Raw genomic sequence first — 112,329 nt, forward strand, 5'->3', positions numbered from 1 at the left:
ATCCGGGACCCATACTCCGCGGCGCCCGTGAGGCGCGAGCTGGAGCGGCCAGCCTGCCCCAAACCCCTCCCTGTGGTTATGGGTCCCTGCGTTCGCAGGGACGACAGCGGAGTGTTTTGCGACAGCGTGCCCTAAGATCTCGCCCGAAAACCGTCGCGCACCACAACAGGTGGCGCGGCCCAATCACCGATGTCGTCCCGGCGAACGCCGGGACCCATACCGCGGATGCTATCGTGGGACCTGGCTGTCAGCAGCCTGCCTCAGGACGGCCGGTGGCTACGGGTCCCGGCGTTCGCCGGGACGACAGCGGAGTGTGTGGCAGACAGCGAGCCACAGAACTGTTGTCGTCCCTGCGAACGCAGGGACCCATACCGCGGATGCTATCGTGGGACTTGGCTGTCGGCGGCCTGCCTCAGGACGGCCGGTGGCTATGGGTCCCGGCGTTGGCCGGGACGACAATGGAGGTTGTCGAGGTGCCCAAGGCCCATCGGCCTACTTCTTCTCCATCGGCGGCGCGACCTTTTCGGCGGGGGCGGGCGGCAGGGCCGGCTTGGCGCCCTCCTGAACGGCGGCAGGATCGGGCCGCGCTGGCTCGGGGGCCGGCGTGGTTGGGCGGGTGCCGCCGGGCTTGGACTCGGCCGGCGTTGCCGATGGCTCGGGCGTCGCCTGGGCCATCTGGTCGAGGTGACCGGCCTTGATCTCGACGATCGAGACGATGGCCACGAGCGCGCCGAGCCCGAGCAGGCCGACCGCAAGCAGCAAATCCCTGCGCAATGTCTTCTTGCTGTTGATCGAGGCCATGGCTGTCATCCGCATCATGTGATGTGCGTAACAACCGTCTGGCCACCGCGAGGTTCCCTTTCCGCCTGCGCCGCTATGCCCCATCAGCCACTGGAACGGCTCATCAGAGCGGCAACAGCCCCGCCTCGCCGCTCTCATCGGAGAACGCCAGCCACGTCCCCGCGGCATTCCAGCCCAGCGCCACCACCGGCGGGGTCTCGTTCCGGCGCACCAGGATCTCGGCGCCGTCCTGCATCCGCACCATCAGCACGGTGCCGTCCTCGTAGCCGCAGGCCAGGATGTCCTGCTTGGGATGGCAGGCCACCGCGGTGACCTTGGCCTTCATCGGCGCCAGCATCGCCGGCTCCTTGCCCATCGGGCCGTCCTTGCCGACGAACGGCCAGAGGATGACCATGTCGGCGCCCGACGTGGCGAGGAAGCGCCCGCCGCTGCCCCAGGACATCGACTTCACCCGCGACGGGTAGCCGGTCATCCGCATATGCCTGCTATCGGCGAGGCGCCAGCCATGCAGCGCCGCCTCGTGCATCGAGGTCACCAGGAATTTGTTGTCCGGGCTGAAGGTGACGCCGAGATGCGAGCCGGCCCAGCCGAGAAACTCGGGCTCGCCCGCCATGTTCGGAAACCACAAGGTGGCGCCGTTGTAGTGCGCGATCGCGAGCCGCAGGCCCTTTGGCGCGAACGCCAGCCCGCCCGCGGTCGAGGGCACCTCGAGCGACTTCTCCTCGCCCTTGGGCGCACGCACGAACGCGGTCTTGCCGACCGACCAGGCGATCGCGCCGTCCGGATGAACCGCGACATTGTCGATCCAGCGCCGCTTCGGATCGGTCGCGAGCACGCTCACGCTGCCCGCCTTGTCGAGCGACGAGACCTTGCCGTCATCGCCGCCGAACAGGATGCGCGATCCATCGGACACCGCCGACAGGATGCCGCCGCCTGTCACGTCGACCTTGCTGATCTCGCCCTCGGTGTCGACGACGGCGACACTCTCCTCGGTGCCGACGAAGGCGGCGCGGTCGCCGAGATAGTGCACGGCCGTGACCGCCATGCCGAGCGAGACCGGCTTCACCTTGTCGGTGACGGAGACGATGGATGCGGCCTCGCCGCCCTGATCAAACGAGCTCATCAGGATACGATGCAGCGCTCGAAGCCTTCGCGGATGGCGTCTTCCGGCAGCTCGCGGCCGATGAAGACGACGCGGCTCTGCCGCGCCTCGTCGGGCTTCCATTTCCGCTGGTGATCGCCTTCCAGCATCATGTGCACGCCCTGGAAGACGTAGCGGTCGTCATCGTCCTGGAACGACAGGATACCCTTGGAGCGCAGGATCCTGCCGCCCTCCGTCTGCACCAGGTTCTGCAGCCACGGCATGAATTTCGACGGATCGAGCGGCTTGTCGGAGCGCAGCGACAGCGACTGCATCTCCTCGTCGTGATAGTGCTTCAGGCCGTGATCGTGATGATGGTGATGATCATGGCCATGGTCGTGATCATGATGGTGATGATCGTGATCGTCGCCGGCGTTCAAGAATTCCGGCTCGATTTCGAGAATGCGGTCGAGATCGAACGCGCCGCGCTCGAGCACGTCCGAGATCGCGATCTGGCAACGCTCGGTGCGATGCAGCCGGGCATAAGGGTTGATCGCGCGGATGCGTGCCTCGACCTCGGCGAGCTCCGGCTTGGTGACGAGATCGGTCTTGTTGAGCACGATGACGTCGGCGAAGGCGATCTGGTTCTTGGCCTCGGGGGCATCCTTGAGCCGGTCCGACAGCCACTTCGCATCGGCGACCGTCACCACCGCATCGAGCCGCGCATTCTTCTGCACGTCCTCGTCGACGAAGAACGTCTGTGCGACAGGCGCCGGATCGGCGAGCCCGGTGGTCTCCACGATGATGGCGTCGAACTTGCCCTTGCGCCGCATCAGGCCGGAGATGATGCGCACGAGATCGCCGCGCACGGTGCAGCAGATGCAGCCGTTGTTCATCTCGAACACTTCCTCGTCGGCGCCGACGATGAGGTCGTTGTCGATGCCGATCTCGCCGAACTCGTTGACGATGACGGCGTACTTCTTGCCGTGGTCTTCGGAGAGGATGCGGTTGAGAAGCGTGGTCTTGCCGGCTCCGAGATAGCCGGTCAGGACCGTCACGGGGGTCTTGCTCACGTCGGACATGCTCACTCCGAAAACTGAAATCGCGTCGAATGGCTCAAAGCGCACGGTCCGCGAGGGCTCGAAAACCCTAACGGACCAGCGCGCTCGTCAGGGCCCTTATATTGTGCCTGACCATGGCAATGTAAGTGGGAACGGGGCCCTTTTCACCGCTCAGGGCATCCGAATACAGCGTGCCGCCGATCTTCGCCCCGGTCTCGGCCGCGATCCGGCCGACCAGCCGGTCGTCGTTGAAATTCTCCAGGAAGACGGCCGGAATCCCGGCTTTTTTCACCTGGCGGATGATCTCGGCGACATCGCGCGCCGACGGCTCGGTCTCGGTGGAGACGCCAAGCGGGGCGATGAAGGCGATGCCATAGGCGTCGGCGAAATAGCCGAAGGCGTCATGGGTCGAAATCACCTTGCGCCGCTCGGCCGGGATCTTGTCAGCCTCAACGCGCACCTCACGATCGAGCGCCGTGAGCTCCGCCAGATAGCGCTCGGCATTGGCCTTGAACATCTCGGCATCGGTGGGATCGGCCGCGACCAGCGCGTCGCGGATATTCTTCACATAGACCATCGCGTTGCCGACCGACTGCCAGGCATGCGGATCGGCATCCGAGCCGCGCTTGCGCGGGGCGATGCCCTGGGTCGCCGTGATGATCCTGGCCTTGCTGCCCGAGGCCTGCTGCAGCCGCGGCAGCCAGCCTTCGAGGCCGAGGCCGTTGACGATCAGAAGCTGCGCGGCGCCGACGTCCTTCGCATCGTGCGGCGTCGGCGTGTAGACGTGCACGTCGCTGTCCGGCCCGACCAGCGAGGTGACCTCGACCTTGTCGCCGCCAACCTGGCGGGCGAAGTCGGCGAGAATCGAGAAACTCGTAACGACGGTCAGCCGCGTCGTCTCGGCCGCCGCGGGCACGACGGTGCAGAGGCTGAACAACAGGCTCAGGACAGGCAGCAGGCGCTTCATGCGGATCGACTTCACGCTTCGAGATGGCGTCCCGGAAACAGTTGCGGAACGACGCCGCCGACGCGTCCGAACAGCACCGAGCCGAGATAGAGCAGCGACGCGACCAGGATGATCGCCGGCCCTGAGGGAATGCGGGTCTGGAACGACAGCACCAGACCGATGTAACCGGATACGATCGCCGAGGCGACCGCGATGCAGATCATCGGCGTGACGTCGCGCGACCAGAACCGCGCGATGCCCGCAGGCATGATCATCAGCCCGACCGCGAGCAAGGTGCCGAGCGCCTGGAAGCCGTTGACGAGATTGACCACGATCAGCCCGAGGAAGATCAGATGGGCCGGCGCGCCGGCGCGGCTGACGGTACGCAGGAACAGCGGGTCGACGCTTTCGACCACGAGTGGACGATAGATCACCGCGAGCACGACCAGCGTCAGCGTCGCGTTGGCCGCGACCATCAGCAAGGTCGGGTCGTCCATCGCCAGGATGTTGCCGAACAGCACGTGCAAGAGGTCGATGTTGGTGCCCTTGACCGAGACGATGGTGACGCCGATCGCGAGCGACGCCAGATAGAAGGTCGCGAGCGACGCGTCCTCCTTCAGCCCGGTCGAGCGTGACACCAGTCCGGACAGCAGCGCCACCGCAAAGCCGGCGATCAGCCCGCCGGTGGTCATCGCGAACAGATTGAGGCCCGAGAGCAGGAAGCCGATCGCCGCACCAGGCAGGATCGCATGCGCCATGGCATCGCCGACCAGGCTCATGCGCCGAAGCATCAGGAACACGCCGATCGGGCCGGAGCCGAGCGACAGCGCGATGACCGCGGCGAGCGCGCGGCGCATGAACTCGAACTCCGAGAACGGAGCGAACAGCACCTCGCGCAGCATCACGCCGCCTTCGAGGCTTGCGCGGGCACGCAGGGCGCGGCCGCGTCGTCGAAGGCCTCGCACATCCGCCGCGCCTGCAGGAGATTGTCCGACGTCAGCACGTCCGCGGTCGGCCCCCAGGCCACCGCCTCTCGCGCCAGCAGCAGGGTCTGCGGAAAGTGCGCGCGCACCATGTCCATGTCGTGCAGCGCCGCCAGTACGGTGCGCTGCTCGCCGTGCCAGTGCTCGATCAGTTGCAGCAGGTCGGCCGAGGTTTTCGAATCCATCGCGTTGAACGGCTCGTCGAGCACGATCACGCGGGCATCCTGCAGCAGCACGCGCGCGAACAGCAGGCGCTGCATCTGGCCGCCGGAGAGCGTGCCGATGCCGCGGGTCTCGAAGCCGGTGAGGCCGACCGCGGCGATGGCGTGGGCGATCTTGTCGCGCGCCGCGGCGCCGATGCCGCCGAAGATGCCGACGCTACGCCATAGGCCGGTGCTGACGAAATCGAACACCGAGATCGGAAAGGTCCGGTCGATGTCGGCGATCTGCGGAAGATAGGCGATCTCGCGCGGCTTCAGGCCGGCGACGGTGATGCTGCCGGCGAGCGGCTTCAGCAGCCCGACGATGCCGCGAAACAGGGTAGACTTGCCGGCGCCATTGGGGCCGACGACCGCCAGCAGCGCGCCCGGCGCGACCTCGCCGGAGAGGTGATGCACGGCCGGATGCCGGTCATAGCCCAAGGTCACGTCACGGAATTGCAGTTGCGCCATCGCCGTGATCACCGCATCGCCATGATGACGATCACCCAGAGCACCGCGCTGGCGGCCAGCGCCGCCCCCAGCCGGGTCGCCACCGGCATGCGCAGGATCGACCACGGCGCCGGCTGCGCCGGATGCGGCGCGGCGGGGTCATGGCTGTGGCCATGGGCGTGGTTATGGGCATGGCTGTGCCCATGCGCGCCGTGCGCATGGCTATGGCCGTGGCTCTGGAGGGCGGACTGCGTCATTTCGTCATGATGTTACATTATAACATCACGCCTGTCCACCGCAGGTGGACGACGTTTTCCTGCTTGGACGGTCCGAGCCACCCGCCTGACGAGGAGGCGAGGTCGAGCCGCGACAACGGTGCGCTCCCTCGCCCCGTTCTTCACGGGGAGAGGGCTGGGGTGAGGGGCAGCGGCACGGGTGGTGTCAGTGAGAGGCCTTCACGAACTTCATCATGAAGGACCTCGCTTCGGGGGGAGAGGTCACTTGCAGCAGCGGATGAAATCAGTTTGACGGTTGCAGCTCTTGCTCCCAACACCGCCCGCGTGGCTGCCCCTCACCCCGACCCTCTCCCCGTGAAGAACGGGGAGAGCAACTGTGCTTTGAGGTAGGCCGGCGATCGGCCGGCCTCAAGGCTGGCGCGAGACGCGCCCCCGCCTTCGGCGGCTGAAGGCCTTGACCCCGTCCGCTCGCCGTCCTGTGGGCTTGGCATGCGCTCGGTCGCGGACCGAGCGCGGTAGAGCGCTCGATCAGCTCACCGCAGTCCGTAGCGGCTTGGGATTCCACCTCTCACCGCGAGCGATCATCGTGTTGAGGATGATGATCAGCTTGCGCATGCAGGCAATGAGCGCAACTTTCGGCTCCTTGCCCTTGGCGATGAGGCGCTCATAGTAGACGCTGAGCACCGGATTGTGCTGCGTCGCCGCGCCGAGGCAGGGAAGGAACAGGCCGTTTCTCACCCAACGTCGTCCGCCCTTGATGTGACGCTCGCCGCGGCGCTTGCCGCTGTCGTCATCATAAGGGGCAACGCCGATCAGGGCAGCGGCGATCCTGTCACTCACCTTGCCGAGCTCTGGCGCTCCTGCAATGAGGAGCGCGGAGGTCGTGCCCGCGAGCCCCGGCACACTTTCGATGATCTCGGCGCGCTCGGCAAATTCCGGTGTCGCCTTGACCTTGGCGGAGATGGCAGCCTCGAGCTTCGCAATCTGGGCCGCGAGCGTCTTCAACACCTGGGAATGGGCCTTCTGCGCCAATCCCGGCACAACATGCTCGGTCTGGTTCTGTAAACGAGTTTTCAGATCCATCAGGTTCTTGCGCGCCTTCACCAGCCCCGCCAGTTCCTCGCGTGCAGCATCGTAGGTCTGGCTCGGTGCCTCGTCGAACGTCTCGGCGAACCAGGCAATCATCTCTGCGTCGATCGTGTCGTTCTTCGCCAGTCGTCCCGCCGACAAGGCGAAGCTACGAACCCGTTTGGGATCAACGATCCGCACCTCTATCCCGGCCTCGCGCAGCGCCTTGGCCCATTCGCGCTCATAGCCGCCGCTGGCCTCCATGACGGCCTTTGTCACCTTGTGCTTGCGAAGCAAGGCCACGAGTTGGCGGTGCCCGTGCGAACTGCTCGGGAACGTCTGCCGTAAGCCGAGCTTGCGAATGCAGCCGTCGACCTTGTCCTTGGCGACATCGATGCCAGCGACACCGTTTACGATTTGTGTCATCATCCACTCCCTTCCTTGCCTTGTATGGGCTCGAAGCCCTTGCAACTGTTCGGGTTGAGGAAGATCACCGGCGCTGTCCCAAGCTCTCATACAGGCTCTTTCGCTTTAGGGGCGCTACGGGCTCAGCTCCAGCGACGGGCGGTTTTGCGAGAACCGCCCGTTTGCGCATTCTGGCAGATCTGGCGCACACAAGGGGGCGCACCGGCATCGCGGCAGGCATTTGGGCCATCGCTTGCTGGCCCTCAGCTCAAGACCCGCACCAGGGCCAGACCCGCGAACAGGCCGGCGATCGAGATGCCCACCGAGCCCAGCACGTAGACCGCCGCCAGCCCCAGCGCGCCGCGCTCGTAGAGCAGCGCGGTGTCGAGCGAGAACGCGGAGAACGTCGTGTAGCCGCCGAGGATGCCGGTCATCAGGAACAGCCGCCAGTGCTGGGTGGCGCCGCCCTTGAAGGCGAGGTAGCCGGCGATCAGGCCCATCACGGTCGAGCCGGTGATGTTGATGATGAAGGTGCCCCAGGGAAAGTCGGTGCCGAGCGCACGGGCGCTGGCCATGTTGATCGCATGGCGAAGCGAGGCGCCGCAGCCGCCGCCGACGAAGACGAGAAGATAGCCGAACAGCTGATTCACGGACCCTGACCTTGCATCGGTGGGAGAACGAACGCCCTGCCCCTTGACCATCGCGAGCAAAATTCTTGCCGAAATGCCGCTTCGCTGGCAAGGACCGCCCGCTCATTGTCCAGTCACGAAAAAGGGCGGCGAGCTTAGCGCTCACCGCCCTCCTCCGTCGATCACGAGAGATCAGACAGCCTTGCTGTAGAGCTCTTCGACATATTCCCAGTTGATCAGGTTCTCGACGAACGCCTTGAGATAGTCGGGACGGCGGTTGCGATAGTCGATGTAGTAGGAGTGCTCCCAGACGTCGCAGCCGAGGATCGGGGTCGCGCCGTGCACCAGCGGGTTCTCGCCGTTCGCGGTCTTGGAGATCTCCAGCTTGCCGTTCTTGACCGACAGCCAGCACCAGCCCGAACCGAACTGGCCGACACCGGCGGCGGCGAAGTCGGTCTTGAACTTCTCGAAGCCACCGAGGTCCTCGTTGATCTTCTTCTCCAGCGCGCCCGGCAGCTTGGAGCCGCCACCATTCGGCTTCATCCACGACCAGAAATGGATGTGATTGAAGTGCTGGCCGGCATTGTTGAAGACGGCGGGGTTCTTACCGAACGAGCCCTTGACGATCTCCTCGAGGGACTTGCCTTCGAATTCAGTCCCCTTGATCGCATTGTTGCCGTTGGTCACATAGGCCTGGTGATGCTTGTCGTGGTGGTACTCGAGCGTCTCCTTGGACATGTAGGGGCCGAGGGCTTCATAGGCGTAAGGCAGGGGGGGCAGCGTAAAGGTCATGGGGGCGGTTCCGCAACTTGTGGGAAGACGGGATTTAACGGGACCTCCTTATAGAAGGTTCCGAACTCCTAAACACTGTGATTCTGGAAAAAGCGAGCCGTTTTGATGAGCATCGAAATCGAGGTCCTGAATGGCGACGCCTCCTGGCCGCAGGCCAAGCCGCTCTATGATGCGATCTGGCCGCCGGAGGTCGTCGCCACGTTACCCTGGGCCGGTATCACGTTTGCGCATGCCGACCTGCGGGTGCTGGTGCTGGACGAGGCCGGCGATGTGCTGTGCCATGTCGGGATCTATCGCCGGCTGGTGAAATGGAACGGGCAGAACGTCAACGTCGCCGGCATCGGCGGCGTCTTGACGCGCGCCGATATGCGCAATCGCGGCCTCGCCACCGTGGGCCTCAACGCCGCGATCCAGACGCTGCGGCACGAGGACTCCATCAACTACGCCCTTCTGTTCTGCGCGCCCGACCGCATCCCCTTCTACACCGCCCGCGGCTTCATTCCATTCGACGGCGAGGTCTACGCCGAGCAGCCCAACCAGGGCCGCATCCGCTTCGACACGCTGTCCACCCTGGTCCACGACGTCAAGCGCACCGCCCCCACCCGCGGCACCATCGACCTTTGTGGATTGCCGTGGTGAGGGACGGGCAGACTCTCACGTGTCACCTCGGATAAGCGCGCAGCACGCGCGCGCGCGCGAGAGAGAGAGAGACACACAGACAGAATAGAGAGTGAAAGCAAATAGTCCGCAAACGCGGCGATGGGCCCCCACCAGCGCGGCACGACCGCTGCACTCCCTCTCCCCGTTCTTCACGGGGAGAGGGGCGGGGTGAGGGGCAGCCGCACGGGTAGTGCATGTGGAGAGATCTCAAACTGCCGCGTGGATTGCATCCGTCGAAGTCACAAAACTGCAGCTCTGATTATTCACACCACCCGTGTGTGCCCCTCACCCCACCCCTCTCCCCGTGAAGAACGGGGAGAGGGAGCACAGCGTCTCTGCCGCGCCATCTCGCTTCTCTCTTGCTCGCTTAATCTCTCCCAGGTTGGCAGCCAGCTTGATCTTCCGAAAAAAACAATTCTCTTGCATATTTTCCGAAATCATGATTTCCTCTCCGCATCCCGCCTCACTGCGAGGGGCGTTGCGCGCGATCGTCACGACACGCGAGGCGGGGAGGCGATGGCCGCGGGAGATCGCAGCATCCTCTTCAAGCGAGGGTGCGGACGAACGATCGCTTGCGGACGTGAAGTCGCAGCGTCCTGATACCCCGACGCTGGTATCAACTCGGCGCAATGCTAGCGCATTGCGCTGGGGATGGTGGCCAACAAGCCCGGCGCACCAGGGAGACTGCGTATAAGCGTGAGACTGTCGCGCAGGGAATGCCGGATGACCGGCTTTACCTGTGGTACCTGCCGCCTGCATTTTTTCTGCAGGCGGGCCATGGGTGAGGCCTTCACCCGGCATTCCCTGCGCCCTTGCACTCTCTGTGAGGGACAAACTGATCGCAGACCTCGGGCGTGATACGCCGCGAGACCGTTTCACTACGTCCATGCTGTTTGAGATGTGAAGCAGTCTCTTTCCACGCGTCGTCCCGGACAAGCCGTGACGCGCGTAGCGCGGCGCAGCGCCGATCCGGAACCCATACGCCGCAGCAGGCATGATGGGCGAAATGCCAATGACCAGCGTGCCTCAAACCACTCGCTGTGGATATGGATCCCGGCGTTCGCCGGGATGACAGCGGAGTGTGTTGATGCAGTTGCCCGATCCTCCGCCGTTGCGACGGCGGAGGATCGATCCGGGCGCCGCCATGAGACAATGGAGCAAGGATTTGAGACAGTCGCCAGCTGATGCACCCGATCGTGATGATGACACTCTGGACAACTTCACCTCTCCTGATTGCAACGTCACCGTTTGCTGTTATGGAAGCGCGGTTTCAAACGGGGGTGAAGATGATTTGGAATTTACGTCTGGCTGGTCTCGCATTTGCGGCCCTCGTGATCGCGCAGCCGGCCATGGCGGCGGACGATCCGTCGGGCACCTGGCTCACCCAGGCCGGCGATGCCAGGATCAAGGTCGCCAAGTGCGGCGCCAATCTGTGCGGCACCGTCGTGTGGCTGAAGGAGCCGATGGATACCGACACCGGCAAGCCGGCGGCCGACAGCAAGAACCCCAATCGCGCGCTGGCCAACCGCCCGATCATCGGACTGCAACTGTTCGAGGGCGTTCACCCCGACGGCCCGAACAAATGGTCCGGCAAGATCTACAATGCCGATGACGGCCAGAGCTACAACAGCCACATCTCCGTCGCCGGCCCGGATACGCTGAAGGTCGAAGGTTGCGTCGGTGCGCTGTGCGGCGGCGAGACCTGGACGCGCGCGCGCTGATCGATCGTCAGGCGGCCGCGGTCTTCAACGCGGTCGCAGCCGACGCGTAGCCGCCCTGCGCACCATCGATGAAGTGCACGTGGTCGGGGCGGATCGCCGACGGCGTGAAGCAGGTCATCATCGCCGCGCTTTGGCGATGCAGCCCGTAGCGGACGATGCCGCTTGCCGCAGCCGCGCTGAGGCGCCGCTCCAGTTCCTGGGCGAGCTGCTCGGTGCAGTCGAGGATCATGCGCAGGGCATCGTCGTATTTGCGGAAGTCGGAATTCTCGACGACCTGCTGCTTGTAGAGGTCGGGCACGAAGCCGCCGATGCTGATGCCGAAGCGCATGACGGTGTAGACGAACAGCGTGCGCCCGAGCACGCGGACCCAGCGCGAGAATGTCGGTCCGCGCCCCGCGCGCACCTCGTAGCCCAGACCTTGCGGCGGCCAGGTCAACGCCGGCCCGCCCGCCGGCACCGGACGGCCGGCCTCGGGACTGCGCTCGGTCAGCGCGATGATGTCCTCGATCGTCCTGCGGAACGCATGCGCGTCGCCGCCCGCCGCCGGCAGCACCAGCACCGAGAGGATGAGACCGCGCGCCGACGGCATCTCCTCGAACCGGCACGACAGGCCGGACAGGTCCGGCTGCGCGCCGGGCGGAGCCTTCGGGATCGCAAACTCGCCGCGCTTCATCGCCGCCTCGGCCCAGCCCAATCCGCCACCGGCAAACATCGCGTAGGACAGGTTGGCCGACGGGCCATAGCGCGCCACGCGGACATCGAGTCCCTGGGCGCGGATGGCGCTGACCGGCACCAGCGCAATGCGCATCGCCAGGCCGAGGTCGTCCTCCACCCAGCTGGCCGTGGCCGCCAGCGCGTCACGCGCAGCATCGGCATCGCCGGGTCCGACCGCGAAGCTCGCGCCATCGCCGCCGAACACGAACGGAAATTCGCGCCCTTCGAGCGCATTCGTCACCGCGGCAATGATGGCCGCCCCGGCCATGTTGACCGCCTTGTAGCGCTTGTCGGCGATCGCCTTGGTCGAGTCGACGATATCGGCGACCCCGATCATCCAATCGCCGGGCAGCGGCGCGTACAGCGCCGGATCCATGAGCCGCGCGAAGCTGCGAAACACCGGGATCGAGGCGTAGTAGTCGGCAGCGCTGGTGTTCGCCATTGCGAGGTCATCCATCCAGATTGCGCTCTCAAAGAGGAGTTACGGAGATGGCTGTCAAGCGGGTTCAGACGACCAGCCGCCCCGCGATCCGCATGACGATACCAGCTGGCGTCGATCCGGCCCGGCGCCGTCGACGACCGGCCTGCTGCGTTCAGCCATGGTTCACGGGGGACATGGAACATTGCTCTCATGGTCGGGGAGCAGTGCAGGGGGATGTCGAGCCATGGCGCCATCAGGGCCTTCAACGGCAGCCCTCGTTGCGGCTTCCTGGCAGCGTCCCGTCTCCCCTACTCCAGCGCGCTGACGTTCCAGGTCGCATGACGTACGCCGGACAGCTTCGCCAGCTCCGCAACGACGCGGTCGAGCTCGGCGGTCTCCACCGCAAGCGGCACCAGCGTCGCGGCGATTTCCACGATGTCCTCGGAACGATAGACGACATCGGTCTCCCGGACCGGATATTTGGCGACCTCCAGCCGCTCGTCGAGCGCCTCGCGCAGTTCGGCCGCATGCAGCGCGTCGGTGGTCAGCACGATCTTGTAGTTCGCCTCCGAGGTGCGGGCGTTGAGCGGGATGCGGTCGATGGCGTTGACCAGCGGCCGCAGCAGCGTATTGCCGGCGAGCACGAACAGGGTCAGCGCCACCGACTGGGCGATGAGGTCTGCACCGGCGCAGGCGCCGACCGCGGCCGAGGCCCACAGCGTGGCCGCCGTGTTGAGGCCACGCACATTCATGCCTTCCTTCATGATCGTGCCGGCGCCGAGGAAGCCGATGCCCGACACGACATAGGCGATGATCCGCACCGCGCCCTCGGCGCCGGTCAGACGGTTGCCGATGTCGACGAAGGCGGCGGCGCCGACCGCGACGAGCACGTTGGTCCGCAGCCCGGCACTGCGCTGGCGATATTGCCGCTCGGCGCCGATCAGCGTGCCCAGCACGAAGGCGGCAAACAGGCTGACCAGCGTGTCGGCGAAATCATAGATCTGAAAGGTGTGCAGGAAACGCATGGGCAACCAGATGTCTTTGTGTCACGCTCGAAAGGCCATCGGGCGACAGCCGTGCAGAAGCACGGCCGGGCCGCCGCGACGGTGCCGCTTTCTTAGTCCGTCCTTGATCGAAATCAAATCCCACTCCCTCCAGCGTATCCTAGGCTGACATGATCAACAGGCAGATGACGCCAGTGCCCGACACGCGAAGGGATCACAGTCCCGCCGTCCGGCTGGGACATGATGCGGTGAGCGCGGTGAAGCTGTCGCAACAGCTCACCGCCGACGTCGATGCGTGGGCCGAAATGCATCAGATCACGCGCTCGGATGCCATCAGCCAGTTGCTGATGATCGGCCTGCATGCCTCCAGGCCCACCGGGATGCCGCAGCCAACGCGGCGGGATCCGCTGGCGATCGAACAGACGGCGATCCGGCAGATCGATCAGATGCTCGATCCGGGCCTGCCGGCGGACGAGCGCGAGCGGCGCATCCGCCGCCTGGTCGAAGGCCCCGCCGAATTTGCGCACGAGCGGATCGACCTGCCCAAGCATACGGGCTGAGCTACGCGGCCGAGCGCGCCGCGACGGCCTCGTAGATGTCGTCCTCCTGGGCGGTGTGCATGCGGACCAGCGTCTCGATCGCCTCGATCACCCGCTGGGCGTCGCGGATCAGATAGCGGTCGACATGCTCCGACGGCAGGTCCTCGACCAGGCGCCCAAGCAGCCGCGCCAGATGCAGGATCTCGCGATGCGCCCGGCTCATCGCCGACAGGCCGTGCGCATCCTGCAGCAACCGCGCCAGCCGCGGGTAGACCGAGCCTTCGTCATCGCGCTCATGCGCGACGACCTGGTCCTGAACCACGGCGTTGGCTTGCGCGATCAGATCCACCGCCTGCTCGGGCGCGGCCTCGTCGAGCGCATCGACGATGGCGCGCAGCCGGTCCAGCCCGCGCAGCAGCGCCTGGTGATCGTGCCGGAGGCCGAGACCGTCCTCGGCTGTGATGCGTCCGGCGCCGCCCCTTCTGGCCGGCAGCAGCGCCCTGAGCGCGTTGAGGATGACGGCGACGTCGATCGCTTCCTGCACCAGCGCCGCCGGCACCGGCTGCAGCAGCCCAAAGGCCGCCGCCCCCATCGCGACAAGGGACAGCGCCATGCCGGCGATGATGCTCTCCAACGCGATGCGCCGCGCGCGCTGGGCGATTACGATCGCCTCGCCGACGCGATCGAGCCGGTCCGCCAGGATCACGACGTCGGCCGCCTCCGACGACGCGCTGGCGCCGCGGGCGCCGAGCGCGATGCCGACATCGGCCGAGGCGAGCGCCGGGGCATCGTTGATGCCGTCCCCGACCATGATGGTCGGATGCAGCCGCTGCTCGCTCTTCACGGCGTCGACCTTGTCGGACGGAACGCGGTCGGCCAGCACGGCATCGAGGTCGAGCGCCGCGCCGATCGCCTGCGCCGCCGCGGCACGATCGCCGGTCACCATCACCATCCGCGCGATTCCGGCCTCGCGCAGCCAGCGGATCGCCCGCGGCGTGTCGGCGCGCAATTCGTCGGCAAGCAGCAGAGCTCCGACGAGGCGGTCATCCCGCACAATGAAGACGATCAGCGCCGAGCGCCAGGAGGCGCGGCGGATCGCCCGCGCCGCCCATGGCGGCGGCGTACGATTGCCGAGCACGAGATCGCGCGAGCCGGCAATGACGCGGCGACCATCGATCATTCCTTCGAGGCCCGAGCCCATCGTTTCGCGCACCGCCTGGGGCACCTTGAGCTTCAGTCCGCGGTCGCGACCGGCCTGCACGATCGCATGCGCGACGACGTGGTGGGACGCCTGCTCCAGCGAAGCGCCGAGCTGGAGGACATCGTCGGCCTCTTCACCCGGGGCCGCTTCGACCGACAGCAGCCGCGCGCCGCCGACGGTCAGCGTGCCGGTCTTGTCGAACAGCACGGTGTGCGCCCGCGCCAGCGCCTCGAGCTTGCCGCCGCCCTTGACCAGGATGCCGCTGCGCGCCGCCTGCGCCACGCCGGCAATGAAGGCCACGGGCGCGGCGAGGATCAGCGGACACGGCGTGGCGGCGACCATCACCGCAAGAGCCCGGATCAAATCCCCCGACGCAAGATACGCGGCCGCCGCAATGGCAAGGCTCACCGGGAGGAAGATCAGCGCATAGCGGTCAGCCAGCCGCACGAACGGCGCCTTCGCAGTCTGCGCCGCCGTCACCAGCTTGACGATGCCAGCATAGGTGCTCTCGCCCGCCGTCGCCGTGACCGACAGCTCGAAGGTCTCGCCGGCATTCAGCGAGCCCGACAGGATCGCCATGCCGCGCGTCTTGGTGACCGGGATCGGCTCGCCCGTCAGCGCGGATTCGTCGACCACGGCCATGGTCGTCTCCACCACGCCGTCGACCGGAACGATCTCGCCGGCACGGACCATCAGGCGATCACCGACAGTGACACTGTCGACGGGGACGTTCTCGATCTCGTCACCACGGCGCCGATGCGCCTGGCGCGGCGCACGATCGACCAGCGCGCGCAGATCATGCTCGGCACGGGCTACGGCGATGTCCTCGAGCACGTTGCCGCCGGAATACATCAGTGCGACCACCGCGCCGGCGAGCGGCTCGCCCAGTACGATCGCAGCGCTCATCGACACCAGCGCGATGGCATCGACGCCGATGCGGCCGGCGAGCACGTCCCGAACGATCGAGATGATCAGGCCGGCGATCACCGGGACGGTCGAGGCCGTGAAGGCAATCCCGGCGATATCGCCGCGGCCGACCACATGCGCAAGGCCGCCGGCGGCGAGGCCCGCGACCGCGATTGCTACGAGGGTCCACCGCAGGATGCGCTCGAACATGGAGAACGGTTCCGGATTGCCGCGGCACTATCGCCGCTCAGCAAAGCCCGACGCTTGAGCGAAATCAACGGCGCGTCCACCGGAGCCGCGAGCCGGACGCAATCGCCTCAGGCGGTGTTGCCGGCGTCCACCGTCAGCACCGTGCCGGTGACGTTGCGGCCGCCGTCGCCGAGGAGATACTCGACCATGGCCGCGACATCGGAGGTCTCCGGCAACCGGCGCAAGGCGCTGCGCCCCGCGATGCGCCGCTGCTGCTCCTCGTCCATGCTCTGCGTCAGCTCGGTGGCGATGAAGCCCGGCGCGATCGCATTCACGGTGATGCCGACCTTGCCGACCTCGCGCGCCAGCGAGCGCGTGAAGCCGTTGGCGGCCGCCTTTGTCGCCCCGTACACCGAGAGGCCGTTATAGCCGGTGCTGGCGATGATCGAGGAGATATTGACGATGCGGCCCTCGCCTGCGGCCATCATGTGGCGCACGACGTATTTGGTGAGGATCATCGGCGCCAGCATGTTGAGCCGCACCAGCCCCTCGATCTCCGAATTGTGCATGGTCGCGAGCAGGCCCTCGGTGCCGATTCCCGCGTTGTTGACGAGGCCATAGAGCGGGCCGAACTCGTCGCGCACCGATTTCACGAACGCGGGAATGGCCTCCACGGCGCTGAGATCGCAGGCGCGGAAATGAATCCCGGCACTGCTTGCGCTGAACTCGGCGATGGCCGCGCGCAGCTCCTCGCTTTCGCGCCGCGCGACCGCGATGACATCGAAGCCCGCTGCCGCGAGTCGGCGCGCGATTGACAACCCGATGCCGCGGCTACCGCCCGTGACGAGGACGTTACGCATCGGTGCGCGCCAATTTGCCGGCCGGGGTGACGTCGAGCGCCGGAACGAAACGGATCATCGCAGGCACCTTGTGGGCCGCAAGACGGGCGCGACACTCACTGAGGATCTCTTGACGAACGGCATCGACGCGCGCCGGATCGCTGTCCGCCGTCAGCACCACCTCGGCGACGACGATCCCGCCGGTGATCGGGCTGCGGCGCGACTTGGCGCGCGACATCCGCACCTTGGGGTGGCCATTGATCACGGCTTCGATCTCTTCAGGATGCACCTTCAGGCCGCCGACATTGATGATGCCGTTGCGCCGGCCGACGAAGTAGTAGCGGTCACCGCGCAGCTCGACCATGTCGCCGGTGTCGACATAGCCGTCGGCGTCGGTCAATGCAGCCGCGGCGCGCCCGACATAGGCATGCGCCGCGCGTTTGGAGCGGATGCGCAACGAGCCGTCGACGACCTTCATGTCGACGGCGCCGCGACCTTCGCCGAGCAAGGCCGCGGGAAAACCTTCCAGTCCATCATTGACCGCAAAGCCGACGCCCGCCTCGGTCGACGCATAGGCGTGGCCGATCGATGCATTCGGGAACGTCTGCTTCAGCCCGTCGAGCACGGCCTGATCGGCGATCTCTCCGGACAACCGCACGTAACGCGGCGCAAATTGTTCGGCAGATCCGCTCATCAGCAGCTTGCGCCAATGTGACGGTGTGCCGGAGATGTGCGAGACACCGCGCGCGTTGAGGCGAGAGACGTGATCCGCAAGCACCTCGCCGGGATCGGACAGCACCATCGAGCCGCCGCCGACGATCGCGCGCAGGAAGATCTGCAGTCCGCCATAGCGGCGGATGTCGTAGAACGTCGCCCACACCGGCGACGCCTCGCCAGGCACCGGGCGATCGCCGACGATGGCACCGCACAGGCCCTCCAGCGTATGGCCCACGATCTTCGGCACGCCCGAGGTTCCGGAGGTCAGCATCAGCCATTCGGTCGCACGGACCGTTTGCGCGACTTGAGCCGTGGCCTGCGGCAGGCCGACCGGGACGACGAGATCCACGCCGCAACCTGCGAAGCGCTCCGGCTCATCGGTGACGACGGCGTCGATGCCGGCATCGGTGATGATGCTGCCGAGATGCTCGTCGTTCAGGTCGGGCGGGCACAACAGCATGCGGCGGGCGATGCCATCGATCTCGATCAGCGCGAGTCCTGCCAGCAGCTGGCCGGACGTTGCGAGCAGGGTCGAGCGGCCATCGAGCCCTCCGCTGCGGCCGCCGAGACAGCTTCCGCGCGACAGCTCGGCCAGCGACACCACATGGCGCGGATCCGAGATCGTCCGCTCGGTCAGCGCCGTGCCGAGATGATCGCGTAGCGCGAAGATCTCACGCTGGGACATTCTCGTAGGCCATGATGAAGTCGCCGATCGTGTTGGGGAACGTAACCTCCTCCGACAGCGTGAACGGATCGACGCCGAGGTCGTCCTCGAGACGGGCGACCAGGATGGCGAAAGCGAGTGAATCGAACCCGGTCTCGTGCAGCGTCAGATCATCGGTCAGCGCCGGCAACTTGACTTTCTGCTCGTCCGCAATCTGCTTGATCGCTGCAACAATCCTCAACCGTACCGACATGGCGAAATCCGTCACTGTTCAAACGATGCGGCAGAGCCTAGGGAGAGATGGTGAAGGAACCGGGAGCTTCGTGGTATCTTTCGCGCCCGTTGGTAAATGCACCTCACAGCCTATGATTAAAATCATCTACAAACGAACCTCTCCCGTCGTGATGCGCGCGTACAGGTCAGGATCGAGCGTCCGGTAGGCACCGGTCGCACCATCACGGATGTAGAGCGGGTCCGCGACGACCGCTGGATCAAAGCCTTCGAGCATCAATTGCTGCTTCTTCTGCTTGAAGGTCTCGGTCGCATCGAGCGAGGCGGTGAGGCGCAGCGCCACCGGCTGCGAATAGGCAGGTAGCCGGCGCGCGAGCTCGGTCGAGAGCCTGGCCAGATCGAAATCATCATCGACCACCAGCGCCGCCATGCCGGCACGTCCATCGGTGCCGGGGATGACGACGCCGTAGGTGGACGCTTCCGTGATACCGGGACATTGCAGGATGGCTTCGTTCACTTCGCTGGTCGCGACGTTTTCGCCCTTCCAGCGGAACGTATCGCCAACACGATCGACGAAGTAGAAGAAGCCCTGCTCGTCCTGGCGCATCAGGTCGCCGGTGCGAAACCAGGCGTCTCCCTCGGCGAAAACATCGCGCAGGATCTTCTTCTCGGTCTCCGCGGTGTCCGTGTAGCCTTCGAAGCGGCCGCCGCCGTCGTCGGCCTTGCCGATACGGCCCACGGCCTCGCCGACCTCACCACGCGCGCATGACACGCAAAGTCCATCGGGACCGCGCAGCGGCGCGCGCTGCTCGTCATCGAGCCGGATGATCGCAGCCGGAAACCGATGCGCGAGCAGCGACGGCACGCGGCCGATCGATCCCACCTTGGCCTCGACGTTGTAGAGCGAGAAATTGCCTTCGGTCGCGGCGTAGAATTCCAGCATCTGCGGAATCGCAAAGCGCGCCTGGAACGCCTCCCAGACATCGCCGCGCAGACCGTTGCCGCAAGCGAGCCGTAGCCGATGGGCGCGATCGAGCTCCGTTGGCGGCGCCGCCAACAGATAGCGGCAGAGCTCGCCGATATACTGCACGAGCGTGCAGTCGTTGCTCACGACGTCGCGCCAGAACTGACGCGCAGAAAACTTCTCCGCCAGCACCGCCGCACCACCGGCCCGCAGCATGCTGCAGGGCGCGACGATGCCGCCGACGGAATGATACACCGGCAGGCAATCGTACAGGCGATCGACGGCACTTGCGCCCGTGAGTCCCGCAAACCAACCGCCCCAGTTGAGGATGCGGCGATGGCTGATGCTGGCGGCCTTCGGCAGGCCCGTGGTGCCGGAGGTGTAGATCAGCAACGCGCGATCGTTGATCGTGACGTTGGGCCGTTGCGCCGTGCCAAGAGCGTGGGTTGCCATCTCCGCCAGCGCGGCGGCGAGATCACCGCCATGGTCCCAGACCCGCGGCGTGTGCGAGATGAGCGGCGCGGCGCCGTCATAGGACGCTCGAAACTCGTTGGAGAGGATGACATGGGCCGGGCTGGCGACGTTGACACAATGCGCGAGCGACGATCCCACCAGATTGGTATTGATCAGCGCGACGACGCCGCCGATCCGGCTGATGCCGAGCCACGCCGCCAGATAGTCGGGCCGGCTCGGCAGCATCAAGGCAACCGTGTCGCCGGGCCGAATGCCATTGCCGAGGGCCCAGCGGGCATATTGGTTGATGCGCGCGGACAGGGCGGAATAGCTGAGCGTCTCGCGGTCCGAGATCAGCGCGGGGTGGTCCGGCTGCTGCGCGGCCCATCCGTCGACCAGATCGGCAAACAGCCGCGTCGGCTCCGCTTCGATGCGCGCGGTCAGCTCGATCGCCTTCAGCCAGATCTTCGCTGCCGACGGCCGCGGGCCGCCTATGACGGGCTGTGCAGATCGGCCCGCGCGCTCGGAGGTCATGCCTTCCACCCCTTCAAGTTCGCGTCGTTATAGGCGGGGCGGCCTGAGGGGGCGTTAACCGGCACGGTTAACCTGCGTGAAGTCGTTCCTGATTGATGCGAATGTGAACCTTTACGAAGTAATCGCAAATACCGGCTAGGCTGCGCATCCCAGAACATGCCCATGTAAAGGCCGGCATGACCAAGGACACGACGATCACACGACGTGCGCTGCTGCAATGCGCCGCCTGGAGCGGCATTGCCGCGATCCATCCGGCTGCAGCGGCCGCCGCGGGCGAGGCGCCCTATCCGGCGCGGCCCGTCACCTGGGTCATCCCGTTCGCACCGGGCGGTGCTACCGGGCGCCTGTCGCTGCTGATCTGCGACCGGCTGACCCGCAGGCTCGGCCAGTCCTTCGTGCTCGATCACCGGCCGGGCGCCGGCGGCGCCGTCGCGACCCGCAGCGTCGGACATGCTGCGCCGGACGGCTATACGCTCCTGGCGACCTCGACCGCCAACGTCATCAACGCCTCTGCCGGAGCCGCGACCGACGCTGATGGCAGCGATCTCGTTCCGGTTGCCGGCATGGCGCGGACGCCGCTGCTGCTCCTGGTCAACAAGGAGCTGCCCGTCAAGACGCTGACCGAATTCCTGGCCTATGCCAGGGCCAACCCAGGCAAGCTCAGCGTCGGCTCGGCCGGTCCCGGCACCGTTCAACAGCTGTCCGCCGAGCTGTTCCGGACGCTCGGCGGCATCAGCTGGTCCGTGCTCGCCTATCGCGGCTCGGGCCCGGCGCTGACCGATCTCGCCTCCGGGCACATCCACGCGATGTTCGACAACATCGCCTCCGCGATGGACCTGCTGCGCAGCGGCAAGATCCGGGCGCTGGCGGTATCGACGCGCGAGCGCGTGGACACCTTTCCACAACTGCCGCCGGTCGCCGAACTGCTGCCGGGCTTCGAGACCTCCGGCTTCTACGGCGTCGCCGCGCCGCGCGGGACGCCGCAGGCCGTTGTCGATCTGCTCAACCGCGAGATCAATGCCGCGCTGGCCGATCCGGCGATCGCCAAGGAATTCGCCGAGGCCGGCGCCACGCCGATCACCGGCGACAGCCAGGTCTATGCCGCGACGTATCGCGCCGAGGTGATGCGCTGGCGCAAGCTGGTCGCGGTCCAGGCGGGCCCCACCCGATAGGCTGGGGCGACCGCCCCGCTCCATCTCATCAGCCAGCCGCCACGCCCTGCAGCACCAGGCGGTTGAGCCGCGCCGCGAATGCGGCCGGATCCTCCGGCAGTTCGCCGTCGAGGATCTGCGCCTGCTCGAGCAGCAGGAACGACAGATCGTCGACCTTGGCCTTGTCGGCCGCCGCCTTGGCGACGGCGACCACCAGCGGATGGCGCAAATTGATCTCCAGGATCGGCTTGGTGCGGGTGCCGCGCGCCTGCTGCGACAGGATCCGCTCCAGCTCACGGTCCGGCCCATGGCTGCCGGCCACGAGGCACGAGGCGCTGGTGGTCAGCCGGGTCGAGACCTTCACGTCGGTGACGTGGTCGCCGAGGCTCGCCTTGATCAGCGCGATGGTGTTGGCCTCATCGGCCGCCGGCTTGGCGTCGTCCTCGGCCTCCTTCTCCGTGACGGGGATCGGATCGAAATTGATGTCGCCCTGGCTGAGCGACTTCAGCGGCTTGCCGTCGAACTCCAGCCGCGCCGAGGTCCAGAACGCATCGACCGGATCGGTCAGCAAGAGCACCTCGACGCCGCGCGCCTTGGCCGCCTCGAGCCGCGGATTGGACTTCAGCCGCTCGATGCTGTCGCCGACCAGGAAGTAGATCTCGGTCTGGTTCTCCTTGAGCCCCTCGACATACTGCTTCAGCGAGCGCTTCTCGCCCGTCGTCGTGGTGAACCGCGCCAGCGCCAGCAGCTTGTCGCGGCGTTCGAAATCCTCGTACAAGCCTTCCTTGATGACAGCGCCGAACGAGTCCCAGATCTTGTCGAAGTTCTCGGCGTCCTTTTCCGCAAGCTGCTCCAGCTCGCTGATCACCCGCGTCGTCACGGCTTTGCGGATCTGCGCCAGCTGCGGATTGTTCTGCAGCATCTCGCGCGACAGATTGAGCGGCAGGTCCTCGCTGTCGATCACGCCGCGGATGAAGCGCAGGTACGCCGGCATCAGGTCGGCATCATCGGTGATGAAGACGCGGCGGACATAAAGCTTGACCTTGCCCTTGCGCGCCGGCTCGAACAGGTCGAACGGCTTGGTCGCGGGCGCGAACAGCAGCACGGCGTAGGAATAGCGCCCCTCGGCGCGATAGTGCAGCGTCATCGCCGGCTCGTCGAACGCGTTGGCGATCGACTTGTAGGCCTTGGCGTAGTCCTCAGGCGTCAGCTCCGACTTGGAGCGCTGCCACAGCGCGCTCGCCGAATTGATCTGGCGCGGCTCGCCCTCGGCCTGAACCAGCATGATCGGGAACTGGATGTTGTCGGAATAGGCGGTGACGATGCGCTCGATCTCGAAGGTCTCGAGATATTTCTTGGCGTCGTCCTTGAGGTGCAGCACGATCTCGGTGCCGCGCGTCACCCGCTTGGCATCGTCCTCGGATGCCGGCGCGACCTCGAAGCCGGCGCCGCCCGACGAAGTCCAGGTCCAGACCTCGCTGCCGCCGGCGCGGCGGCTGATCACGGTGATGCGGTCGGCCACCATGAAGGCCGAATAGAAGCCGACGCCGAACTGGCCGATCAGGCCGGTGCCGTCCTTGGCCTCGGCGAGCTTCTGCACGAACGCCTTGGTGCCGGAGCGGGCGATGGTGCCGAGATGGTCGATCAGCTCCTGGCGGTCCATGCCGATGCCGCTGTCGGCGATCGTCAAAGTGTTCGCCGTCTTGTCAGGAATGATGCGGATCTGCGGCGGCTCGCCCTCCCCAAGCAGCTCGGGCTTGGCGATCGCTTCGTAACGCAGCTTGTCGCAAGCGTCGGAGGCGTTGGAAATCAATTCGCGTAAAAAGATGTCGGTCTCGGAGTAGACCGAGTGCACCATTAGATGCAGCAGCTCGGAGACTTCGGCCTGGAAGGAATGGCTAACGGTCGCGGTGTCGGTCATCGTCGTGCGTTGGCCCATGCTGATCAATGAAGGGGAGACCGTCGATATAGCGCGGCGACGGCGTCGATCAAGCCTCGATCATGGCTTGCGAACGCCGGTTCGGAGCCGCCGCGCTGCATCATTCCGGCCGCTCCGTGGCGCCCAGGAGCTTGTCGATGACGGCATTGAGGGTGGCGACCTCCTCTCGCGTCAATACGTCGAGCAGATCGGTCTCCCGCGCCAGCGCATGGGGCACGATCTTGCGATACAGCGCCCGTCCCGCGGCGGTCAAAGTCACGATCCGCTCGCGTCCATCCTCGGGATCGCGGCTGCGGCTGACGATGCCGCGCGCTTCCAGACCCTGCATGGCGCGGCTGACGTTCATCTTGTCGAGCGTCGTCAGCCGGCCGATCTGCTTGGTCGGCAGTTGCGGCTGCTCGCCCAGCGCCGCCAGGATCCGCCATTCCTGGCGCGAGAGCGCGAAGCGGTCCGCATAGACCTCCGCCACCGCCAGCGACACCTGCTCGGCAAGCCGCGCCAGCCGATAGGGAAAATAGCGCTGCAGCCGGAGTTCGCGCTCGGCCGTTCCGTCACCGTTCCTCCGGTCCCGCGTCTCGTTGACCGCGTTCGTCATCGCACCCTGCCCTCGTCCACTCGCCTCTCGCCACCTCAATCCGGTCCCGCTCGGGTTGATCTGGATCAAAGCGACCAGATCGTATCATCCGTTACGATCTTGCCAACAACGATCATGGGAGGACCATCATGCAGATCGAGAAGATCCATCACGTCGCCTATCGCTGCGTCGACGCCAAAGCCACCGTCGAGTTCTACAAGAAGGTCCTCAACATGGACCTGCTCGGCGCCATCGCCGAGGACAAGGTGCCCTCGACCAAGGCGCCTGATCCCTACATGCACATCTTCCTCGATGCCGGGAACGGCAACATCCTCGCCTTCTTCGAGCTGCCGAACTCGCCGCCGATGGGCCGCGACCCGAACACCCCGGAATGGACCCAGCACATCGCCTTCCAGGTCAAGGACATGGAGGAGCTGGAAGAAGCCAAGGCGCGCGCGGAAGCCGCCGGCCTCGACGTCGTCGGGATCACCGACCATACCATCTTCAAGTCGATCTATTTCCATGATCCGAGCGGCCACCGCCTGGAAATCGCGACCTGGACCGCCACGCCCGAGCAGATCACCCGGATGAAATCGGTCGCCCACACCATGGTCGACGAATGGGCCACCACCAAGAAGCCGCCGCGGCACACCGCCTGGATGCACGAAAAGGAATTCGCCGGCGCCAACTGAGCGAGCGTTCGTTTCCGACATCCCGACCGTAACGCGCCAAGTGAGATTGCGCCGAGCGAGGCAGCCATGAGCAACTATGTCTATCCGCGATTTCCCTATGTCTGCTCGGCGGAGCAGACAAGCGGCGAGACCCGCCGCCATCCGATCGTCGTGATCGGCGCCGGGCCGATCGGCCTGACGGCGGCGCTCGATCTCGCCGCCCGCGGCCAGCCGGTGGTCGTGCTCGACGACAACGACACCGTCAGCATCGGGTCCCGCGCCGTCTGCTACGCCAAACGCCCGCTCGAGATCTGGGACCGGCTCGGCTGCGCCGCGCCGATGGTTGAGAAAGGCGTCAGCTGGAACATCGGCAAGGTGTTCTTCCGCGACCAGCTGTCCTATCAGTTCGACCTGCTGCCCGAGCCCGACCATCGCTGGCCGGCAATGATCAACCTGCAGCAGTACTACCTTGAGGAAATCCTGGTCGAGGCCTGCAGCAAGAGCCCGCTGATCGACCTGCGCTGGAAGCACCGGCTCGTCATCCTCAAGCAGACCGACAATCACGCGCAGCTGGCAGTGGAGACGCCGGACGGCATCTTCACGATGGAGGCGCAATGGGTGATCGCCTGCGACGGCGCCAATTCCGACACGCGGCGAATGGTGGGCGCCGAATTCAAGGGCCAGTTCTTTCAGGACCGCTTCCTGATCGCCGACGTCAAGATGAAGGCGGAGTTTCCGACCGAGCGATGGTTCTGGTTCGATCCGCCATTCCATCCCGGGCAGTCCGTGCTGCTGCATCGCCAGTCCGACAACATCTGGCGCATCGACTTCCAGCTCGGCTGGGACGCCAATCCCGACGAGGAGAAGAAGCCCGAGCGCGTCATCCCCCGCATCCGGGCGATGCTCGGCGCGAGCGCCGATTTCGAGCTCGAATGGGTGTCGATCTATCAGTTCGCCTGCCGGCGGATCGACAATTTCCGGCATGGCCGGGTGCTGTTCGCCGGCGATGCGGCGCATCAGGTGTCGCCGTTCGGGGCCCGCGGCGCCAACACCGGTGTGCAGGACATCGACAACCTCGCCTGGAAGCTGGCGCTGGTGCTGCGCGGCGAGGCACCGGAAAGCCTGATCGACAGCTACCACGAGGAGCGCGCTTACGCGGCCGACGACAACATCCTGAACTCGACCCGCGCCACCGACTTCATCACGCCGAAGACGCAGGTGAGCCGGCATTTCCGCGACGCCGCGCTCGACCTTGCGCAGCATCACGCCTTCGCCCGGCCGCTGGTCAACAGCGGCCGGCTGTCGACGCCGACGCCCTATCTCGCATCGTCGCTGAACACGCTCGACGGCGCGCCTGATACCGACACCATGACGCCGGGCACCAATGCCGCCGATGCACCCGTGACCATCGCCGGGCAGCCAGGATGGCTTCTGAACTGCCTCGGCGACGACTTCACCGTGCTCACCTTCGACAGCGCCGTCACGGCCAAGGAGCTGAGCATCGACGGCATTCAGGCGCGCGTGCTCGTCGTCGGCCGCGACATCGCCGACACGAAGGGCCTGCTCGCAGAGCGCTACGGTGCAGCACCAGGCACGACCTATCTGTTCCGTCCTGATCAATACGTCACCGCCCGCTTCCCGCAGTTCGACGAGGCCGCGATCACTGCTGCGGTCCAGCGTGCCTGCGGCAAGCCCGGCACGGTCCAGCAGGAGCTCGCCGCATGAGCCTGACCCTCACGCCGAACATCAGCGATCCCGACGATTTCTATGCCGAGCTGATCGGCAGCCAGCGTGAGCTCAGCGAGGACGAGGCGCTGCGCATGAATGCCAGGCTCGTGCTGCTGCTCGCAAACCATATCGGCGACCGCGCGATCCTGAGCGCGGCGATCCGGCTGGCGCGATCGCCGGGCGGTTGACGTCATCCGCCCTTGCTCGATTTGCTGCGCGGTTTTGATCCCGATCAAAGCCGCGCATGCGCGTTCACTGGCAGGAAAAGAGACCCGCAGGCGCCTCGCTCGCCAGCATCGGACCGGCGTGCTGCCAGTCACAGCCCCTCCTGATCCGTCGGCGGTCGGTTTCATTGTGACAACATCATCATGTCACGCCACCTTCACCGAAGCTCTTTACGCCTCCGTCTCGTTCCACAACGGCACGGGGATTCGCATGTCGCGCACCTACAAGATCCTGCAGACGCAGCGCTTCGACGACTATCGCTATTATCATCAGAGCCGGGTCAATCAGACGCTGCACCTGATCAGCGCCGTGATCTTCCTCGTCTGCTACGCCCTGCTGTTCAAGGATCCGGCGATCGCCGGCCTGGTCGGCTGGCTGGCGATGCTGACCCGGCAGACCGGGCACTTCTTCTTCGAGCCGAACGGCTATGACCACGTCAATGACGTGACCAACGACTACAAGGAAGCCGTCAAGGTCGGCTACAATCAGACCCGCAAGATCGTGCTGCTCACGGTGTGGGGGCTGGTGCCGGTGGCGCTGTTCGCCTTCCCCTCCCTGTTCGGGCTGTTCGACGCGCCCGTGAGCCGCATGGACTTCGTCCGTCACGTCGGCGTGCTCTGGCTCGCGGTCGGCATCGGCGGCGGCCTGTTTCGGGTGGTCCAGCTGTTTGCGACGCAGGATGTCGCGACCGGCCTGATCTGGGCGTTCAAGGTGCTGACCGACCCGTTCCACAACATCGCGCTGTACTGGACATCGCCGCTGGCGCTGCTGCGCGGCGAGCTGATCGATCCGACCATCAAGGACGCCGCGAACTGGGGCGCCGCGAACGACGACGACGCCACCGAGGAGGCGGCGCATCTCACCTGATGCGCTTCTCGCGCTGCCGCCGCCCGCCGCGCGGGCGGTGGAACCGCGCCTTGCCTTCAACAACATGGAACAACTCCCCTGCTACGCCGTTGCGGCCTCAGTGCTGGTGGCCTTCAGGAGCTTTCCATGTGTGACTACAGCCTCCATACTGTCTCTTCCCGTGATGCCAAGGTCGACGACGTGCTGGTCTCCTGTCGCTTTCCCGGCACGGAGACGCGCGGCTTCTCGACCAAGGACGATCCGTTGACGGCGGTGTGCCTGCGTCCGGGCACCGAGCTCGCCTTCGAAGGCGATGTCCGCATCAAGGGCTTGTTCTTCCGCCGCAAGGTCGGCGCCCATCTCGCCCGCTTCCGCCAGGTCGACACCAACAAGCCGACCGAGCACCACGACGCGCTCGAATTCGCCAATGGCCGCATCGTCAAGGTCACCGACCTCGCGACCGGCCAGCGCGCCCGCGTGCTGCAGATGCCGGCGGACCCGGCGACCAGGCGCACGGCGACGCCGGTGACGATCGAGCTGCGCGCGACACAGCTCTGACGGCTTCGAGCAGGATGGCGGCGGCGCAGCGGCGCCGGCGTCGTCTGCTCGTTGCATACGCGCATTGCCGCAAACCTGGCGTCGATTTTACGGGTCGAAGTCATGCGCATGCGTAATCGCGATCCCGCGGCCGGTCCGGCCCGAGTGATGCGGCAGACATCACCCTCTCGAAACGAGAGGGCGCGGGGAAGGCCGCATGCGAGCCGCGGCCCATGGCCCGCCTGCAACAAGGAAAGCAGGCGGCAGTCACCACAGGTCGGGCCTCACAGCGGCCTCCCCCGCGCAATGGTGTTACGGTGTCCTTCGTGCTCTCCCTGGGGATCGGCGTTCTTGCCCCCATCGTTCGCGCGTGCCCATAAGCAACGACCGCGAACTTGACCTCAGCGTCGAGAGGTCAGGACCACACGACTTCGCCGTCCGCGCCGGCCAAAGCGCTCGTCCAGCGCCGCCAACACGTCCATCGCAGCCCACCTCACGTTTCGTGACGACGCGTACGTCCCTCTGCTCGAGGCGAGATGGAGGCGAGATATACACGGCTTCGGAATAATAGCAAGGACATTTTTCGGATTTTCAGTCAATTCCGATGGGATGTTGCCCAGCTGCGGGGCCGTCTATGATGCGGCCATGACCATTTCATCCGACTCGACACCAACCGGCGGCTTCGCAGCGCTGGTCCCCGAACTCGATGTCAGCGACATCGACGCAAGCCGCCGCTTCTGGTGCGATATCCTTGGCTTCCGGATCGCCTACCAGCGGCCCGAGGATCGCTTCCTTTACCTCGAATTACAGGGCGCACAGGTCATGCTCATGCAGCACAACGGCAATTGGCAGACCGGCCTGCTCGCGCGCCCGTTCGGCCGCGGCATAAATTTCCAGATCATCGTGGAGGACCTCGGTTCCATGCTGGACAGGCTTGCACGAGCGAGTTGGCCGCTGTTCGCGCCGTGCCGGGAGGCTTGGTATCGGGTGGGAGAGCAATCAAAAGGACAGCGCCAGTTTCTGGTGCAGGATCCCGACGGCTACCTGCTGCGCTTTGCGCAAGACCTGGGTGTGCGGTAGGCAGCGCGACCGGGTCCTAGACCGGAATAGAGATCGGGCGCCGTTTCCCAACTGAGGTTCTCGCGTGCAGCTCATCATCTTCGATTTCGACGGCACGCTGGTCGACAGCCGTGCGCTGATCCTGGAATGCCATCGCAGAGTGTTCACCGAGTTCGGCCTGCCGGTACCGCCGCAGCAGGACAGCCTCGCGCTGATCGGCCGCTCGCTCGAGCTCGTGCTGGCGGAGCTTGCCGGTGCCGACGCGCCGGTGTGGGACATGGTGAGCGCCTATGGCCGGGTGCTGCCACAGCTGCGCGCCGATCCGTGTTTCGCGGAAGCGCCGTTCGCCGGCATTGCGGAGCTGTTGCACGACCTCAGCCGCCGATCCGACACACGGCTTGGCATTGCCACGGGCCACGTGTCGAACGCCGTCCTCCCGGCGCTAGAGGCGCTCGGCTGGCGCGACTGGTTCAGCAATATCCAGGCCGCCGACATGGCGCCGTCAAAGCCCCATCCCGGCATGCTGCCGCAGGCGCTGGCGGCGATGGACGCCGCGGCCGGCGAGGCCGTCTTCATCGGCGACACCAGCTTCGACATGCAGATGGCCAGGGCTGCCGGGGTCACCGGCATTGGGGTGAGCTGGGGCTATCATACGGCGGAGCAGCTCAAGGACGCGGGCGCAAGTCGCGTAGTGGGCACGGTGGACGAGTTGCGAGTGTTGCTGGAGAGCTAGCTGTAGCCGCGACTTGCCGGCCACGAATTGTGCCGGTCGCTTCCACCGGCGCCTCCGCACCGCTGCTCAATACAGTGCCCTCGCCCCCAAGGCGAAGCGAAGCTTCGCCAGGGTGGGAGAGGGCAGCACCAGCCGATCCTCAAACTCGGTTGGGTGAGGGGTTCTCTCCGCGAACAGCGCTCGCGGAGACAGACCCCTCACCCAACCGAGCCCGTTGCGCTGTCCTACATGCCCTCTCCCACAAGGGGCGAGGGCGCAGTCACATGCACCGGACCCGCGGCGACATGTCAACTTACTCTCAGCATCGACTTGTTGTGATCGGGTTCGGAGCCCGCTGTCGCGCCCGCCTCAATCCGGCAGATTCGTAAACCGCGGCCGCCAGACGCCCAGGATCACGTTGACCGTGGCGACGCCGAGCATGACCCAGATGGCGCCCTGCTCGGTGCCGAAATTGGGGGCGAGCGTTGCCGGATCGATCTGGCCGGCGACGGCGCGCGCGGCCTCTTCGGCGGCTTCCTGCATCGGGCCCTGCACGGCGGCGAAGCCCCATTCGAACACCAGGATGCCCGAGGCGAGCTTGGCGAGCGCCCAGCCGGCGCTGTGCAGCGCGCGGTTGACGGCGATGGCGAGCAGTCCGGCGACCAGGGTCAGGCCGAGCGAGGGGAAGAACACGTAGCGCACGATGGCGCCCATCGCCGCGCGCATCTCGGCGTAATGCGACAGCGACACCGACGGCTGCGGAATCAGGCCGAGCAGCACAACGAGACAGGCCATCGCGCCCATCATGCCGATCGCGCCCATGGTGTGCAGGAACTTCATCAACCGTCGCATGGCATTCCCCGGACGTCGTGAAGATGAGATCTGGCGTTGGCGGCCATCGTGTTCTGACGGTGGCCGGCCACGCAGGCGGCCGCCAATCCAGACTATACGATCAGCGGCCACGATCGGATCACGGACGCGAGCGTCCGTCTACCAGTGCCGGGTGCCCGGCGCGCCCTTGAACGGGCCGACCACGGCCGAGGTGATCCAGCCGCCGTAGAAGTCGCCCTGCTGCGCTGCGACGCGCTCGTCGCCGACGAAGCAGGCGTCGACCCGCGAGGCGTAGAAGGCGAGATATCCCGCGATCGGCGCGAACGCCACCGTTGGCTGCGGATAGCTCCAGGCCGCCTGCTCCGAGATCCGGCCGGCGGCCTCGATCGTCCAATAGCTGGCGACGCCCTTGAACTCGCAGAACGAGCGGCCGGGCGCCGGCCGCAGCCACTGCATCGCAACATCCTGCGGCGGGATGTAGTAGACCGGCGGATGGCTGGTTTCGAGCACGCGGCAGCCGTCTTGCGTCTCGGCGATCGTCTCTCCGGCAAACACCACACGCAGCCGGGCGGCGCATCGCTCCAGCCGCGGCGGCCGCGGATAGTCCCACACAGATTCCTGCCCCGGTCCCGGCGCGATGCGTTGCATGGCGATGCTCCCTGGACGCAGCACCCAATCTGTCGCCCCGGCAACACAACGACCGGGCCGCCGATGGAGATCAGTCGAGCCCAGCGGCGCGCGAGGCGCTGCCGGCGGTCAGGCGATCGCCCGGAGATAGCGGGCCACCGAACGGTCGAACGCCGCCTTGGCGCCGGTGGCGATGTTCTTCTGCCACCAGGCGCCGTAGATGCGATCGAAGGCGAGCGGGGCCACGGCGTCGGCGATGCGGCGCACCGCGGCGGCGCCGAGCGGGATGTAGTTCGGATAGGAGTACATGAAGCTGACATGGCGGCGGTCCATCGCCACCATCGCGATGTCACCGGTCAGCAGCGCGCCCCGGCCGTCAGCGCCGTTGCGCCAATGCAGGATGGTGGCGCCGGCGAAATGGCCGCCGGTCCGCAGCAGCACGACATCATCCGAGATGGCCAGGCGATCGCCGGTCCACGGCACGATCGCCGCATGCGGCCGGGTGACGAAGGCCGCGTCGTCGCCATGCAGATAGACCGGAGCGTTGCCGAACGCCGCGCTCCAGTCGGCGACGGCGCCATAATAATGCGGATGCGACACCGAGATCGCCTTGAGACCGCCAAGCGAACGGACATGGGCGATCGAAGCCTCCGTCGCCAGCGGGATGCAGTCCCACATCACGCAGCCGCCCGGCCCGGGGACGAGCAGCGCGCGCTGGCCGATCGCAAACGACGGCTCCAGCGCAAGACCGGTCAACCCGTCATCCTCGCGCCAGACGACCTGGTGTCGCGCGGCGAGCTCGTCGCGGCTGAGGAAGGCCTGACCGTTCCAGTTCACATATTGCCGCTCGTCCTCGCAGACGACGCAATGCGCCGGCGGCGCGGGCGTATCGGGGAACTGCGCGCCGCATTGAAAGCAGGTCCAGAGAGGCATGGATCACCGTCGGTCCGGAATGGTGGAGAATGAAGATTAGCATGGCGGTGATCGCGCAACAGCGTCGCGCGCTGCTTCGTGATTGCCTAGTGTTCCCCAGGACACCACCACAGGAGCTCCGGGACATGCCGACCGCCTTGCGCCGCGCCACCGTTCACCGCCTGCCGATGCGCAGCCCCGATGACATCGGCGCGCTCGAGACCGCCATCGCCGAAGGCGCGATCGATCCGGCGGGCATCGTCGCCATCCTCGGCAAGACCGAGGGCAATGGCTGCGTCAACGACTTCACCCGGGCCTTTGCCGTGCGCACGCTGGAGGCGCTGCTGCGCAAACATCTAGCCGACGCTGCGGTGAAGCAGATCGCCATGGTGATGTCGGGCGGCACCGAGGGCGCGCTGTCGCCGCACATGATCGTGTTCGAAGCGCGCGCGGCCAGTGACGACACGCCCCGCGCGCATGCCAAGTCGCTGGCGCTGGGACGGGCACGGACGCCGGCGCTGGCGAGCGAGCATCTCGGCCGGATGCAGCAGGTCGAACAGGTCGCCGCGGGCGTGCGGGCCGCGATGGCCGATGCCGGCATCGCCGATGCCGCCGACGTGCACTACATCCAGGTGAAGTGCCCGCTGCTGACGATGGAGCGGATCGAGGCGGCGGAAGCCAAGGGAGCGCGCACCGCCGTGCGCGACACGCTGAAGTCGATGGGGTTTTCGCGCGGCGCCTCGGCGCTCGGCGTGGCCGTGGCGCTCGGTGAGCTGCAGCTGTCGGACCTGTCGGATGCGATGATCTGCTCGGACTACGCGCGCTACAGCGAGCGCGCGGCAACCTCGGGCGGCGTCGAGCTGCTCGACCACGAGATCATGGTGGCAGGCATGTCCGCCGATTGGACCGGTCCGCTCGCCATCGCGCACGACGTGATGCGTGACGCCATCGACATCGAGCCGGCGCGCGCCGCGCTGGCCCGGCTCGGTCTCGAGGTGACCGGCCAGGTGCCGGCAGCCGAACGCGGCCGCATCGCCGCGGTGCTCGCCAAGGCGGAGGCGGCGCAGAGCGGTAAGGTCCGCGGGCAGCGCCACACGATGCTCGACGACAGCGATATTTCCTCGACCCGTCATGCCCGGGCGTTCGTCGGCGGCGCGCTCGCCGGGCTGTTCGGTTTCACCGACCTGTTCGTCTCCGGCGGAGCCGAGCATCAGGGTCCGGATGGCGGCGGCCCGATCGCGATCGTGGCCGAGCGGCGCTGAACGGTAATTAAGAACCATTAATAAATGAACCCATCCTCTAAGGCTGCTCGGCGGGCCGCTTGTGCCCGCCTGCGTCAAAGTGCGCGGACACCCAATTTACGGTAATTAGAAACCGTCAAATCGGGCTAAACTATAGATGCGACTCATTATCACATGCATTAGGTAATATATTCCTATTCCTGTCACTGACCCAACTACCTTTGGACCAAATTCGGGGACTTGTTGAGAGCCGTTCGCAATTGGAACGATCCGATCGCGAACTTATGAACAAGAATTCAGTCCTTGAGTAACCATTGGGGTGGTTGAGTATGGGTCGAGCCGTCTTTCCAGCAAGCTTGCGCGGGGGCATCGCGCATCGTGGGGATCCCTCCTCTGACGTGTCCGGGGTCAAGGTCTCGGCAGTCGCGGGGTTGATTGTCGTGGCGTCGTTCTCCGGTGCCGAGGCGCAGCAGGCGCCGCTGCCCTCCGTCAACGTCGAAGCACCGGCGGCGCGCGCCAGGCCGGCGCCATCGCGGCCGTCGGCGGACCAGGTTCGCGCCCGCAGCGCGATGCGCCGCGCCGCCCGCCAGCCGCAACAGCAGCAGCCGCCGGCCGGCCCGCAGACGCCGCCCGATGCCAACCCCTATGCGGACGCCGCCGCGCCCTACAAGGTCGACCGCGTCGCCTCCGGCAAGTTCACCGAGAAGCTGGTCAATACGCCGAAGACCATCACCGTGATGAGCAAGGAGGTGATGGAGGACAAGCACATCACCACCCTGAAGGAGGTCGGCCGCTCGACCGCGGGCGTGACGCTCGGCTCCGGCGAGGGCGGCAACGCGTTCGGCGACCGCTTCTTCATCCGCGGCTTCGATGCGCGCAACGACATCTTCATCGACGGCATCCGCGACCCTGCGGTGTCGGTGCGCGAGAACTTCTTCACCGAGCAGGTCGAGATCCTGCGCGGTCCGGCCTCGGCCTATGCCGGACGAGGCACCGCCGGCGGCGCCATCAACATCATCACCAAGCAGGCCGGCGACCGCAACTTCTACAACGCGGAGTCGACTATCGGCACCGACCAGACCAAGCGCATCACGCTCGACGTCAACCAGACGATCTCGCCGACCTTTTCGGTGCGCACCGGCGGCCTGTTCCAGGACGCCAACGTGGCGGGGCGCGATCACGTCACCGACGACCGCTGGGGCGGTTTCGTCTCCACCAAGTGGACGCCAACGGATTCACTGAAGGTTACCACCAACTACGTCCACACCGATCTCTCCGGCTATCCGGATTTCGGCGTGCCGTTCTACAAGCAGGGCAACGTGCCGGTGACGTCCGCCGGCATTCCGCGCAACACCTGGTATGGTTTCCTGAACCGCGACTTCCAGGCGGCGCGGCAGGACTTCGGCACGCTGGCAGCCGAGCTCAAGCTCAGCGAAGCCGTCACCTTCACCAGCAAGCTGCGCGGCGAGCATTCCGAGCTGAACTACATCGGCACCCTGCCCAACACCACGGTGGCGCAGACCGCGAGCGCCGATCCGACCAAATGGACGTTCACGGCAAGCCCGCAGAGCCGCTATCAGCTGGTCGACAACTGGACCAACCAGAACGACCTCACGGTCAAGTTCGACACCGGCGCGATCAAGCACACCACGGTGGTGGGCACGGAGTTCTCCAAGGAGAACATCTCGATCGACCGCTATGCCGGCCTGACATCGGAGGCGTTCGGCTCGGCGGGCACCAGCAGCGGCGCGCTGACGCTGCAGAACATGTACAGCCCAGCCTACACCAACCTGCCGTTCACGACCGTGGGCTACCTGACGGGCAATCCGACCCGCTACGACGTCGACAGCAAGAGCGCCTATGTCATCGACACCGCGAACTGGCGCGACACCCTGATCTTCACCGGGGGCCTGCGCTACGACGGCTATGCGATGCGCTCGTCCAACAACACGGCCTCGGCGACGGTGGATTCGGACCTCATCAACTACAATGTCGGCCTCGTCTTCAAGCCGCTGCCGATCGGCAGCCTCTATGCGGCCTATGCGACCTCGGCCAACCCGTTCGGCTCCGAGCTCGACGGCACCGCGACGGACTACGGCGGCATTCCGCCGAACAGCACCATCATCCTCGGGCCGGAGCGCAACAAGGGCGCCGAGATCGGCACCAAATGGGAGCTGTTCGACCGGCATCTGCTGCTCACCGGCGCACTGTTCCAGACCACCAAGGACAACGCCCGCGAGACCGTCAACGGCCTGCTGACGTCGGGTGCCGCCTACCGCATCCAGGGCTTCGACCTGGAGGCCGAGGGCAAGATCACCGATCGCTGGAGCATCTTCGGCGGCCTGGTGCTGATGCAGTCCAAGGTCACGCAGAGCGGCATCGCCTCCAACAACGGCCTGCAGCTCGCCAACATCGCGCACCAGTCGCTGAGCGTGCTGTCCAAGTACAAGTTCGACGACGGCTGGGAGATCGGCGGCCAGGCGGTGTACCGTTCCAAGGTGTTCGGCGGGACGTTCGCCGCCAACACCGGCAACGAGCTGCCGAGCTACTGGCGCTTCGATGCCTTCGTCGAAAAGCAGTTCGACAAGAACTGGAGCGCCAAGCTCTACGCCCAGAACATCACCAACCAGCTCTACTATGACACCTTCTATCGCAGCAACGTCCCGTTCACCGCGGTCGCCCCCGGCCGGGCCTTCTACCTGATCACCACTGCGAAGTTCTGAACCGGACGGAATCACGAACTCGTAGCAATCTTGCCGGAGTCCCGCCGCACCTCACGGCTGCGGCGGGAGCGAAGATAGGACGAAAGGTCGCAGGCTGCGATATTCCGACGCAGGTATCGGAGTCCTCAAACGGCATTATTTGCCGGATTTCTCCCGATTTGCGATTGAATGGCCGGGATCGACGCAACCAATAGGTTTCCTTTGTTGCCGCAGCGCAACAGTTTACGAGTAATTATCAATGTCAGAAATGAGCTGAAACCTTTCCCCATTCCGGCCACGGGTGGAACCAGCTTTGGTCCGCTTTCCCCCGCTTCTTGACTTGCATTCGCAACAGGCCAGCGCCGTTGCGGACCGAGTCTCAAGTTTGCGTAACGAATGGGGTGGTCGATTATGGGTAAGGCAGTCTTTCCGAGGAGCTTGCGCGGAGCAAGCTGGCATGAAGGGGAACCGTCCGCCGACATTTCCGGCGTGAAGGTCTCGGCTGTCGCGAGCCTCATCGCGGTCGCCTCGTTCTCCAGCGCCGAAGCCCAGCAGGCGCCGCTGCCTTCCGTCAACGTCGAAGCCCCGGTGGCGCGCCCGAAGCCGGCCGCGTCGCGTCCGACCGCCGACCAGATCCGCGCCCGCGACGCGATGCGCCGGGCCGCACGCCAGCAGCAGCAGCAACAGGCCGCCGCGCCGGTGAGCAGCCTGCCGCCCGACCGCAACCCCTATTCCAGCCCCGCCTCGGACTACAAGGGCGAGCGGATGCAGGCTTCGGGCAAGTTCCCGGAGAAGCTGCTCAACACGCCGAAGACCGTCACCGTGCTCAGCAAGGAGATCCTTGCGGACAAGAACTCCACCAGCCTCAAGTCCGCCGTGCTCTCGACCGCGGGCGTGACGCTCGGCACCGGCGAAGGCGGCAACGCGTTCGGCGACCGCTTCTTCATCCGCGGCTTCGACGCCCGCAACGACGTCTTCATCGACGGCGTGCGTGACGCCGGCGTGTCTGTGCGCGAAAACTTCTTCACCGAGCAGGTCGAGATCCTGCGCGGCCCGAACTCCTCCTTTGCCGGCCGCGGCACCACCGGCGGCGCGATCAACATCGTGACCAAGCAGGCCACGACCGAGAACAGCTTCTACAACATGGACGCCACGCTCGGCACCGACCAGACCAAGCGCGTGGTGATCGACGTCAACCAGAAGATCACGCCGACCTTCGCCGCGCGCGTCGGCGGCCTGTTCCAGGATGCCGGCGTTGCCGGACGCGACTTCGTCACCGACAAGCGCAATGGCGGCTTCATCGCCACCAAGTGGACGCCGCTCGACACCGTGACGCTGGCGGCCAACTACATCCATACCGAGGTCTCGGGACGTCCGGACTTCGGCGTGCCCTACTATCGCCAGGCCGGCAACCTGACGGCTGGCGCGCCGTTCCCGGAGGTCGGCGCACCGCGCAACGCCTGGTACGGCTTCCTCAACCGTGACTTCTCGCGCATCGGCCAGGACATCGGCACGCTCAATGCGGAGATCAAGGTCACGCCGGACTTGACCATCTCCGACAAGGTCCGGGTGTCGCGCTCGACGCTCAACTACATCGGCACGCTGCCGGAAGGCCCGACCAACATCAATCCGCCGTCGGGCGCATTAATCAGGGCCAACCCGCAGAGCCGCTTCCAGCAGACCGACGTGCTCGCCAACCAGCTCGAGGCGACCTACAAGTTCAACACCGGCAATTTCCGGCACACCGTGCTCGCCGGCCTCGAGGTCTCGCAGGAGAAGGCGCTCATCAACAGCTACACCGGCCTCACCTCCGAGCAGCAGGGCCTGCCGTTCTCGGGCACCGGTTCGCTATCCGGCGTGAGCGTGTTCAACCCGCAATTCACCAACCTGCCGTTCGGCATTCCGTCGCTCGGGCAGTTCCCCACCAACATCAAGATCGACTCGGCGAGCGTCTACGCGCTCGACAGCGTCAACTACCGCGACCTCGTCATCGTCAACGGCGGCGTCCGCTACGACAAATACGATATCCGCGTCGACGGATTTGGAACGGTCAACGGCGTCGCCAACACCCCCGGCTCGACGTCCGCCTCCAGCGGTCTGCCGAGCTTCAACCTCGGCCTGACGCTGAAGCCGGTGCCCTATGCCAGCTTCTATGCGGCCTATGCTACGTCGTCCAACCCGGTCGGCGGCGAGTTCGACGGCCTCAGCGTTCAGTACGGCGGCCTGTCGGCGGTCACCAATGGCGGTGCCAACCAGATCTTCGGGCCTGAGAAGAACAACTCGATCGAGATCGGCACCAAGTGGGAGCTGCTCGACAACCGCCTGCTGGTCTCGGCGGCGCTATTCCAGACCGAGAAGGAGAATGCTCGCGAATCGTTCAACGTCACCAGCGCCAACAACGCAACGGCGGCCTGCCCGTATCCGGCAGGCACCATCGGCTCCGTGCCGTGTCTCTCGGCCGGCGCAGCCTACCGCATCCGCGGCATCGACATGCAGGCTGGCGGCAAGCTGACCGACAAATGGAGCATCTTCGGCGGCATCGTGCTGATGCAGTCGGAAGTGACCAAGTCGAACATCCCGCCGGCCAATACGGCGTTGTTCACCAGCAATGTCGGCCTTCAGCTCGCCAACACCGCGCACCAGTCGTTCAGCCTGCTGACGAAGTACCAGCTCAACGACACCTGGGAGATCGGCGGCCAAGCGGTGTACCGCTCGAAGATCTACGGCGGTACCTGGCTCGCGGCGAACCAGGGTACCGAGCTGCCGAACTACTGGCGGTTCGACGCCTTCGCGGAAGCCAAGCTCGACAAGAACTGGACGGCGAAGGTGTTTGTTGCCAACATCTTCGACAAGCTCTACTACGACGCTCTCTATCAGAGTGCCACGCCGTTCGTGCTCGTCGGTCCGGGAAGAAGCGCGTCGATCGTCCTGTCCGGACGGTTCTGATCGCCTGATCACCCAAATCGGGGGCACACATCAAGTGATGAGTTCATGCTGATCTGTGTCCCCGGAATTTTGAGCAAAGACGATGTGGCGGAGTTCCGCCGCATCATGGACTCCAGCGACTGGGAGGACGGCCGCTCGACGGCCGGCGCCCAGTCGGCCATGGTCAAGCGCAACGAGCAGCTGCCGCCCGACAGCGAGGTGGCGCGCAAGCTCGGCCACCGCATCATCTCGGCGATGACCGCCAATCCCCGCTTTCTTGCCGCCGCCATTCCGCAGCAGATCTTTCCGCCGCTGTTCAACCGCTACGCCGCCGACGCCGGACATCATTTCGGCATTCACGTCGACAACGCCGTGCGCGGCGACAAGCTCACCGGCCTGCGCATCCGCACTGACCTGTCGGTCACGCTGTTTCTCTCCGAGCCGGAAGAGTATGACGGCGGCGAGCTGGTCATCGAGGACCTGTATGGTTCGCACGAGGTGAAGCTGCCCGCAGGCGACCTCGTGCTCTATCCCGCGTCCAGCCTGCACATGGTCACCCCGGTGACGCGCGGCGTCCGTGTCGCCTCGTTCTTCTGGCTGCAGAGCATGATCCGCGATCCCCTGGCACGCAGCATGATCTTCGATCTCGACACGACGATCCAGGGATTGTCGCAGCGGATGGGACGTGACGATCCCGAAATGGTGCGGCTGACCGGCCTCTATCACAACCTGATCCGCTACTGGGCCGAGACCTGATCCGCCCTTCGACCGGAGCGTCGCGTCGCTGACGCTCCGGCGCATGTTCGACTTCAGAGATTTGGCGCACGCCGCCGTCGCAGGCATCGAGACCTGCCATCCCGTTCATCGACATCCTCGATTCCATGTAGACCGGGCATTGCTCGATCGCGAGGCGTCTCGGCTACGGTGACGGCCGCACGCGCCATGCCGATCGAATCTCATGATTCTCGGCGTTCGTTTCCCGAACCCGCTCCGCGTTCACTCGAAGTTCGAACCTCGCGCATGATGCGTGCGCCGGGATTGCGCGCTTGTCAGCAGAAGCAGACGCGATCATGGAGTGATTCGCGCCCAAGTGCTCATCTCTCGATCAGATCCGACGCCGCGCTTGGGCAATAACGCGTCACGCGGCCTGCGCCGGACCGGAGCGGATCACGTCGTCGGCGCCGACTAATTAGAATCGATGGAAGACCGAACGGCGGCAATTACGTGACTCCCGCGCCGGACGAAGTGTCTCTCTGACGCCACGCGCACTGTGTCACATCAGTTTTTTCAGTCAGTTAGAACACAAGCGGGGGCTTCGAATGCGAGGAGCTCGTCCTCCATGCCGACCGTGCGCGCAAAGGTCGCGCACGCCGTCACGATGACCGACATCGATGTTCCCGCTTTGAGTCAACGCGTCGTCTCAAAACAGCCCCGTTACGCCTGGAAATATTACGGCCAGTTAACTACCAAGAGGTGTGCAGCAAAATGTTCAGGATCGTTCTTCGTGCAGGAGCGGTGATCGCAATCGTCTCGGCCGGCGTCGCGGCGCAGGCTGAGCAGGCGACCACCTCGCCGAGACCTGGCCAGGCTGCCACTGCGCCTCAGATGTCAGCAACAACTCCGCCGCCGGCGATGAGCAAGCCGCAGCCCGCGACAGCCGCAACCCAGTCCCCGGCTTCATCGCCGACGTCGGCAGCCGCATCAAACACGGTCCCTGCTTCGCAAGTCAGCCAATCTGCACCGGCACCTCAAACAACCGCCGCCAAGCCGACGAACGCCGCGCAATCCGCGCCCGCCCCACAGGTTGCCTCGCAACCGGCGGCCGCGGCTGCAGCTCAGCCGCCCGCTGCTCAAGCGGCGCCGCAGGCAACGACGACGGGTCAGTCATCGACGACGGGCCAGGCATCGAGCGCCACAGCCACCGAGCCCCAGCCATCGACATCGAGCACGGCCGAAGCAGTCACCGAGCCGGCGGCAGCTACGGACAAGGCAAAGGACTCCGCTGAGAAGCCCGGACAGGCCGCGTCTCACGTTCCGCACGACCTGTCGCCATGGTCGATGTTCCTGGCCGCCGACATCCTGGTCAAAGCGGTGATGATGGGTCTCGCGCTGGCCTCGCTCGCGACCTGGACCGTGTTCATCGCCAAGACCATCGAGTTCGGCTTCCTCCGCCGCAAGCTCAGCCGCGCCCTGCGCAAGGTCGACGACGTGCGCTGGCTCTCGGAAGCGAAGCTCGCGCTCGGCAAGCGAGAGACCGTGCTCACCGCACTGATCGACGCGGCGATGCACGAGATCAGGATGTCCTCGGAGCTGCCGTCGCATGGCGTCAACGACCGCGCCGCGTCGAGTTTCGCGGAGATCGTCCGCGCCGAAGGCCGGCGTTGCCGCACCGGCATGGGCCTGCTCGCGACGATCGGCTCGATCTCGCCCTTCGTCGGCCTGTTCGGCACCGTCTGGGGCATCATGAACAGCTTCATCGGCATTTCGAAGTCGCAGACCACGAACCTCGCGGTCGTCGCTCCGGGTATTGCCGAGGCGCTGCTTGCCACGGCCATCGGACTGGTCGCCGCCATTCCGGCCGTGATCATCTACAACCACTTCACCCGCGTGACCAAAGGCTACATGGAGCTGGTGAACCGCTCGTCGGGTGCGACGGCGCGCATGCTGTCGCGCGATCTCGATCGCGGCCAGAGCAGCCACCACAGCGAACGCTTCGAGCCGATTCACGTCCATTCCGCGCCCCCGATGGCGCTCGCGGCGGAGTAGCTCATGGCCGTCTCTCTTTCTGAAGCCGATGGTGACGACGATCTCGGCGAGTCCAGCGACATCAACGTCACGCCGTTCATCGACGTCATCCTGGTGCTGCTGATCATCTTCATGGTGGCGGCGCCGCTCTCCACGGTCGACGTTCCCGTCGACCTTCCGACATCGACCGCGACGCCGCAGAAGAAGCCGGACAAGCCGATCTATGTCAGCATCAAGCCCGACCTGACGCTGTTCGTCGGCGAAGAGCAGGTCAAGCGGGCGAGCCTGGTCAGCACGCTCGAGCACATTCCGGAGGCCGCCAAGGACAAGTTCATATTCCTGCGCGCCGACCGCGGCGTCGCCTATGGCGAGCTGATGGACGTCATGGAGCTGCTGCGCACCGGCGGCTATCCGAAGATCAAGCTCGTCACGGTCGAAGGCGTCTCACAGGCGGCCGCGCCGGCCGCGCATTGAAACCAGTGCAACGACGGAAGTGAAGAATGGTCGAACACAAGTATCAAGGAGCGACTCGCCGCTTGTGGATCTCAGCCGCCATCGGCGCATTGATGCTGCACGGTGGCGGAGCGGCGCTCGCGGTGGTGCATCTCAGCGCTCACGAGACCGACGGCGGCCTTGGCGCTGCCGGTGCCGAGTTTGCGCTCGAGATGGCTTCACCGCAGGTAGAGGACAACGATCTCCCGCCCGGTCCCGACAGCGACGCGGCGGAAGCGGCACCGGAGCAGATGCAGCAGACCGCCGAAGTCAGGGAGTCCGATGCGGTCAAGGACAAGCCGACCGAGACCGAGGACGAGGCTGACCGCGTCGTCACCATGAACGAACCGAAGAAGCCGGAGAAGGAAGAGCAGCAGGTCGCAACCGAGCAGGCCGAGGCCTCGGTGGCGTCGGCGGCGCAACAGGAATCCGCCCGCAAGGCGCTCGACGAAGCCGCACCTCCCGCCGAGACCGCGAAGGCGCCGAATGTCGGCCTCGGCAAGGACAAGCAGAAGCTGACCGACAATTGGGGGCGCAAGATCAGCGCCTATTTCGAGCTGCACAAGAAGTATCCCGAAGGCAAGAAGCACGCCGGCACGGTCAAGGTCGCGCTGGTGCTGAGCCGTGCGGGCAAGGTGATGTCGGCCTCGGTGATGCAATCGTGCGGAGACACGATGTTCGACGATGCCGCGATCGCGATGATCCGCCGCTCCGACCCGGTGCCGGCGCCGCCGTCCGGGCTGACCGACGATCAATTCAGCTTCAGCCTCGACGTGAACTTCAACCAGAAGAAATAGACGCGCGCATCCGTTCGGATGCGCGTCTGCAGGACTCGGCAGCGTTCGCGATACGGCGAGCGCTCCTTCTGTTTTGCGAGATCGCGACGCGGTCTCGCCACGCGAGCGCGATCGCATACGACTGAGATGAGCAGTCGAGGTAGCAATTAGTTGCTCCGTCATGCCCGGGCTTGACCCGGGCATCCACATCTTTCGTCCAGGCAACCGCGACGTGAATGGCCGGGACAAGCCCGGCCATGACGACGTGGGAATGGACAGGCGCGCAGTTCAGAGAGCGGCGGATGATCGGCAGCGGGCGCGGCAGCGAATCGACGAACATCGAACGAGACGATGAGGTAGCCGGCGGGATTTGGCTTTAGTACTGCACCCGCGCTCCGACCTGCACCACCGTGGCGGAGAGGTCGTTCTCGCGGAAGTTCGACCGCGTCTCCTCGCGCCGGATGCTGGCCCGGAGCTGGAGCAGGCGGGAGAACTTGTAGAGCATGCCGAGCTCGATGAGGTAGCGGTTGTCCACGCGCGTAGTGCCGGTGAACGCGTCCTGGCCATAACCCGCGAGGAGGGTGCCGACGAGCCAGGGCTCGAACTGATGCTCGACACCGACGGTGACGTCGCGCTTGAGCACGCCGGAGATACCGGGTTCGGTGATCTCGACGACCTGCGACTTGGCGCCGAACATGACCGCCGTCTCCTTGGCGTACTGCCAGGTGAGGTTGGCATCGGCGATGAAGCCGCCGACAGGCTTCAACAGCGGATCCTGATAGCGGCGGGTGAGATAGCCGACCGCGACGTCGCCGGTCAGCTTGTCGGCATAGGCGAAGGTCACGCCGGCCTCGACGGCCGTGCCGGTGGAGTCGCGGCGGAAGCCCTCGGCGTCGACCGCGATGTCGTGAACGCGGCGGTCGACGGCGACGTCGACGAAGGGCCGGATCTCCGGCGTCAGATTGTAGGTGACGCGGCTCTGCGAGCCGTATTGGACGAAGTTGCGATCGGCGTTGCTGACGATCTGTCCGGTGACCAGCGGCGCGTTCTGAAACGCCACGCGATCGATCGCCGCCTTGGTCGAGACCTCGAAATCCTCGAAGCGCTTGGTGACGCCGGCCGAGCCGCCGACGGTCGAGGCGAGCGGGATCCTGGCGAAGCGGCCGGCAAAGCGCGGCGTGCCCGGGTCATCGGCATCGACGGCAACGTGGCCCTCGCCGTTGAGCGCAAACGTATCGGTGATGTCGTAGCGCCCATTCACCTTCGCGTCGACGGTAGGCCTCGAGAGCTGCCGGAGCTTGGCATAGTCGATGTAGCCGACGCGCACATCGGCGTTCAGCAGATGCCGCTCGAACTGAGAGCGCACGAGCAGGACCGGCGCAACGCTGACGAAGGCGGAGCCCCTTCCTTGCGGCACACGCCCGGGATTGCTGTCGAAGCCTGAGGACATTTCGAACGCAGGCTTCAGGATGAAGTTTCCCACCGTGATGCCTTTGGGCTCGAAAGGGTCCTCCTCCATCATCGGCGGCGCCTGCGGCTGCTGCTCCTGCGGCTTCTGGCCCTTGTTCATCCGCGGCAGCCGCATCTTCGGCTTGTCCGCCAGGACGGGAGGAATCGGCTGCGCGTCCTGGCGTGGAATCGGCGGCAGATTGTTCGGCAGCACGCCGCGCGTCGCCGGCGGCGGACTGACCGCGAAGGCCAGTGCATCGAGGCAGCGATTGGGAACGTTGGTCGCCGACAGCCGGCCCGGCGTCGACAGGCAGCCGCCGACCAGAAGGCCGGCCGAGGGCGCACCGAAGAAGGCGTTGCGTACGGGAGCGAGACGCGGCGCCGGTTCGCGACGCGCGGCCTGGGGAAGCGCACCGGCTCCGGGATCGATCGGCGATTTCGCGCGCGGCGGCGGCGGCTCCTCGGGCTTGACCACTGCAGCCTTCGGCTCCGGCTCGTTGCCGCCCGGAGCCACGATCATCTGCGGAATCACCACCGGGCCATTGCCGTTGGCAGGTCGCGTCGGCTGCCGCTTGCGGTTGGGCACGACGACGACCGGACCGCCACCATCGATCGCTCCGGGATCCGCATAGGCCCGCGCCTCGGTCCCCTGGATCGCCGATTGACTGTAGGACGGCGCGGCATCAACGAGCAGCACGAGCAGCACCGTGAGCGCAGCCGCCTCGTCCCGGCGCGGCACGAAGCCGTTGCGCCGTTTAAGACCCGCCGTTTCTCGTGCAGCCCGTTCCAAAAATGCGTATCTCCCGTCAAGCTCGTCACCACACGAGGAACCGCGACCGGCAGGCGTCGAGATCCTGGTTGCCCGCTCGCACAGACCACCTTCGATGGCGTTCAAACTGCCGGCCCCGCCGGTCGGCTGACGCCGATGGTGGCGGGTGTGGCGCGTCAGAGGCTGTCGCGTAGAGCCAAGTCGATGCACAACAGCCGCCCGTCGGATCGGCTATTCCACGACCAGGACGCCCTTGTTGCCCTGATGGAAGTCGTCGAAGAACTCGTAGCGTCCAGGCTTCTGTGCCTTGACCTTCACCACGCCTTCCATGTTCGGCTTGATCACCGTCTCGAACTGCAGCGGCTCGCTCTCGAACTCGACCGGCGAGCCGTCGAGATTCTTGATCTTGAACACGATCGGGGTGTCGGCCGGCGCCTTCAGCTCGGCGGGCTGGAATTTGTTGTCTTTCACCGAGATCTCGATGGTGGCTTCCGCGGCGCTGGCCAGAGGCGCAAAAGCCGTCATCATCAGCGCGACGCTTGCCGCAATTCCCGCTTTCTCAAATAGCGTCATGATATCGATCCTTCCCCGGATTCCCGTTGCGAATGTCGCTCGTCGTCCAACCGCCCCGACCAATCATCGAGCGCTTCGTAGAAGCAGTTTAAGTTTTCGAATGCGGCGATTTACCGTGTCGAAACATGACGAAATCGGCGTGTGCGACAAAGCGCTCGAATAATTCGCGATATCGGAGACGTCACGGCAAGACTGTCATACGTCGCAGCACAAGCTTCTGCGGGAAAGCACGCTGCGATGCGCGGATTGTGTTGTCGTCTACTGAACGACGTGATCATTTGCGCACTCATCAGCTCGCATATCGCGCGCAATTGCAGTCGAGGCCGCGCATGGGCTCGTCCAGATCATGATCCGGATAGGCGCGATGAGCTTCGGCAGCCAGCGCCCGCGCTTGGATCACAAGACCGCCCAGATCGCCGTCCATCGAACAACACCGATCGACGTCGACGGAGACCACCCGCCCGCTCCGTGATGCCGGCATGTCTCCACAGTCTGACGACAGCGCGATGTCAGCCTCGCAGACCGAGCTTTCTGTCGTGAACGCTGAGCCCCCTCGGCATCCGTGGCGGGTACGCGGCTTTCACGTTCGTCACCTGCGGCTCGGCCTGGCCGGACGGCAGATCCGGGACCACCGAGATGCGCTCCGCGGCCACGGCCGGCGCCGGCTCCATGACGGCAACTGTCGGCCGCGCCGCGGCGGCCGCGGCCGGCTCGGCTCCAGGCACGCGCTTGCGCCCGGTCAACATCGCCCGCGCAAGATTTTCGCGTTGCAGGACGCTCATCCACAGCGTCCCGAGAACATGGATCCCGATCAGGCCGATGATGGCGTTGGACGACAGCGAATGTGTTTGCTCGATCCACCCGACGCCGAAGAACCTGAGCGAGACCTGCATGACGCCGCTGATGGTCGAGATCACCAGCAGGCCGATCATCGCCACCAGCATCGCCGCACCGGCGGGATTGAGGCCGAGATAGCGGCCGGTCTCGCCGTGGAAGATGTTCATCACGTAGCGCGGCGCAGCGCGCAACTTGAGGCTGATCCGCGCGAACAGCGAATGGCGGGTGCCGATGACACCCCAGATCAGCCTGAACGCCAGCAATCCGATCACGGCATAGCCTGCCAGCCGATGCAGCGGATCGAACGTGTTGGGCGTGACGCAGGCAATCAGCACGAAGCCGGCGAGGGCCCAGTGCCAGACGCGCAGCGGGATGTCCCAGACCTCGACGGTCTTCGGACGTGAATTCGCCGGCGCCGTGGGACGGACGCTCCGCTGTGCCTGTCCTGCGTCACGCATGTTTCAGATCACTTCGCGATCGTGTGCTTCAGCGCGAGGTTCTCGGGGCTGTAGAACAACTCATAAAGCTTGCCGCCCTTGACGCCGTAGACTTCGTAGCAGGTGCCCTCGATCTTGGTCTGGCGAACCTCGTAGCCCGCCGCCTTCGCCTTGGCTTCGGCATCGGCAACGGTCTTCCAGGACGCCTTGTCGAGCTTGGTGCAATCCTTGTAGCCGTCCGCCAGGGCAACGGAGCCCGATGCGATACCCGCCGCGAGCGCTACGACCATGATCTTGATGACCTTCACAATCAAATCTCCTCCAAAACGGCGCCACATGGCGCCTGCACCGCGCTGAGCGCGAGCGGACAAAGAGGACTGCGATTTCAACGAAACTTGGACGGCGGTGGCAGCACCCGCCGGCCTCGAACGTGCTTCGGGGGCTGACGCCGGCCCGCATGCGGCCGCAATGTCGCTGGCGGGCGGCCGCAGCTACGCTGCGGTCAAGATCAAACCGTGTCCTCTGACGATCAATCAGTCCGCACACGGCACGCGAGCGCAGTTGCGCACGTATGCGAGTGACATTGATTCGCAAGGAACTAGTCGCGCCGGACCATGACCATCAAACGCGTCGGTTGCATCGTCCGTTGCCGACGACGCGACCCGACCACACTCCTGCCCGAATGGCTCTGTGTCCGGCATGCGGCGAGAAGGAAGCAGAAGATCGAAACATGCGACGTTTGGTCTCGGAAAAAATCTTGGAGCAAAAATCTTGGAGTTCGGCGTTGCACGTCGCTTGCGATCACGCCGCTCGCCGACACGAACCGTCGATCATGCGGTGTGCATCAGCGCATGGAAGACGCGTGCGTCGCCGTCATCGACAAGCGATGCGGCGACGGATCGTTCGTGGCAAGACATCAGCTCCGCGGCCTGCACGTTCATTCACGGCGAGCAGCACGCGGCAACGCGCGGCGCCTTGGCCGCCATGGACGCCGATCAGACCACGAGCGCAGCGTGCTGAGGGCGCGCGCGACGCTTATTTCGCGCCGGTAAAGACGCGGGCAATGAAGTCGGAGCTCTCGGGAGACTTCGTCATTTCCGGCGTCAGTGTCGGTTGCTGCTGCGGCGGCGGTTCTGCGCGCGCGTTGCGCTCGATAGTCCTGCGCCGCTCGCTCGTGTTCCTGCTGACCCGCGCCGGCTCGTCCGGCCTGCTGACGGTGATCATGATCTTCTCGGAGACCAGCGGCGGATCGAAGTTGAGGTGCTTCGAATCGCCCAGCACGAGTTGCAGCGTATGCTTGCCGGGCGACAGCTCGATCCGCGCCTCGGTCTCGCCGGCGGCGTAATGAATGTGCTTCTTGTCGCGCGGAATCTGCTGGCCGGCCTCCATCGTCTCGTCGACGTCGATCAGCAGATGGTGGTGGCCGCTGCCGGCGAAGTCATCACCGGCATGGGTCACGCCCATGTTGCGGAGGCCGAAGCGGCACCAGAACGCGCCGCTCACCGTCTCACCGTCCGCGGGCGAAATCAGATAGACCCGCGCATCCTTCGGCGCCTTCGTGCCCTTGGCCATCGCCAGCGCGGGCGCGAGCGCCAGGGATGCCGTCAGGATCAGACAGAGTCGCACAGACGCCGGTTTCCACATGTTCTTCTCCTAGGGTGTCAGCGCGACGCGGACGCCGAGCGTCGGATGGCGGATGCGGCCATCATAGCGGTCACGGCTGCCGGCACGCGCATCGGACGGCCCGTTGCTCCAGGAGCCCGAGCGGATCACGCGGGCGTAGCTGCCGTCCTCCAACCAGGCCGAGCCGTCCGACGGCGCGCCCTTGTAGTTCTTGTGCCAGTTGTCGGCGACCCACTGGCCGACGGCCCCGCCCATGTCGAACAGGCCGAGCGGGTTGGCCGCGAAGCTGCCGACCTTCAACGGCTGCGCCGCATCCGTCGCGTCGCCGGAATTGTTGCAGCCCTTGCAGTTGGCCATGCCGACCCGCATGCGATCGCCCCACCAATACTTACTGCGCTGGCCGGCGCGGGCGGCAAATTCCCATTCGGCCTCGGTCGGCAGGCGGAACGTCTTGCCGCTGACCTTGGAAAGCCACGCGATATAGGCCTGCGCATCGTCGTAGCTCGCATTGGTGACCGGCCGATCGTCGGCACCGACCGCGATGTCGGCACAGCCGCCGGCCGCGACGCATGGCTTCCACTCGCCGACCGTGACCGGATATTTGCCGAGCGCGAATGGCCGGATGCTGACCTGGTGAACCGGCTGCTCGGATTCATCCTCGCCGCCCATCGCGAAGGTGCCGCCGGTGATCGCGATCATCTCCGGCAGGCGTAGCTTCGGCTCCGGCATCGACGCCGGCTCTGGCCCGGAGGCCGCCACCGGCTGAGGAGCAGGTGTAGGAGATGTCTCTGCGGCCGGAGCCTGGCGCATCGCCGCCGGAAGCGGTGACGGCGCCCGAACGCCCAACGGCGCCTCTTGAGGCGTGGCGGTAACGCTCGGCGTTTCCATCGTGATGCGGCGAACCGCGATCGCTGTCGGCAGCACATCCCGCTGCATCGTCGAGGCGCCGGCGAAACCGGGTGGAGACTGGATCAGGAGCTGCAGGTTGCGCAGCGGCAGCAGCACGCCGCCGACCGCAACGATGCTGAGCACGAGTGTGCCAACCGCGATGCGGACGACGGCGCGGCGATGCGGCGCCGACCAAGCAAGCAGGGACGGCAGCCAGCCGCGCCGCTCGGCCTCACGCCGATCCTCTTCGAGGTACCCGTCATCGACGAACTCATCCCACCGCTGCGGCGGCGGATCGACACGCGGCGTCGCGATGCGTGAGGGCGGCATCTCGACGAACTGCGCTGGCTCATGCCGCGCTACGGCCTCGTGATCCTCATTCTCCTCCACGGGATCGAGCGACTGCTCCAGCGCGCCGCACATCATCATCAGAAGGCCGCTCTCGCCCCTGCCGCTCCAGCGCTCCTGGACCTCGGGGCATTCGACCTGATCGTCGACATGCAGGAAGCTCGGTGGACGCATCGCGCTGAGCGAGACCTGCACCGATCGGCCGCAGCGGCGGCAATCGACCCTGAGGGTTTCAGCCGGCAAGGCATCCTCCGCGAGCTTCGGCGCCCGCAGCCACTGCAACGATGAAAGCTCGCTCATGTTGTCCTCGCCGTGCTGCCGATTCCCTTACTGACCCCAGCTCGTGAATGCCTCGTTGAAGAGGCGGTCGCCCGCGGGCCCCTTCTCGATCGACAGCAGCGCGCGGTTGCCGCCCTCGTACACGATCGGGATGTCGAACCACTGCTTGCCCCTGAGCAGCAGCACGTTGCGCTTGGTGTCGACCTCATTGGCGGACAGCGCAATCATGAAGACCTTCGGCGTGACGCGCGCCGTCTGCGTCGCCAGCGCCGTGCCGCGCTCCGCCTCCTCGCCCTTCAGCCCGATCCCTCGCAGGCTCGTCAGCCCGATCGCCGGATCCGGCCAGGCGAAGCTCAGCTCCATGACATGGCTCGCCGGCAGCTCCAGATCGGCGTTCCGCCGCAGCGACATCGTCACCTTCATGCCGTTCTCGATCTCGATCTCGCCCTTGAGCGAGGGAGCGGCGTTCAGGCGGGGTCCCTTGCTCGGCTCGAGCGACCAGACCACCTTGCCGGTGAAGCGCTTGCCTTTCGGCTCCTGCGGATCCTCGTGATAGAGGAACGCCTGCGCGGACGCCGTGACGGGAGCAACCGTCGCCGGGGCGGAGCTCTGTCCGACGGTGCCGGCCGCCTCGCCGGCCGCGACATCCTTGCCGTCCGGCACGATACGCTCGGCGTTGATCTTGCGTGCACCGGGCTCGCTGGGCAGCGCCGAATCCATCGCCGCGCTGGTCTGCGCGATCTGCATGAAGTCCGCGGCGCGCTGCCACGAGACGGCAGCGCCGACGACGGCCAGCAGCCCGACGGCGGCCACCGCCATGATCCGCCGGCTGGGAAGCCGCCGCGGCTTCTCACGGCCGCTCTCGGCCGACTTGAAAGCCATCTCGACGAGTGACGGGTGGATCTTGGTCTCATCGGCCGCTACGCCCGGCTTTGCCGGCTCGGCTGTTGCTGTCGTGGCAGATGTCGACGTTGTCGTGGCTTTCACGTCGGCGGTCTCGGCCGGCAATGGCGCCGTCGCATTCCGCTGATCAACGGCGGCTGGGGCGCCGCTTGCAGCAGCGCTCGAAAGCGCGGCCGGCTGCGGCAGCGGTGGCGGCGATGCCGCACTCGGACGTTCGAGCGGCGCCTGAGGCGGCACCGCGACCAACACTTGAGGCGGCAGTTCGGGAGGAGATGAGGGCGTCACAGGCGCGGGCGGCGTGATCGCAACCGGGCGCCGGCGCAACAGCCGAACGTCCGGTGGCGTCGCGAGCGGCGCCGTTGCTGATGTCTTGGCTGATGTCTTGCTGAGTGTCTTGTTTAGCGCCTTGGGCGACATCTCGTCCGACGCTTCGGCGCCTTCGTGCCGATCGACTCGCGGCTGCGTCGGGATCTCTCCACCTGACCGACGCGCCAGCGACAGATACTTCGCGACTGTGGCGATCTCTTCCTCGATCGTATGCGTAGTCGCCTTGGCCGAGTCACGCCGCTTCGTCCCCGCGCTCGCCGCTCGCGGCTGAGCCACCGGCGCGACGGCCCGGTTCTCGGCAACGGCCGGCAGCCGCGACACGTCGCCGGCCTGAGTGCGAACATCGATGAGACGATCCGGGAACAGGATCTCGGCGAGATCGCGCAGCGAGGCGTTGGGCAGCATCAAACGGCGAAACGCCGGCAGAACGCTGCGCAGGTTCTTCTGGTCCGCGCGGCGACCGGGATCGTCCTGGCCGACCTCGGCCCCGATCTCGCGACGTCCGTCACTCACCACGACCTTGCGGGCGCGCAGCATGGCCGTCAGGTCACGGAGATCGGAGCGCGATGCCTGATCGATCACGACCAGATCGAAACTGCCGATCCGGGCCGGCAGCAGTTCGGCGACCCGCCAGGCCGGCATGACGTGGCACGGGATCTCCTCGAACCAGCCGTCCAGCGACTTGCGGACAGCGACGCGAAGGCGCCGCGCAGTCGGGCTCGAGCACGCCGAGACCATCTTCTGCATCGTGTCCCTGAAACGTTTCAGCGACTGCCTGACGGAGGTGCTCGCGTTCTGCGCGATCGCGAGCGTCATCCGCGCGCTGATCACCGCTTCGAACAGCGCCAGCGATCGTTGCTCGAGCCGCAGCCGCTGCGCGGCGAGATCATGCAGCAGCTGACGCTCGTCGTGACCATCGATGCGCATCAACACCGCCGCATTCCACGCCGTCACCCAGTCAGGGAGCAGCACCGGGTCGCCGGCACCGGCGGTTGCCGGCTCGCTGCGGACGCGCTGAGCGATGTCAGGCGCACCCGCCTCCAGCAGCATCTGGCTGGCCGATCTGACGATGCGATAATCGTCATCCGCCCGCGCGATCGCTTCAACGGTTGCCAGAACACCGGCCCAGCGCGTTTCGATCTCGCGCGGCTCGACGTCCGCGTCACCGATCCGCGAGAGAATGTCGGCCTGAACGGTGGCGGCCAACTCGACGGCGCCGGCGAACAACTCGCCGACGCGCGCGAGCTCGCTCAACGGCCCCGACACCCGCGTCATCACGCTCCTGATGGCGGCGCCGAGCGCCTTCGGCCGCTGCGCGCCCGACAACATCGCCGTCACCTCGGCGTCCGGCATCGACAGCTTGCGGCAGGCATCGACGACGTTGCGGACGGCCAACGCAGCCATCACGACCGCCGCCTCGACGCTCTTGACGATCCGCTCGATGTCGTCGAACGCACGCGCGGATTCCAGCTCGATCGCCGGAGCGCCGATCTTGGTTGCGATCGCCGTCCACCGCGTCCGCAACGCCAGGAGATCATGTCGCCAGTTGAGGAAGCGGTGGACATACTGCCAGTCCGCAGCCGTCGCCGGCGCGATGCCGTCCACCGTGATGGCGTCGATCGCAGCCTTCAAGGCGCGCCGCGACGGAGAGAACCGCGGCATCGCCTTTTCGCCGCCGGCCAGGCGCTCGACGACACGAATGGCATCCTTCTTGGTGAAGGCTTCGACCCGCGCATGCACCTGCCGCTTGGCGAACTCAGCGCTCCTCGACAGCTGGAACGACGCATCGCGGGCCCAGCCCACGACCTTGTCGTTGCCGACCGAGACATCGCTCTTCGCGGCGCCGAGCGGCGACAGCCGGGCGAGCCAGGCATCATTGGCGATGGCCTGATGGGCAGCGACCAGCGCGTCGAGATCGGCTGCGAGCCGGGTGGTGGCGTCGAGTCCAAACATGGCGATCGCATCGAGCGCCAGGTCCTCGTCGCGGTTGTCCGCGGAGCTCGCCGCCGCCTGCTGCCGCAGGTCCTCATGCAGGCGCAGCATCGCCGCAGCATCCGGAAGGGTGGCCATCGCAGGCAGCTCGGCGTCGATATGCGCGAGATGCTCGGCGAGCTGCAGCCGCGCCTCGCGCGCCTTCTCCACCACCGTCACCATCGCGTCCGTGTTGGACAGCAGACACGCCGGGCGGTCGCTGAACCAGGCCGGCGGGTCCTGGTCGGCCAGCAGCCCCTTGATCAGATCGAGCGGCAGCTCATGCCGGCCGCCGGACAGTTGCAGATTGCGCCCGATGATGTCCGCGATCTCGCCGTCGAGCGAGGCCATCTGCGTGCGCTTCGAGATGATGTCGCGCTCCAATCGACCGATCTGGTCGGCAAGCTCGCGCAGATTGGTGGTGTCCACGACCGACTGCAAGCGGTCGGCCGCCGCTTCAGCCTTCTTGAGCACGTCCTTGTCGGCGCCGGTCGAGCTGGCGGCGAGCTCACGAATGCCGGCTGGCAGCTTCTGATGCAGCAGCGCCAGCGCCGTCTCGTCGCGGGACACGACGAGGACGCGCGAACCGAGCGCAAGATGATGACAGACGACGTTGACGAGCGTCTGGACCCGCGCATCCTGCGACGCCGCCTGGACCACCAGGCCATCCGACCGCGACAGCTCACGGACGATCTCGACATGCTCCGACGATGCCGGCAGCGGAAAGAACAGGTCGCCGATATCGAGCACCACCGGCTTTGCCGCAGGCCCGATGTTGATCGGAGCGCCGACGACGCTGGACAGATGCCGCCGCGAGCTCGAATGTCCACGGCCACCGGTCTGTGGCAGTAGCGCACTTACCGCACCCGTCAGGGAGCATTCGCTCTGCGGCGCATGTTCGATCGCGCTCTTCAGGCACTCGATGTCGCGCAGCGCCAGACCCTCGGGCCGACGGCGTGCCGACATGACCCAGCGTCCCCCAGTGACGGCAGCGTCGGCGGTCTCGACCGATGCCGCGCCTTCGGAAGCTGCAACGCTGCTCTGGCCAGGCTGCCCGCCGACGGCGCGCAGGATCTGCTCCAGGCTGAGCGCCGTGAACGGCGACAGCTCGCCTTGCTGCTCGAGCGCCTCGACGAGTTGCTCGGACTTGTCGTGCCAAGACGGCGCAGCATCCGGCGCCAACACCTCGAGCGCCCGGAGATTGACGACCGCGCCGGTGAAACGGGGCCGCACCCTCACTTCGGCGTCGGGACGTTCGAGGATCTCGATTTCGACCGGCCGCTCGAACAGCGGCAGCTCGGATTCACGTCCGCCCTGCCGCCACGACGACAGCATGATCCCCCACATGATCTCCTTGGCCGTGTCAGCGCGAACCACCGCGGCGAGCTCGCGCAGTTGCCGGTGGATCGCCATGGTCCGACGCCGTGCGCGCTCGGTGTCCGCCCATGCAGTCCACGGTCCCACCACGTAGCGCTCGATGCGCTGCACGAGATCCGCCCGCTGCTCCAGGCGCAGCCGACCGGTCCAGGTGCCACCCGGCGCGTCGGCGGACGGAGCCGGGGAAAAATCCTCCGGCCGCGCGTGCCGGGCAAAGGTGAGGCGATTTTTTTCGATCTCGCTCACGGTGACCTGCATGGTCTCGCGCGGCAGCGGGCGACGATCCGGATCCGACGACGGCTCGATCCAGGCGTCCAGATCGGGGTCGAACGCGGGCGGCTCCGTCGCGACGAGCGCCTCGACGGCAAGCCAAACGGGGCCATCGACATCGAACGTGTTGAGAACGACGCCCGGCAGACCTTCCAGCTCCTGCTGATCGAGGGCAAAGCTCTGACTGTCGATGGCGTACGGGTCCCGACGCCCGACGGGCCCACTGGCAGCACGAATGATGTCGGTCAGGCAACCAAGGACGTCCTGCAGCGGCTCACCAGACGGCGCAGCACCGAGCCCATCCTGCGTTGCCGATGCGAGGGCGTCGGACGATAGCTCGGCTTCCGGTGTCGCCACGGCACTCGCCGTGATGGCGCCGAGCAGCCGCCTGCCGTGCTCGGCGCTGCCGATCGGTGCGGCGCGGTCGATCGGTTGACCCTCGCTGGGTCGCAAATGGACCGGATGGTTCATCGCACAAATTCCCCGCTGAGCTCGGCTGCAAGATCGGCGTCAGGCTGGCGACAGGCTGACCAGAACGAATGGCTCCGGCGCTGATCGCGGCGGCCGGGGCAATCAAACGGTGGCTTCGGTCTGGACAAGCTTTCCTCGCTGCAACGCCGATGGAACAATCGACTCGTCGCGGAGGCGTATGGCGAAGTGACGTCACGCCAATGGCCCGACAGGTAGAGGAATGTGACGATCCTCGCCCCAGGCCGGGAGAGAGCTAAAATCTCGCGGTTATTGCGCGATCGAAATCTCTCGTAACGACCGCGCTAGACTTGGGTTTTTCTGAAACGAGCCGCGCCGGCCCGGTGATGCGAATGGCTCGCACGCAAATACGCTAGAAAACGTCTAAGAATACTTCTAACGGCCAAGCAGAAACATTCCGACGCAGGACACGCCGCCGCATCGCCACATGACCGCGCGATGAGCGCCGATGTTCGGCCACATCGGCACCCCGATTGCAGCCCGACGATGGCGGGGGATGTCTGGGTGCGTCGGCGCAGCGCACAACGAGACGCACATGATTTCTCTCAATCCGAAGCCAGAAACGACGCCGCGCCGCACGTCATCAGCGCGGATCTCTGCGCTGCTACCGTGCCTTAAGGGCGCGACGGCGCCGCTTGAAACGCCCGCACAGCTGCAGTAGCTGTTGTCATCGTCACACAACGTCTCCTGGACGTTCCCCGGTCGGTGGGGCCCACACTGCATGGCTTGGCAACGGATGAAGGCTGCGGCCGCGTGTGGTGCAACGCTCGTCACGCTGATCACGCTTTTTCCCATCGCAGTGGCGACGGCCCAGCCGGAAGGGCGTGAGCCGGCGACGGTCAAGCTTTCTGCGACGCAGCAGAACCAGATCGGACTGCAGACGGCGGTGCTCGCCGCAGAAAGCCATCCCGAGCAATTCCGGGCGTATGGCGCAGTGCTGGACGTCGCCAGGCTGACCGACCTCACCAACAGCTATGCCAACGCGCAAGCCCAGTTGCAGACCGCCCAGGCCAAACTCGAAGTGGCAAGGCTCGCCTATGAGCGCGCCCGGGATCTGGTGCAGTCGGCCGCGATGCCGAGGAAGGACGCTGAAGCCGCCGAGGGAACGTTCCGCACCGACCAGGCCGCGCTCGCCGCCGCGGAATCGCAGGTGAAGACGCTGATTGCGACAGCGCGGCAGGAATGGGGGCCGGTGATCGGACGAGGCATCGTCGAGCGCTCGTCGCAAGTCGTGCAGCTGATCGAGCGCGAGCAGCTTCTCATCCAGGTCACGCTGCCGCCGGGCGTGACGCTGACCGAGCCGCCGCGCACCGCGCTCGGCCAGGCACCGACGCGTACCGTCAACATCGAGCTGCGCTACCTCTCGCCCGCCCCGCGAACCGATCCGCGAATCCAGGGCGTCAGCTATTACTTCGTCGCCGCGGGCGACAGCGGATTGTTACCGGGAATGAACACCACCGCCTACGTGCCGTCCGGCAAGTCGTTCGACGGCGTATTCGTCGAAGACACCGCCGTCGTGCAATGGCAGGGCCGATCCTGGGTGTATCTACGCGCCGGTCCCGAGACCTTTAGACGGCATCCGATCCGGACCGATCAGCCCATCTCCGATGACGACTACGTCGTTCAGGACATTCCGGCCGGGTCCGAGATCGTGCTGCGCGGCGCGCAGGTGCTGTTGTCGGAAGAGGCCAAGAGCGAGCTTCGCGGCGGCGGCGACGATGATTGACGGTGATCGGCTGGCTGCGACGGGGCCGCAAGCCGCGCTGGTCTCGTTCGCCATCCGCTTTCGCGGCATGATTCTGGCGCTCGCCTGCGCCATCCTGGGTCACGGCATCTTCGCGGTCGGCAACGCGAAATACGCCGTCTTTCCCGAATTTGCGCCACCGCAAGTGTCCATTCAGACGGAGGCGCCGGGGCTCAGCCCAGAGCAGGTCGAGGTGCTGGTCACGCAGCCGATCGAGACCGCGATCAATGGCCTTGCCGGGGTTGAGAGCATGAGGTCCTCCTCGATCCAGGGCTTGTCCGTGCTCTCGGTCGTTTTCCAACCCGGCACCGACGTCTTCCGGGCCCGTCAGCTCGTGACGGAGCGGCTGACGGTGATCACCGGCAGCCTGCCGCAGGGCGTGCGGGCGCCGTCGATGACGCCGCTGGTGCCCGCGGCCGGCACCGTGCTGGTCATCGGGCTGACCTCCGAACACCGCTCGCTGATGGACCTGCGCACCATTGCCGATTGGACCGTGAGCCGGCGACTGCTCGCCGTGCCCGGCGTCGCGCAGGTGACGACCTATGGACGCGACATCCGATCGCTCCAGGTGCAAGTGCGGACCGACGACATGGTGCGCTTCGGCGTCGGCATGAACGACGTCGTCGCGGCAGCGCGCAAGGCCACCGGCGTGCGCGGCGCCGGTTTCGTCGACACCGCCAATCAGCGCGTCATCCTGCAGACGCAAGGGCAATCGCTGACCCCGGAGCAACTGGCGCGCACGGTGCTCCTGCATCAAGCCGGCGCCAGCGTCGTGCTTGGCGATGTTGCCACCGTGGTGAACGCGCCGGAGCCGCCAATCGGCGGCGCGCTGATCAACGGCCAGCCCGGCATCATGATGATGATCAGCCAGCAATACGGCGCCAACACCCGCAACGTCGCCGCGCGGGTGGAAGCTGCATTGCAGGAGCTGAGGCCGGCGCTGGACAGCGAGAAGGTCCGGCTGCACGCCGACCTGTTTCGTCCGGCGACATTCATCGACACCGCAGTCGAGAACGTGCTGTTCGCGCTGCTGATCGGCGGCGCGCTGGTCGTCGTCGTGCTGTTCCTGTTCCTCTACGACTGGCGCACCTCGATCATCAGCTGCACCGCGATTCCGCTGTCGCTGTTCTCCGCCGTGCTGGTCTTGAACTGGATGGGCCAGAGCCTGGACACCATGACCCTGGGCGGTCTCGCGATCGCGATCGGCGAGGTCGTCGACGATGCCGTGATCGGTGTCGAGAACGTGGTGCGCCGCCTGCGCGAGAACCGGAGACTGCCGTCGCCGCGCGGCGAGGCGCGTGTCGTCTACGACGCGATGCTGGAAGTGCGCAGCTCCGTGGCCTACGCGACCTTCGCCGTGCTGCTGGTGTTCGTGCCGATCCTGGCGCTGCCCGGCCTCGCCGGCCGGCTGTTCGGCCCGCTCGGCATGGCCTACATCCTCGCGGTGCTGGCATCGTTGATCATCGCCCTGACGATCACGCCGGCGCTGTCGATGATGCTGCTGGCCGGCCGGAAGCCGCGCGAAGTTCGCGAGCCGCCGCTGGTGCGCTGGTCGCGGCGCCATTACGAGCGGCTGCTGCGGCGGCTCGGCCGCTTTCCCAAGCTGGTCATGTCGGGCGCCCTGCTCGTCACCCTGGGAGGGGCCGCGCTGGTGCCGTTCTTCGGCGGCACCTTCCTTCCCGATCTGAAAGAGGGCCATCTGATCCTTCACGTCTCGATGCTGCCGGGCACCTCGCTCGACGAATCGCTGCGGCTCGGGACGCTGATCGCCGACGCCTTGCGCGGCGTGCCGGAGGTGCGCAGCGTCGCCCAGCACGTCGGCCGCGCCGAAGCCGGTGTCGACACTGCCGGCACGCATTCGAGCGAGATCGAGGTCGACCTGAAGCCCGGCCTGTCGGGCGCGGCGCAGGCGCGCGCCGAGCAGCGCATCCGCGCCGCGCTCGCCGACTTTGCCGGCTTCAACCTGTCCATCAAGACCTACCTGACCGAACGCATCGAGGAGACGCTGTCCGGCTTCAACGCCGCCGTGGTCATCAACGTGTTCGGCCCCGATCTGGACGACCTCGAACAGGCGTCGCGCGACATCGCGCGCGAGCTCGGCGAGGTCTGGGGCGCGATCGACATCCAGCAGCAATCGCCGCCCGGCATGCCTCAGGTCAACGTGACGCTGCGCCCGACCGATCTGCAGTCCTGGGGGCTCGACGCGGTGGAGGTTCTCGAACTGATCCGCACCGCCTATCAGGGCGACGTGGTCGGCCAGGCCTATGAAGGCAACGTCGTCTTCAACGTGATCGTCAAGCTCGATCCGGACGCCAGCGCTCGCCCGACCCAGATCGGCGACATGCCGATCCGCACGCCGAGCGGCGCCTATGTCCTGTTGAAGCAGATCGCCGACGTCTACGGCACGTCCGGGCGCTACGTCGTGCTCCATCGCAATGGCCAGCGGACGCAAACGGTCACCGCCAATGTCGCCGAGCGCGATCTCGAATCCTTCGTGGCCGCCGCCAAGCGGAAGATCGCCAAGGAGGTGAAGCTGCCGCCCGGCACGCATGTCGAGTTCACCGGCGCCGCCGACGCGCAGGCGCGATCACGGCGTGATCTCATCGTCAATTCGTCGCTGGCGACGCTCGGCATCGTGCTGCTGCTGTCGCTGGTGACCAAGCACTGGCGCAATCTGGCGCTGGTGCTCATCAATCTGCCGTTCGCATTCGTCGGCGGCGTGGTCGCAGTGGCGGCGACGGGCGGCGTGCTGTCGCTGGGCTCGATGATCGGCTTCGTGACCCTGTTCGGCATCGCGCTGCGCAACTCGATCCTGATGATCTCGCACTACGAGCATCTGGTGGTCACCGAAGGCCGCAGCTGGGACCTGGCGCTGGCGATCGAGGGCGCGGCGGACCGCCTCGTCCCGATCCTGATGACGTCGCTGGTCACTGGCCTCGGGCTTCTGCCGCTGGCGCTCGGCGCCGGGGAGCCGGGCCGCGAGATCGAAGGTCCGATGGCGATCGTGATCCTCGGCGGGCTCCTGACCTCGATGGCGCTGAACCTCCTGGTGCTGCCGACGCTGGCGCTGCGCTTCGGGAGGTTCAAGACCGCCGCCGAACGCCAGCGCGCGATCGCGCCGTGACGCGGCAGCCGCTGCTGCGGCTGCCGTCCATGGCGCAGTCGTCTCAGAGGAAGCCGAGCGACAGCCAGGGCACGAAGGCGACCAGCAGCAGCCCGAGCACCAGCGCGCCGAGATAGGGCCAGATCCGGGTCAGGCCCGCATTGGGATCGATCTGACCGATCGAGCACGCCGCGTAGTAGCCGAGCCCGAAGGGCGGAGCGAACAGGCCGATGCCCATCGCCAGGATGATCACCATCGCGTAGTGCACCTCGTGCACGCCGAGCAGCTTGGCGGCCGGAAACAGCAGCGGTCCGAACAGCACCATCGCAGGAAGACCTTCCAGGATGCTGCCGAGCAGGATGAACACGGCGATCGAGATCAGGAGGAAGCCGTATTTGCCGCCGGGCACCGCCACCATCATCGCCGCCAGCGCATGCGAGAAGTTGGACTGCGTCAGCGCCCAGGCCATTGCGGTCGCGGCCCCGATGATGAACAAGATCGCACCGGAGAGCGCTGCCGTGTGGACCAGCGCCGGATAGAGCTTCTTCACATCGAAGCGGCGATAGACGAGTAGCCCAACCACGACCGTGTAGGCGATGCCGATGGTCGACACCTCCGTCGCGGTCGCGACGCCCTCGGTGACCGCGGTGCGGATCAGCACCGGCAGCAGCAGCGCAGGGAGCGCGGTGATCAGCGCCTTGCGGATCGTCGCCCAGGACGGCCGCGGCCGGATCACGCCTTCCGGCTCCACCATCCGCCGCTTGGCGACGACGGCGAGCGCCGCCGCGAGCACGAGGCCCGGCAGGATTCCTCCGGTGAACAAGGCCGAGATCGAGACGCCGGCGACCGAGCCGATGATGATCAGCACGATCGAGGGCGGGATGGTCTCGGCCATCGCACCGGACGCCGCGAGCAGCGACACCAGCTCGCCGTCATGAATGCCGCGCCGCTTCATGTCGGGAAACAGCACCGGCGCGACCGCGGCCATGTCGGCGGTCTTGGCGCCGGAGATGCCGGAGACGAGCAGGATCGCGCCGAGCAGCACATAGGACAGGCCACCCCTGACGTGCCCCACCAGCGAGACCAGGAAGCCGACCATCGCCGCAGCCATGCCGGTCATGACGATGAGATGGCCGAGCAGGATGAACAGCGGAATGGCGAGCAGCACCAGCGACGAGACACCCTCGTCGATCCGGCTGGTCACGACCTCCAGCGGCGCCGAGGTCACCGTGAGCAGATAGGCCACCGTGGCGAGGCCGAAGCAGAACGCGATCGGCACGCCGGCCAGCACGGCGGCTCCGAGAAGGATAGCAAAGAAGACGATCAGATTCCAGTTGCCGATCGCCTTGAGCGCCGGCGCCGCGGCCCACAACACGACGGCGGTCGCCGCCAGCAGTCCGAGCGTGATCGCGACGTCACGCGGGCTGTGGCGCGCCATGCGCAGCAGCGCGGTGGCGAGCATCAGGGCGATGCCGACCGGCACGGCCCCTGCCCGCACGCTGTCGGGCAGCCCGAGCGCCGGCGTCTCCGCGAATGCCTGCCCGCTCGCATAGTCGATCGCGGGGTGCAGCAGGATCGCCAGAAACAGCGCCGGCGCCATCAGCGCCGCGCTTTCCAGCACCGCGCGGGTGCGCAGGCTGACGCGATCGACGAGCGCGGTCATCCGCATGTGCTCGCCGCGGCTGAGCGCGAGCACCGCGCCCAGCATCGCAAGCCACAGGAAGGTGATGGAGGCGAGCTCGTCGGCCCAGGTCAGCGGCCGGTTGAAGGCGAAACGCGCCGTCACGCCGGTGAACAGGATGCCGACCTCCGCGACCAGCGCGATGATCGCGGGGATTTCGATCAGCCTGGCAAGGCCGCGCTCGAGAGTGTCGACGATGCCAAGCTTCGTGGAGGATAGCACGGACATGTCGACGGTCTTCATCCGAGCGCTCCGACGTTGGACTGCAAGATGCCCCAGGCCTCTTCGCCGAACTTGCCGCGCCAATCCTTGTAGAAGGTGCTCTTGGCGAGCGTCGTGCGGAACGCCTCCTTGTCGACGTCGACGAAAGTGAAGCCCTTGGCGGCGAGATCGGCGCGCAGGCTCTGGCTGAGCGCGGCAATGTCGGCGCGCTCGTCATCCGCCGACTTGCTGAATTCCTGCGAGACCAGCGCCTGGAGATCGGCCGGCAGCTTGCCGAAGGCGGCGCGATTGATCAGGATCCAGTAGGCATCCCAGACATGGCTGGTCAGCGAGCAGAATTTCTGCACCTCGTAGAGCTTGGCCGTCGCGATGATCGGCAGCGGGTTCTCCTGGCCCTCGACCACCTTGGTCTGCAGCGCGGTGTAGACCTCGTTGAAGTTGATCGGCGTAGGCCCGGCGCCGAGCGCCTGGAACAGGCCGGTCAGGATCGGCGCGGCCGGCACCCGGATCTTGAAGCCCTTGAGATCGTCCGGCGACTTGATCTCGCGGGTCGACGAGGTGAGCTGGCGGAAGCCGTTGTCCCACGGCTTCGACAGCGCCAGAGCGCCCATCTTCTCGATGTCCTTGCGGATGTGATCGCCGAGGCTGCCGTCCATCGCCTTCCAGACCTGGTCGTAGGACGTGAAGGCGAAGCCGGTGTTGACGATGCCAGCCAGCGGCACGCGGGTCGCCAGCACCGAGCTTGCGATGTTGATCGCATCGACCGCGCCGACGCGAACCTGCGAGATCAGATCGGTGTCCGAGCCGAGCTGATTGGCCGGATAGAGATTGATCTCGAGCCGGCCGCCGCTCGCCTCCTTGATGCGGTCGGCCGCCTGCTGGGCGCGCTTGTTGACCGGATGCGACGGGTCCTGCCCGGTCGCGAGCTTCAGCGTGAATTCGGCCGCCTTCGCGAAGCGTGTGGTCAACGGCAAGATCGCCGCTCCCACCATCGCTCCAGCCATGAATCGCCGACGCGTCGTTTCGTTACGCATGTCCGTCCCTCCAATGTGAAATCGTTCTTATTTGTCCGGCGCTTTGGCGCGCCGGACGACCGGTCGTCATGACCGGGCGATGACTGGCTACTTCAGCCAGCCCTTGACCTGCTTGACGACCTCCGACAGCGAAATGCCGTAGCGGTCGTGCAACGTCGGCAGCGCGCCGGCGTCGAGAAACTGATCGGGCAGACCGATCTGCCGGAACGGCACGTGCACGCCGGAGCGCATCAGCAGCCCCGCCACGGCCTCGCCGAGACCGCCGATCACGGTGTGGTTCTCGGCGACGACGACGAGACGGCCGGAGCGGCCGGCCTCGCGCACGATGGTCTCGGCATCGAGCGGCTTGATCGTCGGCACGTGCAGCACCCCGACGTCGACGTGATCGTCGGACAGGGCCTTGGCCGCTTCCAGCGCGCGCATCGTCATCAGGCCGGAGGAGATCATCAGCACGTCGCGGCCATCGCGCAGCAGCTTGGCCTTGCCAAGCTCGAACTTGTAGTCGTACTCGTCGAGCACCAGCGGCACCTGGCCGCGCAGCAGCCGCATGTAGACCGGGCCCTTATGGGCGGCCATCGCCGGCACCACCTGCTCGATCTCATGCGCGTCGCAGGGGTCGATCACCGTCATGTTCGGCATCGCGCGCATCAGCGCGAGATCCTCGGCCGCCTGATGGCTCGGGCCGTAGCCGGACGTCAGGCCAGGCAGCGCGCAGGCGATCTTCACGTTGCGATCTTCTTCGGCGATGGTCTGGTGGATGAAGTCGTAGGCGCGGCGCGAGGCGAACACGGCGTAGGTTGTGGTGAACGGCATGAAGCCTTCGGCCGCCATGCCGGACGCGGCGCCGAACAGGATCTGCTCGGCCATGCCCATCTGGTAATAGCGGTCGGGAAACTCCTTCGCGAAGATGTGCAGATCGGTGTACTTGCCGAGGTCGGCGGTCATGCCGACGATCTCGGGGTGGCTGCGCGCCAGCTCGACCAGCGCATGGCCGAACGGCGCCGGCTTGGTGCGCTGGCCCTCGGAGGCGATCGAGGCGATCATCGCCGAGGTCGTCAGTCGCGGCTTGCTCAGGTCCGGAGCGGGTCTCTTCGATGTCATCACGGCCTCCCGGCGTCGAGCGCGGCAATCGCGAGCTGCCATTCATGCGGCTCGACGCGAATGAAGTGGTTCTTCTCGCGCTGTTCGAGGAACGGCACGCCCTTGCCCATCAGCGTGTCGGCCACGATCATGCGCGGCTTCGGCGCGGGGTGGCTCTTGGCGGCATCGAAGGCGGCGACCACGGCCTTGAGGTCGTTGCCGTCGACGCGCTGCACGAACCAGCCGAACGCCTGCAGCCGGTCCACCAGCGGCTCGAAGCCCATCACCTGGGTCGAGGGGCCGTCGGCCTGCTGATTGTTGACGTCGACGATGCCGATCAGGTTATCGAGCTTGTAGTGGCTGGCGGACGAGATCGCCTCCCACACCGAACCTTCGTCGAGCTCACCATCGGAGAACAGCGTGTAGACGCGCGAACTCGACTTCTTGCGCTTCAGTCCGAGCCCCATGCCGACGGCGATGCTGAGGCCGAGGCCGAGCGAGCCGCCCGACATCTCCATGCCCGGCGTGTAGGACGCCATGCCCGACATCGGCAGCCGGCTGTCGTCGCTGCCATAGGTTTCGAGCTCGGCCTCGGGAACGATCCCGGCCTCGATCAGCGCAGCATAGAGTGCGATCGCGTAGTGGCCGTTCGACAGCAGGAAGCGGTCGCGCTCCTCCCAGCTGGGATCCTCGGGCCGGTAGCGCATGGCGTGGAAGTAGGCCACCGCCAGCACGTCGGAGATGTCCAGCGCCTGCGCGATGTAGCCTTGTCCCTGCACCTCGCCCATGCGTAGCGCATTGCGGCGGATGTTGTAGGCGCGCTGCGCCAGCGTCGGCGCGTTGGCGAGCCGATCGGTTGCGGTGTCCATATGGTGTGACCTTGCTTAGTGGATCAGCATGCCGCCATTGACGTCGATGACCGCGCCCGTGACGTAGGCGGAGAGATCCGACGCCAGGAACGTGTAGATGCCGGCGACGTCCTCGGCAGTGCCGAGGCGGTTGAGCGGAATACCCTCGAGGATCTTGGCCTTCATCTCGTCGGTCAGCTTGCCCGCCGTGATGTCGGTGCCGATCAGGCCCGGGGTGACGCAATTGACGCGGATGCCGTCGATGCCGAACTCGCGCGCCATCGCCTTGGCGAGGCCGAGCACGCCGGCCTTGGCCGAAGAGTAATGCGGGCCGCCGAAGATGCCGCCGCCGCGCTGCGCCGAGACCGACGACATGCAGGCGATCGAGCCCTGCTTGCGCGCGCGCATGTGCGGGATGACCGCCTGCGACAGGAACAGCACGCCCTTGAGGTTGACGTCCTGGATGCGGTCCCAGTCGGCCGGGGTGATGTCGAGGAGTTTCACCGGCTGGGTGATGCCGGCATTGTTGATGAGGATGTCGATGACCCCGAACTTGGCGATGACTTGCGCGACAGCGTCGTTGCAGGAGGTCTTGTCGGCGACGTTGCAGCCGATCCCGAGATGCTGATCGCCGAGCGTCGCGGCCGCGTCCGCCGCTGCAGCGGCATCGATGTCGAGAATGGCAACGCGCGCACCTTCGGCAGCGAAGCGCCGCGCGGTCGCGAGCCCGATGCCCCGCTTGGAGGCTGCGCCAGAGATGATCGCCGTCTTGCCGCTGAGCAGCATGCTGTCCTCCCAAGTTCTTGTTTTGGTAAAGCCAGGATGAACGCGGAGGCCCCGTACGACAAACGCACAGTTGTCATGGATAGATGAATCTGGTTCACTCATGACATGCTCTCCAATGTGCCGATTTCATCAATCAAGGCGTTTGAGGCCGCCGCGCGGACCGGCTCTTTTCGCGATGCAGCGAATGAGCTTCACCTGACGCCGAGCGCGGTGAGCCACGCGATCCGCAAGCTGGAGACCACGCTGCGCACCGTGCTGTTCGAGCGGACGGCGCGCTCGGTGCGGCTCACGCCGGCCGGCGAAAACCTGATGCGCCACGCCGGCGCGGCGTTCGACCAGTTGCGCCGCGGCCTCGAAGAGGTGGCCGCGCGCGGCCCCCAGCTGGTGCGGGTTCACGCCGCGCCGAGCTTTGCCGCGCAATGGCTGACGCCGCGGCTGGCGCAGTTTCTCGCCGCGCATCCGAAGCTCGAGGTACGTCTCGCGGCCAACACGGACTATGCCCGTTTCAAGAACGACGATTTCGACATCGACATCGTCTACGGCCGGCCGCACGCCGAGGGCGTCGAGATCGTTCCGCTCGCGGAGGAGACGGTGACGCCGCTATGCTCGCCGGCGCTCGCCGCTGCGATCCGGCGTCCCGCCGATCTGCTCGAGCGCACGCTGATCCGGTCCGACATGAAGCAAGTGCAGTGGCAGCAATGGTTCGCCGCCAACGGCCTCGAAGCACCGGCGCTGCATGGCATGCGCTTCGACCGCAGCTTCCTGGCGTTGGCGACGGCGGCCGAGGGCCTCGGTGTCGCACTGGAATCGACCCTGCTGGCCGAGCGCGAGCTGGCATCCGGGCGGCTCGTCGCGCCGCTGGCGGGACGCGCAACGGACATTCGTTATGTCGGACATCGCCTGGTGTTTCCGCGCGCGCCGCAGCAGCGCGCGGCCGTGCGCGCCTTTGCCGACTGGATCAAATCGGCGCTCGGCGTCAGCCCCTGATCGGCCAACCGCAGGCTTGCTCAGGACGCGCGCCGACAGCCGGCGAGCCGGACTATCGCTCGGCCCCTCCGCACGTCTATGCTGTGTTCATTGATAGCTGGACTCTCCGGACCGCGTGACGAACACCATCGATATCATCTGCATCCTCGTGCTGCTTTCGACCTGCGCCGGCCTGATCTGGACGGACATGCGCCATGGCCTCCTGCCCGACTGGATGAATGCCCTGGTTGCTGCGAGCGGCTTCGTCCAGGAGGCGGCATCCGCCGATCTACCGGCGGCGCTTTGGGATGGCGCCGCGGCCGTTGCGGTTGGCGCCGCTCTGCTGCTGCTGCGCCGGCTCTACGTCATGGTCCGTGGACAGCAGGGCCTCGGCCTGGGCGACGTCAAGTTTCTGATGGCGGCCACGCTCTGGGCCGGCCTGTCCGGCCTGCCGATCCTGCTGCTGATCGCGACATTGTCGGCACTGACGGCGGTTCTCGGTCTCTACATCACCGGGCGGACGCTGACTGGGCAGACCGCCCTGCCGTTCGGCCCCTTCCTCGTCATCGGACTCTTGGCCGTGCTGCTGCTGCAGTGGACCGGCGAGCTCGCAATGATGATCTGAGCGCGCCATGAACTCCAGACATTGGTAACGACGCTAAGACGATGGCCTGCGCGATCATGCCGCGCGGATCCCAGCAGCAGAGCCTTGCTCGGTACGGCGCGAAACCATGTTGGGGGCTCAAACGCCCCTTGCGCGACCTTGAAAAACGGCCGCAGCGAGGATCGAGGCGAGCACGAGCACGAGGCCGAGCCCGATCATCGGGTTCTTTGCGATCACTGCCGCGAGCGCGACCCCCAGCGCCGCGGCCAGCATCTGCCAGAAACCCAACAGCGCCGAGGCTGCACCGGCGCGATCGCCGAACGGCGACAGCGTCTTCGCGCTGCAGAGCGGGTTCACCATGCCCATTCCCAGGAGGAACATGCATACGCCCGCAAGAAATGGCAGGAAACGCCCGTCGAACAGCGCCAGCAGCAACACCATGGCGGCGCCGACACAGGCGAGCGTAAGGCCAAGGACGATCGAACGGTCGAGACCGAGATGCGGAACGATTCTCGTCGCGATAATGCCTGCGCTGAAGACGATGATGACCGTGCCCGCAAAGAACAAGCCGAGTTGCATGGGTGTGAAGCCGAGGCCCTCGATCAAGACACGCGGCAATGCCGAAAACATTGCAAACAGCGCACCGAGGATGAGGCTGACGGCCGCGGCAGGAACGACGAAGCGACGATCGGTCGAAAGCGACCAGTAGGTCCTCGCGATCGTCGATGCATCGAACCTGGCACGCGGCGCATGGTGCGTCTCCCCGAAAGCGGCCAGAAATGCAGTGGCCGCGACCGCGGCGAAGATTGCGACGAAGACGAAGGCTGAACGCCAGCCGAAAAAATGGTCCAGTGCGCCACCGACCAGCGGCGAGAATCCAGGCGCCGCAGCCATCGCAATCATGACAAAGGTGAGGACGCGGGCGAGCTTTTCACCCTCGAAGAGATCTCTTGCGATGGCTCGCGAAAGGACCGATGTGGCGCATGCCCCGCCCGCCTGCACGACACGACCGATCAACAGCGCCGTCATATCGTCCGCCAACGCGCACCAGATGCTGCCTGCGAAGAACACGGCAAACCCGATCATGACCGGCAGACGCCGGCCGAAACGATCCGACATCGGACCGACGACGAGCTGCCCGAACGCGAACATTGCGAGGAATATGGTGATCGCTGCCGTGACCTGTGCACTGGAGACACCCACCGCAACGGCGATACTCGGCAGCGAAGGCAGCAGAATGTTGGTTGCCAGCGTGCCACTTGCGGACAGCGCAGCAAGAACGGCGACTTGAAGGCCGAGCGGCAAGGCCTGTGCGATCGGACGATGTCCAACATTGATAGTCACGAGCCGCTTCCGTTTTTTAGATGATAATCATCATATCACCTGCATCTTTGCAAACGCAACCGCGAGCATGCTCCGATCGGGATTGATCGAGCTCCCGTCAGCATCGATGTCAAGCTTGTCCCTGGCGAAGCGAAGTTCCGCCGCAACGCTCGAACAACAACACGGGCGAGAGGCATCGCGATCAAGAGACGGGCCTTTGCTTGATCCCGGCATCAAGCCACGCTCGCGTCTGCTCCAGGATCTCGTCCGAAAGTGCGGAATCATCGATCGCGCGGGCGAGGATGACGGCTCCCACCATCGCTGCCCAGCTTCCGATGGCGGCCCTCCGTCTGTCTGCCGGATCCGACTCGGGAAGAACCTTTTCGATACGGCTGATCTGCGACCGCAGACCTTCCGTCATGGCCGAGCGCGCCGCCGGGGTCTGGTGGCGGATGGCGGCGGCAAGCCCCGCCGTCGGGCACCCGCCGGCCGGGTCGTCACGATGACGAGGCGAGAGATAGGCATCCAAATACCGGCTAAAGTTGCCATTTCCGCCCGCGTCGGCAGCCAGCACTTGGGCCAGGGTCTGCGCGACGAGGTCGTCCTTCGAGCTGAAATGACCATAGAAGCCGCCATGCGTCAGGCCGGCGGCCTTCATCACTTCAGCCACGCTTACGGCATCGAACCCTTTCTCGCGAAACAGCCTGCTCGCGACATCGAGAATCCGGCGGCGGTTCTCCGCCATCTGCTCCCGGCTGACCTTCATTCGAAAATTCTCCAGCGCCCCATTGACACAATCATGACGGTCATCATATTTAGACAATCATGATGATCGTCATGAATATAGATATCAACCGACCAGAGAGCAATCCATGGCTGCCATTCCTTCCGTCCTGATCACCGGAGCTTCCACCGGCATCGGCGCCACCTATGCCGATCGCTTCGCACGTCGCGGCCATGATCTCGTGCTGGTCGCACGGGACCGGCAACGCATGGAGGCGCTTGCCACGCGCCTGCGGCAGCACACCGGCGTCACGATCGACATCATTCAGGCTGATCTGACACAAACTGCGGAGCTTGCCCTGGTGGAGGCCCGGCTGCGCGACGATGCACGCATCGGCGTTCTCATCAACAACGCCGGAACAGCGCTTGGCGGCAGCTTCATCGAGCAATCGACGGATGCCGTCGAACGGCTCGTCGCCCTCAACACCACGGCCCTGCTCCGCCTCGCCAGCGCCGTCGCGCCTCGCTTCGTGAAGGCCGGCGCAGGGACGATCGTCAATATCGGCTCGGTGGTCGGCCTGGCACCTGAATTCGGGATGACCGTCTACGGCGCGACCAAGGCGTTCGTGCTGTTTCTGTCGCAGGGACTGAGCCTCGAGCTCGGACCGAAGGGCGTCTACGTCCAGGCCGTGCTTCCCGCTGCCACGCGCACCGAGATCTGGGGGCGCGCCGGGGCTGACGTCAATGCCATGACCGGGATGATGGAAGTCGATGAGCTCGTCGACGCGGCGCTGGTCGGCTTCGACCGCCGCGAGGCGGTCACGATTCCTCCGCTGCCCGATGTGGACCAGTGGAACGCCTATGAGGCGGCGCGCCAGGTCATGCTGCCAAACACGCGCCAGGAGCACGCCGCGGAGCGCTACCGCCGCTAGCCCGATTTTCCTCCAAAACCGAATCTCCGACCGAATGCGCTAACAGGCGCACGAAGGGTGACGTCATGGCCGCCGCCGCATAGCGGCGTCGGCCTCACATCCAAGGATCCGACCATGGCCGACCAGACTCGCGCTGCCGACTGGAATTCCGCGCCGACGCGGCATGTTCAGGCCGCCGGAACGCAGTTCGCCTATCGCCGGCTCGGAACCGATGCAGGCGTTCCCCTGGTGCTGCTCAATCATTGGGGTGCGAACCTCGACAATTTCGACCCACGCATCGTCGAGGGACTGGCGGCGGATCGTCCGGTCTATGCGCTCGATTATCGCGGTATCGGGACGTCGGGCGGCCAGGCGCCGCTCACCGTGGCGCAAATGTCCAGCGACATGATCGCGGTCATTCGCGCTCTCGGGCTTGGCCCCATCGACTTGCTGGGCTTCTCGCTGGGCGGATTCGTCAGCCAACAAATCCTGTTCGACGCGCCTGACCTCGCCCGACGAGTGATCCTTGCCGGGACGGGACCAGCAGGTGGTTCGGGCATTGCGCAAGTCGGTCCAGTGTCGTGGCCGCTGATCTTCAAGGGACTCGCCACCTTTCGCGATCCCAAGATTTTTCTGTTCTTCACCTCCAGCGCCAACGGACGCCGTGCCGCCCACGCCTTCATCGCGCGTCTGGAGGAGCGGAAGCGCGACCGCGACAAGGCCGTCGGGCTTGGCCCGATGCTGCGTCAGTTGCAGGCGATCAAGGCCTGGGGACTCCAAGCTTCGCAGCCGCTCGAGCAGATCCGCCAGCCCGTTCTCATCGCCAATGGTGATCACGACATCATGGTACCGAGCAGGAATTCGACTGACATGGCGCAGCGCTTTCCGAACGCAAAGCTCGTTCTGTACCCCGACGCCGGACATGGCGGCATCTTCCAGTATCACGAGGCCTTCCTGGCAGAGGCGAAGGCCTTCCTTGCCGCCTGATCCGCGGTCTCCTTTCACCTGCAACGCAAGGCATCGGAGCGTTCCAACAAGAGTTGGCCATGCATTGCTCTGCTTCAGCTAGCCCCTCCCTAAGGCGGAAAACGATGAAAGCCCTCATCTTCAAGCGCTATGGAAAATCCACTCAGCCCGAATACGCCGACGTTCCGCGTCCTGCGATCGGACCGGACGAAATTCTCGTTCAGGTGCACGCCGTGGGGCTGAACCCCGTCGACAACATCATTCGCAAGGGCACCTTCAAGCCGGTGCTCAAGTTCGATCTCCCGGCCACGATCGGGAGCGACGTCGCCGGCGTCGTCGCAGAAATCGGTCGCAGCGTGACACGCTTCAAGGTTGGCGATGCCGTCTAGGCGTCGTCCTTTCATTGGATGCACGCTTGGAAGAACTAGACTCTAAGTTCTTCATATTTTCTCATCGTGGACATGACCGATCGCACCGCCTCTTGGCGCATGCCGCCCCGGAAACAGATGGACCAGATCGCCCGCCACGTCGGCAGGAAGTCCCGGCCCGCGCACGGACTGGCTCCGGCCGACACTCTCTGCCCGAGGACTACTGGCAAGCACTCCTGGAGGCCGTGGGCGCCGACGACAGCCAATCGGCCCCAGGGGCATCCAAAAGCCTGCTACGTCTCAGGCAAATGCACGATCACGCGTTGCGGGTCAGTTGCCGGCGCTGCAGCCGAACCATCGAGATCCAGAATGCCGATACCACCCGAGTCTACGGTCCGGAGGCGGTCTGGCGGGACGTCGGCCAGCGCCTGCTCGACGACACCTGCTCGCACCGGACCGGCCGCTACGAAGAGGATGGCTGCTGGCCGTCGTTCGGCTGAGCAGGCCGGATGGCGCCCAAGCGTCACCCGACGCCGCTCAGCGGAGGCGATCGCAAGGCTCTTGCGAAGGAGCTCGGCCGCGCTCTAACCTGCCGGCGTAAAGGCCAAGTCTGGCACAAGCCGAAGCTCGTCCCAGCTTTCCTCATCATCGGGCGCCTCGTCCGGTCGCATGACGTGGGCCGCACCGACCTGATCTTCATTCAGAATTCGGCTGATCAGCTCATGCCGTCCTGCGTCAGCCTCACGATCTCAATCTGGAGGTCTTTCGTCGAACCCATGCCTCGTCACTTTCCACGCCAATGCCCGCTTTGGGCAGCAGTACTAGCCGCATAAACGAATGACAGATTTCGGGCCTTGCCAAAGATGATCTCAACGGCCGATATCAAGGCACGTAGCCGCCGTCGCCCTTGAGTTGAATGGGCCGCCAAAACGCAGCGTCAGCCCCCCCCCGAAACTCGCCGCGCTCCGCCAGCTCTTCAATTCACGTCGACTACCCCGTGATTACCTCGCTCGGCCTAGAAGAGCAATTTCGAAGGATTTTACTTTCGATTACAACGTCTTTATTCACCAAGGTCAGCTGGTTTAGTTTCGCTGGTGCAATGATTTGTAGAACTGCCGCGGCGCACCAGGACTAGGCTCGTATCTGAAGCACTCGCAGTATTGATCGATCGACTGCATCACGCCCAGAAGCGAGGGACCTGAGAAGCTCAGCGTTTGGCCCGTACCCCAGTGACTTAGGAAATTACCCACGATGGTTGCCATGTTGGCATTTAGACCGGCGATCTGGGTAGCATCGAGCACGAGAGAATTGGCGGCTTGATGCAGTTTGACGGCTGCCTCAATCGCCTGCAGAAATTCATGCGCAAGCTGTTTGTTGTCGTTGAACGCGACATCGACAGGCACCGGGATGCGCAGGCGGCTAATGAGATCGCTGAGGCGGTATTCCAGGTATTGCCGCACGCCCTCTTTGGCAAAATCCACCTGCCCTGCCTGCAGCATCGAGATCGTCTGATCGCGCACCTTGTTGACGGCGCCGGCCTGCGGCAGAACCGCGATTTGCGGAACGCCTTCGAGCCGCTGATGCCACCAGATCCCTGTATTGCTGTGCTTGTTGAACAGCTTCTCGAGCATGGTGTCGTGGCTTAGCAGGATGACCTGCAGGCCGGATGGGTTCGCCGGACGTGCGAAAGACGTTCTGAGCAGCTCCACGAGGAAATTCTGATGACCCGCATCAAAGCTGGATGTCACGTCGTCAAGCACGATGAACTTCGGAAGCCCGCCATAAAGAGAGGCGGCCGCGAGATAGAGAGAAATCGCAAATGCGTTACGGAAGCTCTCCGAAAGCAGCGCCTGCGGCGAAAGATTCTGCAGCCCGTGGAAGTCTGCGAGCGCGATTTGAAGGTCTTCGCTGTTGGCGCGTTTCGCCACCTTTGGAACGACGCCGAAGAACGAAAGCTTGTCGAAGTACGCCCTGAAAACCGGCTCGACGGCGGCCAACCGCGCCTTGCTTAGAGCGCCTTCTGCGGCGCCAAAGCAATCGGAAGCGGCATCGAGGAATCGCTTCACCTGCGTGACTAAGGCCTCCCGCCCTTCTTCCAACCGCGCGGCCTTTTCGGTCTCGGCGAGCTTGTTCCAATTGGCTTGGAGGCGACGTGCCGCCTCGACTTTGCGCGTGACCTCGACGGAGGACGGCGGCAGCTCCTTCTCGAGAGCGGCTTGTTCCGCAGCCAGGCTCTGCTCCCTCTGGTCGGCGCGTGAGCGCAACGTTTTCAGCCACTCAGTGAGGCTCTCCGCGTCCTTAGCGGTGATATCGCCTTTTTCCGCGCGCGCTTTCAGCTTCGCAATCAGCCGATTATCGGCGCCCTCCGCCAACTTAGATTCAAGATCGCCAAGATCAGACCAGCCGGCTTCCCCCCATTCTTTTGCAATCGCCGTTCCTGCCTGCTCCAATGCATCGAACTGCGAGAGCTTGGAAGCGATATGCGCCTTCAGATCGTGTGAGCCCTTCTGATCGCAAAGCGGGCACAGCGTCGGATCACTCCAATCCGGCAAGCCAAGCGCTTTCTGCCCGGCTTGGAACAGGGTCAACATGACGTCGCCTGCGGTTTCCGCGAGCACCTGATCGCGTGCTCCCGTAAGGACCAAAAGCGCTGCCGCACGCTCAGGTTTCGGAGCTTCGACGTTGAGCTTCTTCAAATCCGCCCGTTCGCGAATGCACTCGCTCAGGCGATCCCGCTTGGGCCCCCCCTCGGCCGCCTTCACCGCCTCTATGCAGGCGTTAACGTCAATATCGTGAAAGGCTTTGTCCGCGCAGAGCGGCTTCAGAGGCCCGATCTGTTCCAGAGCATGGTGACACTTCGCCAGCGCAGCCACCCCATTTAGCGCTGCCAAGGGCTGCCCTACCAGCACCGCATAGTCGGCCGCAATGGCGGCTCGCGCATCTGCGGCTCCCTTCTCCTCCCGGCCGCGAAGCTGCGCATGCTCCGCGACCGCGAAATGGTTGTTAAAGGCCCGCGTGTTCGCGACAGCCGCAAGCGACTGCCGCATTGTGCTGTATTGGGCGAGACCAAGCAGACCCGAGAACGTCCGGCCCCGATCCAGGGGCTTTGCTGAAATGAAGCTTTGAAAGGTGTGTCCGTCCAGAAGAACAAATTCGCGATGGAGCGATCGCAGAATTCCTTCGGCATCTGCCGCCGGCGCCGACGACACCGTGCGACTTCCTTGCGCGTCCCGCGTTACCGTGATGGCTATTTGCTGGCCGCACGGCTCCGCGATTAACTTGAGCGTGATCGTCGCCACACCGGATGTGTTGAATTTGTTCAGATAATAATCAGGGCCGCGTTCGCTTGCCGGCAAATCTTCAAGCCACGCTACAGCACCGCAGATCGCATATCGGACCGCATCGTAAACAGAGCTCTTGCCTACCCCGTTTACCGCCGAGATGCTATTGACCTTGTCAGTATAAAACTTCAGCTCGAGCGGCTTGCCTTGATTGTTAATGCCGCGAAAGCCCTCGATTGACAGTCCTTCAAGCAACCAGCCCGTTGCGGACGGCAAGGCAGCGGCCGGTACTGCGCCCTGGCCGCCAGCGGCGCTTGAAACAAGGTTCACAGTTTCCGGCTGCGATGGCTTTCCGACAGCGACGAACAAGCCGTTCAGAATGTCTTGCTGGTTGTATGTGCCCTGCGACAGCGCCTTGAAGTGGGACTGCAGTTCTCCGGAAAGCGCGGAGTCCTGTTGAGCCATGTGCGCGAAGAAGGCCGCGATGTTCGCTTCAAATACCCCGTGCTCGGTAAACTCGAAATTTTTTCCGCTTGGGGCCATTTCCCCCTCCTAAAATGCGCATTGTTTATTGGCTGCCGCGTTCATCCTCGGTCCCACCCTAACCGCTATCCGAGGACGCCGTTGATAAGAATGCCGACTGTTTTCCAACTGGCAGGTCCGCCTACGCTCTGACGGAGTCATGACCCGGATCAAAACCACATCAGCCATGTCGGCGACCCGCTTGAGATCCACCCGGTCCTCATCCGGGCAATCTGTCATGAGCATGACGCGCCCACTCATATCGACGAGCTACGATCCATCGCTTACTGGGATCACCGTATAATACTGTTTAACCTTCCGGTGGTCGCTCAATTTCGGGGGGCGATATGCCGCGCGCTGGTAGAAGTGTTGGACGCCGCCGGGCGCGGCGAAGCGCGCGAGGACGCTCGAATGCAGGATGGCCTGGTCCTGGACCTCGCGCGGGCCTTCAGCCCATCTGAATCGGCCGCGCAGATAACCTGGCTCGCGCTCGTCGTGCTGCGGGCCGAGCGGGTCTGGATGCAGCGTCATGTACCGATCGTCGATCTTTATGCCGAAGCCATCCGGGCTTTTGCCATCTGGAAGATTCCTCGCGGCATGCACCGTCCAGCTCAGCGAAATGTCGGATAGGCGTGCCTCGTTTTCCGGGTAGCTGCCACCGATGTCGGAGTGGTTTCCCGCAAACCAGACCTGCTGCAGCCAGTCGGGTATTCGTCTGGTCGCTGCGGCCCCTTATTGTGTGATCCGCCCCACGGGACGCGCGCGAAGTCGGCCCGATTCTCGTCGATCGCTAAGGCGTGACGAGCATACCAGACTGCGTTGTTCAACTGGAGATCGTAGAATCGCATCTTGGGTGAGGCGAGATGAAGCGTTCGCCATAAGGAATAGCCTGGCAGACCGACGGCGTACTTCAGGTGGGTCGCAACGTATCCGATGCCAGCCGCGACCGCCGCGCCGGCGGCCGTCCACAACATGGCGGGAAGGAAGGGAAACAGAAAGAACGACTGCACGAAGCTCAAGGCGGGGATGACGGTGGCGGTTACTCCGACCAGGACGGCGGAAAGCGAGTAGCTGCCGAGGGACGCGACCGTGTCAAACACCCCGATGAAGAAGGGCGGTGCGTTGGACCCGTCCCCGGTATCGCTGCCGTACCGCTGGCGAAAGCGCTTCGCCAGCGCCTCGCGCTGTGGCAGGTAGTTCGTGTCTTTCGGCGAACTGACGTGCTGATAAACGTGCTTCACGGCCTCGCGGGCGATGCGGGTCGTCGCGCCGACGTCGCGCCTGAGCGGCGTGCCGTCGGCCATTATTTTCGGCACCCCGCACTGTCCCAGGACGGCGGCGAGGCACCGGACGGTGTAGGCACCGCGGCTGAAACCGAACAGGAAGATCCGGTCGCCCGGCTCCCACATACGAATAATGGCAGCGTAGCAGTCGATAATGTTAGTCGTGATGCCGAGACCCGTCGCCTGGCTGGCCACATTGTGCAGCCAGCGGAATGCCTGAGTGACGAACAATGCGCCGCCGGGCGGCCGTGAACCGAGCCCCGCGTCGTAGAAGGCAAGCTGCTCGCCCGGATCGATCGCGGTGTCGGGGCCGCAGCGGGTGGCTCGGTAGAGCTTGTAGATGTGGAGCGGTTCTCGTCTGGACGAAGGCCCCCGGCCTGGCCGGTACCGTCGGAAAAGATCAGGATATTCTTGGGCATGCGGCCTCGCCGTCGAAAGGAATGAAGGGAACAAAAAGCTGCAAGCGACAAGCTCACGAAGGTTGGTAGACCCCGCCACCGTCGTCACATAGGCCCCTAGGCGAGCACCCGCTTCAGTGCCGTCAAGATCGTACGGAGGTCGTCGAAGTGCACCCGGACGAAGCGCAGCTTAACTGGCGAACCGGCGAGCGTGACATCGATCTCCGGCAAGTCCGAGACCTCGATGGCGTCACGAAGAACGGTCTCCGCGGTATCGTTCGCGTGATGCCACTTGGCGCAGCAGGTGGGACAGAGAGCGACATGGTTCTCTGCAATTTCCTGCGACAAGGCTCCTAAGACCTCCGGCGCTTCGAAATAGGGGGAACCGTCCGGAAGCTTGAACGGCATGACGTCGTGACAGGCTTGGCAGATCATCTCGCCGGAATCGTTGGTGTAAAGATCGCGGAGATAGGGACGCGCGAGCATCTTCACATCCTTGTCGCTTGTCCTCACCGTTCGGCTTCGAGTCTCGTAAGTCTTCGCGGTAGCAGCCTGCGCGCGCTCCGCGAGGCGCTCCGAGCGTCGTTCCCGATTCGGCGCTTCGCGCTCCGGAAACTGATGCTGAGCAAAGGCGCCGCTTTCGATCCGACGTAGCATTTCGTTGCCGAGCGTCTCCAGCGCCTCGGGGCTGAGGCGCTCCAGCCGATCGGCGAGCTCCGGCGGAAGGCCTATAGTCTGCGCGGCGGCGCGCCGGGCCAGATGCTCCTGCGAGCGTTTTCGATCGTCTTCGCCGAAGCCGATCGCGTCAAGCCAGAGCTCGTTGCCCGTCCTCGAATAGCCCTTCGCGAGATCCGCTCCGGTGATGGTTGGCGGACTGCGCAAGGATCCGTCCTTGGCAGGAATCCACTCGGCCCTGCGGAGCGCGATCGCTAATGTGGAGGGCTCCTGGCGTGGCTGATATTCCTGATTGGGAGCGTAGAGCGCATACATGCCTTTTTCGCCGACCGCCGACACGGCCTTCCAGATCAAGGCGGAAACGTGCCTGTCGCGCAAGGCGAGCAGGCCGCCGATCTGCGGAATCGTATAGTCGACGTCCGTTCTGGTGCTCGTCGTACGCGTACCGCCGAAGCCCGCCGACAGCTGCCGCCAGCGCGGGTGATTGCCCGCGATGCGCGTCGAGACCACCGCAAGACCATGTTCGACGCCTAACGCCGTCAGGAAGCTCATGAGTTCGGTACGCTTCAGCTTCGCGTATCCGCCCCAAAGCGCCTTCCGGTCCCGACCAGCCACCTTCCCTCCGTAAATCCTCGAAAGGCCGCTGTCGACGAACGGCGCGTCCAAGAACACCGACGTCGGCCGGCTGAAGCCTTCGGCGCTTTCCGTCCGCAGAAATGCCGCCCCCGCAAAGATGGCGTAATTCTTCGTTTCCGCCGCCCACTTCAGGAAGCGACGCATGTGATGGAGATGACGCTCCGCGGTCGGTCGCTCCCTTCCCGACACGTAGTTCGCCTGCAGGATCGACTTGAGATAGTGCTCTTCGTCTATGTCCTTGGCGCCCAGCCGGCGGAGAAATTGCTCGACTTCCTTCCCGCGCGCCCTTCCCTCTCGGATCAACGCGGACCGGACAAGTGACAGACCGTGCGAGGCCGCCTCCTCGTCTAGCTCCGCATCGACCGGTGCGATCAACGCGCCCGCCGGCGTCGTTCTCGTCCCGTCTTCCAGGCGGACGAACGGCGTCTGCGCGAGCATCGTATGGCGCTTGGTGGCTCCGGCAGCCGTTTCCAGCAGCAGATAGAACCGTTGGAGCCGATCGTCGGGAAGCGCGTCGAACCAGGTCTTGGCCCGGGTCTTGATCTCGACCGCGCCGGACTCCCACGCCGGCGAAAACATCCACTGGAACGCGTTCAGGAATTCGGCGTAGTTCCAGTCGCGAAGTTGGAGCGTCGCCAGGAAGGCGTCGATCCGACCGTTACGCATCCCGCCAGCTATCCAGCGCAGTCCGTCCTGTCCCTCCAGGGTTGCGAGCCCTTCGTCGCCGAGGAGATCGCGGATATCCGCCGGTCCGCGGACGGCTTGAGGCGCCGACACGTGACCCGCCCCCTGTGCCGGCAGAAGCGCTTCCGCGTTGAAAGTCGCGACGACGGCATCGAGCACCGGCCGCCAGTGCTCGGCAAGATCGTCGTTGCCGTTGGGCAGGACCTCGAGAAATCCACGCTTCACCAGCCCCTTGTCCCGCAAACCGGTCAAGCTGGCCGCCAGCAGCTGTGCGATCTCCGAAACGAGGTGGGTATTCCAAGGATGATTCCGCTTGATGTTGGCGCGATTGTCCGTGAGCTTGAACGGACCGTGCACGTGAAAGTGCAGGCCGGTCGCCTCTTCCGTCTCGAAGTAGACGGCGAGCCTCGTCGAGGGGCTCTCGGCGACGATCTCGCCGCCGTTGTTCAGCAGGAGTGCGATCTTGACCGAGTAGATGCGGCCATCCTCCTCGTTACTGACGTCCCGACTGAGAAGGACGAAGCGGTCGAGCCTGGCTTCCGATGATCCCTTCATCGTACGGAGAGCGCGCACTTCCGCGTGGTCTTCGACCGTGCAGACGGCGGTGCTCGAACCGTCAGTCCATTCCAGCCGCGCGACGTTCTTCAGGAAGAGCAGACTTCGCGCTCTGGAGGCGTCGAGCGCGGCGAGAACCTTGGCGATCGTCTCGCTGCCGGTCGCTGCCGGCAACGGCAGGACGATCCTCGTCTTCTCATCGTCGTAGCGCGGAGTTATGAGCTCGGGAACGACCAGATCCTCGATCGCGAAGGCGACCGGCGCACCTTCGATACGGCAGTGCACCTCAGGGCGCAGGGTGACAACGTAGGCCGACTTGAATCCGATGCCGAAGCTGCCGATCTTGTTGGCGTCTTCGAGCTTGGTCGTATTTCCCATGCCCGTGATGCCTTCGATGTCCGCCCGATCGAAGGGTCTGCCGTCGTGCTCGAAGACGATCGCATCCGCGCTTAGCCGAAAGCTCGCCGTCGTCGCGCCCGTGTCCTCGGCATTCTGCAGTAGTTCGAAGACGAAGTGCGTCGGATCGGGATACTTCTCGACGGTCGCGTTCCAGATGCCGCGGTCGAAGCGATTGACGCGATTGGACTCGACCCATCCCCTCCGCATGCCGCGAAGTTCGGTGAGGAAGCTCGCGAAATCCTGGGTCATGTCAGACCTCCACGCGAATGATGCCCGCCGCTACGCGACGGGCAAAGATGTCGGCACTGGCTTCGTCCCGCGCCAGCCTCGCCAGTGCATCGCCCTGATCGGCGACCGCGCGATCGATCTGAGCGACCCGCATCCTGCGGATCCGTTCCTCGCTCACCCGATCGCGCTGCTCTTCGAGAATGCCCATCCGCGCCCGGAAGCTCGCCTGCAGGCTGTCCCTCCTGAAACGCGCGATTTCGGCTGCCTCGGACACGTGCTCGGCACGCCGCCGCTGCCAAAGTTCATGGTGCCAGCCATCAAGGGCGTCGAGCGCAGAAGCGGCAGGCGGGGCCAGGCCCGGCAGATCGCGGGCCGTAGACAACAGATCCATGAGAATACGGGCGAGATCCTCGTCGGCAACGACGGGAACGAGCATCGCGTCCTCCCGCAGCCCCGAAAACTGCCACTGATACAGCGCGAAGGGATGATCGCCAGGCCGCATCCCGGGCGCCGACACCGCGACCGCGACGCGAAGCTCCTCTTCGCCCGCGAGAGCGCGTGCCGCGGCCTGGGTGAGCGGATGCACGGGGGTGATGAAGGCCAGCGACCTGTCCGCGTTCGCTGCCTCCCGTTCGAACGTCATGCCGAGCGTTGGTTGGTCGCCGCGCAGCCAGGCCTCCCATTCCCTCTCGACGGTGGTTGCCCGCATACCCCGCGCGCGGGTCGGAATGAGACGGCGCCGCGCTTCGGCCGACAACCGAAGCGTCTTTGCGGCGCCCTGGCCGAGGATCGGATTCCGCCCGACCTCAAGGACGCGCTCCAGATGAATTCCGACGAGCCTTTCCAGGGCCGAGGGCTCGAGCCAGCGGCTTGAGGCCTGCGCGATGTCATCGTCGATCCGACTGCGGGTGATGCGCACGCCGAAGAGTTCGGCCTCGCGCTCCTCGAGCGCCTCGCTCTCCGCAATCACGCGGATTTCGTTGTCGGCCAACTGCTGGAGCCGTTCGTTCCGCTCCTGATCGGTCAGCGAGAAATCCTCCGCCACCTCCTGCAGCCGGGTGGCGATGTCGCCAAGAATCGCCTCGCTACCCCCGATCGACCGCTCGAAGATTCCAATCCGCGTCAGACATCGGCTGTAGATGTCGAAATCGACTGTCCCCGGCGTCACGAAATTGTAGATCGCAATGGTCTCGCTCTTCTGCCCGTATCGGTCGATGCGGCCGATCCGCTGCTCGATCCGCATCGGATTCCACGGGATGTCGAAATTGACCAGGGCGTCGCAGAACTGGAAGTCCAACCCTTCCGAACCGACCTCCGAAGAAAGAAGAACGTCGATCGCGTCGGCGTCCTGCGCGGGGAGCGCGAACGAACGCCGTATCGCGCGACGCCTCTGGTCGTCGACGTTGCCGTGGATCATGCCGACGCGAATGCCCCGGTCCTTCATGGTCGAATAGAGATAGTCGAGCGTGTGACGGAAGGCACTGAACACCAGCAGTCTCCGGTTGGCCATGCCCCCCTTCTGGCCCGCGATTCCCAGCAGCCGCTCGAGTTTTGGATCCTCTGCGGGCAGAGCCCTCGCGAGCTCCAGCGTCGATTGGACCTGGGAGCGAAGCTCCTCGATACCCTCGCCGCTCAACGCCTCCTCGTCGTCGCCCATTTCGGACCGCTCAACTTCGGTCAAGTTACGGGTCAGGATCGCCTCGAGAAGCGGCACCAATCCATGGAGCGAGCTGGCGGTCTGCCGCCGGATGGTGGTCATCAGGAAGCCGAGCGGGCCCGCGCCGTGAGTACGCATGTAGACGCGGCGCTGGACCTCGAGCAGGGTGTCATGCACGGTCTGCTGTTCCGGCGTGAAAGGCACCGCTACGGTCTGCGGCTTGCGGGTGGTAAAGCTCCCGATATCCCGCCGCCTAGTTCTGCTGATAAGGGACGAGAAGCTATGCAGCAGCTCGGTCCTGTAGACGAGGCGAACGCGCGCCTCTTCGCTCGTCGCCCCGCGGATCGCGGCGGCCAACGCCTTATACTCGGGAGATGGCCAAAGCATCGCCCGCCCCCAGTCGGTCGCCGCAGCCTCCGCCAACTTATCAAGCGCGACTTCGCGCCAATCCGGACGACCTCCTCTGATCGCCGCAACCGCGGCATTGATCGCCGGATTGGGTTCGGCCATCCGCGCGAAGGTCGGCTTGTCGATGACGAGGTCGGGCCGCAGCAGGTTGAGCAGGGAAAACAGATCGTCGGTACCGAGTTGGACCGGCGTCGCCGTGACGAGCACGACCGCCTCGGCGTTGTCGGCCAACATCTTCAGACCGTTGTGAAGGTTGGTCTCCGTATTGCGGGCGTTGTGGGCCTCATCGACGATGAGAAGGTCGAACCTGGGCGGCGTGTCCAAGGTCGCCAGCCCCTTGGAGCCCCCTCCCTTCTTGGCCGCAAAGCCGTTGATCAGATTGTCGTTCACCAGCGAGAACGGAAGAATCGCGCGACCGTAGCGATCGGGCCACTCGCCGTCCAGGTCGGTCTGGTCGAGGCAGTAGCGCACGTCCGCGCTCGACAGCGTGACGAATTCCTCATCGAACCGACGCATCTCGCGGTGCCATTTCTCTTCAGTGACCAGCGCCTTAGAGCAGACGATCAGAACGGAACGCAACGGTCGGCGCGCCTGCAACTCGCGCAACAACAGACCCGCCTCGATCGTTTTTCCGACACCGACCTCGTCCGCCACAAGAAGGCGCGGCCTGTCCGACCGGATAAACTTCAGCACCGGCCGAAACTGATACGGAATGAAGTCGATCCTCCCGGCCTGCAGGGAATAGAGGTTCTCGAGGCTCGGGGCGACAAGCTGGAGCGCGGTCAGGCGCGCGTTGAATTCCTCCAACGTCGCGCTGATGCTCGCGGGGGCCGGAGCGGCCGGCATGATCTGGCTGGCATAGAAGGTCTGGATGCGACCGTCGATGAACACGCCGTACCGCATCTCGCGGTTGCTGGTCGTTGTCGAAGTTATCACGCCTATACGCGCGGGATCCGACCGAAGAGCGACCGTGTCTCCCACTGAAAAGTGGGAATGCTCCCTTTCGTCGGCCTCCGCCACCCGCTCGGAGATCATGTAACGGACCTTCCGCTCCAGGGCATCGACGTCGATGCCGTTCTCCAACGCCACGCGAACGATCTCGTCGTCGCTCGCGTCCAAAATGCTCTCCGCGATCAGAGAGAGCGCGCGCTCGTCGATAGGGGCTGCGGTCATACTTTCCATCCTGAAACGAAGGCCAGCCTGAGATGGCGGAACAACCGCCTCCGAACTGTGTCGAAGGCAGTTTCGTCCATTCCGATGGCGGATTTGATATCGTCGCGATCCCGATCGATGAGCATGTATTCGAACATCTCCCTTGCCGGCGCGTCCTCGATGAGCGCGTGGCGCATTCTTCCGATCAGGTCGGCGACTTCGAGGTCGAGCCCGGGCGCTGGTCCGTCGAATTCGGCGCCAACGTCTTCCGCAAGCGGCATACGACGGTCTTCCTTCCGCCATTGGTCGGCGATGCTGCGCATCACGCCGTTGAAGAAGGCGCCCCAATCGAGGTCGCACGGCCACGGCCGCCTGCCCGAAAGGACCCTGTCCATCGCCTCGTTGACCAGCTCGTCGGGGCTTCGGCCCGGTAGCCCCCGCAGCCAGTTGCGCGCGAGCAGGGACAGCCGAACGATGTCAGCACGGCTGAGCCGGTCCAAGACACGACGGACCTCTGCCGGCGAGAGATAGGCTGCTTCCTGATCCAATCTACTGCCACTCCTCAAGATAGCCTGCGCGAGAGCGGAGGAATTTGGGAAGGACCTGCAAAGAATTTTTTCGTCGGACGCCCCGATGTCAGCACACGCGGGATTTAAGGCATTGTTGTATTTGACTTTTGGCGCGAAAACCCAAAGGGGTCGAGATCGCCAGGCAGGATGCTCCTTCAACCTATTGCGTCGTGGCGTGTGACCGCCTCGAGTTCGGCGAGCCGATCGATTTCAGTTTGGCCGGACTGGGTGTACAAAACGCGCAATCGTGTTTTGTCTGCCTCCTTGACCGGCGAGGCACCGAACAGTGAACGATCGCCATCCGAGTTCGTGCATCGGCCACGGTCTGAGGCGCCCCCCGAGTCTCGCTCAGCCACGCGCTGGCCCTAGACACGACGACGGCCAACACGCAGCGGCGTGCTCCCGGGCCGCACTTGGGTCAATGCCCGCGCTTCTGTCGGCTCGAACCACCGTTGCTGGTGCTCCTTCTTGGACGATCGACTTGCAACAATCCGCTGCTCGCCGGCATTCCGTGGCAAGGCAATGCGCCACCGGTCGCCGACCTATTCGGATCGAAATCCCAACACCGATTCGCGCCCTTCGCTCCTCCTGAAATCGACAAAGGCCAGATGATCGCTCGCGGGAGGTATCTTCTGAGAATAGAGACGCTGCCCCCCGATCTTCTCGTGATCGACCTGAACCGTCAAAAAGGCAAAGTCGGCATCATAGACGGGCCGCAGGACGCGCTGGTGGCGGCGCGGGAAGTCGAGATAGTGGTTGTTGTACTTTCTCGTCTGAAAATAGGAAATAGCGGCTGCTTCGATCAACGAGACCTGCTCTTCGAGAGACGGCCGATATGCCGCCGCTTTCCCATGTCGTGCGAGAGCTTCATGTCCAGTGATTTCAACTGGCATGCCTCTCATTAGCAGATAGGGTTTCTTGTAATCGAACGCATGGGCCACCACAAAGGCTTCGTTGCCGGGATCTTCGGCGGCGATGTCGCCCAGAATTCGCTGAAGCGTCTCATGATGAACCAGCCTATCCCTCGCGGAGTTGCGCAGTCCCTTGCCGATGTAGACGACTTCCAAGTCGCGCACTTCGCTCGGAAGGTCCTCGAATAGGTGGACGGAATTGGCAAAGAGCGTCGCCATGACGGCCCTACCACGCGCGTCGTAGCTGACGAGTTCGCGGTGCGGATAGGGCGAGATGGCGAAGGAGTGTTCGGCATCGTCGAACCACTCTCGCGGTATCCTCAATCTTTGTTGTTTTATTATCCCCTTGACGTGCCATTCGGCACCGAAGGAAACCGTGTCGGCCGAAATATCGACGCTGTCGGGCAGAAGAGAGAGCCTTGGGCGCTTCGTTAGGAAATAGACATGGCAGTTGTCGAGCCGATCCAGTTGTTCACGGCTTGAGTAATCATCGAGAGTGAAGACGTCGGACGCCCGGAAGATGAAGCGGTCGACCGAGAAGAACTCCAGTGCAAATTCTTCTGCGTACTTAGCGGCCTGCAACATCTTCCTTGCTCCGAAATCATCTTCGGTTATCTCGGCCGCCCGGGTGCCCACGACCGAATAGATCGACCGGCAATTTAGCTTTGTGCGCGGACCGGGGCTCAGCCATTCGAGGCCCGCCGATCGCTCGTGTTCTCATCGCCATATCTATGCCATAGTACAAGAAACACCGTCCGCTGGGAAGGCGCGCGGCAAATTCCTGGACGAAGGGCGTGTACTCCACGGCTCGCATCAGAGCACGGATCCGCAGTTCGGAGACTATGTACGCGACGGCACGGTATGAAAGACCGTCTGCACGGTGAGACTGTTGCTGCCGTAGCAACATCGCACTTCCGACAGTGCTGAATATTACTGTCGAGAACTAGATGGTGTCCCGTAGAGTCGTGTAGCTAGCATGAAGGGTCACCGGGCAATTCCGGTGAGAGCCGAGCTGGTCAGCCAGCCACAGCTGGCTGGCAGGCTATGGGATCATCGCTCAAAGGCGCGATGGTTTCCAGCGTCATGTAACGGGCGTGCTGGACGGCCCACTCGTCGTTCTGTTCGAGCAGGATCGCGCCGATGAAACGGACGATCGCGTCCTCGTTGGGGACGATGCCGACGACCTTGGTGCGGTGCGTGATCTCGCCATTGACTCTCTCGATTGAATTGGTCGAGTGCAACTTGGCGCGGTGCTGTGCCGGGAAGCCCTTATGGGCAGGCACATCAGGCCCCGCCTCATCATGAAGGCAGCGAGCTTGGGCACCTTGGGTGAGCGAGGGCGAGTTGCCGCGGCGGAGCGCCGAAGCCGGCCGGCGCCTCGCGAGAACCGACGGCCTTGTAGGAACCCTGGACCGAAGCAAACTCGCCATGGATCGAGAGTGAGACCAGATTTTCGTTCGTATGGGCGCCAAAACGCTGGCGATTGATTGACGACATTTCGTTTGTCTATCGTACGGCATACCGCCGTGTTCACTCAGCCCTAGTTGTGTAAACATCGACCGAAAAGAACTTTTATTTCCCCCCAATGAGATAGCCACATGCGACCCTCGAAGCGTCAGCACCGGAAGGTGCATAGGGTGTGAGAAAACCCTTGCTTCGTTCTTCTGGCCTTCGGCTGCAAGTTTGCGCAGAAGCAGGTTTGCTGCTCACCGATTTAGTCAGACCCGTATCGCGCGATGAGCTTGCTTATAGACGAAGCGGCAACGGTCAGAATGAACCCGCACGCCTGGCGTGAACTCCGGCAGCAAGCAGCAGCGCCACTGCCATCGGATCAAGGACGGCAACGAGCGCCAGCGTGAGCAGCCGGACCGCTCGCTCAAAGTCCGTGGCGGGTATACCAATCAGCTCGGCGAGATATCGTATTGGTCCGACCTCAGCCTCGGCGCGCCTTCGCTGCGCGTCAATCTTGGCTTTTTCAATCTGTAGATTGGCGAGAGCCTGGGACTCACGCTGGCGTTCCGCCGCGATGTCGGCACGTTCGCGACGCCTCTGGTCAGCAATCGTCATCGCTCCGACCGGCCGGCCAAGGCGCGTCGCCTCGTCGATGGCCGCGTCGATCTGGGCAATACGCCGGTCAATGTCGGTGACCATTCGGCTCTGCATCCCGAGGCGGGCCTCGACGTCTGCGGTTCTATCGGCAAGCGTGAGATCTATGGATGCCATATGGTCGAGGTGAGCGCGGGTGAGAAAGCCGAATACGCCAACGGCGTTCAGGCCCATCAACACGCCAATCATCAGGACGAGGACGAACCTTAGGAGGGACGGCGCAGACGTCCAATGCTCAGTCAGCCAGGCCGCCGCCACGAGCTTTCCGGCCTCCAGGACGGCGCCCATGATGATGACAGGCCAGAAAGCTCCGGCAAAGATCGCGGTCAGGCCGTCGATGGAGAAGGCAGCCGATACACAAGCCAGCGCCAGAGCCACAATGAAAGCGGCGAGCTTGACGCGTGTCGGGAACCGATTGGATTCATTCGCTCCAGACATCCCTGTGACGCCGGCGGCGTCCGTAACGACAGCGGTACCATCTGTAACGGTCGGTGTTGCGGCCCTCGTTACAATGATCGCTTCAGCGTTACGACTGATCAGGCCCGCGCGCTCCCAGGCTTTCAGGCGGCGACTGGTCCGCATTCTGTTCCACCCCCATTGGCGCCCGAGCTCAGCGGCGCTGACCGTCACGTGTCCCTCGGGCTGAGAGCGCAGCCAGGCCAGCGCCTCCATGTCATCGAATGGATGGGGCGGAACGGACTCCGTCATGATCAAAATGCTGCTCCTTGCGTCTCGGCCCCGCCCGATCGGAGGCACTCGAAAGGCCGGCTGCTCCAAAACGATGACGCTGACGTCAGTGGCCGGAACGGGGAGCCGCCTGCCCAGACCGGGATCGGTCATATCTCCTGCTCGCCCCGTGGAGAGAATACGGAGAGGCCCTGGGCGTAGTGGTGCCGGATGGCGGACAATTCTGCCCGCCGCTTGGCGAACTCTGATCAAGCCTCGCGAGCCCCGCCCTGCGCGCAGGTGTCCCGCAAAGGTGGCACGTCCGAAGCCAGAGCGGAACGGCCGAATTGCGCGACGTCGCACGCTACAGCCCTCCCCTTAACGGCCACGATGCGCGCCGTTGCTGCCGAGCTGCCGCCGATCGACACTCCGTCTGGGCCATCCCTATCGGCGATTTGCGTGCGGCTTTAACACCAGTTTTCCTCGATGCTGGACCGGTCCGTGTTGAAATGATGCTAGCGGGCCGTCCGACATTCCATCTCGGATCTGCGGACGAATAGCATCGCCGATGCAGTTCGATCGCTCTGGTTTCGGTCGATCGATCGCTAAGACCCTGCACCCGGATACCGATGGTCCGACCGGAGCCATAGCAAAGATGCTGCGTGAGACCCACTACTCGTGTAGCTACCGCGCGGTGTCTGAGCGCAGTTCAGCCTGGGATTGGAGAGGAGCGAGCGGAGGGCGGGTTCGACGGCAAGATAAAAGCGCCTCTCCGCGGCGAAGAATCGGCGGTCGTATGTCTTTGCGTTCACTCAGAGCAGCATGGCACCAAAGAAGACCTCGTAGAGTTGCTCGAAGATGAAAGGCGAGGAAAGTCAACGTCCCGAACGGCACCATTCGCAGCCTGGCGAACTGGTTCGCAGATTGCAGCAGTCCTAGCCACGAGCAACCGAGGAGCGGGACGTGCGATATCAAGAGAACGCTATCCCACGATCTGCAAGCGAACGCCTTGGATAAGGGCAAGCGGACCCGGGCAAAGCCTCCACCACGCCCCAAACTTGTCTTGTCAATCCGGACGAAACTCGGAGTTAAAGTTCGCGTCGAGACCTCGCGATGTTCAATCTGACGATCGACGGCAAGCTTCGTGGCTGCGATGCCGTTGCGATCAAAGTCGCAGATGTCACAGCGGTTGCCATCGATAGGCCGGTATCCAGAGCCGGTTCAGAACCCGCAGTGGCGGATTGATATTTTAACAACTTTCGATAGATTACCTACTTTTTCACGCGAGAATCCCAATGCGGCTCACGTATTTCGCCATCGAAAACTTCCGTAGCATTTCGTGTGCAACCTTCAACGATTCGGCCAACGTCACAAGCTTGGTTGGACCTAACAACGAGGGAAAATCGAACATCTTGGAGTGTTGGAAAATTTGTCTGGAATTGCTTTGGGGCAGCCGGATCGTGAGTGGCCGCGAAGCCGTCTCCGTCGGACCAATAGAGCACCACAAGCGATAGTTGGCACATCCCGTCTTGCAAAACTCGAAAAGCTTGCAAAATGCGGAGGGCTGCAGATAGCGTCATGGTAGAAAAGCGAGACGATTTTCCAGCGACTGTCTTGAACGCGGTATCCAAACGGGCGGGCTTGCTTTGCTCAAATCCAGAGTGCGGTAGGGCTACTACCGGTCCGCAGGTGGGCGACGAACGCGGCGTGATCAATATTGGAGTTGGCGCTCATATCACCGCCGCGGCTCCTGGCGGCAAACGCTACGCGAAATCGCTTACCTCGGAAGAAAGGCGCTCCCCCAACAACTGCATTTGGCTTTGCCAGAACTGTGCAAAGCTAATCGATTCTGACGAGACCGCATTCTCGACTGAAAGACTGCATGATTGGAAGATGCGGCGCGAAGTCCGTCAGTCGGAATTGATTCTTGCGCTGCCGGATAGTCGATCGTCAGCGCCGCGCAACAGCACCGCCGTGGAAGCGAGACAACTTGTCGATTACCGGCGGCTTCCCGAGACCTTTTATCAGCGTCTGGTCGGGCGAGATTCAGAGCTGAATTGTCTCGACGAGGCGTGGAGCGACACTAGGGTGAATATCATCTCGCTGGTCGCGGAAGGTGGCGCAGGTAAGTCGGCGTTGATTAATGAATGGCTCACGCGGCTGCAGGCCGACGACTATCGCGGTGCCCAGCTGGTGCTCGGCTGGTCGTTCTACAGCCAAGGCTCGAAGGAACGCGCGTCGTCAGCGGACCCGTTCTTAAACTGGGCGGCCGAGAAGCTCGGCATCGAACTTAAAGTCAGCAGCACTACGGCGAAGGCCGATGCGATTGCCGATGCGCTGACGCAGCGTAGGGCGCTCGTCCTGCTTGATGGCGTCGAGCCACTGCAACACGGTATCGACACTCAGCTGGGCCAACTAAAGGATTTTGGGCTACGCGCATTTTTGCGGCGTGTTGCGGCAACGCCGTCAAGGGCTGGACATGGGTTGGTCGTCGTCACGAGCCGTTTAGCCGTCAAGGACATCGCGACCTGGCAGGCCGGATCCTCTCCCGTCCTCCGGGTCACGCGACTCTCCGATGCCGCTGGCGGAATGTTGCTGCGGGAGAATGGCGTCTGGGGTACGGACAAAGATATCGAAGGCGCAGCGCACGATTTTGGTGGCCACCCGCTCGCGCTAAGCCTTCTCGCAAGCTACGTTAAGGAGACGCAGGCTGGCGACGTGCGCCGGCGTGACCGCATCCGCAATCTGCTTGCAGACCCCAATAATCCGGGCCACGACCACGCTAGGCGCGTAATGGAATCCTACGAGAGGGAATGGCTGGCGAGTCGCCCGCTAGATCTCGCAGTCATGCAGATGGTCGGACTGTTCGATCGGCCGGCGGCCGACGATTGCCTACGCGCGCTTCGCGCCAGCCCGCCGATAACTGGCCTTCCTGCCGCAATGGTGGAGGTCGGCGATGACGAATGGAACCGCAGCGTCGCGCGTCTGCGCGAGGTCCGGCTGCTGGCTCCGCCGGACACGGACGCACCCGGGACACTCGACGCCCATCCGCTCGTGCGAGATTGGTTCGGCGAACAGTTCAAACAAACCAACCAACCGGCCTGGGAAGCCGCGCACGGCCGGCTTTACGAGCACCTGCGTGACACGACTAAGGAAGGTGAGACACCCAGTCTCGAACAACTTACGCCGCTCTATCAGGCAATCGTCCACGGCTGTAGGGCAGGACGGCACAACGAGGCCTGGAATGAGGTTTTCGCCGCTCGACTCAAGCGGGTGGTGGGTACTAGGTTTGAAAACTACACGACGAGAACGCTAGGGGCGATCGGCAGCGAGCTCGCAGCCCTGTCAAATTTTTTCGTAAAGCCCTACGATCATCCCGTTGCAAGCCTCGGTTCGGCGGAATTGAAACAAATCATGATCTCCGTCGGAGAGTGTTTGAGTGCGCAGGGACGATACAGTGAAGTAATATTTACTATGGGTGTTCTTGACAAAATCGTAGAACCGGCTACCGGCTGGAGATACGCTGGAAGCGGGTCGATCAGGCCACACATTGCCCATCTCCGAAGAATCAGTGCGGTGCAATTGACCCTAGGCCTGATTGCTCATGCAACCGCGAACGCAGCACGCTCGGTAGAGCTTGTCTCTCGATCATCAACACTAGCGGGACTAGCGGTGGGGGCTCGCGCCAGTTTTGCGCGCGCTCTATACATGAGCGGGCAACGTGAGAAAGCAAAAACGGTTATGTTGGACATCAAGCCGAGCTCCAGTAGTTATCGCGCGCTGTCGAACATCCAGTTTGATCTGCTGATTGACGAGGGCAATACTACGTTGGTGCACGAGTTCGCCGTAAGGCACGAAGAATCGGCGAAATTCCAGGCAGCTCCCTTGCTCATCGGCCACAATAGTCTGATTCTTGGCCGCTCTCATTTTCTGCTCGCTATGGAGAAGGTCATAAAGCGGCGAAGTTTTAGCGATATACGCGACCATATCCAGGTCACATTCCTGCGGCTTGACGATGCAGTCGAGCGGTTCCGGAGCTCAGGCGTACTTGACGTGATTGCAATTGGGCTGCTCGCTCGTGCAAGATTTCGTCGCAATTTGGGCGATTGGGCCGGTGCCGCGCTCGACCTTAACGAAGTCGAGGAGATTGCTGAGCCCGCACTGATGCGATTGTTGCTCTGTGACATGGCGATCGAGCGCGCACGGCTCGACTTTGCACGCCGCGAGGCGTTTGCTCCCCTCAATGGTTTCATCAGTTATTGTAAATCGAAACCAGCACAGCTGGATGAATCGGAACGACAGAGGCTGCAAGCCGAAGCGGCAGTCCACCTCGCCAGTGCCGCCGACACCATCGCGACTCATGGATATCACCGCCGCGATGAAGAGCTTGCCGAGTTGCAATCTGTGATTCGTGGCCAACGCACGTTTGCGAGCCTCTCAGCCAGGGTGTGAAGCGTAAACGGGATTGAGAGGGTGGAGTCTCTCTTCAGAAATTTCGTGAGTCAATACCATTGCGCTGCCAGTTCTTTGAACTCTGCCATGGGTCTTTCAGCACTTTGTCGGACCGCCCCGTCATGTCCGTTCATCGCCCATATCGGACCTTCTCGGTCGGGTGCATCGACGGCAGCTTACGGCCCGGCCCCTGACAACAAGACTCGTCGGACCGAGTGTCACTGTCGGTGACCTTGCCCCTCGGGCTCAATCCAGTTTGAAGTTCGTTCTGGCCCCAACGAGGACCAGAGCATGAAGCGCAGCCGTTTTACGGAAGAGCAGATCATCGGGATTTTGAAGGAGCACGAGGCTGGCGTTCCGGTCGCCGATCTGTGCCGCAAGCATGGCGTGAGCGACGCCATCATTTACAAGTGGAAGGCCAAGTTCGGTGGAATGGACGTCTCGGAGGCCAAGCGGCTGAAGACGCTGGAGGACGAGAACACGCGGCTGAAGCGGCTGCTGGCGGACGCCATGCTGGACAATGCAGCCCTGAAGGACCTGCTGGGAAAAAAGTGGTGACGCCCGCGGGCAAGCGGAAAGCTGTCGCACATCTCGTGGGCGTTCACGGGATGAGCGAACGGCGGGCGTGTAAAGCCATCGGCTGTTGCCGCATGACGGTCAGATATCAGACGAGCCGGGCCGATGATGCCGGGCTGCGGCAGCGCATGAGGGCGATCGCCTACGAGCGCCGCCGCTTCGGCTATCGTCGCCTGCACGTCCTGCTCAAGCTGGAGGGCTACCTGGTCAATCACAAGAAGCTGTTCCGGCTATACCGGGAGGAACGGCTCACGGTGCGCCGCAGAGGTGGCCGTAAGCGGGCCCTCGGCACACGAGCACCGATGACGGTGCCGCTGCTCCCGAATGATCGCTGGTCGCTCGCCTTCGTGTTGGATCAGATGACCGACGGCCGGCGCCTCCGCGTCCTCACCGTGGTCGACGACTGAACCCGCGAGTGCCTGGCGCTGGTGGCCGACACCACTTTCTCGGGCGCCCGGGTCTCGGGAACTGGACCGGCTGGTCGCCGAGTGCGGCAAGCCCAAAATGGTGGTGAGCGACAACGGCAGCGAGCTCACGAGCAATGCCATCCTGACATGGACCGATCAGAGCCGTGTCGCTTGGTACTACATCGCGCCGGGCAAACCCATGCAGAACCCTTCATCGAGAGCTTCAACGGCCGCTTGCGGGATGAACTGCTGAACGAGACGCTGTTCACCTCGCTCGCCCAAGCCCGCGTCGCGCTCCGATGCTGGCGGGCCGACTACAATAATGAACGACCACACTCGCAACTCGGGTGGAAAACGCCGTCCGAGTTCGCCGCCACCTGCAATCCGCGTCGGGATCTGGAGAGCGCTATGTCGAAAGCTCCGCGCCAGCCCCCGCCGCTACCACAGCCCGGATGGGCACATCCAACCGCCCGAACGAACTGAGACCTGGATAAAACTTGGGGGCAAGGTCATCGGATGCATCGCCGACGTCAGCGGCGCCGACCTAATGGACGCCTATTCGCCGCCGTTCACCGTCCTACGCACTACCCATGATTAATCCAGGTTCCATGTCTGACCGGGATAATAAATGCTCGATCGGGCCCATTGTGATTTGGAGTGACAGCATGGAAGATCGAAAGTACCTGACTGCGGAGGAAGTCTCGGAACGCTACCGCGGAGCAGTGAGCGTAGGGACGCTGCGGAATTGGCGAGCGATGCGTGTCGGGCCGGCCTTCGTAAAAATCGGCAAAGCGGTCCTCTATCCGATTGATCAACTCGACGCCTGGGACAAGCGAAACATGATGGCGTGTCGTGCGTCTAGACGACTGATCGTGACCGAGTCTGATAAAGGATGATGATCACGTTTTGTCACGCGCTACCGTCCCCACTCCCCGTCACCACCAGTTCGACGATTCTCGAAAATCGGCACTCTATCAATTAGATAGCAGCGGCGCTGCGCTCATGCACAATCATCTCAATACGTTAGTTGGGACGCGGTTGGATGACGCAGACCCCGCAGTCAGGCCGACCAATAATCTTCCAGTTTGAGAATGGCGACAGCCTCGCCCTGTGAAAGCTTCGATCAACTGCGCTCTTCACGGAGAAGGTCGGCTACAGCGACGCCGAGAGCGAATGCCCTTGGAAAGAACGGAAGATGACAGAATTTGCATCCGCTTCCACGCCAACAGACGTCCGCAAGTTTTTCCACGACGATAGAATGCGATTTGGCACGCCAGGACAAGACGCCATGCGAAGAAGGGTCCCGCCTTTATCCAAATCCAGGGGCACGATCACCATTGCCGCCCTCGATCGTAGCGCCGATGTTGCCTGGGACCATTGTCGGTCAAGAGGCACTACGTGGCACTACGATGAACGAGACCGTTGCTCAAGAGAGCAAAGATGCCGCGCGGATCAGCGAGCCGGAGTTGGTGATGGCGCCACAGAACGCCAATACTCTCAATCCGTACTTGATGGAGTTCGTGCGCCTACTGGCTCGCCGGGCGGCGCTGGAATGGTTCCAAAAAATCGCCGAGGAGAGTCGCGCAAAGCACTCCTGATCTTGGAGGAGATCGTGGCATGAAAGTCGCGCTCTATGCTCGCTACTCCACTGACAATCAGCGTGACGCTTCGATCGCGGATCAGTTTCGCATCTACCGCGCCTATGCTGAAAAGCATGGCTGGCAGATCGTCGAGGAGTATTCGGATCATGCGATCTCAGGCGCGTCGCTGCTGCGCTCAGGCGTTCAGTCGCTTATTGCCGATGCCCTGCGTGGTCGATTCCAGGTCGTGCTGGCCGAAGCCATGGATCGGCTTTCGCGCGATGAAGAAGACATAGCCGGCCTATTCAAGCGAATGGCTTACGCCAACGTGAAGATCGTTACCCTCTCTGAGGGCGAGGTCACGCATCTACATGTCGGCCTCAAGGGGACGATGAACGCGCTCTTTCTTAAAGATCTCGCCGACAAGACGCGCCGTGGGCTGCGTGGCCGTGTCGGGCTTGGCAAATCGGGAGGCGGCAACTCCTACGGCTATGACGTCGTCAAGCAATTCCAGTCTGATGGCGACCCAATTCGTGGCGATCGCACCATCAACGCCGCTGAAGCAGCAGTGGTTCGTCGCATCTTTCGCGACTATGTCGTTGGCAAATCCGCGAAGCGGATTGCAGCAGAGCTGAATAGGGATGGCATTTCAGCGCCGAATGGAGGCGATTGGGGATTCAGCACGATCAATGGCAATGCCAAGCGCGGCAATGGCATCTTGAACAACGAAATGTATATCGGCCGAATCGTCTGGAATCGGCAACGATTCATCAAAGACCCTGAAACAGGCAAACGCCAAGCGCGACGAAATCCGGCAGCTGAGTGGATTGTGCAGGAAGTGCCAAATTTGCGCATTATCGACGATGAACTCTGGAACGCCGCAAAAGCCCGACAAGCCGCCATCAATTCGAAGCGCGGAGAAGATGGCCGGGAGGAGCCAAACAGCTTCAGAGACCGTCGGCGCCCAAAATACATATTTTCGGGATTGATAAAGTGTGCCTGGTGCGGCGGCGGCTACGCCATGATCTCGGCCGATCTGATCGGTTGCTCGACGGCCAGGAACAAGGGGACCTGCGAGAACCGAAAGAGCATCCAGCGCGAACGGGTAGAGGGGCGGGTGTTGAACGCTCTGCGTTATCATTTGATGGACCCGGCACTGTTCAAGGAATTTTGCGACGAGTTCACACGCGAAATGAACCGTCTTCGGATGGAAGGTGCAGCCTTGCTTGCGACGGTCCGCGCGGAGGTGAAGAGAATCGAGCGCGAGCTCGGTACGCTGCTCAATCTGATCCTCAAGGGCGGCGCGGCGGATACGATCAACGCCAAGATGGTCCAGCTCGAAAGCCGAAAGGCCGAACTTGAGCAGCAGCTGACCGATGCAGAGAGCCCGCCGCCCCTACTCCATCCCGAGATGGCGACGTTCTATCGCGAGCAAGTCAATGCTCTCCACGACGCCCTTCGGGATGACACCGAAGCAACGCGCCTCAAGGCCGGCGAGATCCTGCGCTCCCTCGTGAAGGAAATCATCCTAACGCCAGATGCGGGTGAGCTGAAGATTGATGTCCGGGGCGACCTTGCCGGAATTTTGGCGGTTTCCCTCAAAACAAAAACCCCGGCCGCAAGGACCGGGGTTTCGCAAGTTGAGATGGTTGCGGGGATAGGATTTGAACCTATGACCTTCAGGTTATGAGCCTGACGAGCTACCGGGCTGCTCCACCCCGCGTTAACCTTTGCAAGGCCTTCAGGAATTATCGGGCGTTCCTGGCTGACGCTCGAGAGCGCCGCCGATCCATCCCAAAGGCTTCCTGAGAAGGCTTGAGCCCGTCGGCCGGTGCGGCCATCGGGTGCGGGCGGTATGTACCAATGCGGACCCGGTTTGGAAAGGGCTTTTCGGAAGTTTTTTTGCCGGATTGTGACGCGGACGAGCGGAGCCGTTACCAATTAAAAATAGACGTCGAATCATAGACTTGAACGGCGGCTGGAATTGTCTTCTCGGGTGCTGGTGCGGAGCCTTCCCTGAGCGGCGGCCGGAACTCCATGAAAGACGTCGGAGGCGGAGACGAGCGCGCTTCAGCTGCTTCGCGCCAGATGTCCGCGAGACTCTCGGCAAACACCTCCCGTGGACGCTTGCCAAGGGTTTCGCGACACGGCAGCTTCGCGAACAAACGCAACCCACGGCCCAACGCGGCCGGACGGGATACGCGAGGAGACGGCCATGGACCAATCCCTGAAGAGCGCCCCGGTGTCGGCGCTCGATGATGCCTTCCACGCCATGATCGAGGCCTCGCGCAGCGCACCGCCGCCGTCGCTGGAGAAACGGCAGGAAAGCCTCCGTCGGCTGAGGGCGATGCTGTCCGACAATGAGAAGCGCCTCGAGCAGGCGATCTCGGCCGATTTCGGCCATCGCTGCGCGGTCGAGACCACGATCGCCGAGACGCTGTTCCTGCAGACCGAGCTCAAGCATACGATCAAGATGCTGCCGCGCTGGATGGCGCCGCGGCGGATCGCGACCTCGCTGCAATTCCTGCCCGGACGCAACCGGCTGATCCCGCAGCCGCTCGGCGTGGTCGGCATCATCGCGCCCTGGAATTATCCGCTGCAGCTGACGCTCGCGCCCGCGATCGGCGCGATCGCCGCCGGCAATCGCGTCCTGATCAAGCCGAGCGAGCTGACGCCGGGCTTTTCCGCACTGCTCAAGCAGCTGATCGCGGCGCAATTCGATTCGACCGAACTCGCCGTCACCGGCATCGAGGACGGCATCGCGCAGGCCTTCGCCGCGCTGCCGTTCGATCATCTCGTGTTCACCGGCTCGACCCGGGTCGGCCGCATCGTCGCCGAGGCCGCGGGGCGCAACCTGACGCCGGTCACGCTCGAGCTCGGCGGCAAGTCGCCGGCCATCGTCGATGCCTCGGCCGACATCGACGAGGCCGCGGAGCGCATCGCCTACGCCAAGCTGCTCAATGCCGGGCAGACCTGCATCGCCCCAGATTACGTGCTGGTGCCCGAGCCGCAGCGCGATGCCTTCGCCGGCAAGCTGCATCGGCGCATGGTGGAGATGTTCGGCACCAATCCCGCGAACGGAGACTACACCTCGATCATCTCCGACCGGCACTACGCCAGGCTGGAAGGATTGCTGCGGGACGCGATCGCGCGCGGCGCCAAGCCGCTGAGCACGACCAGCCCGGAAGATCCGGCCTGGAAGAAGCTGCGCAAATTCCCGCCGACCGTGGTCGTCGGCGCGACGCCGGATATGGCGATCATGCAGGAGGAGATCTTCGGCCCGCTGCTGCCGGTCATGACCTATCACAATGCGGACGAGCCGATCCGCTACATCAATGCGCACGACCGGCCGCTGGCGCTGTACTGGTTCGGCCGCGACGAGGCCGCGCGCGAGGCCGTGCTGGCGCGCACCGTCTCGGGCGGCGTCACCATCAACGATTGCCTGCTGCATTTTGCCCAGATGAACCAGCCGATGGGCGGCGTCGGCGCCTCGGGCATCGGCCATTATCACGGCGAATGGGGCTTCAACAGCTTCAGCAAGCTGAAGCCGGTGTTCTACCGCTCGCCCTTCAACCGCATGAAGGATCTCTATCCGCCCTACGGCGCCAGCATCGCCCGGATCGAGAAGCTGCTGCGGTTCCTGAGCTAGCGACGGAGGCCTCCGTCATTCCGGGTTCGCCGCGCAACGGCGCGGCGCCCCGGAATGACGGCAAACAAACAACAAACACATCAGGGAGACGAAGCGCGTGGTGGACGAGGTCGATTTCATCGTCGTTGGCGGCGGTAGTGGCGGCGCCACGGTCGCCGGACGGTTGTCGGAAGATCCAGCGACGTCGGTGATGCTGCTCGATGCCGGCGGACGCAACGACAATTGGATCGTCACCACGCCCTACATGCTGTTCCTGATGGTCGCCGGCCCCGTCAACAACTGGTCGTTCACGACGGTGCCGCAGCAGGGCCTCAACGGCCGCGTCGGCTATCAGCCGCGCGGCCGCGGGCTCGGCGGCTCCTCGGCGATCAACGCCATGGTCTATATCCGCGGCCACCGCGCCGACTACGACGGTTGGGCCGCGCTCGGCAACACGGGCTGGTCGTATGACGACGTGCTGCCCTATTTCAAGCGCGCCGAGAACAATGCCGAGTTCGGTGGCGACTATCATGGTCAATCCGGCCCGCTGCCGGTCAACCGCCTGCGGACCGACAATCCGGTTCACGAGATCTTCCTGCAGGCGGCCCGCGAGGCGCAGTTTCCGATCCGCGAAGATTTCAACGCCGAGACCCAGGAAGGCCTCGGCCTCTACCAGGTCACGCAAAGCAATGGCGAGCGCTGGAGCGCGGCGCGCGCCTACATCCAGCCGCATCTGGGCCACCGCCGCAATCTCCGCGTCGAGACATCAGCGCACGCCTCGCTGATCCTGTTCGATGGCAAGCGCGCCGTCGGCGTCAAATATCGCCAGGGCAAGGAGGTGAAGGAGATCCGCTGCCGGCGCGAGGTCATTCTTGCCTCCGGCGCATTCCAGACGCCGCAACTGCTGATGCTCTCGGGCGTCGGCGACGCCGCCGCCTTGGCGAAACATGGGATTGCGAGCGTGCAGCATCTGCCGGGCGTCGGCCAGAACCTGCAGGATCACCCTGACTTCATCTTCGCCTACACGTCCGAAAATCCAAACTTCAACTCGCTGTCACCGAAGGGCCTGCAGCGACTTCTGCGCGGCATCGGGCAATACCGGCGCGAACGCCGCGGGGTGCTGACCTCGAACTTCGCCGAGTGCGGCGGCTTCCTGAAGACGGATCCCAATCTCGACATCCCCGACATCCAGCTGCATTTCGGCATGGCGGTCACCGACGACCACGGCCGCAAGCGCCATGGCAACGGCTTCTCCTGCCACGTTTGCCTGCTGCGGCCGAAGAGCCGCGGCACGATCGCGCTGAAGAACGCCGATCCGCTGACGGCGCCGCTGATCGATCCCAATTTCCTCGGCGAGGCGGACGATCTCGAGACCATGGTGGCGGGCTACAAGACGACGCTGAGGCTGATGGAGACGCCGGCGATGCGCGGCCTGCAGAAGCGCGATGTGTTCACGGCGGACGTCCGTAATGACGACGACATCCGCGCCATCCTGCGCGCTCGGGTCGACACGGTGTATCATCCGGTCGGTACCTGCAGGATGGGGGTAAACGATCCCCTCGCGGTGGTCGATCCGAGCCTGAAGGTGCAGGGATTGTCCGGGCTGCGCGTGGTCGACGCCTCGATCATGCCGACCCTGATCGGCGGCAACACCAACGCGCCGACCATCATGATCGGCGAGAAGGCCGCCGACATGATCAAGGCGGAGCTGCGGGCCAACTGACGGCCGCTTGTCGACGTCATGGCTCGCGCCGGACGCGCGAGCCAGCGGCGACGTGACTAGGTCAGCAGGAAACCGCCATCCACCGTGACCACGCTGCCGGTCATGTAGCGCGAGGCGTTCGAGGCCAGCAGCAGGATGGCGCCGTCAAGATCGCTCTCATGACCGACGCGCCGCTGCGGAATGCGCTTGATCAGCTTCTCGCCGGCCGGCGTCGCCCAAACGTCGTGGTTGATGTCGGTGTCAATATAGCCCGGCGCCAGCGCGTTGACGCGGATGTTGTTGCCGGCGAGCTCCAGCGCCAGCGCCTTGGTCGTCTGCACGACGCCGGCCTTGGAGATCGCGTACGGCGCGATGAACTTCACGACGCTGAAGCCGAGCACCGAGGCGATGTTGATGATGTTGCCGGGCGCTTTCCGCGCAATCATGCGGCGCGCCACTTCGGTGGCAGCGAAATAGGCGCCCTTCAGATTGGCGCCGATCACCGCATCCCAATCGGCCTCGCTCTGCTCGACCGCGAGCTTCTCGACGGCGATGCCGGCATTGTTGACCAGCACCGTGATCGGGCCAAGCGCGGCCTCGGCGGCGTCCAGCCCCCGCGCGATCGAGGCATTGCTGGTCACGTCCATCTCGACCGCGACGGCGCGACCACCTCCGGCCTTGATCTCCTCCTCCAACGCCTTGAGCTTGCCGGTCTGGCGCGCGGCGAGCACCACGGCAGCGCCATGCGCCGACAGCACCCGGGCAAACTGACGGCCGAGCCCCTGGCTGGCACCAGTGATCAGGATGACCTCGCGGCTGACGTCGAACAGGTCGGACATGGCGTCATCTCACGTTTCGTTGTTTGTTGCGGCGCATTGATACAGACGATTTGAAACAGCGCAAATCGGATTTGTTTACCGGGTGCGGCCTACAACCACAGCATATCAGCCATGAATACTTTCGACCTCGCCGCTTGCATTGCCTTGATGGTCGCCGTGTACAGCGGCTTTTCGACCGGGCTGTTGCGCAGCGCCACCACCATTCTGGCCTATCTGCTGGCGATGCCGCTGGCGATGGGCGCGGTCGCGGCAATGAGCCCGCAACTGCGCGACGTGCATGGTGCGCCGCTGGCGCAGAACTGGCTGCAGTTCTTCGCCGCCTTCGTCGTCATCGGCGTCGCGCTGGGCAAGATCGGGCATATTCTGCTGGACGAGGCGATCGGCGCCGAGGCCGGCTTCGGCGACCGGCTCGGCGGCGCCCTGCTCGGCGCCTTGCGGGTGGGCATGGTCGCGACCACCCTGGTGCTGGTGTTCGACAGGATCGTTCCGACCGAGCGCCAGCCCCGCTTTCTCGAAGGCTCGCGGCTGCGGCCGATCCTCTCGCTCGCAGGCGCGAAAGGCTTCCGCTCGCTGCCGCCGGAGGTCGCGAGCCTGATCGATCGGCTGAAGCAGGAACGGCGCATCTGACCGCGCGAGCCATGCAATCCGGCACAGGCCGGTTGCCCTTACCAGCGGCGACGGCGTTCGTTAGAATGCCACCTTCATCGTTGCAGTTTCACTGACATATCGGAGTGATCAATCGTGGATCTCGGGATCAAGGGCCGCCGCGCCATCGTCTGCGCCTCCAGCAAGGGATTGGGCCGCGCCTGCGCCATCGCGCTCGCCAATGAGGGCGTGCATGTCACGATCACCGCGCGCGGCGCCGAGGCGCTGGCCAAGACCGCGGCCGAGATCCGCGCCGCCAACCCGGGCATTACCGTGATCGAGGTGGCCGGCGACATCACCACGCCCGAGGGGCGCGCCGCCGTGCTCAAGGCCTGCCCGGATCCGGACATCCTGATCAACAATGCCGGCGGTCCTCCTCCGGGCGATTTCCGCAACTGGACCCGCGACGACTGGATCAAGGCGCTCGACGCCAACATGCTGACCCCGATCGAGCTGATCAAGGCGACCGTCGACGGCATGATGGCGCGCAAGTTCGGCCGCATCGTCAACATCACCTCGGCCGCGGTGAAGGCGCCGATCGACATTCTCGGCCTCTCCAACGGCGCCCGCGCCGGCCTCACCGGCTTCGTCGCCGGCCTGTCGCGCAAGACGGTGATCAACAACGTCACCATCAACGCGCTGCTGCCGGGCCCGTTCGAGACCGACCGGTTGCGCTCGACCGCCAAGGGCGAAGCCGAGAAGCGCGGCGTCACGCCGGAGCAGATCCTGGCCGACCGCGCCAAGCTCAATCCCGCTGGCCGCTTCGGCGACCCCGAAGAATTCGGCCTCGCCTGCGCCTTCCTGTGCGCCGCCAAGGCCGGCTACATCACCGGCCAGAACATCCTGCTCGACGGCGGCGCGTTCCCGGGGACACTGTAAGTCCTATTTTTGCAAGGGTGCGAGTGCAGAGTCTCTCGCGGCTTGCTCGGTCTGCGCCTCTCCCCGCCTGCGGGGAGAGGTCGGATCGCATCGTGAGATGCGATCCGGGTGAGGGGGTACAGGTCTCACCGCGAACACTCCCCGCGCGTATGCCCGAGTAACATTTCGAACGTCTGCCCCACTGGCACTTCCCGCGCGGCTGCCCCTCACCCCGCCCCTCTCCCCGTGAAGAACGGGGAGAGGGAGCGCACCGCCGATGCGGTTATAGTTCGACTCCAGCTCGCAAAGACAGGCTCGCTGTCGTTGTGAGTACGGCGCTCACCAATGCGCATCACTCCGCGACGACCTACTGCTTCGTGATCTCGTCCTCGTCGCGCTGGCTTGGGCTCGATGAATCCGCCGTGGTGCGGCCCTCCGTCCAGTCGATGCCGAAGGCGTCGAGGCCCTCGGCGAGCAGGTCGCCGAGCATCGGCTCACCCAGCAGGTAGCGCGCGGTGTGGCGGTCGCGCTGGCCGGCGGCCTCGCGGCGCAGATCGTCCCATTCGTTGATGTCGCCGTCGCCGCGGCCGAGCCGCATCAGGGCGACGAGATCGGCCTGCTCGTCCTCGCTCATCGCATTGATGAAGCCGGTGATCTCCCGCTCCACCGGATCGTCGCCGGTATCCTGGAGCACGTCGATCATATCGTCATCGGCGGCGTTGGAGCCGGAGTCGGGATCGCTCGCCTGCTCCTTGACGTCGAACTCGCGCGCCTTCTCGATCAGGAACGCCACCTTCTCGGGCGATATCGTCAGCTCTGGCATGACCCTTCTCCTCGTGAACTGGCCACGATAACGCCTGTTCCCCAGACTTGATCCATTGCGCTGCGGCGTGCGACGCGGCATCGTCGCCGGACCAAGAACAACAAAGGGGGAAGCGCGCATGCACTGGACGGTCGGCCGGGTCAGGATCACCAAATTCACCGAGCTGGAAACGGTCGGTGGCACCCGCTTCATCCTGCCGCAGGCGACCCCCGAGGCGATCCGCGCGCTGCCCTGGCTCGCCCCGGATTTCACCACCGGCGACGGCAAGCTGAAGATGTCGATCCACAGCCTGGTGCTGGAGACGCCCACCCGGCGCATCGTGGTCGACACCGGCCTCGGCAACGACAAGCAGGGCCGCAGCGTGCCGGTCTGGAACGACCGCACGACGCCGTTCCTGGAGACGATGAGCACCGCCGGCTTCCCGCCCGAGAGCATCGACCTGGTGATCTGCACCCACCTTCATGTCGACCATGTCGGCTGGAATACGCGGCTGGTCGACGGCCGCTGGGTGCCTACATTCCCCAACGCCCGCTACATCTTCGGCCGCACGGAATATGAGCACTGGCGCGACCACAGCGAGGCTGCGGACGAGATCGCGACCTTCGCCGATTCCGTGCAGCCGATCGTCGATGCCGGCCGGGCCGAGCTGGTCGCGAGCGACGCCGTGATCAGCGATGAGATCACCCTGATCCCGACGCCCGGCCACAGCCCGGGGCATGTCAGCCTGCACATCCGCTCCGATGGTGCGGAGGCACTGCTGAGCGGCGACGTCGCCCACCATCCCTGCCAGATGGCGCATCTGGACTGGAGCTCGACCGTCGACTCCGATGCCGCGCAGGCCATCGCGACGCGGCAGGCGCTGTTCTCGCGCTTCGCCGAGACCGGCACGCTGGTCATCGGCGGTCATTTCAACGCCGGCCACATCCGCCGCGACGGCGCGGCGTTCCGCTTTCAGGCAGTGCCGGGCAGCGGCAGCGCATAGCCCGCGAGGTTGAATTTCGCCCCGCCATGCTCCATGACAGGACTCTGGAATACCAAGGATTTGAGGGAGAGAAACCAGATGAAGCTTGTTCGCTACGGCGAAAAGGGCGCGGAAAAGCCGGGCCTGATCGATGCATCCGGCCAGCTGCGCGACCTGTCGGCCCATGTGAAGGACCTTGATGGCACAGCCTATGCGCCGGAGTCCCTGAAGAAGCTGGCCGCGCTCGATCCGGCTTCCCTGCCCGCCGTCTCCGGCAAGCCGCGCCTCGGCGCGCCCGTGACCGGCATCTCCAAGTTCGTGGCGATCGGGCTCAACTACTCCGATCATGCCAAGGAAACCGGCAACCCGATTCCGGCCGAGCCGATCTTCTTCCTCAAGGCCAACACCGCGCTGTGCGGACCCTATGACCAGGTCGAGAAGCCGCGCGGCTCCACCAAGATGGACTGGGAGGTCGAGATCGCCGCGATCATCGGCACCCGCGCCAAATACGTCTCGGAAGCCGACGCGCTGAACCACATCGCCGGCTACACGATCTGCAACGACGTCTCCGAGCGCAACTTCCAGATCGAGCGCCTGGGACAGTGGACCAAGGGCAAGTCGCACGACACGTTCGGTCCCGTCGGCCCGTGGCTCGTCACCAAGGATGAAATTCCGGACGTGCAGAACCTGTCGATGTGGCTCGACGTCAACGGCCAGCGCCGCCAGACCGGCACGACCGCGACGATGATCTTCTCGATGGCGAAGTGCATCTCCTACGTCTCGCAGTTCATGACCCTGCTGCCGGGCGACATCGTCACGACAGGCACGCCTCCGGGCGTCGGCATGGGCATGAAGCCGCCGACCTTCCTCAACGTCGGCGACGTCGTGACGCTGGGCATCGAGCGCCTCGGCGAGCAGCGCCAGGAGATCATCGAGGCTTGAGCCTCGAGACGTAAGGCGGCCCCGCCATTCAACGTCGTCATGCCCGGGCTTGACCCGGGCATCCACGTCTTGAACGGGTGCTGATGGCCAAGACGTCGATGGCCGGGTCAAGCCCGGCCATGACGCCGGATGAAGCTTTCCAGGAGCATCATATGAAACTCACCTTCTCGCCCGCCTCGCCGTTCGCCCGCAAGGTGCGCATCGCCGCCATCGAGCTCGGCCTGATCGACAAGATCGAGTTCGTGTCCGCGGCCGTCGTGCCCGGCCAGGCCAACGAGGAGTATTCGAAGATCACGCCGCTGAAGAAGCTGCCGGTGCTGATCCTCGACAATGGCGACGTCATCCTGGATTCCTACGTCATCGTCGAATATCTCGACGAGCTCGCCGGCGGCAACAAACTGATCCCTGCCTCGGGCCCGTCGCGCTGGAAGGTCAAGAGCGAGCATTCCATGCTGCAGGGCATGCTCGATTCCATGCTGCTGTGCCGCTACGAGGCGATGATGCGCCCGGAGGGGACGCGCTGGCAGGCCTGGTCCGACGATCACTGGAACAGGGCCTGGATGGGCATGGCCCGCTTCAATGCGCAGAGCGATCTGCTGACGCGCCCGTTCGACATCGTCTCGATCGGCCTCGTCTGCGTGCTCGGCTATGCCGATTTCCGCTTCGCCGATTGCGGCTGGCGCAAGGCGTATCCGGCGCTCGATGCCTTCCATCAGAAGATGATGGAGCGCGAGTCGGTGAAGATTTCGGTGCCGCCGGCGGCGTAATCTGCTCAAGGAAAGTGCCGTGACGCTGACATTCTCGGTTGCCGATACCACCATCCAACGCATCATCGAGCAGGAGACCACGTTCCTGCCGGCGCGCGAGATGTTTCCGGACCTCACGTCCGAGATGCTGGCGGCCGAGCGCAACGCGTTGCAAGCGGCCATGGCGCTGGACGCACAGGATACGCTCATCCTGTGCTTCCAGTCCTACGTGGTGAAGACGCCTCACCACACCATCCTGATCGACAGCTGCATCGGCAACGACAAGCCGCGCGCGCGGCCGGTCTGGAACATGAAGACCGACGACACCTATGCGCGGGCGCTCGCGGCCGCGGGCATTTCGGTCGACGACATCGACGTCGTGATGTGCACGCATCTGCACACCGACCACGTCGGCTGGAATACGCGGCTCGACAACGGCCGCTGGGTGCCGACCTTTCCCAAAGCGCGCTACGTGTTCGCGCAAGCCGAATACGACTACTGGGTCGCGCAGAACGCCAAGGCGGAGGTGCCCGCCTTCGCCGACAGCGTGCTGCCTGTCGTCGAGGCCAAGCGCGCCGACATCGTCAGCGACGACTTCACGATCGGCGATCATGTCCGGCTACTGCCGACGCCGGGCCACACGCCCGGCCACGTCGCGGTCGTCATCGGCAAGGGCAAGGACGACGCGGCGTTCTCAGGCGATCTGATGCACTCGCCGCTGCAGCTGACCTATCCCGAGCTGTCACCGAAATTCGACGTCGACCCGAAGCAGGCCGCGGTGACGCGGCGCGCCTTTCTCGAGCGCTATTGCGACACGGCGACGCTGTGCTGCACGGCGCATTTCCCGTCGCCCTCGGTCGGCCGCATCAAGCGCAACGGCAACGGCTTCGCCTGCGAGGCGGTCTAGCCTCAGTCGACGATGAACAGTTTGGCGCCGGTCGCGGTAAACGACCGGTGCGCAGCATCGCCGAAATCCGAGACCTGGTAGCTCATTCCCGCCGACAGCGTGAACTTGCGGCCGTCCTTGAGCTCGCTGACGAGCTCGCCTTCCAGCACAAGCAGGACGTGGCCGCGATCGCACCAGTGATCGGCCAGATAGCCCGGCGTGTACTCGACCTGGCGCACCCTGACGTCGCCGATCATCAGCGTCCGCCAAATCGCCTTGCCCTGCTCACCCGGATGCTCGGTGGCGGGGACAACGGACCAGTCGGTGACCGTGAACGGAAGCGTCGGAATCTTCATGGGAGGCTCTGCGAGGTTGATCAGTCGGTCGGGGCCGCCCCCATCGCATAGAGCGGCGCGCGCCCGAGATCAATTCAGCCGATCGATCCTTGCCCGTCAATCGAACAGGCTCGGCGTGTAGTTCACGGCAGCCCCCTCGATGGCCAGCATCTTCAGCTTGGTGTCAACGCCGCCATTGGCGGAGAAGCCGCCCGGCTTGTTGCCGGCCGCGAGCACGCGGTGGCACGGCACCACGATCGGGCACGGGTTGCGTCCCAGCGCCTGGCCGACCTCGCGCGACAGCTCGACGCCGCCGAGCTGCTTGGCGATGTCGCCATAGGTCAAGGTCCGGCCCGGCGGGATGCGGCGCGCGATGTCGTAGACGCCGCGCTGGAACGCGCTGACGCCGTCGAGATCGAGATCGATGTCGGTCAGATCGTCCGGCGCTCCGGCCAGCAGCGCCTTGATCCGTTGAATGACGCGCTGCACATGCTGCGGCGGCTCGGCTTCGCTGATGCCGGCGTAACGCTGCTGCATCCGGGTACGGATCTGCGTGACGCCGCCCATCGGCAGTTGCACGGCATTGATGCCGCGCGGTCCCCAGGCGATGGCGCAGGTGCCGATCGCGGTCTCGAACAATGCGTAGATCTGGTCTGACATGGCGGGCTCCATCGTCGCGCTGCCCCGTAGCATCTGCCGGGCAAATTAGGCTTGGAGAATGTTGCGATCCACCCGGATTCTGCCAATGTCGACAGGCGCGGCCGGGCCTGCCCCGGCGCAGCCATATCAACACAAGGACCCCGGATGACGCGTTTCCCCTCCCGCCTCGCAGCCCTCGCCTTGCTGACCGCTGCAGCCGGTCTCTCAACGGCCTACGCCGCGCCCGACGAGAAGCTCAAGGCCGCCGCCGAGCAGGCCAAGCCGGCCGTGATCGACAGTCTGCGCGAGATGGTGCTGATCGAATCGGGATCCAGCGACGTCGAGGGTCTGAAGAAGATGGCCGACCTGACCGAAGCCCGGCTCAAGGCGCTCGGCGCCACCACCGAGCGGCGCAAGACCACGCGCGGCGTCGGCGCTGACATGGTGATCGGAACGTTCGAGGGCAGCGGGCGCCGCAAGCTGATGCTGATCGCGCACATGGACACGGTGTACCAGCCCGGCATCCTCAAGACCGAGCCGTATCATGTCGAGGGCGACCTGATCTACGGGCCGGGCATCGCCGACGACAAGGGCGGCGTCGCCGTGATCCTGCACAGCCTGCAGATCCTGAAGGACATGGGCTGGCGCGACTATGCGAAGCTGACGGTGGCGTTCAATCCCGACGAGGAGGTCGGGTCGATCGGCTCCGGCGAGTTCATTGCCGAGCTGGCCGACCAGCACGACGTCGTGCTGTCCTGCGAGCCCACCGCGGCTAAGCCGGCCGCGCCGGTCGACAGCCTGCTGCTCGGCGCCAGCGGAACGGCCACAGCCAAGATGGAGGTGACCGGCCGGGCCTCACATGCCGGCGCCGCGCCTGATCTTGGCCGCAACGCGCTGATCGAACTTTCGCATCAGTTGCTGCAGACAAGGGACGTCGCAAAATCGATCCCCGGCACGCAGCTGAATTGGACCACCGCCACGGCCGGCACCGTGCGCAACCAGATTCCGGAGAAGGCGTCGGCTGGCGGCGACGTGCGCCTCACCGTCGCCGATGGCGTCGAGAAGCTGCAGGCTGCGCTCGACGAGAAGATCAAGAGCCATCTCGTTCCCGACACCGAGGTCAAGGTCACGATCGACAAGGGCCGCCCGCCCTTCGTCGCCTCGGAGCGCGGCCGTGCGCTCGGCAAGGAGGCGCAGGCGATCTACGCCGAGATGGAGCGCCCGCTCGCGCTGGTCGACATGACCGGCGGCGCCACCGACGCCGGCTTCGCCAACCGCAGCGGCAAGGCCATCGTGGTCGAGAGCTTCGGCATCGCCGGCTTCAACTATCATGCACACAACGAGTACATCGACGCGACGACGATCGTCCCTCGCCTGTATTTGATGACGCGCATGCTGATCGAGCAAGGCAAGAAGATGTAGTTTTCAGACAGCGGAGGCAGCCCGGCGCAAAGACCGGGCGCCTCCTGCGAGGACACCTAGCGAGGAGAACGCCATGAAGCTGACGCCGGAGCAAATCGCATTCTTCAACCGCGAGGGCTGGCTGTTCCTGCCCGAGCTGTTCAGCCCGGAGGAGACCGCCTTCCTCGCCCGCGAGGCCGAGACGATCTATGCGGCCAACAGGCCGGAGGTCTGGCGCGAGAAGAGCGGCGTGCCGCGCACGGCGTTTGCAGCGCATCTCTACAACGACGCCTTCCGCGTGCTGGCGGCACATCCACGCATGATCGAGCCGATCGAGCAGATCTTCGGCGAGAAGCTCTATATGCATCAGTTCAAGATCAACGCCAAATCCGCCTTCACCGGCGACGTCTGGCAATGGCATCAGGACTACGGCACCTGGAAGCGCGACGACGGCATGCCGGAGCCGCGCGCGATGAACATCGCGATCTTCCTCGACGAGGTGATGCCGATCAACGGCCCCTTGATGCTGGTGCCGCGCAGCCAGAACGCCGGCGATCTCGAGGCCTCGCACGATCTCGCCACCACGTCCTACCCGCTGTGGACGCTGGACGAGGCGACCGTCACACGCCTCGTGGCCGAAGGCGGCATCGTCGCGCCGACCGGCAAGCCCGGCGGCATGCTGATGTTCCACGGCAATCTCGTGCACGGCTCCGCCGGCAACATCACGCCCTATCCGCGCAAGATCGTGTACCTGACGCTGAACGCGGTCTCCAACCACATCCGCACGCCGACACGCCCGGACTACATCGCGCACCGCGACTTCACGCCGATCGAAGCGCTGCCGGACGATGCGCTGCTGCAACTCGCCCGCGCGCATCGCGAGGCGGCTGAATAATCATCCTCCGTCATTCCGGGGCATCGCGCAGCGATGAGCCCGGAATCCATAACCACCATCGTGAGTATGGATTCCGGGCTCGTGCTGCGCACGCCCCGGAATGACGACGACAACGGACGAGTGACCCATGAACCTCCACGCTCTCCTCCAAGCCCGCGCTACCGCCGGCAAGCCGGTGCGCGTCGCACTGATCGGAGCCGGCAAGTTCGGCTCGATGTTCCTGTCGCAAGTGCCGCATGTGGCGGGCCTCGAGGTGCCCGTGATCGTCGACCTCGATCCCGAGCGCGCGCGCGACGCCTGCCGGACGGTCGGCTGGAGCGCCGAAATGATCGCGCGCACTACATTCACCGCCGACGGGACGAAGGCGCTCGGCGACACCATCGATGTCGTGGTCGAGGCGACCGGCAGCCCGGCCGCGGGCATTCGCCATGCGCGGGCGGCGATCGAGGCGGGCAAGCACATCGTCATGGTCAACGTCGAGGCCGACGTGTTGGCAGGCCCGCTGCTCGCCGAGGAGGCGCGCAAGGCCGGCGTGGTCTATTCGCTCGCCTATGGCGACCAGCCGGCGCTGACGGCGGAGCTGGTCGACTGGGCGCGCGCGACCGGTTTCCACGTCGTCGCCGCCGGCAAGGGCACCAAATATCTGCCGGCCTATCACGACGTCACGCCCGACGGTGTCTGGCAGCATTACGGATTGACGGCGGGCGAAGCGCAGTCGGCCGGCATGAATCCGCAGATGTTCAACTCGTTTCTGGATGGCACCAAGTCCGCGATCGAGATGGCCGCGATCGCCAACGCGACCGGGCTCGACGTGCCCTCGGACGGCCTGCTGTTTCCGCCCTGCGGCGTCGACGATCTGCCGCATATCTTGCGCCCGCGCGAGCGCGGCGGCGTGCTGGAGCGATCGGGACAGGTCGAGGTGGTGTCGTCGCTGGAACGCGACGGCCGGCCGGTGTTTCGCGATCTGCGCTGGGGCGTCTATGTCGTGCTGGAAGCGCCGAACGACTACGCCGCGGACTGCTTCCGGCAGTACGGTCTGAAGACCGATTCCAGCGGCCGCTATGCCGCGATGTACAAGCCGTATCACCTGATCGGGCTGGAGCTGAATATCTCTGTTCTTTCGGCGGCCCTGCGCAACGAGCCGACCGGCCAGCCGCTCGGCTTCCGCGGCGATGTCGTCGCCGTCGCCAAGAAGAACCTGCGCGCCGGCGAGATGCTCGATGGCGAAGGCGGCTACACGGTCTGGGGCAAGGTGTTGCCGGCCAAGACGAGCCTGCAGGTCGGCGCGCTGCCGATCGGATTGGCGCATCGCGTCAAGCTCACGCATGACGTGGCGCGCGGCGCTGTCGTGCGCTGGAGCGATGTCGCGTTCGATGCCGCTGACGAGACCGTCAGGGTCCGCAAGGCGATGGAGCAGATGTTCGCCCGCTGAGCTCCGCGGCATCCTGCAGAGGACAACGCAACAAAAAAGCCCCGACCGGTGGTCGGGGCTTTCGGCATCACGATCTGTCCGATCTTCCTAGTTGTCGTCCTCGCCGAACGCCACGGCGAGCTTGTCGTAGTATTTGACGACGAGATCGATGTTGCCCTTGTTCTCGACCTCCGGCGGCTTCGCCTTCAGCGCAGCGTTGAGATCGTTGAGCACATTCTTCTTGTCGTCGGGCTTCATCTTCTTGTCGGCCTGGACCTGCTCGATCTGGTCCTTGATCACGGCTTCGGGCCCGACATACTTCTTCGTCTTCGGATCGACGCCGCCCATCACCAGGCTGATGTTGTCGACCACGACGTTGAAGTCGTCGTAGCTGGCAAAGCCGTATTTCTTGGCGACGCCGTCGAGCTGCGTGACCACTTTCTGGTCCGGCGGCGCATTCTCGGGCAGCTTG

95 protein-coding genes, 1 tRNA gene and 2 pseudogenes (1 of these 98 cut by a window edge) are annotated in these 112,329 nt (G+C 64.8%); 45 read left to right on the plus strand and 53 right to left on the minus strand.

Going from position 1 to position 112,329, the window contains the following annotated elements; all coding sequences use genetic code 11:
* Positions 1-492: 492 nt before the first annotated feature.
* The 10 genes from ACQR07_RS11085 to ACQR07_RS11130 form a co-directional block, all read right to left on the minus strand.
* Entirely contained in the window at positions 493-801 is a 309-nt protein-coding gene (locus tag ACQR07_RS11085; protein WP_434902343.1) for a hypothetical protein, read from the minus strand.
* A gap of 103 nt (positions 802-904) precedes the next feature.
* A complete protein-coding gene (locus ACQR07_RS11090) occupies positions 905-1,924 on the minus strand; it encodes a WD40 repeat domain-containing protein (RefSeq protein WP_434902344.1) in 1,020 nt (339 codons plus the stop codon).
* Positions 1,924-2,964, minus strand: a complete 1,041-nt coding sequence (locus ACQR07_RS11095) for a CobW family GTP-binding protein (protein ID WP_434902345.1) — start codon at positions 2,962-2,964, stop codon at positions 1,924-1,926. Before ACQR07_RS11095 ends, ACQR07_RS11090 begins: the two co-directional genes overlap by 1 nt.
* A 67-nt stretch (positions 2,965-3,031) precedes the next feature.
* Positions 3,032-3,910, minus strand: coding sequence for a metal ABC transporter substrate-binding protein (locus ACQR07_RS11100; protein ID WP_434902346.1), 879 nt, complete (start codon positions 3,908-3,910; stop codon positions 3,032-3,034).
* An 11-nt stretch (positions 3,911-3,921) separates the two neighbouring features.
* Positions 3,922-4,791 (minus strand): metal ABC transporter permease, encoded by an 870-nt coding sequence (locus ACQR07_RS11105; RefSeq protein ID WP_434902347.1) that lies wholly within the window; start codon positions 4,789-4,791, stop codon positions 3,922-3,924.
* Positions 4,791-5,543 carry a metal ABC transporter ATP-binding protein gene (locus tag ACQR07_RS11110; protein ID WP_434902348.1) on the minus strand — a complete coding sequence of 251 codons (753 nt, stop codon included), beginning with the start codon at positions 5,541-5,543 and terminating at the stop codon, positions 4,791-4,793. Before ACQR07_RS11110 ends, ACQR07_RS11105 begins: the two co-directional genes overlap by 1 nt.
* An 8-nt stretch (positions 5,544-5,551) precedes the next feature.
* Positions 5,552-5,779, minus strand: a complete 228-nt coding sequence (locus tag ACQR07_RS11115) for a hypothetical protein (protein WP_434902349.1) — start codon at positions 5,777-5,779, stop codon at positions 5,552-5,554.
* A gap of 507 nt (positions 5,780-6,286) precedes the next feature.
* Positions 6,287-7,342 (minus strand): IS110 family transposase, encoded by a 1,056-nt coding sequence (locus ACQR07_RS11120; protein ID WP_434902350.1) that lies wholly within the window; start codon positions 7,340-7,342, stop codon positions 6,287-6,289.
* Positions 7,343-7,494: 152 nt separating this feature from the next.
* On the minus strand, positions 7,495-7,881 hold the full coding sequence (gene crcB, locus ACQR07_RS11125; RefSeq protein ID WP_434902351.1) for a fluoride efflux transporter CrcB: 387 nt from the start codon (positions 7,879-7,881) through the stop codon (positions 7,495-7,497).
* A 171-nt stretch (positions 7,882-8,052) separates the two neighbouring features.
* Positions 8,053-8,652 carry a superoxide dismutase gene (locus ACQR07_RS11130; RefSeq protein ID WP_434902352.1) on the minus strand — a complete coding sequence of 200 codons (600 nt, stop codon included), beginning with the start codon at positions 8,650-8,652 and terminating at the stop codon, positions 8,053-8,055.
* A gap of 105 nt (positions 8,653-8,757) precedes the next feature.
* On the opposite strand from ACQR07_RS11130, the gene ACQR07_RS11135 reads away from it, so the two are divergent.
* Positions 8,758-9,291, plus strand: coding sequence for a GNAT family N-acetyltransferase (locus ACQR07_RS11135; RefSeq protein WP_434902353.1), 534 nt, complete (start codon positions 8,758-8,760; stop codon positions 9,289-9,291).
* A gap of 1,307 nt (positions 9,292-10,598) precedes the next feature.
* A complete protein-coding gene (locus ACQR07_RS11140) occupies positions 10,599-11,033 on the plus strand; it encodes a DUF2147 domain-containing protein (protein ID WP_434902354.1) in 435 nt (144 codons plus the stop codon).
* 7 nt (positions 11,034-11,040) lie between these two features.
* On the opposite strand, the gene ACQR07_RS11145 is transcribed toward ACQR07_RS11140, so the two are convergent.
* Entirely contained in the window at positions 11,041-12,189 is a 1,149-nt protein-coding gene (locus ACQR07_RS11145) for a DUF3095 domain-containing protein (protein WP_434902355.1), read from the minus strand.
* Between the two features lie 287 nt (positions 12,190-12,476).
* On the minus strand, positions 12,477-13,193 hold the full coding sequence (locus ACQR07_RS11150) for an MgtC/SapB family protein (RefSeq protein ID WP_434902665.1): 717 nt from the start codon (positions 13,191-13,193) through the stop codon (positions 12,477-12,479).
* A gap of 149 nt (positions 13,194-13,342) precedes the next feature.
* On the opposite strand from ACQR07_RS11150, the gene ACQR07_RS11155 reads away from it, so the two are divergent.
* Positions 13,343-13,732, plus strand: coding sequence for a hypothetical protein (locus tag ACQR07_RS11155; protein WP_434902356.1), 390 nt, complete (start codon positions 13,343-13,345; stop codon positions 13,730-13,732).
* Position 13,733: 1 nt separating this feature from the next.
* Here ACQR07_RS11155 and ACQR07_RS11160 read toward each other — a convergent pair whose 3' ends face one another.
* From ACQR07_RS11160 to ACQR07_RS11180, 5 genes are all read right to left on the minus strand, one after another.
* Entirely contained in the window at positions 13,734-16,028 is a 2,295-nt protein-coding gene (locus ACQR07_RS11160; protein WP_434902357.1) for a heavy metal translocating P-type ATPase, read from the minus strand.
* A gap of 107 nt (positions 16,029-16,135) precedes the next feature.
* Positions 16,136-16,867, minus strand: coding sequence for an SDR family NAD(P)-dependent oxidoreductase (locus tag ACQR07_RS11165; protein ID WP_434902358.1), 732 nt, complete (start codon positions 16,865-16,867; stop codon positions 16,136-16,138).
* Positions 16,860-18,248 (minus strand): class I adenylate-forming enzyme family protein, encoded by a 1,389-nt coding sequence (locus ACQR07_RS11170; RefSeq protein ID WP_434902359.1) that lies wholly within the window; start codon positions 18,246-18,248, stop codon positions 16,860-16,862. The genes ACQR07_RS11165 and ACQR07_RS11170 overlap by 8 nt, the downstream gene beginning before the upstream one ends.
* A complete protein-coding gene (locus ACQR07_RS11175) occupies positions 18,235-18,480 on the minus strand; it encodes a phosphopantetheine-binding protein (RefSeq protein ID WP_434902360.1) in 246 nt (81 codons plus the stop codon). The genes ACQR07_RS11170 and ACQR07_RS11175 overlap by 14 nt, the downstream gene beginning before the upstream one ends.
* 126 nt (positions 18,481-18,606) lie before the next feature.
* A complete protein-coding gene (locus tag ACQR07_RS11180) occupies positions 18,607-20,409 on the minus strand; it encodes a long-chain-acyl-CoA synthetase (RefSeq protein ID WP_434902361.1) in 1,803 nt (600 codons plus the stop codon).
* A 176-nt stretch (positions 20,410-20,585) separates the two neighbouring features.
* Here ACQR07_RS11180 and ACQR07_RS11185 point away from each other — a divergent pair, with 176 nt between their 5' ends.
* A complete protein-coding gene (locus ACQR07_RS11185) occupies positions 20,586-21,581 on the plus strand; it encodes a tripartite tricarboxylate transporter substrate binding protein (RefSeq protein WP_434902362.1) in 996 nt (331 codons plus the stop codon).
* Positions 21,582-21,609: 28 nt separating this feature from the next.
* Here the strand turns inward: ACQR07_RS11185 and htpG are convergent, their stop codons facing one another.
* A complete protein-coding gene (gene htpG / locus ACQR07_RS11190; RefSeq protein ID WP_434902666.1) occupies positions 21,610-23,481 on the minus strand; it encodes a molecular chaperone HtpG in 1,872 nt (623 codons plus the stop codon).
* Positions 23,482-23,599: 118 nt separating this feature from the next.
* Positions 23,600-24,094: a MarR family winged helix-turn-helix transcriptional regulator gene (locus tag ACQR07_RS11195; protein WP_434902363.1), complete on the minus strand. Its 495-nt coding sequence runs from the start codon at positions 24,092-24,094 to the stop codon at positions 23,600-23,602.
* Positions 24,095-24,222: 128 nt separating this feature from the next.
* Here ACQR07_RS11195 and ACQR07_RS11200 point away from each other — a divergent pair, with 128 nt between their 5' ends.
* From ACQR07_RS11200 to ACQR07_RS11230, 7 genes are all read left to right on the plus strand, one after another.
* Entirely contained in the window at positions 24,223-24,765 is a 543-nt protein-coding gene (locus tag ACQR07_RS11200; protein ID WP_434902364.1) for a VOC family protein, read from the plus strand.
* A 66-nt stretch (positions 24,766-24,831) separates the two neighbouring features.
* Positions 24,832-26,469, plus strand: a complete 1,638-nt coding sequence (locus ACQR07_RS11205; RefSeq protein ID WP_434902365.1) for an FAD-dependent oxidoreductase — start codon at positions 24,832-24,834, stop codon at positions 26,467-26,469.
* On the plus strand, positions 26,466-26,660 hold the full coding sequence (locus tag ACQR07_RS11210) for a DUF2783 domain-containing protein (protein ID WP_434902366.1): 195 nt from the start codon (positions 26,466-26,468) through the stop codon (positions 26,658-26,660). Before ACQR07_RS11205 ends, ACQR07_RS11210 begins: the two co-directional genes overlap by 4 nt.
* Before the next feature lie 247 nt (positions 26,661-26,907).
* Positions 26,908-27,564 carry a hypothetical protein gene (locus ACQR07_RS11215; protein ID WP_434902367.1) on the plus strand — a complete coding sequence of 219 codons (657 nt, stop codon included), beginning with the start codon at positions 26,908-26,910 and terminating at the stop codon, positions 27,562-27,564.
* Positions 27,565-27,690: 126 nt separating this feature from the next.
* Positions 27,691-28,101 carry a hypothetical protein gene (locus ACQR07_RS11220; protein WP_434869203.1) on the plus strand — a complete coding sequence of 137 codons (411 nt, stop codon included), beginning with the start codon at positions 27,691-27,693 and terminating at the stop codon, positions 28,099-28,101.
* Between the two features lie 624 nt (positions 28,102-28,725).
* Positions 28,726-29,160: a bleomycin resistance protein gene (locus tag ACQR07_RS11225; protein WP_434902368.1), complete on the plus strand. Its 435-nt coding sequence runs from the start codon at positions 28,726-28,728 to the stop codon at positions 29,158-29,160.
* A gap of 64 nt (positions 29,161-29,224) precedes the next feature.
* Positions 29,225-29,872, plus strand: coding sequence for an HAD family hydrolase (locus ACQR07_RS11230; protein ID WP_434902369.1), 648 nt, complete (start codon positions 29,225-29,227; stop codon positions 29,870-29,872).
* A 348-nt stretch (positions 29,873-30,220) separates the two neighbouring features.
* Here ACQR07_RS11230 and ACQR07_RS11235 read toward each other — a convergent pair whose 3' ends face one another.
* The 3 genes from ACQR07_RS11235 to ACQR07_RS11245 form a co-directional block, all read right to left on the minus strand.
* A complete protein-coding gene (locus tag ACQR07_RS11235) occupies positions 30,221-30,703 on the minus strand; it encodes a hypothetical protein (RefSeq protein WP_434869200.1) in 483 nt (160 codons plus the stop codon).
* Between the two features lie 138 nt (positions 30,704-30,841).
* Complete coding sequence (locus ACQR07_RS11240) at positions 30,842-31,330, minus strand: DUF427 domain-containing protein (protein WP_434902370.1); 489 nt, start codon at positions 31,328-31,330, stop codon at positions 30,842-30,844.
* Positions 31,331-31,438: 108 nt separating this feature from the next.
* A complete protein-coding gene (locus ACQR07_RS11245; protein WP_434902371.1) occupies positions 31,439-32,242 on the minus strand; it encodes an MBL fold metallo-hydrolase in 804 nt (267 codons plus the stop codon).
* Positions 32,243-32,367: 125 nt separating this feature from the next.
* On the opposite strand from ACQR07_RS11245, the gene ACQR07_RS11250 reads away from it, so the two are divergent.
* The 8 genes from ACQR07_RS11250 (at position 32,368) to ACQR07_RS11285 (ending at position 43,123) form a co-directional block, all read left to right on the plus strand.
* Entirely contained in the window at positions 32,368-33,483 is a 1,116-nt protein-coding gene (locus tag ACQR07_RS11250) for a ring-opening amidohydrolase (RefSeq protein WP_434902372.1), read from the plus strand.
* 308 nt (positions 33,484-33,791) lie between these two features.
* Entirely contained in the window at positions 33,792-36,185 is a 2,394-nt protein-coding gene (locus ACQR07_RS11255; RefSeq protein WP_434902373.1) for a TonB-dependent receptor, read from the plus strand.
* A gap of 390 nt (positions 36,186-36,575) precedes the next feature.
* Entirely contained in the window at positions 36,576-39,110 is a 2,535-nt protein-coding gene (locus ACQR07_RS11260) for a TonB-dependent receptor (RefSeq protein WP_434902374.1), read from the plus strand.
* A gap of 45 nt (positions 39,111-39,155) precedes the next feature.
* On the plus strand, positions 39,156-39,845 hold the full coding sequence (locus ACQR07_RS11265) for a Fe2+-dependent dioxygenase (RefSeq protein ID WP_434902375.1): 690 nt from the start codon (positions 39,156-39,158) through the stop codon (positions 39,843-39,845).
* A 583-nt stretch (positions 39,846-40,428) separates the two neighbouring features.
* Positions 40,429-40,608 (plus strand): hypothetical protein, encoded by a 180-nt coding sequence (locus ACQR07_RS11270; RefSeq protein WP_434902376.1) that lies wholly within the window; start codon positions 40,429-40,431, stop codon positions 40,606-40,608.
* A 113-nt stretch (positions 40,609-40,721) separates the two neighbouring features.
* Positions 40,722-41,855, plus strand: coding sequence for a tonB-system energizer ExbB (gene exbB / locus ACQR07_RS11275; RefSeq protein ID WP_434902667.1), 1,134 nt, complete (start codon positions 40,722-40,724; stop codon positions 41,853-41,855).
* A gap of 3 nt (positions 41,856-41,858) precedes the next feature.
* Entirely contained in the window at positions 41,859-42,308 is a 450-nt protein-coding gene (gene exbD / locus ACQR07_RS11280) for a TonB system transport protein ExbD (RefSeq protein WP_434869193.1), read from the plus strand.
* A 26-nt stretch (positions 42,309-42,334) separates the two neighbouring features.
* Positions 42,335-43,123: a TonB family protein gene (locus ACQR07_RS11285; protein WP_434902377.1), complete on the plus strand. Its 789-nt coding sequence runs from the start codon at positions 42,335-42,337 to the stop codon at positions 43,121-43,123.
* Here ACQR07_RS11285 and ACQR07_RS11290 read toward each other — a convergent pair.
* The 9 genes from ACQR07_RS11290 to ACQR07_RS11330 form a co-directional block, all read right to left on the minus strand.
* Positions 43,107-43,442 (minus strand): hypothetical protein, encoded by a 336-nt coding sequence (locus ACQR07_RS11290; protein ID WP_434902378.1) that lies wholly within the window; start codon positions 43,440-43,442, stop codon positions 43,107-43,109. The genes ACQR07_RS11285 and ACQR07_RS11290 overlap by 17 nt on opposite strands.
* Before the next feature lie 36 nt (positions 43,443-43,478).
* Positions 43,479-45,341: an outer membrane beta-barrel protein gene (locus ACQR07_RS11295; RefSeq protein ID WP_434902379.1), complete on the minus strand. Its 1,863-nt coding sequence runs from the start codon at positions 45,339-45,341 to the stop codon at positions 43,479-43,481.
* Positions 45,342-45,551: 210 nt separating this feature from the next.
* On the minus strand, positions 45,552-45,893 hold the full coding sequence (locus ACQR07_RS11300) for a cupredoxin domain-containing protein (RefSeq protein WP_434902380.1): 342 nt from the start codon (positions 45,891-45,893) through the stop codon (positions 45,552-45,554).
* A 289-nt stretch (positions 45,894-46,182) separates the two neighbouring features.
* On the minus strand, positions 46,183-46,317 hold the full coding sequence (locus ACQR07_RS11305) for a hypothetical protein (RefSeq protein ID WP_434902381.1): 135 nt from the start codon (positions 46,315-46,317) through the stop codon (positions 46,183-46,185).
* A gap of 85 nt (positions 46,318-46,402) precedes the next feature.
* Positions 46,403-47,188 (minus strand): cytochrome b/b6 domain-containing protein, encoded by a 786-nt coding sequence (locus tag ACQR07_RS11310; protein ID WP_434902382.1) that lies wholly within the window; start codon positions 47,186-47,188, stop codon positions 46,403-46,405.
* An 8-nt stretch (positions 47,189-47,196) separates the two neighbouring features.
* Complete coding sequence (locus ACQR07_RS11315) at positions 47,197-47,457, minus strand: PepSY domain-containing protein (RefSeq protein WP_434869324.1); 261 nt, start codon at positions 47,455-47,457, stop codon at positions 47,197-47,199.
* A 745-nt stretch (positions 47,458-48,202) separates the two neighbouring features.
* A complete protein-coding gene (locus ACQR07_RS11320) occupies positions 48,203-48,811 on the minus strand; it encodes a DUF4399 domain-containing protein (RefSeq protein WP_434902383.1) in 609 nt (202 codons plus the stop codon).
* Between the two features lie 9 nt (positions 48,812-48,820).
* Positions 48,821-50,326, minus strand: a complete 1,506-nt coding sequence (locus tag ACQR07_RS11325) for an SUMF1/EgtB/PvdO family nonheme iron enzyme (protein ID WP_434902384.1) — start codon at positions 50,324-50,326, stop codon at positions 48,821-48,823.
* 27 nt (positions 50,327-50,353) lie between these two features.
* Positions 50,354-55,624 (minus strand): AAA family ATPase, encoded by a 5,271-nt coding sequence (locus ACQR07_RS11330; RefSeq protein ID WP_434902385.1) that lies wholly within the window; start codon positions 55,622-55,624, stop codon positions 50,354-50,356.
* A 739-nt stretch (positions 55,625-56,363) separates the two neighbouring features.
* Between ACQR07_RS11330 and ACQR07_RS11335 the strand changes: the two genes are divergently transcribed.
* Together ACQR07_RS11335 and ACQR07_RS11340 are read left to right on the plus strand one after the other, a co-directional pair.
* Entirely contained in the window at positions 56,364-57,368 is a 1,005-nt protein-coding gene (locus ACQR07_RS11335; RefSeq protein WP_434902386.1) for an efflux RND transporter periplasmic adaptor subunit, read from the plus strand.
* Complete coding sequence (locus ACQR07_RS11340; RefSeq protein WP_434902387.1) at positions 57,361-60,510, plus strand: efflux RND transporter permease subunit; 3,150 nt, start codon at positions 57,361-57,363, stop codon at positions 60,508-60,510. The genes ACQR07_RS11335 and ACQR07_RS11340 overlap by 8 nt, the downstream gene beginning before the upstream one ends.
* A 43-nt stretch (positions 60,511-60,553) precedes the next feature.
* Here ACQR07_RS11340 and ACQR07_RS11345 read toward each other — a convergent pair whose 3' ends face one another.
* The 5 genes from ACQR07_RS11345 to ACQR07_RS11365 all read right to left on the minus strand — a co-directional run bounded on the left by ACQR07_RS11345 (position 60,554) and on the right by ACQR07_RS11365 (position 66,140).
* Positions 60,554-62,413 (minus strand): TRAP transporter large permease, encoded by a 1,860-nt coding sequence (locus tag ACQR07_RS11345; protein ID WP_434902388.1) that lies wholly within the window; start codon positions 62,411-62,413, stop codon positions 60,554-60,556.
* Entirely contained in the window at positions 62,410-63,426 is a 1,017-nt protein-coding gene (locus tag ACQR07_RS11350; protein ID WP_434902389.1) for a TRAP transporter substrate-binding protein, read from the minus strand. Before ACQR07_RS11350 ends, ACQR07_RS11345 begins: the two co-directional genes overlap by 4 nt.
* Positions 63,427-63,513: 87 nt before the next feature.
* A complete protein-coding gene (locus tag ACQR07_RS11355; protein WP_434902390.1) occupies positions 63,514-64,527 on the minus strand; it encodes a transketolase family protein in 1,014 nt (337 codons plus the stop codon).
* Complete coding sequence (locus ACQR07_RS11360; RefSeq protein ID WP_434902391.1) at positions 64,527-65,375, minus strand: transketolase; 849 nt, start codon at positions 65,373-65,375, stop codon at positions 64,527-64,529. Before ACQR07_RS11360 ends, ACQR07_RS11355 begins: the two co-directional genes overlap by 1 nt.
* Before the next feature lie 15 nt (positions 65,376-65,390).
* On the minus strand, positions 65,391-66,140 hold the full coding sequence (locus ACQR07_RS11365) for an SDR family NAD(P)-dependent oxidoreductase (RefSeq protein ID WP_434902392.1): 750 nt from the start codon (positions 66,138-66,140) through the stop codon (positions 65,391-65,393).
* Positions 66,141-66,245: 105 nt separating this feature from the next.
* Here ACQR07_RS11365 and ACQR07_RS11370 point away from each other — a divergent pair, with 105 nt between their 5' ends.
* Both ACQR07_RS11370 and ACQR07_RS11375 read left to right on the plus strand, forming a co-directional pair.
* Positions 66,246-67,127: a LysR substrate-binding domain-containing protein gene (locus ACQR07_RS11370; RefSeq protein WP_434902393.1), complete on the plus strand. Its 882-nt coding sequence runs from the start codon at positions 66,246-66,248 to the stop codon at positions 67,125-67,127.
* A 115-nt stretch (positions 67,128-67,242) separates the two neighbouring features.
* Positions 67,243-67,731 (plus strand): prepilin peptidase, encoded by a 489-nt coding sequence (locus ACQR07_RS11375; RefSeq protein ID WP_434902394.1) that lies wholly within the window; start codon positions 67,243-67,245, stop codon positions 67,729-67,731.
* A 117-nt stretch (positions 67,732-67,848) separates the two neighbouring features.
* Here ACQR07_RS11375 and ACQR07_RS11380 read toward each other — a convergent pair whose 3' ends face one another.
* Entirely contained in the window at positions 67,849-69,054 is a 1,206-nt protein-coding gene (locus ACQR07_RS11380) for a multidrug effflux MFS transporter (RefSeq protein ID WP_434902395.1), read from the minus strand.
* A gap of 181 nt (positions 69,055-69,235) precedes the next feature.
* Complete coding sequence (locus ACQR07_RS11385) at positions 69,236-69,799, minus strand: TetR/AcrR family transcriptional regulator (protein WP_434902396.1); 564 nt, start codon at positions 69,797-69,799, stop codon at positions 69,236-69,238.
* A gap of 106 nt (positions 69,800-69,905) precedes the next feature.
* Here ACQR07_RS11385 and ACQR07_RS11390 point away from each other — a divergent pair, with 106 nt between their 5' ends.
* The 4 genes from ACQR07_RS11390 (at position 69,906) to ACQR07_RS11405 (ending at position 72,501) form a co-directional block, all read left to right on the plus strand.
* A complete protein-coding gene (locus ACQR07_RS11390; protein WP_434902397.1) occupies positions 69,906-70,688 on the plus strand; it encodes an SDR family NAD(P)-dependent oxidoreductase in 783 nt (260 codons plus the stop codon).
* Positions 70,689-70,802: 114 nt separating this feature from the next.
* A complete protein-coding gene (locus tag ACQR07_RS11395) occupies positions 70,803-71,654 on the plus strand; it encodes an alpha/beta fold hydrolase (protein ID WP_434902398.1) in 852 nt (283 codons plus the stop codon).
* A gap of 104 nt (positions 71,655-71,758) precedes the next feature.
* Complete coding sequence (locus tag ACQR07_RS11400; protein ID WP_434902399.1) at positions 71,759-72,022, plus strand: alcohol dehydrogenase catalytic domain-containing protein; 264 nt, start codon at positions 71,759-71,761, stop codon at positions 72,020-72,022.
* A 302-nt stretch (positions 72,023-72,324) separates the two neighbouring features.
* Positions 72,325-72,501, plus strand: coding sequence for a hypothetical protein (locus ACQR07_RS11405; protein WP_434902400.1), 177 nt, complete (start codon positions 72,325-72,327; stop codon positions 72,499-72,501).
* Positions 72,502-73,083: 582 nt separating this feature from the next.
* Here ACQR07_RS11405 and ACQR07_RS11410 read toward each other — a convergent pair.
* The 9 genes and pseudogenes from ACQR07_RS11410 to ACQR07_RS11450 all read right to left on the minus strand — a co-directional run bounded on the left by ACQR07_RS11410 (position 73,084) and on the right by ACQR07_RS11450 (position 88,173).
* Positions 73,084-75,825, minus strand: coding sequence for a hypothetical protein (locus ACQR07_RS11410; RefSeq protein ID WP_434902401.1), 2,742 nt, complete (start codon positions 75,823-75,825; stop codon positions 73,084-73,086).
* A gap of 249 nt (positions 75,826-76,074) precedes the next feature.
* On the minus strand, positions 76,075-76,515 hold the full coding sequence (locus ACQR07_RS11415; protein WP_434902668.1) for a phospholipase effector Tle1 domain-containing protein: 441 nt from the start codon (positions 76,513-76,515) through the stop codon (positions 76,075-76,077).
* Entirely contained in the window at positions 76,416-77,594 is a 1,179-nt protein-coding gene (locus tag ACQR07_RS11420) for a phospholipase effector Tle1 domain-containing protein (protein ID WP_434902402.1), read from the minus strand. The genes ACQR07_RS11415 and ACQR07_RS11420 overlap by 100 nt, the downstream gene beginning before the upstream one ends.
* An 8-nt stretch (positions 77,595-77,602) precedes the next feature.
* Entirely contained in the window at positions 77,603-80,683 is a 3,081-nt protein-coding gene (locus ACQR07_RS11425) for a sacsin N-terminal ATP-binding-like domain-containing protein (protein ID WP_434902403.1), read from the minus strand.
* 1 nt (position 80,684) lies between these two features.
* Entirely contained in the window at positions 80,685-83,900 is a 3,216-nt protein-coding gene (locus tag ACQR07_RS11430) for a helicase-related protein (protein ID WP_434902404.1), read from the minus strand.
* Positions 83,897-84,427 (minus strand): hypothetical protein, encoded by a 531-nt coding sequence (locus ACQR07_RS11435; RefSeq protein ID WP_434902405.1) that lies wholly within the window; start codon positions 84,425-84,427, stop codon positions 83,897-83,899. Before ACQR07_RS11435 ends, ACQR07_RS11430 begins: the two co-directional genes overlap by 4 nt.
* A 563-nt stretch (positions 84,428-84,990) precedes the next feature.
* On the minus strand, positions 84,991-85,944 hold the full coding sequence (locus ACQR07_RS11440; RefSeq protein ID WP_434902406.1) for a hypothetical protein: 954 nt from the start codon (positions 85,942-85,944) through the stop codon (positions 84,991-84,993).
* Between the two features lie 431 nt (positions 85,945-86,375).
* Positions 86,376-86,689, minus strand: a pseudogene (locus ACQR07_RS11445) (transposase); the annotation flags it as partial.
* Positions 86,690-87,126: 437 nt separating this feature from the next.
* A complete protein-coding gene (locus tag ACQR07_RS11450; RefSeq protein WP_434902669.1) occupies positions 87,127-88,173 on the minus strand; it encodes a hypothetical protein in 1,047 nt (348 codons plus the stop codon).
* A 1,071-nt stretch (positions 88,174-89,244) separates the two neighbouring features.
* Here ACQR07_RS11450 and ACQR07_RS11455 point away from each other — a divergent pair.
* From ACQR07_RS11455 to ACQR07_RS11485, 7 genes and pseudogenes are all read left to right on the plus strand, one after another.
* The gene (locus ACQR07_RS11455) at positions 89,245-89,376 is read left to right on the plus strand and encodes a hypothetical protein (protein ID WP_434902407.1); all 132 of its coding nucleotides are present in this window, start codon (positions 89,245-89,247) and stop codon (positions 89,374-89,376) included.
* 50 nt (positions 89,377-89,426) lie between these two features.
* A complete protein-coding gene (locus ACQR07_RS11460) occupies positions 89,427-89,645 on the plus strand; it encodes an AAA family ATPase (protein ID WP_434902408.1) in 219 nt (72 codons plus the stop codon).
* 193 nt (positions 89,646-89,838) lie between these two features.
* Positions 89,839-92,583: a hypothetical protein gene (locus ACQR07_RS11465; RefSeq protein ID WP_434902409.1), complete on the plus strand. Its 2,745-nt coding sequence runs from the start codon at positions 89,839-89,841 to the stop codon at positions 92,581-92,583.
* Between the two features lie 291 nt (positions 92,584-92,874).
* Positions 92,875-94,060: pseudogene (locus ACQR07_RS11470) on the plus strand (IS3 family transposase).
* A 171-nt stretch (positions 94,061-94,231) separates the two neighbouring features.
* Positions 94,232-94,462: a helix-turn-helix domain-containing protein gene (locus ACQR07_RS11475; protein WP_434902410.1), complete on the plus strand. Its 231-nt coding sequence runs from the start codon at positions 94,232-94,234 to the stop codon at positions 94,460-94,462.
* A gap of 513 nt (positions 94,463-94,975) precedes the next feature.
* Positions 94,976-95,164 (plus strand): hypothetical protein, encoded by a 189-nt coding sequence (locus ACQR07_RS11480; RefSeq protein WP_434902411.1) that lies wholly within the window; start codon positions 94,976-94,978, stop codon positions 95,162-95,164.
* Between the two features lie 19 nt (positions 95,165-95,183).
* The gene (locus ACQR07_RS11485; protein WP_434902670.1) at positions 95,184-96,836 is read left to right on the plus strand and encodes a recombinase family protein; all 1,653 of its coding nucleotides are present in this window, start codon (positions 95,184-95,186) and stop codon (positions 96,834-96,836) included.
* Here ACQR07_RS11485 and ACQR07_RS11490 read toward each other — a convergent pair.
* A tRNA-Met gene (locus tag ACQR07_RS11490) sits at positions 96,793-96,869 on the minus strand. The two genes, ACQR07_RS11485 and ACQR07_RS11490, sit on opposite strands and share 44 nt — an antisense overlap.
* Positions 96,870-97,361: 492 nt before the next feature.
* Here ACQR07_RS11490 and ACQR07_RS11495 point away from each other — a divergent pair.
* On the plus strand, positions 97,362-98,795 hold the full coding sequence (locus ACQR07_RS11495) for a coniferyl aldehyde dehydrogenase (protein ID WP_434902412.1): 1,434 nt from the start codon (positions 97,362-97,364) through the stop codon (positions 98,793-98,795).
* 97 nt (positions 98,796-98,892) lie between these two features.
* The gene (locus ACQR07_RS11500; protein WP_434902413.1) at positions 98,893-100,497 is read left to right on the plus strand and encodes a GMC family oxidoreductase; all 1,605 of its coding nucleotides are present in this window, start codon (positions 98,893-98,895) and stop codon (positions 100,495-100,497) included.
* A gap of 56 nt (positions 100,498-100,553) precedes the next feature.
* On the opposite strand, the gene ACQR07_RS11505 is transcribed toward ACQR07_RS11500, so the two are convergent.
* Positions 100,554-101,315: an SDR family oxidoreductase gene (locus tag ACQR07_RS11505; RefSeq protein WP_434902414.1), complete on the minus strand. Its 762-nt coding sequence runs from the start codon at positions 101,313-101,315 to the stop codon at positions 100,554-100,556.
* 111 nt (positions 101,316-101,426) lie between these two features.
* On the opposite strand from ACQR07_RS11505, the gene ACQR07_RS11510 reads away from it, so the two are divergent.
* On the plus strand, positions 101,427-101,942 hold the full coding sequence (locus ACQR07_RS11510) for a CvpA family protein (protein ID WP_434902415.1): 516 nt from the start codon (positions 101,427-101,429) through the stop codon (positions 101,940-101,942).
* Positions 101,943-102,056: 114 nt separating this feature from the next.
* Positions 102,057-102,839, plus strand: coding sequence for an SDR family oxidoreductase (locus ACQR07_RS11515; protein ID WP_434902416.1), 783 nt, complete (start codon positions 102,057-102,059; stop codon positions 102,837-102,839).
* 346 nt (positions 102,840-103,185) lie between these two features.
* On the opposite strand, the gene ACQR07_RS11520 is transcribed toward ACQR07_RS11515, so the two are convergent.
* On the minus strand, positions 103,186-103,641 hold the full coding sequence (locus ACQR07_RS11520) for a DUF3775 domain-containing protein (RefSeq protein WP_434902417.1): 456 nt from the start codon (positions 103,639-103,641) through the stop codon (positions 103,186-103,188).
* A 118-nt stretch (positions 103,642-103,759) separates the two neighbouring features.
* On the opposite strand from ACQR07_RS11520, the gene ACQR07_RS11525 reads away from it, so the two are divergent.
* The 4 genes from ACQR07_RS11525 to ACQR07_RS11540 all read left to right on the plus strand — a co-directional run bounded on the left by ACQR07_RS11525 (position 103,760) and on the right by ACQR07_RS11540 (position 107,197).
* A complete protein-coding gene (locus ACQR07_RS11525; protein WP_434902418.1) occupies positions 103,760-104,623 on the plus strand; it encodes an MBL fold metallo-hydrolase in 864 nt (287 codons plus the stop codon).
* Between the two features lie 78 nt (positions 104,624-104,701).
* The gene (locus ACQR07_RS11530) at positions 104,702-105,544 is read left to right on the plus strand and encodes a fumarylacetoacetate hydrolase family protein (RefSeq protein ID WP_434902419.1); all 843 of its coding nucleotides are present in this window, start codon (positions 104,702-104,704) and stop codon (positions 105,542-105,544) included.
* 152 nt (positions 105,545-105,696) lie between these two features.
* A complete protein-coding gene (locus tag ACQR07_RS11535) occupies positions 105,697-106,311 on the plus strand; it encodes a glutathione S-transferase family protein (protein ID WP_434902420.1) in 615 nt (204 codons plus the stop codon).
* A 19-nt stretch (positions 106,312-106,330) separates the two neighbouring features.
* Positions 106,331-107,197 (plus strand): MBL fold metallo-hydrolase, encoded by an 867-nt coding sequence (locus tag ACQR07_RS11540; RefSeq protein ID WP_434902421.1) that lies wholly within the window; start codon positions 106,331-106,333, stop codon positions 107,195-107,197.
* 2 nt (positions 107,198-107,199) lie between these two features.
* On the opposite strand, the gene ACQR07_RS11545 is transcribed toward ACQR07_RS11540, so the two are convergent.
* Both ACQR07_RS11545 and ACQR07_RS11550 read right to left on the minus strand, forming a co-directional pair.
* Entirely contained in the window at positions 107,200-107,532 is a 333-nt protein-coding gene (locus ACQR07_RS11545) for a DHCW motif cupin fold protein (RefSeq protein ID WP_434902422.1), read from the minus strand.
* A 96-nt stretch (positions 107,533-107,628) separates the two neighbouring features.
* Positions 107,629-108,171 carry a methylated-DNA--[protein]-cysteine S-methyltransferase gene (locus ACQR07_RS11550; protein WP_434902423.1) on the minus strand — a complete coding sequence of 181 codons (543 nt, stop codon included), beginning with the start codon at positions 108,169-108,171 and terminating at the stop codon, positions 107,629-107,631.
* Positions 108,172-108,315: 144 nt separating this feature from the next.
* Between ACQR07_RS11550 and ACQR07_RS11555 the strand changes: the two genes are divergently transcribed.
* The 3 genes from ACQR07_RS11555 to ACQR07_RS11565 all read left to right on the plus strand — a co-directional run bounded on the left by ACQR07_RS11555 (position 108,316) and on the right by ACQR07_RS11565 (position 111,878).
* Complete coding sequence (locus ACQR07_RS11555) at positions 108,316-109,572, plus strand: M20/M25/M40 family metallo-hydrolase (RefSeq protein ID WP_434902424.1); 1,257 nt, start codon at positions 108,316-108,318, stop codon at positions 109,570-109,572.
* A gap of 73 nt (positions 109,573-109,645) precedes the next feature.
* A complete protein-coding gene (locus ACQR07_RS11560) occupies positions 109,646-110,446 on the plus strand; it encodes a phytanoyl-CoA dioxygenase family protein (RefSeq protein ID WP_434902425.1) in 801 nt (266 codons plus the stop codon).
* 127 nt (positions 110,447-110,573) lie between these two features.
* Positions 110,574-111,878 carry an NAD(P)H-dependent oxidoreductase gene (locus ACQR07_RS11565; RefSeq protein ID WP_434902426.1) on the plus strand — a complete coding sequence of 435 codons (1,305 nt, stop codon included), beginning with the start codon at positions 110,574-110,576 and terminating at the stop codon, positions 111,876-111,878.
* Between the two features lie 87 nt (positions 111,879-111,965).
* Here the strand turns inward: ACQR07_RS11565 and ACQR07_RS11570 are convergent, their stop codons facing one another.
* On the minus strand, positions 111,966-112,329 hold the 3' portion of the coding sequence (locus ACQR07_RS11570) for a hypothetical protein (RefSeq protein WP_434902427.1). 230 nt of this gene lie beyond the right edge of the window; only the last 364 of its 594 coding nucleotides appear in the window; its start codon lies off the right edge, out of view — the gene reads right to left on this strand; it ends in the stop codon at positions 111,966-111,968.

This window comes from Bradyrhizobium sp. HKCCYLS20291 (assembly GCF_051167715.1).
Classification (GTDB): domain Bacteria; phylum Pseudomonadota; class Alphaproteobacteria; order Rhizobiales; family Xanthobacteraceae; genus Bradyrhizobium.

What these genes read in the sequence shown, in the direction of transcription:
- ACQR07_RS11085 (WP_434902343.1), bottom strand. Translation starts at nt 801, where the DNA reads ATGGCCTCGATCAACAGCAAGAAGACATTGCGCAGGGATTTGCTGCTT.
- ACQR07_RS11090 (WP_434902344.1), bottom strand. Translation starts at nt 1,924, where the DNA reads ATGAGCTCGTTTGATCAGGGCGGCGAGGCCGCATCCATCGTCTCCGTC.
- ACQR07_RS11095 (WP_434902345.1), bottom strand. Translation starts at nt 2,964, where the DNA reads ATGTCCGACGTGAGCAAGACCCCCGTGACGGTCCTGACCGGCTATCTC.
- ACQR07_RS11100 (WP_434902346.1), bottom strand. Translation starts at nt 3,910, where the DNA reads ATGAAGCGCCTGCTGCCTGTCCTGAGCCTGTTGTTCAGCCTCTGCACC.
- ACQR07_RS11105 (WP_434902347.1), bottom strand. Translation starts at nt 4,791, where the DNA reads ATGCTGCGCGAGGTGCTGTTCGCTCCGTTCTCGGAGTTCGAGTTCATG.
- ACQR07_RS11110 (WP_434902348.1), bottom strand. Translation starts at nt 5,543, where the DNA reads ATGGCGCAACTGCAATTCCGTGACGTGACCTTGGGCTATGACCGGCAT.
- ACQR07_RS11115 (WP_434902349.1), bottom strand. Translation starts at nt 5,779, where the DNA reads ATGACGCAGTCCGCCCTCCAGAGCCACGGCCATAGCCATGCGCACGGC.
- ACQR07_RS11120 (WP_434902350.1), bottom strand. Translation starts at nt 7,342, where the DNA reads ATGAGAGCTTGGGACAGCGCCGGTGATCTTCCTCAACCCGAACAGTTG.
- ACQR07_RS11130 (WP_434902352.1), bottom strand. Translation starts at nt 8,652, where the DNA reads ATGACCTTTACGCTGCCCCCCCTGCCTTACGCCTATGAAGCCCTCGGC.
- ACQR07_RS11135 (WP_434902353.1), top strand. Translation starts at nt 8,758, where the DNA reads ATGAGCATCGAAATCGAGGTCCTGAATGGCGACGCCTCCTGGCCGCAG.
- ACQR07_RS11140 (WP_434902354.1), top strand. Translation starts at nt 10,599, where the DNA reads ATGATTTGGAATTTACGTCTGGCTGGTCTCGCATTTGCGGCCCTCGTG.
- ACQR07_RS11145 (WP_434902355.1), bottom strand. Translation starts at nt 12,189, where the DNA reads ATGGCGAACACCAGCGCTGCCGACTACTACGCCTCGATCCCGGTGTTT.
- ACQR07_RS11150 (WP_434902665.1), bottom strand. Translation starts at nt 13,193, where the DNA reads ATGCGTTTCCTGCACACCTTTCAGATCTATGATTTCGCCGACACGCTG.
- ACQR07_RS11155 (WP_434902356.1), top strand. Translation starts at nt 13,343, where the DNA reads ATGATCAACAGGCAGATGACGCCAGTGCCCGACACGCGAAGGGATCAC.
- ACQR07_RS11160 (WP_434902357.1), bottom strand. Translation starts at nt 16,028, where the DNA reads ATGTTCGAGCGCATCCTGCGGTGGACCCTCGTAGCAATCGCGGTCGCG.
- ACQR07_RS11165 (WP_434902358.1), bottom strand. Translation starts at nt 16,867, where the DNA reads ATGCGTAACGTCCTCGTCACGGGCGGTAGCCGCGGCATCGGGTTGTCA.
- ACQR07_RS11170 (WP_434902359.1), bottom strand. Translation starts at nt 18,248, where the DNA reads ATGTCCCAGCGTGAGATCTTCGCGCTACGCGATCATCTCGGCACGGCG.
- ACQR07_RS11175 (WP_434902360.1), bottom strand. Translation starts at nt 18,480, where the DNA reads ATGTCGGTACGGTTGAGGATTGTTGCAGCGATCAAGCAGATTGCGGAC.
- ACQR07_RS11180 (WP_434902361.1), bottom strand. Translation starts at nt 20,409, where the DNA reads ATGACCTCCGAGCGCGCGGGCCGATCTGCACAGCCCGTCATAGGCGGC.
- ACQR07_RS11185 (WP_434902362.1), top strand. Translation starts at nt 20,586, where the DNA reads ATGACCAAGGACACGACGATCACACGACGTGCGCTGCTGCAATGCGCC.
- htpG (WP_434902666.1), bottom strand. Translation starts at nt 23,481, where the DNA reads ATGACCGACACCGCGACCGTTAGCCATTCCTTCCAGGCCGAAGTCTCC.
- ACQR07_RS11195 (WP_434902363.1), bottom strand. Translation starts at nt 24,094, where the DNA reads ATGACGAACGCGGTCAACGAGACGCGGGACCGGAGGAACGGTGACGGA.
- ACQR07_RS11200 (WP_434902364.1), top strand. Translation starts at nt 24,223, where the DNA reads ATGCAGATCGAGAAGATCCATCACGTCGCCTATCGCTGCGTCGACGCC.
- ACQR07_RS11205 (WP_434902365.1), top strand. Translation starts at nt 24,832, where the DNA reads ATGAGCAACTATGTCTATCCGCGATTTCCCTATGTCTGCTCGGCGGAG.
- ACQR07_RS11210 (WP_434902366.1), top strand. Translation starts at nt 26,466, where the DNA reads ATGAGCCTGACCCTCACGCCGAACATCAGCGATCCCGACGATTTCTAT.
- ACQR07_RS11215 (WP_434902367.1), top strand. Translation starts at nt 26,908, where the DNA reads ATGTCGCGCACCTACAAGATCCTGCAGACGCAGCGCTTCGACGACTAT.
- ACQR07_RS11220 (WP_434869203.1), top strand. Translation starts at nt 27,691, where the DNA reads ATGTGTGACTACAGCCTCCATACTGTCTCTTCCCGTGATGCCAAGGTC.
- ACQR07_RS11225 (WP_434902368.1), top strand. Translation starts at nt 28,726, where the DNA reads ATGACCATTTCATCCGACTCGACACCAACCGGCGGCTTCGCAGCGCTG.
- ACQR07_RS11235 (WP_434869200.1), bottom strand. Translation starts at nt 30,703, where the DNA reads ATGCGACGGTTGATGAAGTTCCTGCACACCATGGGCGCGATCGGCATG.
- ACQR07_RS11240 (WP_434902370.1), bottom strand. Translation starts at nt 31,330, where the DNA reads ATGCAACGCATCGCGCCGGGACCGGGGCAGGAATCTGTGTGGGACTAT.
- ACQR07_RS11245 (WP_434902371.1), bottom strand. Translation starts at nt 32,242, where the DNA reads ATGCCTCTCTGGACCTGCTTTCAATGCGGCGCGCAGTTCCCCGATACG.
- ACQR07_RS11250 (WP_434902372.1), top strand. Translation starts at nt 32,368, where the DNA reads ATGCCGACCGCCTTGCGCCGCGCCACCGTTCACCGCCTGCCGATGCGC.
- ACQR07_RS11255 (WP_434902373.1), top strand. Translation starts at nt 33,792, where the DNA reads ATGGGTCGAGCCGTCTTTCCAGCAAGCTTGCGCGGGGGCATCGCGCAT.
- ACQR07_RS11260 (WP_434902374.1), top strand. Translation starts at nt 36,576, where the DNA reads ATGGGTAAGGCAGTCTTTCCGAGGAGCTTGCGCGGAGCAAGCTGGCAT.
- ACQR07_RS11265 (WP_434902375.1), top strand. Translation starts at nt 39,156, where the DNA reads ATGCTGATCTGTGTCCCCGGAATTTTGAGCAAAGACGATGTGGCGGAG.
- ACQR07_RS11270 (WP_434902376.1), top strand. Translation starts at nt 40,429, where the DNA reads ATGCCGACCGTGCGCGCAAAGGTCGCGCACGCCGTCACGATGACCGAC.
- exbB (WP_434902667.1), top strand. Translation starts at nt 40,722, where the DNA reads ATGAGCAAGCCGCAGCCCGCGACAGCCGCAACCCAGTCCCCGGCTTCA.
- exbD (WP_434869193.1), top strand. Translation starts at nt 41,859, where the DNA reads ATGGCCGTCTCTCTTTCTGAAGCCGATGGTGACGACGATCTCGGCGAG.
- ACQR07_RS11285 (WP_434902377.1), top strand. Translation starts at nt 42,335, where the DNA reads ATGGTCGAACACAAGTATCAAGGAGCGACTCGCCGCTTGTGGATCTCA.
- ACQR07_RS11290 (WP_434902378.1), bottom strand. Translation starts at nt 43,442, where the DNA reads ATGTTCGTCGATTCGCTGCCGCGCCCGCTGCCGATCATCCGCCGCTCT.
- ACQR07_RS11300 (WP_434902380.1), bottom strand. Translation starts at nt 45,893, where the DNA reads ATGACGCTATTTGAGAAAGCGGGAATTGCGGCAAGCGTCGCGCTGATG.
- ACQR07_RS11305 (WP_434902381.1), bottom strand. Translation starts at nt 46,317, where the DNA reads ATGGACGGCGATCTGGGCGGTCTTGTGATCCAAGCGCGGGCGCTGGCT.
- ACQR07_RS11310 (WP_434902382.1), bottom strand. Translation starts at nt 47,188, where the DNA reads ATGCGTGACGCAGGACAGGCACAGCGGAGCGTCCGTCCCACGGCGCCG.
- ACQR07_RS11315 (WP_434869324.1), bottom strand. Translation starts at nt 47,457, where the DNA reads ATGGTCGTAGCGCTCGCGGCGGGTATCGCATCGGGCTCCGTTGCCCTG.
- ACQR07_RS11320 (WP_434902383.1), bottom strand. Translation starts at nt 48,811, where the DNA reads ATGTGGAAACCGGCGTCTGTGCGACTCTGTCTGATCCTGACGGCATCC.
- ACQR07_RS11325 (WP_434902384.1), bottom strand. Translation starts at nt 50,326, where the DNA reads ATGAGCGAGCTTTCATCGTTGCAGTGGCTGCGGGCGCCGAAGCTCGCG.
- ACQR07_RS11330 (WP_434902385.1), bottom strand. Translation starts at nt 55,624, where the DNA reads ATGAACCATCCGGTCCATTTGCGACCCAGCGAGGGTCAACCGATCGAC.
- ACQR07_RS11335 (WP_434902386.1), top strand. Translation starts at nt 56,364, where the DNA reads ATGGCTTGGCAACGGATGAAGGCTGCGGCCGCGTGTGGTGCAACGCTC.
- ACQR07_RS11340 (WP_434902387.1), top strand. Translation starts at nt 57,361, where the DNA reads ATGATTGACGGTGATCGGCTGGCTGCGACGGGGCCGCAAGCCGCGCTG.
- ACQR07_RS11345 (WP_434902388.1), bottom strand. Translation starts at nt 62,413, where the DNA reads ATGAAGACCGTCGACATGTCCGTGCTATCCTCCACGAAGCTTGGCATC.
- ACQR07_RS11350 (WP_434902389.1), bottom strand. Translation starts at nt 63,426, where the DNA reads ATGCGTAACGAAACGACGCGTCGGCGATTCATGGCTGGAGCGATGGTG.
- ACQR07_RS11355 (WP_434902390.1), bottom strand. Translation starts at nt 64,527, where the DNA reads ATGACATCGAAGAGACCCGCTCCGGACCTGAGCAAGCCGCGACTGACG.
- ACQR07_RS11360 (WP_434902391.1), bottom strand. Translation starts at nt 65,375, where the DNA reads ATGGACACCGCAACCGATCGGCTCGCCAACGCGCCGACGCTGGCGCAG.
- ACQR07_RS11365 (WP_434902392.1), bottom strand. Translation starts at nt 66,140, where the DNA reads ATGCTGCTCAGCGGCAAGACGGCGATCATCTCTGGCGCAGCCTCCAAG.
- ACQR07_RS11370 (WP_434902393.1), top strand. Translation starts at nt 66,246, where the DNA reads ATGCTCTCCAATGTGCCGATTTCATCAATCAAGGCGTTTGAGGCCGCC.
- ACQR07_RS11385 (WP_434902396.1), bottom strand. Translation starts at nt 69,799, where the DNA reads ATGAAGGTCAGCCGGGAGCAGATGGCGGAGAACCGCCGCCGGATTCTC.
- ACQR07_RS11390 (WP_434902397.1), top strand. Translation starts at nt 69,906, where the DNA reads ATGGCTGCCATTCCTTCCGTCCTGATCACCGGAGCTTCCACCGGCATC.
- ACQR07_RS11395 (WP_434902398.1), top strand. Translation starts at nt 70,803, where the DNA reads ATGGCCGACCAGACTCGCGCTGCCGACTGGAATTCCGCGCCGACGCGG.
- ACQR07_RS11400 (WP_434902399.1), top strand. Translation starts at nt 71,759, where the DNA reads ATGAAAGCCCTCATCTTCAAGCGCTATGGAAAATCCACTCAGCCCGAA.
- ACQR07_RS11410 (WP_434902401.1), bottom strand. Translation starts at nt 75,825, where the DNA reads ATGGCCCCAAGCGGAAAAAATTTCGAGTTTACCGAGCACGGGGTATTT.
- ACQR07_RS11425 (WP_434902403.1), bottom strand. Translation starts at nt 80,683, where the DNA reads ATGACCCAGGATTTCGCGAGCTTCCTCACCGAACTTCGCGGCATGCGG.
- ACQR07_RS11430 (WP_434902404.1), bottom strand. Translation starts at nt 83,900, where the DNA reads ATGACCGCAGCCCCTATCGACGAGCGCGCGCTCTCTCTGATCGCGGAG.
- ACQR07_RS11440 (WP_434902406.1), bottom strand. Translation starts at nt 85,944, where the DNA reads ATGTTGCAGGCCGCTAAGTACGCAGAAGAATTTGCACTGGAGTTCTTC.
- ACQR07_RS11450 (WP_434902669.1), bottom strand. Translation starts at nt 88,173, where the DNA reads ATGACGGAGTCCGTTCCGCCCCATCCATTCGATGACATGGAGGCGCTG.
- ACQR07_RS11455 (WP_434902407.1), top strand. Translation starts at nt 89,245, where the DNA reads ATGTTCAATCTGACGATCGACGGCAAGCTTCGTGGCTGCGATGCCGTT.
- ACQR07_RS11460 (WP_434902408.1), top strand. Translation starts at nt 89,427, where the DNA reads ATGCGGCTCACGTATTTCGCCATCGAAAACTTCCGTAGCATTTCGTGT.
- ACQR07_RS11475 (WP_434902410.1), top strand. Translation starts at nt 94,232, where the DNA reads ATGGAAGATCGAAAGTACCTGACTGCGGAGGAAGTCTCGGAACGCTAC.
- ACQR07_RS11480 (WP_434902411.1), top strand. Translation starts at nt 94,976, where the DNA reads ATGAACGAGACCGTTGCTCAAGAGAGCAAAGATGCCGCGCGGATCAGC.
- ACQR07_RS11485 (WP_434902670.1), top strand. Translation starts at nt 95,184, where the DNA reads ATGAAAGTCGCGCTCTATGCTCGCTACTCCACTGACAATCAGCGTGAC.
- ACQR07_RS11495 (WP_434902412.1), top strand. Translation starts at nt 97,362, where the DNA reads ATGGACCAATCCCTGAAGAGCGCCCCGGTGTCGGCGCTCGATGATGCC.
- ACQR07_RS11505 (WP_434902414.1), bottom strand. Translation starts at nt 101,315, where the DNA reads ATGTCCGACCTGTTCGACGTCAGCCGCGAGGTCATCCTGATCACTGGT.
- ACQR07_RS11510 (WP_434902415.1), top strand. Translation starts at nt 101,427, where the DNA reads ATGAATACTTTCGACCTCGCCGCTTGCATTGCCTTGATGGTCGCCGTG.
- ACQR07_RS11520 (WP_434902417.1), bottom strand. Translation starts at nt 103,641, where the DNA reads ATGCCAGAGCTGACGATATCGCCCGAGAAGGTGGCGTTCCTGATCGAG.
- ACQR07_RS11525 (WP_434902418.1), top strand. Translation starts at nt 103,760, where the DNA reads ATGCACTGGACGGTCGGCCGGGTCAGGATCACCAAATTCACCGAGCTG.
- ACQR07_RS11530 (WP_434902419.1), top strand. Translation starts at nt 104,702, where the DNA reads ATGAAGCTTGTTCGCTACGGCGAAAAGGGCGCGGAAAAGCCGGGCCTG.
- ACQR07_RS11535 (WP_434902420.1), top strand. Translation starts at nt 105,697, where the DNA reads ATGAAACTCACCTTCTCGCCCGCCTCGCCGTTCGCCCGCAAGGTGCGC.
- ACQR07_RS11545 (WP_434902422.1), bottom strand. Translation starts at nt 107,532, where the DNA reads ATGAAGATTCCGACGCTTCCGTTCACGGTCACCGACTGGTCCGTTGTC.
- ACQR07_RS11550 (WP_434902423.1), bottom strand. Translation starts at nt 108,171, where the DNA reads ATGTCAGACCAGATCTACGCATTGTTCGAGACCGCGATCGGCACCTGC.
- ACQR07_RS11555 (WP_434902424.1), top strand. Translation starts at nt 108,316, where the DNA reads ATGACGCGTTTCCCCTCCCGCCTCGCAGCCCTCGCCTTGCTGACCGCT.
- ACQR07_RS11560 (WP_434902425.1), top strand. Translation starts at nt 109,646, where the DNA reads ATGAAGCTGACGCCGGAGCAAATCGCATTCTTCAACCGCGAGGGCTGG.
- ACQR07_RS11565 (WP_434902426.1), top strand. Translation starts at nt 110,574, where the DNA reads ATGAACCTCCACGCTCTCCTCCAAGCCCGCGCTACCGCCGGCAAGCCG.